The 108,857-nt window shown below is 72.7% G+C and carries 120 protein-coding genes (2 of these 120 only partly in view); 60 read left to right on the forward strand and 60 right to left on the reverse strand.

What is annotated here, in order from left to right; translation table 11 throughout:
• Positions 1-355, reverse strand: partial view of a M55 family metallopeptidase gene (locus tag FHX45_RS01565; RefSeq protein ID WP_167096248.1) — the start only. 473 nt of this gene lie to the left of the window's left edge; 355 of the gene's 828 nt are visible here — the first part of the coding sequence; the start codon lies at positions 353-355; its stop codon lies off the left edge, out of view.
• Between the two features lie 116 nt (positions 356-471).
• Between FHX45_RS01565 and FHX45_RS01570 the strand changes: the two genes are divergently transcribed.
• The 5 genes from FHX45_RS01570 (at position 472) to mptB (ending at position 7,505) form a co-directional block, all read left to right on the forward strand.
• The gene (locus FHX45_RS01570) at positions 472-2,286 is read left to right on the forward strand and encodes an ABC transporter substrate-binding protein (RefSeq protein ID WP_167108198.1); all 1,815 of its coding nucleotides are present in this window, start codon (positions 472-474) and stop codon (positions 2,284-2,286) included.
• Between the two features lie 2 nt (positions 2,287-2,288).
• On the forward strand, positions 2,289-3,305 hold the full coding sequence (locus FHX45_RS01575) for an ABC transporter permease subunit (protein WP_167096249.1): 1,017 nt from the start codon (positions 2,289-2,291) through the stop codon (positions 3,303-3,305).
• Complete coding sequence (locus FHX45_RS01580) at positions 3,302-4,225, forward strand: ABC transporter permease (protein ID WP_341771303.1); 924 nt, start codon at positions 3,302-3,304, stop codon at positions 4,223-4,225. The genes FHX45_RS01575 and FHX45_RS01580 overlap by 4 nt, the downstream gene beginning before the upstream one ends.
• Entirely contained in the window at positions 4,222-5,841 is a 1,620-nt protein-coding gene (gene nikE / locus FHX45_RS01585; protein WP_167096250.1) for a nickel ABC transporter ATP-binding protein NikE, read from the forward strand. The genes FHX45_RS01580 and nikE overlap by 4 nt, the downstream gene beginning before the upstream one ends.
• A 74-nt stretch (positions 5,842-5,915) precedes the next feature.
• Positions 5,916-7,505, forward strand: a complete 1,590-nt coding sequence (mptB, locus tag FHX45_RS01590) for a polyprenol phosphomannose-dependent alpha 1,6 mannosyltransferase MptB (protein WP_167096251.1) — start codon at positions 5,916-5,918, stop codon at positions 7,503-7,505.
• Here mptB and FHX45_RS01595 read toward each other — a convergent pair.
• Genes FHX45_RS01595 through FHX45_RS01605 form a run of 3 tightly spaced genes read right to left on the reverse strand, consistent with a single transcriptional unit; the run spans position 7,474 to position 10,650 of the window.
• Positions 7,474-7,881, reverse strand: coding sequence for a TIGR03668 family PPOX class F420-dependent oxidoreductase (locus FHX45_RS01595; RefSeq protein ID WP_167096252.1), 408 nt, complete (start codon positions 7,879-7,881; stop codon positions 7,474-7,476). The genes mptB and FHX45_RS01595 overlap by 32 nt on opposite strands.
• On the reverse strand, positions 7,871-8,728 hold the full coding sequence (locus tag FHX45_RS01600; protein WP_167096253.1) for an LD-carboxypeptidase: 858 nt from the start codon (positions 8,726-8,728) through the stop codon (positions 7,871-7,873). Before FHX45_RS01600 ends, FHX45_RS01595 begins: the two co-directional genes overlap by 11 nt.
• Complete coding sequence (locus tag FHX45_RS01605; protein ID WP_167096254.1) at positions 8,725-10,650, reverse strand: prolyl oligopeptidase family serine peptidase; 1,926 nt, start codon at positions 10,648-10,650, stop codon at positions 8,725-8,727. The genes FHX45_RS01600 and FHX45_RS01605 overlap by 4 nt, the downstream gene beginning before the upstream one ends.
• Positions 10,651-10,726: 76 nt before the next feature.
• Between FHX45_RS01605 and FHX45_RS01610 the strand changes: the two genes are divergently transcribed.
• The 11 genes from FHX45_RS01610 (at position 10,727) to FHX45_RS01660 (ending at position 16,245) form a co-directional block, all read left to right on the forward strand.
• Complete coding sequence (locus FHX45_RS01610) at positions 10,727-11,305, forward strand: DUF3090 domain-containing protein (RefSeq protein WP_167096255.1); 579 nt, start codon at positions 10,727-10,729, stop codon at positions 11,303-11,305.
• 3 nt (positions 11,306-11,308) lie between these two features.
• Positions 11,309-12,112 (forward strand): SCO1664 family protein, encoded by an 804-nt coding sequence (locus FHX45_RS01615; RefSeq protein WP_424923784.1) that lies wholly within the window; start codon positions 11,309-11,311, stop codon positions 12,110-12,112.
• A gap of 146 nt (positions 12,113-12,258) precedes the next feature.
• Entirely contained in the window at positions 12,259-12,822 is a 564-nt protein-coding gene (locus tag FHX45_RS01620; protein WP_167108206.1) for a sigma-70 family RNA polymerase sigma factor, read from the forward strand.
• Positions 12,813-13,382 (forward strand): Asp23/Gls24 family envelope stress response protein, encoded by a 570-nt coding sequence (locus tag FHX45_RS01625; protein WP_167096256.1) that lies wholly within the window; start codon positions 12,813-12,815, stop codon positions 13,380-13,382. The genes FHX45_RS01620 and FHX45_RS01625 overlap by 10 nt, the downstream gene beginning before the upstream one ends.
• A gap of 11 nt (positions 13,383-13,393) precedes the next feature.
• Positions 13,394-13,756 carry an Asp23/Gls24 family envelope stress response protein gene (locus tag FHX45_RS01630; RefSeq protein WP_167096257.1) on the forward strand — a complete coding sequence of 121 codons (363 nt, stop codon included), beginning with the start codon at positions 13,394-13,396 and terminating at the stop codon, positions 13,754-13,756.
• A complete protein-coding gene (locus FHX45_RS01635) occupies positions 13,753-14,049 on the forward strand; it encodes a hypothetical protein (protein ID WP_167096258.1) in 297 nt (98 codons plus the stop codon). Before FHX45_RS01630 ends, FHX45_RS01635 begins: the two co-directional genes overlap by 4 nt.
• A gap of 69 nt (positions 14,050-14,118) precedes the next feature.
• Positions 14,119-14,574: an Asp23/Gls24 family envelope stress response protein gene (locus tag FHX45_RS01640; protein WP_167096259.1), complete on the forward strand. Its 456-nt coding sequence runs from the start codon at positions 14,119-14,121 to the stop codon at positions 14,572-14,574.
• Positions 14,575-14,587: 13 nt separating this feature from the next.
• Complete coding sequence (locus FHX45_RS01645) at positions 14,588-14,764, forward strand: hypothetical protein (protein ID WP_167096260.1); 177 nt, start codon at positions 14,588-14,590, stop codon at positions 14,762-14,764.
• Between the two features lie 4 nt (positions 14,765-14,768).
• Positions 14,769-15,140 carry an Asp23/Gls24 family envelope stress response protein gene (locus FHX45_RS01650; protein ID WP_167096261.1) on the forward strand — a complete coding sequence of 124 codons (372 nt, stop codon included), beginning with the start codon at positions 14,769-14,771 and terminating at the stop codon, positions 15,138-15,140.
• Complete coding sequence (locus FHX45_RS01655; RefSeq protein ID WP_167096262.1) at positions 15,137-15,676, forward strand: DUF6286 domain-containing protein; 540 nt, start codon at positions 15,137-15,139, stop codon at positions 15,674-15,676. The genes FHX45_RS01650 and FHX45_RS01655 overlap by 4 nt, the downstream gene beginning before the upstream one ends.
• Positions 15,673-16,245, forward strand: a complete 573-nt coding sequence (locus tag FHX45_RS01660) for an alkaline shock response membrane anchor protein AmaP (protein WP_167096263.1) — start codon at positions 15,673-15,675, stop codon at positions 16,243-16,245. Before FHX45_RS01655 ends, FHX45_RS01660 begins: the two co-directional genes overlap by 4 nt.
• Before the next feature lie 5 nt (positions 16,246-16,250).
• Here FHX45_RS01660 and FHX45_RS01665 read toward each other — a convergent pair whose 3' ends face one another.
• Positions 16,251-16,631: a winged helix-turn-helix transcriptional regulator gene (locus FHX45_RS01665; RefSeq protein ID WP_167096264.1), complete on the reverse strand. Its 381-nt coding sequence runs from the start codon at positions 16,629-16,631 to the stop codon at positions 16,251-16,253.
• A 199-nt stretch (positions 16,632-16,830) separates the two neighbouring features.
• On the opposite strand from FHX45_RS01665, the gene FHX45_RS01670 reads away from it, so the two are divergent.
• The 4 genes from FHX45_RS01670 (at position 16,831) to FHX45_RS01685 (ending at position 20,996) form a co-directional block, all read left to right on the forward strand.
• A complete protein-coding gene (locus tag FHX45_RS01670) occupies positions 16,831-18,294 on the forward strand; it encodes a DHA2 family efflux MFS transporter permease subunit (RefSeq protein WP_167096265.1) in 1,464 nt (487 codons plus the stop codon).
• Positions 18,275-19,084, forward strand: a complete 810-nt coding sequence (locus tag FHX45_RS01675; RefSeq protein WP_167096266.1) for a DUF3097 family protein — start codon at positions 18,275-18,277, stop codon at positions 19,082-19,084. Before FHX45_RS01670 ends, FHX45_RS01675 begins: the two co-directional genes overlap by 20 nt.
• 75 nt (positions 19,085-19,159) lie before the next feature.
• The gene (locus FHX45_RS01680; RefSeq protein WP_167096267.1) at positions 19,160-19,591 is read left to right on the forward strand and encodes an NfeD family protein; all 432 of its coding nucleotides are present in this window, start codon (positions 19,160-19,162) and stop codon (positions 19,589-19,591) included.
• A gap of 28 nt (positions 19,592-19,619) precedes the next feature.
• Complete coding sequence (locus FHX45_RS01685; RefSeq protein WP_167096268.1) at positions 19,620-20,996, forward strand: SPFH domain-containing protein; 1,377 nt, start codon at positions 19,620-19,622, stop codon at positions 20,994-20,996.
• 159 nt (positions 20,997-21,155) lie between these two features.
• Here FHX45_RS01685 and FHX45_RS01690 read toward each other — a convergent pair whose 3' ends face one another.
• Positions 21,156-22,133, reverse strand: a complete 978-nt coding sequence (locus FHX45_RS01690; RefSeq protein WP_167096269.1) for a helix-turn-helix domain-containing protein — start codon at positions 22,131-22,133, stop codon at positions 21,156-21,158.
• A gap of 71 nt (positions 22,134-22,204) precedes the next feature.
• Here FHX45_RS01690 and FHX45_RS01695 point away from each other — a divergent pair, with 71 nt between their 5' ends.
• Both FHX45_RS01695 and FHX45_RS01700 read left to right on the forward strand, forming a co-directional pair.
• The gene (locus FHX45_RS01695; RefSeq protein WP_167096270.1) at positions 22,205-23,443 is read left to right on the forward strand and encodes an MFS transporter; all 1,239 of its coding nucleotides are present in this window, start codon (positions 22,205-22,207) and stop codon (positions 23,441-23,443) included.
• On the forward strand, positions 23,440-23,835 hold the full coding sequence (locus FHX45_RS01700; RefSeq protein WP_167096271.1) for a PaaI family thioesterase: 396 nt from the start codon (positions 23,440-23,442) through the stop codon (positions 23,833-23,835). The genes FHX45_RS01695 and FHX45_RS01700 overlap by 4 nt, the downstream gene beginning before the upstream one ends.
• Here FHX45_RS01700 and FHX45_RS01705 read toward each other — a convergent pair.
• The 3 genes from FHX45_RS01705 to FHX45_RS01715 form a co-directional block, all read right to left on the reverse strand.
• Positions 23,821-25,182, reverse strand: coding sequence for an MFS transporter (locus FHX45_RS01705; protein ID WP_167096272.1), 1,362 nt, complete (start codon positions 25,180-25,182; stop codon positions 23,821-23,823). The genes FHX45_RS01700 and FHX45_RS01705 overlap by 15 nt on opposite strands.
• A 124-nt stretch (positions 25,183-25,306) precedes the next feature.
• A complete protein-coding gene (locus FHX45_RS01710) occupies positions 25,307-26,065 on the reverse strand; it encodes an SGNH/GDSL hydrolase family protein (protein ID WP_167096273.1) in 759 nt (252 codons plus the stop codon).
• Positions 26,066-26,276: 211 nt separating this feature from the next.
• Positions 26,277-27,710, reverse strand: a complete 1,434-nt coding sequence (locus FHX45_RS01715) for an MFS transporter (protein WP_167096274.1) — start codon at positions 27,708-27,710, stop codon at positions 26,277-26,279.
• A 210-nt stretch (positions 27,711-27,920) separates the two neighbouring features.
• Between FHX45_RS01715 and FHX45_RS01720 the strand changes: the two genes are divergently transcribed.
• On the forward strand, positions 27,921-28,841 hold the full coding sequence (locus FHX45_RS01720; RefSeq protein WP_167096275.1) for a helix-turn-helix transcriptional regulator: 921 nt from the start codon (positions 27,921-27,923) through the stop codon (positions 28,839-28,841).
• Positions 28,842-28,857: 16 nt separating this feature from the next.
• Here FHX45_RS01720 and FHX45_RS01725 read toward each other — a convergent pair whose 3' ends face one another.
• Complete coding sequence (locus FHX45_RS01725; protein ID WP_167096276.1) at positions 28,858-29,943, reverse strand: DUF5937 family protein; 1,086 nt, start codon at positions 29,941-29,943, stop codon at positions 28,858-28,860.
• 101 nt (positions 29,944-30,044) lie between these two features.
• On the opposite strand from FHX45_RS01725, the gene FHX45_RS01730 reads away from it, so the two are divergent.
• Positions 30,045-31,289: an MFS transporter gene (locus FHX45_RS01730; protein ID WP_208405766.1), complete on the forward strand. Its 1,245-nt coding sequence runs from the start codon at positions 30,045-30,047 to the stop codon at positions 31,287-31,289.
• Here the strand turns inward: FHX45_RS01730 and FHX45_RS01735 are convergent.
• Positions 31,286-31,798 carry a CGNR zinc finger domain-containing protein gene (locus tag FHX45_RS01735; RefSeq protein ID WP_167096278.1) on the reverse strand — a complete coding sequence of 171 codons (513 nt, stop codon included), beginning with the start codon at positions 31,796-31,798 and terminating at the stop codon, positions 31,286-31,288. The two genes, FHX45_RS01730 and FHX45_RS01735, sit on opposite strands and share 4 nt — an antisense overlap.
• A 201-nt stretch (positions 31,799-31,999) precedes the next feature.
• On the opposite strand from FHX45_RS01735, the gene FHX45_RS01740 reads away from it, so the two are divergent.
• Positions 32,000-32,848: a patatin-like phospholipase family protein gene (locus tag FHX45_RS01740; protein ID WP_167096279.1), complete on the forward strand. Its 849-nt coding sequence runs from the start codon at positions 32,000-32,002 to the stop codon at positions 32,846-32,848.
• A gap of 19 nt (positions 32,849-32,867) precedes the next feature.
• Here FHX45_RS01740 and FHX45_RS01745 read toward each other — a convergent pair whose 3' ends face one another.
• Both FHX45_RS01745 and FHX45_RS01750 read right to left on the reverse strand, forming a co-directional pair.
• A complete protein-coding gene (locus FHX45_RS01745; RefSeq protein WP_167096280.1) occupies positions 32,868-33,752 on the reverse strand; it encodes an SMP-30/gluconolactonase/LRE family protein in 885 nt (294 codons plus the stop codon).
• Between the two features lie 73 nt (positions 33,753-33,825).
• Positions 33,826-34,953 (reverse strand): tyrosine-type recombinase/integrase, encoded by a 1,128-nt coding sequence (locus FHX45_RS01750; protein WP_167096281.1) that lies wholly within the window; start codon positions 34,951-34,953, stop codon positions 33,826-33,828.
• 494 nt (positions 34,954-35,447) lie between these two features.
• Here FHX45_RS01750 and FHX45_RS01755 point away from each other — a divergent pair, with 494 nt between their 5' ends.
• Positions 35,448-36,425 carry a coiled-coil domain-containing protein gene (locus tag FHX45_RS01755; protein ID WP_341771304.1) on the forward strand — a complete coding sequence of 326 codons (978 nt, stop codon included), beginning with the start codon at positions 35,448-35,450 and terminating at the stop codon, positions 36,423-36,425.
• A 256-nt stretch (positions 36,426-36,681) separates the two neighbouring features.
• Here the strand turns inward: FHX45_RS01755 and FHX45_RS01760 are convergent, their stop codons facing one another.
• The 3 genes from FHX45_RS01760 to FHX45_RS01770 are packed head-to-tail and all read right to left on the reverse strand — an operon-like array spanning position 36,682 to position 40,061.
• Entirely contained in the window at positions 36,682-37,827 is a 1,146-nt protein-coding gene (locus FHX45_RS01760; protein WP_167096282.1) for a GDSL-type esterase/lipase family protein, read from the reverse strand.
• A gap of 3 nt (positions 37,828-37,830) precedes the next feature.
• Positions 37,831-38,637 (reverse strand): SDR family NAD(P)-dependent oxidoreductase, encoded by an 807-nt coding sequence (locus tag FHX45_RS01765; protein WP_341771305.1) that lies wholly within the window; start codon positions 38,635-38,637, stop codon positions 37,831-37,833.
• A complete protein-coding gene (locus tag FHX45_RS01770) occupies positions 38,634-40,061 on the reverse strand; it encodes a DHA2 family efflux MFS transporter permease subunit (protein WP_167096283.1) in 1,428 nt (475 codons plus the stop codon). Before FHX45_RS01770 ends, FHX45_RS01765 begins: the two co-directional genes overlap by 4 nt.
• Positions 40,062-40,139: 78 nt before the next feature.
• Here FHX45_RS01770 and FHX45_RS01775 point away from each other — a divergent pair, with 78 nt between their 5' ends.
• Positions 40,140-40,832 (forward strand): TetR/AcrR family transcriptional regulator, encoded by a 693-nt coding sequence (locus tag FHX45_RS01775; protein ID WP_167096284.1) that lies wholly within the window; start codon positions 40,140-40,142, stop codon positions 40,830-40,832.
• A 75-nt stretch (positions 40,833-40,907) separates the two neighbouring features.
• On the opposite strand, the gene FHX45_RS01780 is transcribed toward FHX45_RS01775, so the two are convergent.
• Positions 40,908-41,780 carry an NmrA/HSCARG family protein gene (locus FHX45_RS01780; RefSeq protein ID WP_167096285.1) on the reverse strand — a complete coding sequence of 291 codons (873 nt, stop codon included), beginning with the start codon at positions 41,778-41,780 and terminating at the stop codon, positions 40,908-40,910.
• A gap of 135 nt (positions 41,781-41,915) precedes the next feature.
• Between FHX45_RS01780 and FHX45_RS01785 the strand changes: the two genes are divergently transcribed.
• A complete protein-coding gene (locus FHX45_RS01785; RefSeq protein ID WP_167096286.1) occupies positions 41,916-42,362 on the forward strand; it encodes a MarR family transcriptional regulator in 447 nt (148 codons plus the stop codon).
• 15 nt (positions 42,363-42,377) lie between these two features.
• On the opposite strand, the gene FHX45_RS01790 is transcribed toward FHX45_RS01785, so the two are convergent.
• Complete coding sequence (locus tag FHX45_RS01790; RefSeq protein ID WP_341771306.1) at positions 42,378-43,352, reverse strand: aminoglycoside phosphotransferase family protein; 975 nt, start codon at positions 43,350-43,352, stop codon at positions 42,378-42,380.
• A 214-nt stretch (positions 43,353-43,566) separates the two neighbouring features.
• Between FHX45_RS01790 and FHX45_RS01795 the strand changes: the two genes are divergently transcribed.
• Positions 43,567-44,559, forward strand: coding sequence for a zinc-binding dehydrogenase (locus FHX45_RS01795; RefSeq protein ID WP_243868903.1), 993 nt, complete (start codon positions 43,567-43,569; stop codon positions 44,557-44,559).
• On the opposite strand, the gene FHX45_RS01800 is transcribed toward FHX45_RS01795, so the two are convergent.
• The 3 genes from FHX45_RS01800 to FHX45_RS01810 are packed head-to-tail and all read right to left on the reverse strand — an operon-like array spanning position 44,556 to position 47,385.
• The gene (locus FHX45_RS01800; RefSeq protein ID WP_167096287.1) at positions 44,556-45,659 is read right to left on the reverse strand and encodes an aminotransferase class V-fold PLP-dependent enzyme; all 1,104 of its coding nucleotides are present in this window, start codon (positions 45,657-45,659) and stop codon (positions 44,556-44,558) included. The two genes, FHX45_RS01795 and FHX45_RS01800, sit on opposite strands and share 4 nt — an antisense overlap.
• A complete protein-coding gene (locus FHX45_RS01805) occupies positions 45,656-46,063 on the reverse strand; it encodes a RidA family protein (RefSeq protein WP_167096288.1) in 408 nt (135 codons plus the stop codon). Before FHX45_RS01805 ends, FHX45_RS01800 begins: the two co-directional genes overlap by 4 nt.
• A complete protein-coding gene (locus tag FHX45_RS01810) occupies positions 46,060-47,385 on the reverse strand; it encodes an aminotransferase class III-fold pyridoxal phosphate-dependent enzyme (RefSeq protein ID WP_167096289.1) in 1,326 nt (441 codons plus the stop codon). Before FHX45_RS01810 ends, FHX45_RS01805 begins: the two co-directional genes overlap by 4 nt.
• 169 nt (positions 47,386-47,554) lie before the next feature.
• On the opposite strand from FHX45_RS01810, the gene FHX45_RS01815 reads away from it, so the two are divergent.
• From FHX45_RS01815 to FHX45_RS01855, 9 genes are all read left to right on the forward strand, one after another.
• Complete coding sequence (locus FHX45_RS01815; protein ID WP_167096290.1) at positions 47,555-48,802, forward strand: M20 family metallopeptidase; 1,248 nt, start codon at positions 47,555-47,557, stop codon at positions 48,800-48,802.
• Positions 48,795-49,610, forward strand: a complete 816-nt coding sequence (locus FHX45_RS01820; protein WP_167096291.1) for an IclR family transcriptional regulator domain-containing protein — start codon at positions 48,795-48,797, stop codon at positions 49,608-49,610. The genes FHX45_RS01815 and FHX45_RS01820 overlap by 8 nt, the downstream gene beginning before the upstream one ends.
• On the forward strand, positions 49,607-50,386 hold the full coding sequence (locus FHX45_RS01825; protein WP_167096292.1) for an SDR family oxidoreductase: 780 nt from the start codon (positions 49,607-49,609) through the stop codon (positions 50,384-50,386). The genes FHX45_RS01820 and FHX45_RS01825 overlap by 4 nt, the downstream gene beginning before the upstream one ends.
• Positions 50,387-50,428: 42 nt before the next feature.
• Entirely contained in the window at positions 50,429-51,385 is a 957-nt protein-coding gene (locus FHX45_RS01830; RefSeq protein WP_167096293.1) for a thiamine pyrophosphate-dependent dehydrogenase E1 component subunit alpha, read from the forward strand.
• A complete protein-coding gene (locus FHX45_RS01835; RefSeq protein ID WP_167096294.1) occupies positions 51,378-52,361 on the forward strand; it encodes an alpha-ketoacid dehydrogenase subunit beta in 984 nt (327 codons plus the stop codon). Before FHX45_RS01830 ends, FHX45_RS01835 begins: the two co-directional genes overlap by 8 nt.
• Positions 52,362-52,369: 8 nt before the next feature.
• The gene (locus FHX45_RS01840) at positions 52,370-53,176 is read left to right on the forward strand and encodes an acetoacetate decarboxylase family protein (RefSeq protein ID WP_167096295.1); all 807 of its coding nucleotides are present in this window, start codon (positions 52,370-52,372) and stop codon (positions 53,174-53,176) included.
• Positions 53,177-53,181: 5 nt separating this feature from the next.
• The gene (locus FHX45_RS01845) at positions 53,182-54,486 is read left to right on the forward strand and encodes an MFS transporter (RefSeq protein WP_167096296.1); all 1,305 of its coding nucleotides are present in this window, start codon (positions 53,182-53,184) and stop codon (positions 54,484-54,486) included.
• Between the two features lie 98 nt (positions 54,487-54,584).
• Positions 54,585-54,815: a hypothetical protein gene (locus FHX45_RS01850; RefSeq protein WP_167096297.1), complete on the forward strand. Its 231-nt coding sequence runs from the start codon at positions 54,585-54,587 to the stop codon at positions 54,813-54,815.
• Between the two features lie 46 nt (positions 54,816-54,861).
• The gene (locus FHX45_RS01855) at positions 54,862-55,569 is read left to right on the forward strand and encodes a trimeric intracellular cation channel family protein (RefSeq protein ID WP_167096298.1); all 708 of its coding nucleotides are present in this window, start codon (positions 54,862-54,864) and stop codon (positions 55,567-55,569) included.
• Between the two features lie 18 nt (positions 55,570-55,587).
• Here the strand turns inward: FHX45_RS01855 and FHX45_RS01860 are convergent, their stop codons facing one another.
• Positions 55,588-56,466: a LysR family transcriptional regulator gene (locus tag FHX45_RS01860; RefSeq protein ID WP_167096299.1), complete on the reverse strand. Its 879-nt coding sequence runs from the start codon at positions 56,464-56,466 to the stop codon at positions 55,588-55,590.
• Positions 56,467-56,555: 89 nt separating this feature from the next.
• Here FHX45_RS01860 and FHX45_RS01865 point away from each other — a divergent pair, with 89 nt between their 5' ends.
• Positions 56,556-56,912 (forward strand): YybH family protein, encoded by a 357-nt coding sequence (locus FHX45_RS01865; RefSeq protein WP_167096300.1) that lies wholly within the window; start codon positions 56,556-56,558, stop codon positions 56,910-56,912.
• A 143-nt stretch (positions 56,913-57,055) separates the two neighbouring features.
• Positions 57,056-57,832 (forward strand): putative protein N(5)-glutamine methyltransferase, encoded by a 777-nt coding sequence (locus FHX45_RS01870; RefSeq protein ID WP_167096301.1) that lies wholly within the window; start codon positions 57,056-57,058, stop codon positions 57,830-57,832.
• Here FHX45_RS01870 and FHX45_RS01875 read toward each other — a convergent pair.
• From FHX45_RS01875 to FHX45_RS01885, 3 genes are read right to left on the reverse strand one after another with little or no spacing between them, the layout of a single operon-like run.
• Positions 57,820-58,527, reverse strand: a complete 708-nt coding sequence (locus tag FHX45_RS01875) for an FCD domain-containing protein (RefSeq protein ID WP_167096302.1) — start codon at positions 58,525-58,527, stop codon at positions 57,820-57,822. The two genes, FHX45_RS01870 and FHX45_RS01875, sit on opposite strands and share 13 nt — an antisense overlap.
• Before the next feature lie 40 nt (positions 58,528-58,567).
• Complete coding sequence (locus FHX45_RS01880) at positions 58,568-59,056, reverse strand: DUF1990 family protein (protein WP_167096303.1); 489 nt, start codon at positions 59,054-59,056, stop codon at positions 58,568-58,570.
• A 16-nt stretch (positions 59,057-59,072) separates the two neighbouring features.
• Positions 59,073-59,408: a cupin domain-containing protein gene (locus FHX45_RS01885; RefSeq protein WP_167096304.1), complete on the reverse strand. Its 336-nt coding sequence runs from the start codon at positions 59,406-59,408 to the stop codon at positions 59,073-59,075.
• 70 nt (positions 59,409-59,478) lie between these two features.
• On the opposite strand from FHX45_RS01885, the gene FHX45_RS01890 reads away from it, so the two are divergent.
• Entirely contained in the window at positions 59,479-60,429 is a 951-nt protein-coding gene (locus FHX45_RS01890) for a GlxA family transcriptional regulator (protein ID WP_167096305.1), read from the forward strand.
• Positions 60,430-60,433: 4 nt separating this feature from the next.
• On the opposite strand, the gene FHX45_RS01895 is transcribed toward FHX45_RS01890, so the two are convergent.
• On the reverse strand, positions 60,434-60,775 hold the full coding sequence (locus FHX45_RS01895; RefSeq protein ID WP_167096306.1) for a hypothetical protein: 342 nt from the start codon (positions 60,773-60,775) through the stop codon (positions 60,434-60,436).
• A 195-nt stretch (positions 60,776-60,970) separates the two neighbouring features.
• Here FHX45_RS01895 and FHX45_RS01900 point away from each other — a divergent pair, with 195 nt between their 5' ends.
• Positions 60,971-61,360, forward strand: coding sequence for a VOC family protein (locus FHX45_RS01900; RefSeq protein WP_167096307.1), 390 nt, complete (start codon positions 60,971-60,973; stop codon positions 61,358-61,360).
• Here FHX45_RS01900 and FHX45_RS01905 read toward each other — a convergent pair.
• Positions 61,357-62,505: an RNA polymerase sigma factor gene (locus tag FHX45_RS01905; RefSeq protein ID WP_167096308.1), complete on the reverse strand. Its 1,149-nt coding sequence runs from the start codon at positions 62,503-62,505 to the stop codon at positions 61,357-61,359. The genes FHX45_RS01900 and FHX45_RS01905 overlap by 4 nt on opposite strands.
• Positions 62,502-62,909 carry a YciI family protein gene (locus FHX45_RS01910; RefSeq protein ID WP_167096309.1) on the reverse strand — a complete coding sequence of 136 codons (408 nt, stop codon included), beginning with the start codon at positions 62,907-62,909 and terminating at the stop codon, positions 62,502-62,504. Before FHX45_RS01910 ends, FHX45_RS01905 begins: the two co-directional genes overlap by 4 nt.
• Before the next feature lie 198 nt (positions 62,910-63,107).
• Here FHX45_RS01910 and FHX45_RS01915 point away from each other — a divergent pair, with 198 nt between their 5' ends.
• Together FHX45_RS01915 and FHX45_RS01920 are read left to right on the forward strand one after the other, a co-directional pair.
• Complete coding sequence (locus tag FHX45_RS01915) at positions 63,108-64,091, forward strand: GlxA family transcriptional regulator (RefSeq protein WP_167096310.1); 984 nt, start codon at positions 63,108-63,110, stop codon at positions 64,089-64,091.
• Between the two features lie 83 nt (positions 64,092-64,174).
• Positions 64,175-64,777 carry an isochorismatase family protein gene (locus tag FHX45_RS01920; RefSeq protein WP_167096311.1) on the forward strand — a complete coding sequence of 201 codons (603 nt, stop codon included), beginning with the start codon at positions 64,175-64,177 and terminating at the stop codon, positions 64,775-64,777.
• Between the two features lie 104 nt (positions 64,778-64,881).
• Here the strand turns inward: FHX45_RS01920 and FHX45_RS01925 are convergent, their stop codons facing one another.
• Both FHX45_RS01925 and FHX45_RS01930 read right to left on the reverse strand, forming a co-directional pair.
• The gene (locus FHX45_RS01925) at positions 64,882-65,433 is read right to left on the reverse strand and encodes an MFS transporter (RefSeq protein WP_167096312.1); all 552 of its coding nucleotides are present in this window, start codon (positions 65,431-65,433) and stop codon (positions 64,882-64,884) included.
• A 577-nt stretch (positions 65,434-66,010) separates the two neighbouring features.
• Positions 66,011-66,607, reverse strand: coding sequence for a TetR/AcrR family transcriptional regulator (locus FHX45_RS01930; RefSeq protein ID WP_208405769.1), 597 nt, complete (start codon positions 66,605-66,607; stop codon positions 66,011-66,013).
• A gap of 97 nt (positions 66,608-66,704) precedes the next feature.
• Here FHX45_RS01930 and FHX45_RS01935 point away from each other — a divergent pair, with 97 nt between their 5' ends.
• A complete protein-coding gene (locus FHX45_RS01935) occupies positions 66,705-67,784 on the forward strand; it encodes a Gfo/Idh/MocA family protein (RefSeq protein ID WP_167096313.1) in 1,080 nt (359 codons plus the stop codon).
• 272 nt (positions 67,785-68,056) lie between these two features.
• Here FHX45_RS01935 and FHX45_RS01940 read toward each other — a convergent pair whose 3' ends face one another.
• On the reverse strand, positions 68,057-68,569 hold the full coding sequence (locus FHX45_RS01940; protein ID WP_167096314.1) for a CGNR zinc finger domain-containing protein: 513 nt from the start codon (positions 68,567-68,569) through the stop codon (positions 68,057-68,059).
• 63 nt (positions 68,570-68,632) lie between these two features.
• Between FHX45_RS01940 and FHX45_RS01945 the strand changes: the two genes are divergently transcribed.
• Positions 68,633-69,373 (forward strand): DUF6196 family protein, encoded by a 741-nt coding sequence (locus tag FHX45_RS01945; protein ID WP_167096315.1) that lies wholly within the window; start codon positions 68,633-68,635, stop codon positions 69,371-69,373.
• Between the two features lie 309 nt (positions 69,374-69,682).
• Here the strand turns inward: FHX45_RS01945 and FHX45_RS01950 are convergent, their stop codons facing one another.
• The 4 genes from FHX45_RS01950 to FHX45_RS01965 form a co-directional block, all read right to left on the reverse strand.
• A complete protein-coding gene (locus FHX45_RS01950) occupies positions 69,683-72,067 on the reverse strand; it encodes an ATP-binding cassette domain-containing protein (RefSeq protein ID WP_167096316.1) in 2,385 nt (794 codons plus the stop codon).
• A 61-nt stretch (positions 72,068-72,128) separates the two neighbouring features.
• Positions 72,129-72,536 carry a VOC family protein gene (locus tag FHX45_RS01955; protein ID WP_167096317.1) on the reverse strand — a complete coding sequence of 136 codons (408 nt, stop codon included), beginning with the start codon at positions 72,534-72,536 and terminating at the stop codon, positions 72,129-72,131.
• Between the two features lie 10 nt (positions 72,537-72,546).
• Positions 72,547-72,990, reverse strand: coding sequence for a helix-turn-helix domain-containing protein (locus tag FHX45_RS01960; protein WP_167096318.1), 444 nt, complete (start codon positions 72,988-72,990; stop codon positions 72,547-72,549).
• A gap of 91 nt (positions 72,991-73,081) precedes the next feature.
• On the reverse strand, positions 73,082-73,459 hold the full coding sequence (locus FHX45_RS01965; RefSeq protein ID WP_424923785.1) for a hypothetical protein: 378 nt from the start codon (positions 73,457-73,459) through the stop codon (positions 73,082-73,084).
• A 66-nt stretch (positions 73,460-73,525) separates the two neighbouring features.
• Between FHX45_RS01965 and FHX45_RS01970 the strand changes: the two genes are divergently transcribed.
• Positions 73,526-74,311, forward strand: coding sequence for a glycerophosphodiester phosphodiesterase family protein (locus FHX45_RS01970; protein ID WP_167096319.1), 786 nt, complete (start codon positions 73,526-73,528; stop codon positions 74,309-74,311).
• Between the two features lie 9 nt (positions 74,312-74,320).
• Here FHX45_RS01970 and FHX45_RS01975 read toward each other — a convergent pair whose 3' ends face one another.
• The gene (locus FHX45_RS01975) at positions 74,321-75,004 is read right to left on the reverse strand and encodes a transglycosylase family protein (RefSeq protein WP_167096320.1); all 684 of its coding nucleotides are present in this window, start codon (positions 75,002-75,004) and stop codon (positions 74,321-74,323) included.
• A 229-nt stretch (positions 75,005-75,233) separates the two neighbouring features.
• Between FHX45_RS01975 and FHX45_RS01980 the strand changes: the two genes are divergently transcribed.
• Both FHX45_RS01980 and FHX45_RS01985 read left to right on the forward strand, forming a co-directional pair.
• Positions 75,234-75,989: a thymidine kinase gene (locus tag FHX45_RS01980; RefSeq protein WP_167096321.1), complete on the forward strand. Its 756-nt coding sequence runs from the start codon at positions 75,234-75,236 to the stop codon at positions 75,987-75,989.
• Positions 75,990-76,217: 228 nt separating this feature from the next.
• A complete protein-coding gene (locus FHX45_RS01985) occupies positions 76,218-76,565 on the forward strand; it encodes an RNA polymerase-binding protein RbpA (protein ID WP_017982421.1) in 348 nt (115 codons plus the stop codon).
• Between the two features lie 264 nt (positions 76,566-76,829).
• On the opposite strand, the gene FHX45_RS01990 is transcribed toward FHX45_RS01985, so the two are convergent.
• From FHX45_RS01990 to FHX45_RS02000, 3 genes are read right to left on the reverse strand one after another with little or no spacing between them, the layout of a single operon-like run.
• Positions 76,830-77,444, reverse strand: coding sequence for a DsbA family oxidoreductase (locus tag FHX45_RS01990; RefSeq protein ID WP_167096322.1), 615 nt, complete (start codon positions 77,442-77,444; stop codon positions 76,830-76,832).
• Positions 77,445-77,458: 14 nt separating this feature from the next.
• Entirely contained in the window at positions 77,459-79,000 is a 1,542-nt protein-coding gene (locus FHX45_RS01995) for an MFS transporter (RefSeq protein ID WP_341771307.1), read from the reverse strand.
• A 1-nt stretch (position 79,001) separates the two neighbouring features.
• Positions 79,002-79,985: a zinc-binding dehydrogenase gene (locus FHX45_RS02000; RefSeq protein ID WP_167096323.1), complete on the reverse strand. Its 984-nt coding sequence runs from the start codon at positions 79,983-79,985 to the stop codon at positions 79,002-79,004.
• An 85-nt stretch (positions 79,986-80,070) separates the two neighbouring features.
• On the opposite strand from FHX45_RS02000, the gene FHX45_RS02005 reads away from it, so the two are divergent.
• Positions 80,071-80,775, forward strand: a complete 705-nt coding sequence (locus tag FHX45_RS02005; protein ID WP_167096324.1) for a TetR/AcrR family transcriptional regulator — start codon at positions 80,071-80,073, stop codon at positions 80,773-80,775.
• Positions 80,776-81,135: 360 nt separating this feature from the next.
• Here FHX45_RS02005 and FHX45_RS02010 read toward each other — a convergent pair whose 3' ends face one another.
• Genes FHX45_RS02010 through FHX45_RS02020 form a run of 3 tightly spaced genes read right to left on the reverse strand, consistent with a single transcriptional unit; the run spans position 81,136 to position 85,137 of the window.
• Positions 81,136-81,900 (reverse strand): polyprenol monophosphomannose synthase, encoded by a 765-nt coding sequence (locus FHX45_RS02010; protein WP_167096325.1) that lies wholly within the window; start codon positions 81,898-81,900, stop codon positions 81,136-81,138.
• Positions 81,901-81,926: 26 nt separating this feature from the next.
• Positions 81,927-83,516, reverse strand: coding sequence for an apolipoprotein N-acyltransferase (gene lnt / locus FHX45_RS02015; protein ID WP_167096326.1), 1,590 nt, complete (start codon positions 83,514-83,516; stop codon positions 81,927-81,929).
• A 10-nt stretch (positions 83,517-83,526) separates the two neighbouring features.
• Positions 83,527-85,137 carry an amidohydrolase family protein gene (locus tag FHX45_RS02020; RefSeq protein ID WP_167096327.1) on the reverse strand — a complete coding sequence of 537 codons (1,611 nt, stop codon included), beginning with the start codon at positions 85,135-85,137 and terminating at the stop codon, positions 83,527-83,529.
• A gap of 99 nt (positions 85,138-85,236) precedes the next feature.
• Between FHX45_RS02020 and FHX45_RS02025 the strand changes: the two genes are divergently transcribed.
• The 4 genes from FHX45_RS02025 to FHX45_RS02040 all read left to right on the forward strand — a co-directional run bounded on the left by FHX45_RS02025 (position 85,237) and on the right by FHX45_RS02040 (position 89,283).
• Positions 85,237-86,622 carry a KamA family radical SAM protein gene (locus tag FHX45_RS02025; protein WP_167096328.1) on the forward strand — a complete coding sequence of 462 codons (1,386 nt, stop codon included), beginning with the start codon at positions 85,237-85,239 and terminating at the stop codon, positions 86,620-86,622.
• Positions 86,623-86,788: 166 nt separating this feature from the next.
• Positions 86,789-87,271: a MarR family winged helix-turn-helix transcriptional regulator gene (locus FHX45_RS02030; RefSeq protein ID WP_167096329.1), complete on the forward strand. Its 483-nt coding sequence runs from the start codon at positions 86,789-86,791 to the stop codon at positions 87,269-87,271.
• A gap of 59 nt (positions 87,272-87,330) precedes the next feature.
• Positions 87,331-88,311 (forward strand): zinc-binding dehydrogenase, encoded by a 981-nt coding sequence (locus tag FHX45_RS02035; RefSeq protein WP_167096330.1) that lies wholly within the window; start codon positions 87,331-87,333, stop codon positions 88,309-88,311.
• 66 nt (positions 88,312-88,377) lie between these two features.
• Positions 88,378-89,283, forward strand: coding sequence for an NmrA family NAD(P)-binding protein (locus FHX45_RS02040; RefSeq protein ID WP_167096331.1), 906 nt, complete (start codon positions 88,378-88,380; stop codon positions 89,281-89,283).
• Positions 89,284-89,357: 74 nt separating this feature from the next.
• Here FHX45_RS02040 and FHX45_RS02045 read toward each other — a convergent pair whose 3' ends face one another.
• The gene (locus FHX45_RS02045) at positions 89,358-89,603 is read right to left on the reverse strand and encodes a hypothetical protein (protein WP_243868904.1); all 246 of its coding nucleotides are present in this window, start codon (positions 89,601-89,603) and stop codon (positions 89,358-89,360) included.
• A gap of 185 nt (positions 89,604-89,788) precedes the next feature.
• Between FHX45_RS02045 and FHX45_RS02050 the strand changes: the two genes are divergently transcribed.
• Positions 89,789-90,238 (forward strand): hypothetical protein, encoded by a 450-nt coding sequence (locus FHX45_RS02050; protein WP_167096333.1) that lies wholly within the window; start codon positions 89,789-89,791, stop codon positions 90,236-90,238.
• Here FHX45_RS02050 and FHX45_RS02055 read toward each other — a convergent pair.
• Together FHX45_RS02055 and FHX45_RS02060 are read right to left on the reverse strand one after the other, a co-directional pair.
• Positions 90,235-91,335, reverse strand: a complete 1,101-nt coding sequence (locus FHX45_RS02055) for an MGDG synthase family glycosyltransferase (RefSeq protein ID WP_167096334.1) — start codon at positions 91,333-91,335, stop codon at positions 90,235-90,237. The genes FHX45_RS02050 and FHX45_RS02055 overlap by 4 nt on opposite strands.
• A complete protein-coding gene (locus FHX45_RS02060; protein WP_341771308.1) occupies positions 91,332-92,219 on the reverse strand; it encodes a DMT family transporter in 888 nt (295 codons plus the stop codon). The genes FHX45_RS02055 and FHX45_RS02060 overlap by 4 nt, the downstream gene beginning before the upstream one ends.
• A 97-nt stretch (positions 92,220-92,316) precedes the next feature.
• Between FHX45_RS02060 and FHX45_RS02065 the strand changes: the two genes are divergently transcribed.
• Positions 92,317-93,393, forward strand: coding sequence for a GDSL-type esterase/lipase family protein (locus tag FHX45_RS02065; RefSeq protein ID WP_341771309.1), 1,077 nt, complete (start codon positions 92,317-92,319; stop codon positions 93,391-93,393).
• On the opposite strand, the gene FHX45_RS02070 is transcribed toward FHX45_RS02065, so the two are convergent.
• The 6 genes from FHX45_RS02070 to FHX45_RS02095 form a co-directional block, all read right to left on the reverse strand.
• Positions 93,380-94,420: a HEAT repeat domain-containing protein gene (locus FHX45_RS02070; RefSeq protein WP_167096335.1), complete on the reverse strand. Its 1,041-nt coding sequence runs from the start codon at positions 94,418-94,420 to the stop codon at positions 93,380-93,382. The genes FHX45_RS02065 and FHX45_RS02070 overlap by 14 nt on opposite strands.
• Positions 94,414-95,100, reverse strand: a complete 687-nt coding sequence (locus tag FHX45_RS02075; RefSeq protein ID WP_167108235.1) for a HEAT repeat domain-containing protein — start codon at positions 95,098-95,100, stop codon at positions 94,414-94,416. Before FHX45_RS02075 ends, FHX45_RS02070 begins: the two co-directional genes overlap by 7 nt.
• 62 nt (positions 95,101-95,162) lie before the next feature.
• Positions 95,163-95,462, reverse strand: coding sequence for a hypothetical protein (locus tag FHX45_RS02080; RefSeq protein WP_167096336.1), 300 nt, complete (start codon positions 95,460-95,462; stop codon positions 95,163-95,165).
• On the reverse strand, positions 95,455-95,676 hold the full coding sequence (locus tag FHX45_RS02085) for a hypothetical protein (RefSeq protein WP_167096337.1): 222 nt from the start codon (positions 95,674-95,676) through the stop codon (positions 95,455-95,457). The genes FHX45_RS02080 and FHX45_RS02085 overlap by 8 nt, the downstream gene beginning before the upstream one ends.
• Before the next feature lie 31 nt (positions 95,677-95,707).
• A complete protein-coding gene (locus tag FHX45_RS02090; RefSeq protein WP_167096338.1) occupies positions 95,708-96,160 on the reverse strand; it encodes an Lrp/AsnC family transcriptional regulator in 453 nt (150 codons plus the stop codon).
• A complete protein-coding gene (locus FHX45_RS02095; protein WP_167096339.1) occupies positions 96,157-97,299 on the reverse strand; it encodes a M24 family metallopeptidase in 1,143 nt (380 codons plus the stop codon). The genes FHX45_RS02090 and FHX45_RS02095 overlap by 4 nt, the downstream gene beginning before the upstream one ends.
• 53 nt (positions 97,300-97,352) lie before the next feature.
• Here FHX45_RS02095 and FHX45_RS02100 point away from each other — a divergent pair, with 53 nt between their 5' ends.
• Positions 97,353-98,288, forward strand: a complete 936-nt coding sequence (locus tag FHX45_RS02100) for a 5'-3' exonuclease H3TH domain-containing protein (RefSeq protein WP_167096340.1) — start codon at positions 97,353-97,355, stop codon at positions 98,286-98,288.
• On the opposite strand, the gene FHX45_RS02105 is transcribed toward FHX45_RS02100, so the two are convergent.
• The 3 genes from FHX45_RS02105 to FHX45_RS02115 are packed head-to-tail and all read right to left on the reverse strand — an operon-like array spanning position 98,289 to position 100,023.
• Positions 98,289-98,927 (reverse strand): GOLPH3/VPS74 family protein, encoded by a 639-nt coding sequence (locus FHX45_RS02105; RefSeq protein WP_167096341.1) that lies wholly within the window; start codon positions 98,925-98,927, stop codon positions 98,289-98,291. It lies immediately after the preceding gene.
• Positions 98,914-99,129 carry a type II toxin-antitoxin system antitoxin gene (locus FHX45_RS02110; RefSeq protein ID WP_167096342.1) on the reverse strand — a complete coding sequence of 72 codons (216 nt, stop codon included), beginning with the start codon at positions 99,127-99,129 and terminating at the stop codon, positions 98,914-98,916. Before FHX45_RS02110 ends, FHX45_RS02105 begins: the two co-directional genes overlap by 14 nt.
• The gene (locus FHX45_RS02115; RefSeq protein ID WP_341771310.1) at positions 99,130-100,023 is read right to left on the reverse strand and encodes an SPFH domain-containing protein; all 894 of its coding nucleotides are present in this window, start codon (positions 100,021-100,023) and stop codon (positions 99,130-99,132) included.
• A gap of 83 nt (positions 100,024-100,106) precedes the next feature.
• On the opposite strand from FHX45_RS02115, the gene FHX45_RS02120 reads away from it, so the two are divergent.
• Positions 100,107-101,018, forward strand: coding sequence for an ATP-binding cassette domain-containing protein (locus FHX45_RS02120; protein WP_167096343.1), 912 nt, complete (start codon positions 100,107-100,109; stop codon positions 101,016-101,018).
• Entirely contained in the window at positions 101,015-102,223 is a 1,209-nt protein-coding gene (locus FHX45_RS02125) for an ABC transporter permease (RefSeq protein ID WP_167096344.1), read from the forward strand. Before FHX45_RS02120 ends, FHX45_RS02125 begins: the two co-directional genes overlap by 4 nt.
• Before the next feature lie 38 nt (positions 102,224-102,261).
• Here FHX45_RS02125 and FHX45_RS02130 read toward each other — a convergent pair whose 3' ends face one another.
• The gene (locus FHX45_RS02130; protein WP_167095797.1) at positions 102,262-102,798 is read right to left on the reverse strand and encodes a hypothetical protein; all 537 of its coding nucleotides are present in this window, start codon (positions 102,796-102,798) and stop codon (positions 102,262-102,264) included.
• Between the two features lie 146 nt (positions 102,799-102,944).
• On the opposite strand from FHX45_RS02130, the gene FHX45_RS27700 reads away from it, so the two are divergent.
• Entirely contained in the window at positions 102,945-103,166 is a 222-nt protein-coding gene (locus FHX45_RS27700) for a hypothetical protein (protein ID WP_208405771.1), read from the forward strand.
• A 55-nt stretch (positions 103,167-103,221) separates the two neighbouring features.
• Here FHX45_RS27700 and FHX45_RS02140 read toward each other — a convergent pair whose 3' ends face one another.
• The 5 genes from FHX45_RS02140 to FHX45_RS02160 form a co-directional block, all read right to left on the reverse strand.
• Complete coding sequence (locus FHX45_RS02140; protein ID WP_167096345.1) at positions 103,222-104,421, reverse strand: GNAT family N-acetyltransferase; 1,200 nt, start codon at positions 104,419-104,421, stop codon at positions 103,222-103,224.
• Complete coding sequence (locus FHX45_RS02145) at positions 104,418-104,774, reverse strand: DUF4333 domain-containing protein (RefSeq protein ID WP_341771311.1); 357 nt, start codon at positions 104,772-104,774, stop codon at positions 104,418-104,420. The genes FHX45_RS02140 and FHX45_RS02145 overlap by 4 nt, the downstream gene beginning before the upstream one ends.
• Before the next feature lie 24 nt (positions 104,775-104,798).
• Positions 104,799-105,998 carry a GNAT family N-acetyltransferase gene (locus FHX45_RS02150; protein ID WP_167096346.1) on the reverse strand — a complete coding sequence of 400 codons (1,200 nt, stop codon included), beginning with the start codon at positions 105,996-105,998 and terminating at the stop codon, positions 104,799-104,801.
• A gap of 40 nt (positions 105,999-106,038) precedes the next feature.
• Complete coding sequence (locus FHX45_RS02155) at positions 106,039-106,560, reverse strand: DUF4333 domain-containing protein (RefSeq protein WP_167096347.1); 522 nt, start codon at positions 106,558-106,560, stop codon at positions 106,039-106,041.
• Between the two features lie 65 nt (positions 106,561-106,625).
• Positions 106,626-108,857 carry the 3' portion of a DEAD/DEAH box helicase gene (locus tag FHX45_RS02160; protein WP_167096348.1) on the reverse strand. It continues 519 nt past the right edge of the window, so only the last 2,232 of its 2,751 coding nucleotides appear in the window; its start codon lies off the right edge, out of view; its stop codon occupies positions 106,626-106,628.

Raw genomic sequence — 108,857 nt, forward strand, 5'->3', positions numbered from 1 at the left:
CCAGGTAGGTGTGCGACAGCACGCCGTCCACCCCGGCGCCGGCGTGGTAGCCGAGGAACACCACGCCGTCCACGCCGCTGTCGATGCCCTGCATCATCGACAGCGGCTTGTGCCGCCCGGTCAGCAGCCGCGCCCGCTCGTCGAGCTCCTCCAGCAGCAGGTTGCGCTGCGACGAGTGCGCCTCGTTGACCAGCACGTCGCTCGCGCCTCCGTCGTACAGGCCGCGGACCACCGCGTTCACGTCGCCGGTGAACAGGCGCCGGAACCGCTGCCACTGCTCGGTGCCCGGCACCACGTCGTCGGTCCAGGTGACACCGGTGGCGCCCTCCATGTCCGCCGAGATCATGATCCGCATGGTCCAGACCTTACGTCACGGCTCGGCAACGGCGTGCGTGAGTCGTTGACTCCGCAGGCCGGTAAGTGGTTACTTTCCGGTCTCGGAATCAGCCAGAGAGGTGGGAACCAGTGGGGATGCGCTTCCGGAGACGAACGCGGTGGGTCAAGAGCATCACGGTGGCCGGAGCCGCGTTGCTCGTGGCGGGCCCGTTCGTGCCGGCGGCCCAGGCCCAGCAGCAGGGCGGCAAGGTGCTGCGCGTGGCGCTGGTGCAGGAGATCGACCACCTGAACCCGTTCCTCGCCTCGTTCGCCTCCAGCACCATGGTCGGCCGGATGACCTGGGAGTTCCTCACCCTGCCCTCGGCGGAGGACAGCACCCCGGCGCCGGGTCTCGCCGAGTCGTGGTCCACCTCGCCGGACAAGCTGACCTGGACGTACAAGATCCGCGACGGCGTGAAGTGGTCCGACGGGCAGCCGGTGACCGCGAAAGACGCCGCCTACACCTTCACGCGGATCATGACCGACGAGAACGCGCAGGAGGCCAACGGCACCTACGTGGAGAACTTCGACTCGGTCACCGCGCCCGACGACCACACCCTGGTCATCCGGACGAAGGCGCCGCAGGCCAGCATGACCGCGCTGGACGTGCCGATCGTGCCCGAGCACATCTGGTCCCACCAGGCGGCCATGAGCGACCCGGTCACCGACTCGGTGCCCGTGGTCGGCGTCGGCGACGGCCCGTTCCTGATCAGCGAGTACCGCCCGAACGAACTGGTCCGGCTCAAGGCCAACCCGGACTACTGGCGCGGCCGGGCCAAGATCGACGAGCTGCAGTTCATCAGCTACAAGAACTCCGAGGCCGCGGTCAACGCGCTCAAGAACAACGAGGTCGACTTCGTCAACCGGCTCACCTCGACCCAATTCGACACGCTGAAGAACGCCCCGGGGATCGCCACCAACCAGGCCGGCGGCCGCCGCTACCGCGAGCTGATGATCAACCACGGTGCCCAGCTGCTGTCCCGGCAGCCGATCGGTGACGGCAACCCGGTGCTCAAGGACGTCCGCGTGCGGCAGGCGATCGCGCGCGCCCTGGACCCGCAGACCCTGGTGGACAAGGTGCTCGGCGGCTACGGCCAGCCCGGCGGCGGCATCGTGCCCGCCTCCTTCCCGGCCTACCACTGGGATCCGCCGGCGAACCAGCGCTACGCCTTCGACCCCGCCGCCGCCAACGCCCAGCTCGACCAGGCCGGCTACCCGCGGGGCAACGACGGCACCCGCGTCGGCCCGGACGGCAAGCCGATCGAGCTGCGGCTGCTCGGCCGCGCCAGCGAGGACTTCGCCCAGCGCGCCTCCGACTACGTGGTGAGCTGGCTCGGGGCCGTCGGCATCCGCGTCACCAAGCAGCTGGTCTCGGACAACGAGGTCGACCAGCGCACCAACGAGGGCAACTACGACCTCGCGTTCTCCGGCTGGGGCACCAGCCCCGACCCGGACTACATCCTGTCCAAGCAGACCTGCGCCGCGCTGCCCGCCGTGCCCGGCAGCAGCAGTAGCACCGCCTTCTTCTGCGACGCCGACTTCGACCGCCTCTACGCCGCCGAGAGCACCGAGTTCGACCCGGGCCGGCGCGCGAACCTGGTCAAGCAGGCGCAGGCCCGCTACTACGACCAGGTGCCCAGCGTGGTCCTCGACTACGACAACGTGCTGGAGGCCTACCGCTCGGACAACTTCGCGAGCTTCACGAAGCAGCCCGCGAACACCGGGCAGATCATGGAGCAGAGCGGCTACTGGGGCTTCTACGGCGCCACGCCCGCCGGCGGCGGCTCCAACGGCAGCGGTGGGCTGTCCCCCGGGGCGTGGATCGGCATCGCCGCCGGTGTCGTGGTCGTGCTCGCCATCGGCGGCACCGCCGCCGGGCGGCGCCGCAAGTCCGCCGACGACCAGGAGTAGGCGTGACGAACGCGGTTTCGACCGCCGCGGCGGAGCTCGACGAGCCCCGCCGCGGCACCGGCACGGCCCGGTTCCTGCTCGGCAAGCTCGGTGGCGCGGCAGGCAGCCTGCTGCTGGTGGTGGCCCTGGGCTTCCTGTTGTTCCGGATGATCCCCGGTGACCCGGTCACCACCTTGACCCGGGACCGGCCGACCAGCCCCGACCAGCTGGCGCAGCTGCGTGCCCGGCTCGGCGTGGACAAGCCGCTCTACCAGCAGTTCCTGGACTACCTGAGCGGGCTGCTGCGCGGTGACCTGGGCACGTCCTACGGCTACAACCGGCCGGTGTCCGCGCTCATCGGCGAGCGGCTGGGCCCGACGCTGCTGCTGGTCGGCACCGCCACGGTGCTGGCGGTCGCCCTCGGGTTGTGGCTCGGGGTGCGGGCGGCGTGGCGGCGCGGCAGCCTGTTCGACCGGACCCAGACCGGGATCGCGCTGACGCTGTGGTCGATGCCCCAGTTCTGGCTGGGCCTGCTGCTGCTCATCGCCACCCAGGGCGCGTTCCCCAGCGGCGGCATGCGGTCGCCGGCCACCCCGCCGGAGTTCCTCCCGCAGCTGCTCGACGTCGCCCACCACCTGGTGCTGCCGTGCGTCACGCTCCTCGCGGTGATCTACGCCCAGTACATGCTGGTGATGCGCTCGTCGCTGCTGGGCGAGATGAACGCCGACTACCTCACCACCGCCCGCGCCAAGGGCCTGCGGGAGGACCTGGTGCGCCGCCGCCACGCGGTGCCCAACGCGCTGCTGCCCACGGTGACGCTGGTGTTCCTCCAGTTCGGCCTGGTGGTGTCCGGCACCGTCACGGTCGAGACCGTGTTCTCCTGGCCCGGGCTGGGGCTGCTCACCTACGAGGCGCTGCGGGTGCCGGACCTGCCGCTGCTGCAAGGAGTGTTCGTGGTCATGGCCGGCTCGGTCATCGTGATGAACCTGATCGCCGAGGTGCTCTACCGCGTGCTCGACCCCCGGGTGCGTGCCCAGTGACCGCGCCCTCCACGCCCTCCACACCCACCGCGCCGGCGGCGATCGCCTGGCGGCGCCGCCGCGCCGCGGTCGCCGCGGTGTGGCGCGAGTTCGCCGCGGACCGCGGCGGCCTGGCCGGTCTCGGGGTCCTGGTCCTGGTGGTGCTGCTGGCCGTGCTGGCGCCGGTGATCACCGACCCGGCCGGGCTGGACGTGGTCAACGCGCCCGGAAAGCCCTTGCAGCCACCCGGCGGGCGGTTCCCGCTGGGCACCGACATCGACGGCCGTTCGGTGCTGCTGCTGACGTTGTGGGGCGCGCGGGTGTCCCTGCTGGTCGGGTTCGCCGCCACGATCCTGTCGGTGCTCATCGGCACCGTGGTCGGGGTCGCCGCCGCGCACTTCGGCGGCTGGGTGTCCGGCCTGCTCATGCGGTTCACCGATTTCTTCCTGGTGCTGCCGTCGCTGGTGCTGGCGATCGCACTGTCCACGGTGCTGCCGCACGGGGTGCCGACGATCATCGTGGCGGTCGGCGTGACCTCGTGGCCCACCACGGCCCGGCTGGTGCGGGCCCAGACCCTGACCATCGAGTCCCGGCCCTACATCGAGCGCGCCCGGGCGCTGGGCGGCGGGCACCTGCACGTCGTCGGCAAGCACGTGCTGCCCGGGGTGCTGCCGCTGGTGCTGGCCAACACCACGCTCGTGGTGGGCAACTCGATCATCGCCGAGTCCACGCTGTCCTTCCTCGGCCTCGGCGACCCGTCCGCACCCTCGTGGGGCCAGATGCTGCAGCGCGCCCTGTCCTCGGGCGCCGTCACCGGAGGAGCGTGGTGGTACCTGATCCCGCCCGGCCTGGCGATCGTGGTGATCGTGCTGTCGTTCACCCTCGCCGGACGCGCGCTGGAGACCGTGCTCAACCCGCGGCTGAAGGGGGAGCACGCGTGAGCCCGCTGCTGGAACTGAAGAACCTCGCCGTCTCCTACGGCGACCTCGAGGCCGTGCGCGGCGTCGGCCTGACCCTGCAACCGGGGGAGACGCTCGGCATCGCCGGCGAATCCGGCTCGGGCAAGTCCACGGTCGCCATGAGCGTGCTGCGGCTGCTGCCCAGGTCCGCGACGGTGACCGGGGAGATCCTGCTCGACGGCGAGGACGTCACCACGATGCGCTGGGGACGGCTGCGCGCGGTGCGGTGGGCGCAGGCGTCGGTGGTGTTCCAGGGCGCCATGCACGCGCTCAACCCGGTCCGCACCATCGGGGACCAGATCGCCGAGCCGATCCGGCTGCACGACCCGTCCGTGCGCGACGCCGGCCGGCGGGTGGCGGAACTGCTCGAATCGGTCGACCTGCCGCCCTCGCGTGCCGGGGCGTACCCGCACGAGCTCTCCGGCGGTCAGAAACAACGCGTCATGATCGCGATGGCCCTGGCCTGCCGACCGCGGCTGATCATCGCCGACGAACCGACCACCGCGCTCGACGTGATCGTGCAGGCCCAGGTGCTCGACCTGCTCGGCCGCCTGGTCGCCGAGCACGGCCTGGGCCTGGTCATGATCAGTCACGACCTGTCCGTGCTCGCCGCGACCTGCGCCCGCATCGCCGTGATGTACCGCGGCCAGATCGTCGAGGAAGGCCCGTCGGCGGAGGTGATGCGGTCGCCCGCGCACGAGCACACCCGGGCGCTGGCCGCCGCGTTCCCCACCGTCGGCGACCCCGCCGCCCGGTTCGCCCCGGCGACCACCGCGCCGCTGCCCCCGGAACCGGAGGACCCGCCCCCGCCGGACGTGCTGCTGGCCGCGGAGAACCTGCGCGTCAGCTTCCGCGACCGCCGTGGCGCCCGCATCGACGCGGTCGCCGGGGTGGACCTGCGGGTGCGGCGCAACGAGATCGTCGCGCTCGTCGGCCAGTCCGGTTCGGGCAAGACCACCCTGGCCCGCACGCTCCTCGGCCTGCAGAAGCCGACCTCCGGGGTGGTGCGCTACGACGGCGCCCCGGTGCCGTCCTCCGGCGCCGCGCTCAAGGCGTACCGGCGGCAGGTCCAGCTGGTGCTGCAGGACCCGGCCAGCGCGCTCAACCCGCGGCACACCGTCTACGAGGCGGTCGCCGAGGGGCCGCGCATCCACCGGCTGCCCGGTGACGAACGGCAGATCGTCACCGAGGCGCTCGAGGCGGCCGAACTGCGGCCCGCCGGGCGTTTCCTGCACCGGCTGCCGCACGAGTTGTCCGGCGGGCAGCGGCAGCGGGTGGTGATCGCGGGTGCGCTCGCGCTGCGGCCCGGTGTGCTGGTCGCCGACGAACCGGTCGCGTCCCTGGACGCCTCCGTGCGTGGCGAGATCCTCGGGCTGCTGTTGCGGCTGCGCCGCGAACTCGGCCTGGCCGGGCTCGTCATCACCCACGATCTCGGGCTGGCCTGGAACATCGCCGACCGGGTCGCCGTGATGTACCGGGGCGAGCTGGTCGAGGAGGGGGCCGTGGAGGAGGTGCTGCTCGACCCGCGGCACGCCTACACCAAGTCCCTGCTCGCGGCACTGCCCGGCGGCACCGCGCGCGAGTCGTTACCGTCCTGAGTGTCCTCCAGCCAGCGAAACATCGTTCCCGACGGGAACCCGACCCGGAACGGTGTGTAATCTCCGTGGACGAAATGGCCACCACCACTGACCCCGCGCCCGGGGCGCCCGCGGAGGCGCACCCGCGCACGCGCGTGCGCGTGCCCTCGCAGTTCCCGTACCGCACGATCGCGATGGGTACGCTCGGCAGCACCCTGCTGCTGCTGGGTGCGCTCGGGGCGGGCGGCATCCTCATCCGGGACCCGGTCCTCGGGCACGGTCCGCTGTCGTGGGTCCGCTTCGGTCACGGGCAGATGCTGGCCACCGCGGTGGTCTACGGCGGGTTCGCGCTGGTGGTGTGGGCGTGGGTGCGGCTGGGCCGCTACATGCTCGCCGGTCGCATCGGCAGCAGGCCGATCCTGATCGCGGCCATGTGCTGGATGGCGCCGCTGCTGATCTCGCCGCCGCTGTTCACCCGCGACGTGTTCTCCTACCTCGGCCAGGGCGCGCAGCTGCTGCACGGGCTGGACCCGTACGCGCACGGCCCGGCCGAGCTGAAGGTGCTGCCGAACGTGGTGCAGAACGTGCACCCGGTCTGGCAGACCACCCCCGCCCCGTACGGTCCGCTGTTCCTGCTCATCGCCAAGGGCGTCGTCTCGGTGACCGGCGACAACATGATCGCCGGCGTCATCGTGACCCGGCTGTTGCTGTTGATCGGCCTGGCGATGATGCTGTGGGCGCTGCCGCGCCTCGTGCGGCACCTCGGCGGGAAGCTGCCGGTCACGATGTGGCTCGCGGTCGCCAGCCCGATGACGGTCATCCACCTCGTCGGCGGCCCGCACAACGACCTGCTGATGCTCGGCTTCCTCACCATCGGGGTGCTGGCCGCACTGGAGCGCAAGCACGCGCTGGCGATCGTGCTGGTCACGATCGGCATGCTGATCAAGCCGACCGCGGCGGTCGCACTGCCGTTCCTGGTGTGGGTGTGGGCCAACCACCTGCCGCACCCCAGCCGCGTCCGCAACTTCCTGCAGGCGCTCGGGATCTCGGTGGTCCTGTTCGGTGTGGTGTTCGTGGCCGGCACCTCGGTGTCGCTCGGCTCGTTCAACCTGGGCTGGGTGACCGGCCTGCAGGCGCCGACGCTGGTCACGAACTGGCTGAACTTCCCGACCGGGCTCGGGCAGCTGGTCCACACCCTGGTGAACCTGGTGATCACCGTGCCGGAGTCGCCGTTCGTAACGGTGGCCCGCGCGCTGGCGATGGCGACGCTGGCGTTGTTCGGTGCGCGGCAGTGGTGGAAGGCGCGCCACGGCGGCAACGAGGCGATCTTCCGGATGGCGCTGACCCTGCTGGCCACCGCGATCCTCGCCCCGCCGACCCTGCCGTGGTACCTGACCTGGGGTTTCGTGATCGCCTCGGCGTTCCCGTGGCGGCGCAGGCACCTGGCGATCGTGGTCGCCGTGGCGTCGTTCCTGGTGCTGGCCTACTACCCGACGGGCCAGCAGGCCCTCTACGACTGGTGGTTCGTCGTGGCGGTCATCGCGCTGTCGGTGTACGCGGCCGCGTCGCTGCTGCGTCCCGACCCGCTCGGGCTGCTCGCCGCGTGGCGGCGGGAGCCCGCCGTGCCGGACTTCGTCGCCGAGGACGGCGCCGTCAGCTCCCAGCCCAGCCGCTCCACCGCGTGACCCGCGTGATCACCACCGGTCCCGCCGGCGGCTTCCGCGCGTACTGCTCGTACTTCGCGCGCAGCAGCCCGACCGCGTCCGGTGCGGACTCCACCACGGTGGCCGTGCCGTCCGCCCGGGACCACCACAGGCGGGTCCAGTCCTCGTCGTAGGCGTCGGCGAGGAAGCTGACCGCGGGGTGGGCCGCGATGTTGGCCAGCCGCCGCAGGGCGGTCGTGGTCTTCGGCTTGTGGTCGACGGCGAAGACGATCTCGTCGCCGGACACCGCGAACGTCACCGGCACCAGGTGCGGCCGGCCTGCCGCCGACACCGTCGCCAGCCGGGCCACCCGTGCCGTGGCGAACCGGTCCCGCGCATCCCGCGGATCAAGCCGCATGGGTGGTCACCCTCAGCTCCGCCGTGTCCAGCACCGCGTCGACCCCGAGCGGCACGGTCAGTGACCCCTCGACGTGCCCGAAGCGCACCCCGGCGAGCACCGGCACCCCGAGGCCGGAGAGCCGGTCCGCCAGCACCGCCCGCACGGCCGTGGGCTCGCCGCAGCCGGTCCACGTGCCCAGGACGACGCCGGCCACCCCGGCGAACCAGCCGGACCGCAGCAGCTGGGTGAGCATGCGGTCCAGCCGGTAGACCGGCTCCGCGACGTCCTCCAGCACCACGATCGCGTTCCGCGCGCCACCGTGCTCGCGGGTGCCCACACCGGCGGCGAGCAGGCTCAGGTTGCCGCCGGTGAGCCGGCCGCGTGCGGCGCCGGGCACCACTGCCTCGGTGCCCGGCAGGGTCACCGGGCCCGGGGTGAACAGGGCCCGCCGCAGGTGCTCGCCGCCGGCTTCGTCCCAGTGGTCACCGGCGGGCATGGGGGAGAACAGGGTCGGCAGCCCCAGGTGCGTGTGGATCGCCGCGTGCAGGGCCGTCACGTCGCTGGACCCGGCGAACACCTTGGGACCGGCGTCGCGCAGGGCGGCCCAGTCGAGCAGGTCGAGCATGCGCTGCGTGCCGTAGCCGCCGCGGGCGGCGAGCACGACGTCCACCTCGGGATCCAGCCACGCCTCGGTGAACGCCTCCGCCCGTGCCGCGTCCGGCCCGGCCAGGTACGGGGTGTGCCCCGGGCCGGGCGTGACCAGGTTCCGCACCCGCACACCCCACGCGTCGAGCGCTGCCAGCGCCCGGTCCAGCCGGTCGGGCAGCACCGGCCCGGCCGGGGCGACGAGGGCGACGGTGGTCACGAGCGCAGCTCCAGCACCGGCACCCCGGGTGTGGCGAAGCCGAACACCTGCCCGTAGAACGACAGCTCGGCCTCCAGCGCGGCGATCATCGTCTCCGCCCGCCGGAACCCGTGCTGTTCGCCCTCGAACGTCAGGTAGGCGTGCGGGATGCCGCTGCCGGCCAGCGCCCGCACGAACCGGTCGGCCTGCTCGGGCGGGCAGATCTGGTCGTCGAGCCCCTGCAGCAGCAGCACCGGCCCGGCCAGCCGGTCCGCGTGCCGCAGCGGTGACCGCTCCACGTAGCGGTCGCGGGTCCGCGGCAGCGGGCCGACCAGCCCGAGCACGTAGCGGGATTCGAAGTCGTGGGTTTCGCCGCCGTCGCCGGTCCACCCGGCCAGGTCGAGGATCGGGTACTTGATCGTCGCCGCGCGGTAGGTGGTCACGCTCGTCATCGACGCCGCCGACGTGTAGCCGCCCGCGCTGCCGCCCCGGATGGCCAGCCGCGCCGGGTCGGCGGTGCCCTCGGCGGCCAGTGCTTCGGCGACCGCGGCGCAGTCGCGCACGTCGACCGCACCCCACTGCTCGCGCAGCCGCTCCCGGTAGGCGCGGCCGTAGCCGACCGACCCGCCGTAGTTGACCGCGACGACGCCGATGCCGCGGCTGGTGAAGTAGGCGAAGTCGAGGTCGAGATCGCCGGAGACCCGGCCGGTGGGACCGCCGTGCACGTGCACCAGGTAGGGCGGGCGCTCGCCCTCGGGGCCGGTGAAGCCCGGGTTGGCGGGCGGGTAGACGTAGGCCGGGATCGGCACGCCGTCCGGGCCGGGGAAGGTCCGTTCCTGCGGCACCGGCAGGTACTCCGCCGGCGGCGCGGGGTGCACCGGTTCGGTCAGCTCGGTCACCGCTGCGGTGTCCAGGTCGACGTGCACGACCGCGCTCTCGTGGCGCGGCCCGGCGGCGATCCCGGCGACGCCGTCGCCGTGCCGGGCCAGCGTCGCGGCCCAGCTCGTGAGGTGATCGGCCACGACCGTCAGGTCGCCGGTGGTCTCGTCCAGGACGGCCAGGCGCCCCGAGTCGAGCACCGCGTGCCGTCCGCCGCCCAGCGGGACGAACCAGTTCGACCCGATCTTCCACAGCGGCCCGCCCAGCTCACGTGCCATCGGCGCGATGTTCGTGACCACGCCGTCGAGGGTGATCCGGTGCAGGTTCCACCAGCCGTCCGGGTCCAGCAGCGCCAGCAACGTGCCGGGGTCCTCCCACTCGAGCTGGCAGACCGACACCCCGGGCCCGCCGGCGAGCACCCGGTGCGGCCCGAGGCCGCCGTCCGGCCGCACCTCGGCCACGCACAGCTCGGTCGAGTCCCACGGCATGTCCGGGTGCTCCCAGCCCAGCCACGCGGCGTGCCGGCCATCGGGGGACAGCTGGGGCGCGGTGAGGAAGTGGTGGCTCGCCGCGAGCGGCACGACCGCGCCGCCGCTCAGCGCGACCAGGTCACGGCGGATGTCGGTGCGCGCCGGGCCGGTGCTGGTCTCGCGCACCGCCCACACCGCGCCGTCCGGACCCGGACGCAGGTCGCCGTACCGGACGCCCTGCGGCACCGGGGGCTCGGGTGTGACCGGAACCACCTCGCCGCCGTCCAGGTCACGCGCGTGGACGCGCTGGTCGTCCCAGTGCGTGAAGAACAGCGTCCCGCCGATCACCACCCACGGCCGGCCACCGTACTCGTGCACCCGGTTCCGGGCGTTCCACGGCGCGGGCAGCATCTCCTCCACGCCGTCCTGACCAGCGCGGACCAGCGCGAGCCTGCCACCTTCGGCGGGGCGCGCCTCGGCCCACCAGACGGTGCCGCCGACGACGTCGAGCCACTGCGCGCCGCCGCCCCCGGCGGCGACGTCGGCGGCGGAGATGGGAGAGGTCCAGGTGCCGTACGGCGCGGTTTCAGCCACCGCCGCACTCTAACTAAGATGCAAGCGGGGGCGGCGGATGCCGATCATGAAACGGTGACATAGGGTCGGGGGTGCCATGGCTCGTGTAATCCACGTCTTCCGCCAGCCCGACCGGTTCGTCGCAGGGACCGTCGGGGAACCGGGCGACCGCACTTTCTACCTGCAGGCCACCGAGGACGTCCGCACGGTGAGCGTGACGATCGAGAAGCAGCAGGTCCAGGTGCTCGCCGAGCGCCTGGCCTCGCTGCTGGAGGAGATCGTCGCGCGGTTCGGCGCCGAGGTACCCGAGACGGTGCCCGACGACCTCGTCGACGTCGACCCGCTCGAGGTGCCCGTCGAGGAGGAGTTCCGCGTCGGCACGATGGGTCTCGGCTGGGACGCCGAGACCAGCGCGGTCGTCATCGAACTGCTCGCGATGACCGAGGGCGAGGTCGACGAGACCGTCGTGCTCGACGACACCGAGGAGGGCCCGGACGCGGTGCGCGTGTTCCTCAGCCCGGCCGCGGCGCGGGCGTTCGCCGAGCGCGCCGACCGGGTGGTGCGCGCCGGCCGGAAGCCGTGCCCGCTGTGCGGTGAGCCGCTGGACCCGGAGGGCCACATCTGCCCCCGGCAGAACGGCTACCGGCGCAGCACCGACGTGGCGGACGAGAGCTAGATCGTGGCCCCACCGGTCGGCCCGGCCGATCCCGCTGCCGCCGAGCTGCTCGCCCGCGGTCGCCTGACCGTCGAAGGGCGGCTGGTGGACGCCTCCAACGTCACGCTGTTCTGCTCCGTGGAGCTGGACGGCCTGTCGGCGCAGGCGGTCTACAAGCCGGTGTCCGGGGAACGGCCGTTGTGGGACTTCCCGGACGGCACGCTGGCCGGCCGGGAGGTGGCCACCGCCCTGCTGTCGGAGGCGTCCGGGCTGGGCCGGGTGCCGCCGACCGTCCTGCGTGACGGCCCGTTCGGCGAGGGCATGGTCCAGTTGTGGGTGGAGACCGGCGACGAGGAGCTGATCGACGTCCGCTCGCCTCAGGATGTGCCCGACGGCTGGCGGATCGTGCTGCACGCCCACGACCGGCTCGGCGAGCCCGCGGTGCTGGCGCACGCCGACCACCCGGGCATGCGGGACCTGGCGGTGCTGGACATCGTCGCGAACAACACCGACCGCAAGGGCGGGCACATCCTGGCCGGCACCGACGGGGCGGTGTACGGCGTGGACCACGGCATCTGCCTGCACGCCGAGCCGAAGCTGCGCACCGTGCTGTGGGGCTGGGTCGGTGACCCGCTGCCCGCCGACACCCTGGAGAAGCTGCGCGCGCTTCCCGGCATGATCAAGGGCGAGCTGGGCGAGCGGCTCGCGCCGCACCTGACCAGCCTGGAGATCAGCGCGATCGCCGAGCGCGCCGAGATGCTGGTGGCGACCGGCGTGTTCCCCGAGCCCGGGGATGACTGGCGCGCCATTCCCTGGCCCCTGTTCTGACCCCACCGCGGCTTCCCGCTGCACCGATCCGGTGGTCGCCGTCACCCGAACCCGTGACGAACGGGGGCGTGAGCTTTCGCCGTGCCCGGTGTCTGGCCTAGAGAGGCGAGTGGGAAGTCGGGGAGGCTCTGTATGGGCGGGACGTGGTGACGGCCGGGACCGGTGTCGGCGCGGCCCTGGACGATCAGACCCTGGTCGCCCGGGCCCGCGACGGCGACGTGCGTGCCTACGAGCAGCTGGTACGGCGCTACCAGGGCCCGATCTACCGGCTGGCGTTGCGGATGCTGGGCAGCGCGGGGGACGCTGAGGACGTGGTGCAGGAAGTGTTCCTGACCGCGTGGCGCCGGTTGGAGCAGCTTCACGCCGACACCGCGTTCGTGGGCTGGCTCTACCGGTCGACCGCGAACCGCTGCCTCAACGTCATCCGCGCCCGGCGGCCGGTCACCGACGTCGATCCGGACGACACCGAGACGCCGCGCGGCGACGCGCGGCCGGAACACGCCGCGGAGGTCAGCGCCCAGATGGCCGCCCTGACCACGGCCCTGACCGGGCTGACGCCGGAGCAGCGGGCGTGCTGGTTGCTGCGTGAGGTGCACGGCCGCTCGTACGACGAGATCGCGGAGGCGGTCTCGACCTCGCCCAACGCGGTCCGCGGGCGCATCGCGCGGGCCCGCGCGCAACTGGCGGAGGTGATGCAGCCATGGCGCTAGACCAGACCACCCACGACCTGCCCTGCGGCCGCTCGCTGGAGGAGGTGTGGGACACGCTCGGCGCGGTCGAAGCCGGGTTCGCCACCGACCACGACCTGACCTGCCCGCACTGCTCCACCGCGCGCGGCAGCCTGCTGGCGCTGCGCGACGCGACGCGCGAGCTCGCGGCGGAGGAGGCCGAGCCGTCGCGGGACCTGACCGAGAAGATCATGGCCGCGGTCCGCAACGACGTCCGCCGGTACGGCCGCATGGTGCCGTTGCCCGCGGCCGAGGCCGGGCGGCTCGAGGTGAGTTCGGCCGCGGTCGCGGCGGTGCTGCGGTTCGCCGCCGACGGGATGGACGGGATCCGCGGCCGGCGCTGCCGGGTCACCCCGACCGGGGTGGACGCCGACGGGCAGACGCTGATCGAGGCCGAGCTGACGGTCGCCGCCGCCTACCGCGTCGAACTGGATGAAGTGCTGGACCGGTTGCGCGAGCGGGTGAGCGCCGCGTGCGCGTCCGGTATCGGGGTCCGGCTGGTGCGGCTGGATCTGACCGTCGAAGACGTCTACCACCGGTGAGGGGGGACCTGGTGCACGTCGAATGGATCGTCGAGGACGCCGTGGTGGCGGCGGTGGCCGCGCACGCAGCGCGGTCGGTGCCGGGGGTGGCCCGGCTGGAACCGGGGGTCGCCGGACTGGTGCGCGGCTGGGGGCGGGCCCGGTGGCAGCAGGTCAAGGGACTCACCCCGGCCCCCGCGGACGGGGTGACCGTGCGGCGCGCCGGGGACGAGTTCGAGGTCTGCGTGGGCATCGCGACCCGCGCCGGCACGCAGGTCGCGGCCGTCGCCCTGGCTGTGCAGCACGAGGTGCGCGCCGCGCTGATCCGGGACACCGGGGTGGTGCCCGGTCAGGTGTCGGTGACCGTTCTCGACGTCGAGCCGGAGGCGCGATGACCACCCGGACCGAACACATCGCCGCGATCCTCACCGCGTTGTCCAAAGTGGAGGGTCTGCGCCCGGCCGCGCCCGTGGTGCGGCCGGTGACGTCGCGCAACCCCGCCACGCTGGCGGTCGACCTGACCGCCGAGGTGGTCCGGGTCCGGCTGGTCGCCACCGCGCTGCCGTTGCCGCCGCGGCTGCGGCTGGCCGGCGACGCCGTCGCGAAAGCGCTCGTGGGAAGCCCTTACTCGGACGCCGGAATCCGGCTCGTGGTGACCGATGTGGACGGATCCGCGTTCGGTCCGTGACGTTTCCGGCGCGGCCGTGTCGGAACGAGTGAAGACCCGAGAGGAAAGAACCAGGAAGGGGACAACGAGATGAGCACCGGTACCGAAGGACAGGCCACCGCGGTGAGCAAACCGTCGGACAGCAGGCTGGTGACCGAGCAGGGGACGACCACGATCGCGAGCACCGTGGTGCAGAAGATCGCCGGGTTGTCCGCGCGCGAGATCCCGGGCGTGTACGACCTGGGCGGCGGCGCGGCCCGCGCGTTCAACGCGTTGCGCGAACGCATCCCGGGCGCCAGCGGCAGCGTCGGGCAGGGCGTGTCGGTCGAGGTCGGGGAGAAGCAGTCCGCGGTGGACCTGCAGATCGTGGTCGAGTACGGCGTGTCCATCGCCGACCTGGCGCAGGCGGTGCGCGCCAACGTGATCAACTCGATCGAGCAGATGACGGGGCTGGAGGTCGTCGAGGTCAACATCACCGTCAACGACGTCCACCTGCCCAGCGACGACGACGAGCAGGGCGAGGGCGCACCGGCCCGGGTCCAGTGACACGGGAGGCGCGATGAATGCCACGATCGCCGGTCTGCTGACCGGTCTCGTCCTGGGCCTGGCCGCCGCCTTCGGGGGGTTCGGCGCGTTCCTGCTCGTCGCCGTGCTCGGCGCCCTGGGCCTGCTGGTGGGCCGGGTGCTGGACGGCAAGCTCGACCTGTCCCACTTCACCGACCGGGAGCGGAGGTGAGCCGGTGACCGTCGAGGCGCCCGAGCGGCGCGGCACCACGATCGTGGCCGACCGGGCGGTGCAGCGCATCGCGGAGCAGGTGATCAGCGGGCTGGGCGGTGTGGGTGGCGCGGCCCGCCGGATCCTCGGGGTCCCGCTGGGTGCGGACAATCCGGAGCAGCCGGCCAACGTCACCGCGCGGGTGCGCGACGGCCGGATCCGGCTGGCCGTGGAGCTGTCGGTCGACTACCCGGATCCGGTCTCCCGCACGACGCAGACCGCCCGGGAACGGCTGGTGCGGGAGGTCGGCGAGATGACCGGTCTGGTCGTGGACCGCGTGGACATCACGGTGACCGCGTTGCACAGCGACCGGTCGCGGGAGAGGAGCCTGGCATGATCCGCCGGTCCCGGCGCAGCCTCGCCGCCACGCTGGTCGCCCTGGTCGGCCTGGCCCTGTGCGTGCTGGTGGCGATCAGCGCGGTGCAGCTCCTGCTGCATGCGCGGCCGGTACTCGACTACGACGCCGCCGCGGCCAGGGCGCACGCGACCCGCTGGGACGCGCTGCCGGTGGCGATCACCGGCGGGGTGCTGGCCGCGGTAGGCCTGGTGGTGCTGCTGGCCGCGATCCTGCCGGGCCGCGCGCTCGTACTGCCCCTGACGGGGGGAGGCAGTCCGGACGCGGCACCGGTGAAGGCCGGGGCCAGCCGCCGCAGCATGACCGGCAGCCTGCGGTCGGCGGCCGAGCAGGCCGACGGGGTGGAGTCGGTGAAGCTCCGGTTGCGCCGCCGCAGCGTCATCGCGCGGGTGCGTGGCGGGCGGCTGGCCACCGGCGAGGTGGCCGGGGAGGTGCGGCGGGCGATCGAGGATCAGCTGGACCGCATCGCCCCCGCCCACCGCCCGCGGGTGAAGGTGCACGTGCGGAGCGCGGCATGACCAGCCTGAACCGTCCCGCCCGGCTCAACCGGACGCTGCTCGCGCTGATCGGTCTCGTCCTGCTGGCCGCCGGTGCGTTCACCCTGGCGACTTCGCTGGGCTGGCTGCGGGTGCTCGACCGGGCGGCGCCGCTGGTGCCCGGCGACCAGCGGCCGCCGACCTGGGTGCTGTACGTGGTCGTCGCCGCCGCCGTGGTGCTGGGGCTGCTGTTCCTGCGCTGGCTCGCGGCACAGGCGCTGCGCCGCCCGAAGAGCGGGACCTGGCACGTGGAGGAGGATCGGGCGCAGGGCGTGACGAAACTGTCCCCGGACGCGGCGGTCGCGCCGTTCGAATCCGAGGTCTCGGACTACCCGGGGATCCGGTCGGTGACCGCGACCCTGTCCGGACCGCAGTCCCGGCCGACGCTGCTGGTGACGGCGACGGCCGAGCCGGGCACGGACCTGCCGGCCCTGCGCGAGCGGATCGTGACCGACGGGGTGGCCCGGCTGGCGCAGGCGCTGGACCTGCGGGAACTGCCCACGGTCATCGAGTTCCGCATCGCCGGCGAGGCCGCTGCCCGGGTGATCTGAGCGTTCTACACCGCCGCCGCGGCCTGCTGCGCGTCATACGCGTGGCGGGCCGTGGCGATGGCGCCCCGGTACTTCTCCGCCCACGACGTCAGCCCGACGAGCGTCTGCTGCAGCTCGCGGGCCATGTCGGTCAGGGTGTACTCCACGCGCGGCGGCACCGTCGGGTACACGGTGCGCACGAGCAGCCCGTCGCGTTCCAGTTTGCGCAGCGTCAGCGTCAGCATGCGGCGGCTGATGCCCTCCACCTCGCGCTCCAGTTCGGTGAACCGGACCGGGCCGTGGGCGGCGGCGACCAGGATCCCGATCGCCCACTTGCCGGCGACGTGGTCGAGGACCTCCACGATCGGGCACGCCTCGGTGATCGGGGAAACGGTGTCGGCAACCATCCCCCAATGGTTCCACGAGCGCCCCCCGGTCACCAATCGTCTCCCATGGCGATCGTGAGGTGACTCACACAGGCACCCGCCGGACCAGGAGTGGTACACGGATGTGCCTCTGGCACAGGGAACTGCCTTCTTCCGGGCACGGTCTCGGGCTCACACGATGGACCCAGTTACAAATCGTGCTCCTTTGGAGGTCAACACCATGTCCACCGATCAGCCGGCCGGACGATCCCGGTGGCTCGCGCTCGCCGTGCTGTCCGCGCAGACGCTGATGATCGTGCTCGACCAGACCATCGTCAACGTCGCCCTGCCCGCGATCCGCGACGATCTCGGCTTCACCCAGTCGAACCTGTCGTGGGTCGTCAACGCCTACCTGATCCCGTTCGGCGGGCTGCTGCTGCTCGCCGGGCGCCTCGGTGACCTGGCCGGCCGCCGCCGGGTCTTCCTCACCGGCATGGCCGTGTTCACCCTGGCTTCCCTGCTCGCCGGGCTGGCGTGGAACCCGGAGACGCTGATGGCGGCCCGGTTCCTGCAGGGCGCCGGCGGGGCCGCCTCGACCGCGGTCGCGCTGGGCATGGTCGTCCGGCTGTTCCCGGAACCGGCGGCCCGCGCCAAGGCCCTGGGCACCTTCAGCTTCGTCCAGGCAGCCGGCGGCTCGATCGGCAGCATGACCGGGGGTCTGCTCACCCAGGCGCTGAGCTGGCACTGGATCTTCCTGATCAACCTGCCCATCGGCGTGGCCGCCGGGCTGCTGGCGCCGCGGGTGCTGGAGGCCGATCGCGGCCTCGGCCTGGGTGCCGGTGCCGACTGGCTGGGCGCGGTGCTGGTCACCGCGGCGCTGATGCTCGGCGTGTACACGATCGTCGGGGTCGACTCCCACGGCTGGACCTCCGCGCACACACTCGTCCTCGGCGCGGTGTCGCTGGTGCTGCTGGTGGCGTTCCTCCTGCGGCAGGGCCGGGCCCGCGACCCGCTGCTGCCGCTGCGGATCTTCACCTCCCGCGGCCTGTCCGGGGCCAACCTGACGATGGCGCTGCTGGTGTCGTCGATGTTCGGGTTCCAGTTCCTCGTGGTGCTCTACCTGCGGCAGGTGCTGGGCCTGAGCGCGCAGGCGACCGGCCTGGCGATGGTGCCGATCGCCGTGATGATCGCGGTGGTGTCGCTGGCCGTGTCGCCGCGGGTCGCCACCCGGTTCGGCGACTTCCGGGTCCTGCTGACCGGTCTGGTGCTCATCGGCGGCGGCCTGGCGTGGCTGGCGCGCGTGCCGGCGGACGGCGGGTTCGCGGCGGACGTGCTCGGCCCGACGCTGGCGATGGGTGCCGGGTTCGGCCTGGCCATGCCCGCGCTGATGGGCCTGGGCATGCGCGACGCGCGGCCCGAGGACACCGGCCTGGCGTCCGGGCTGTTCAACACCACGCAGCAGGTTGCCGGGGCGCTCGGCCTGTCGGTGCTGGCGGTGCTCGCCGCCACCCGGACCCAGTCGGTGACCGGGGTGCGGCCCGAGCAAGCGCTCACCGCGGGCTACCACCTCGCGTTCTGGGTGGGCACCGGGCTGGTCGCGGCCGCGTTCGTGGTCGCCGCGCTGGTGCTGCGCCCCGGCGTGGCGGCACGACGAACGGGTGAACCCGGCGCTAACGTCCCGGATCGTGCGCTCCCACAGCTATGACGACATCCTCGCCGGCCCGCGCCGACGCCAGATCCCCGAGGTCGTGGCGGAGCGCGGGCTGGTGGTCGAGGAACCGGGAAGTGGTTTCTGCGGTGCGGTGGTCCGGATCGAACAGGGAACCGTCGTGCTGGAGGACCGCCACGGCAGGCACCGCGTGTTCCCGCTGGAACCCGCCGGGTTCCTGCTCGAGGGCAAGCCGGTGACGCTGGTGCGGCCGAAGGCCGCTCCGCCGTCACCGGCTTCGGTGCGCTCGGCGTCCGGTTCGGTCAAGGTGGCCGGACTGCGGGCGCGGACCGCGCGCGACTCGCGCATCTGGGTCGAGGGCAAGCACGACGCCGAGCTGGTCGAACGCGTGTGGGGGCACGACCTGCGGGTCGAGGGTGTGGTCGTGGAGCCCCTGGACGGGGTGGACGTGCTGGCCGACCGGATCAACGAGTTCGGCACCGGCCCCGGCAGGCGGCTGGGTGTCCTGGTCGACCACCTGGTGCCGGGCAGCAAGGAGTCGCGGCTGGTGGACGCCATTTCCGACGAGCACGTGCTGATCACCGGCCACCCCTACGTGGACGTGTGGCAGGCGGTGAAACCGGCCGCGGTCGGCATCCGCGAGTGGCCCCCGGTGCCGCGGGGCAGGCCGTGGAAGGACGGCGTGTGCGCGGCGCTGGGCTGGGGCGAGACCTACGAGGGGTGGCAGCGGGTGCTGGCCGCGGTGCGTACCTTCCGTGACGTGGAGACGCCGCTGATCGGCGCGGTCGAGCGGCTGATCGACTTCGTCACCGACCCGGAAGGCTGAATCCGCCAGGTCACACCCAGGTCTCTTCGGGCCGTCCGCTGGTCGCGACCGGTCACTTTCTGCCACGATGGGTGCATGACTCCGGCGCTCGTCTGGCTGATCGTCGCCATCGCCCTGATGGCCGCCGAGGTGCTGTCCGGGGATTTCTTCCTGTTGATGCTCGGCTTCGGCGCTCTGGTCGGGGCCGGCGCGGCGTTGATCACCGGCAACGTCGTGGTCGACGCGGTCGTCTTCGCCGTCGCGTCCAGCGCGTTGATCTTCCTGGCCCGCCCGGCGCTCAAGCGCCGGTTCCTGTCCGGGACGGGTCATCGCACCAACACCGAGGCTCTGATCGGCGCCAGGGCCGTGGTCGTGTCCGTTGTGGACGGCCAGTCCGGGCGGGTCAAGCTGGCCGGGGACGTGTGGTCCGCACGGGCCATCGCCGACGGTCAGCGGATTGAACCCGGCACGACCGTGACCGTGGTAGAGATAGCGGGCGCCACGGCCGTGGTGGCGCCCGAGCCGTAACCACAACCCTCATATCGGGAGAGCGATCTTGGGAACCGCAGCGATCATTGTTGTCGCGGTCATCGCGTTGTTCGTGATCGTGACGATCGCGAAGGCGATCATGGTGGTCCCGCAGGCTCAGGCCGCGGTGATCGAGCGGCTGGGCAGGTTCAAGTCGGTCGCCTCGCCCGGCCTGAACTTCCTGGTGCCGTTCCTGGACCGGGTGCGGGCCCGGATCGATCTGCGCGAGCAGGTCGTGTCCTTCCCGCCGCAGCCGGTGATCACCGAGGACAACCTGACCGTGTCCATCGACACCGTCGTCTACTTCCAGGTCACCGACGCGCGTGCCGCGGTGTACGAAATCTCCAACTACATCGTCGGTGTCGAGCAGCTGACCACCACCACGCTGCGCAACGTGGTCGGTGGCATGACCCTGGAGCAGGCGCTGACCTCCCGCGACCAGATCAACAACCAGCTGCGCGGCGTGCTCGACGACGCCACCGGCCGGTGGGGCATCCGGGTGGCGCGGGTGGAGCTGAAGGCGATCGACCCGCCGCCGTCGATCCAGGACTCGATGGAAAAGCAGATGCGCGCCGACCGGGAGAAGCGCGCGATGATCCTCAACGCCGAGGGTCAGCGGGAGGCGCAGATCAAGACGGCCGAGGGGCAGAAGCAGTCGCAGATCCTCGCGGCGGAGGGCGCCAAGCAGGCCACCATCATGGCGGCCGAGGCGGAGCGGCAGTCCCGGATCCTGCGGGCACAGGGTGAGCGCGCGGCCCGGTACCTGCAGGCGCAGGGCCAGGCCAAGGCGATCGAGAAGGTGTTCGCCGCGGTCAAGGCCGGCAAGCCGACCCCGGAGGTGCTGGCCTACCAGTACCTGCAGACGCTGCCGCAGATGGCGCAGGGCGACGCGAACAAGGTGTGGCTGGTGCCCAGCGACTACGGCAACGCGCTGCAGCAGTTCGCCCGCGCCTTCGCCAAGCAGGACGACGACGGCGTGTTCCGGTACGAACCGGCCCAGACCGACGGCGCCGAGCCGCCCACCCTGGACGACGACGAGGTCGCCAGCTGGTTCGACACCTCCACCGACCCGCGCATCGCCGAAGCGGTGCGCGAGGCCGAGGCGGTGGCTCGCCAGGAGGTGCCGGGGCCGCTGGCGCACCAGCCGCAACCGCCGGCGCCGCAGGCGTCCAGCGCGCTGCGCGGCACCCCGGTGACCGAGGAGGCACAGGAAGCACCCGCGGCCGAACCGCCCGTGCAACCCGAACCGCCGGCGCTGTCGCCGCCGACCGCACCGCATCCGCAGTTCCCGACGGCCGGCGGGCAACAGGGCCAGCTGCCGACCCGCAACCCGGGCCAGCACTACGGCACCCCGCCGCGGCCCCCGTACCCGCCGCAGCAGCCGCCCGCCCCGCCCCAGCAGTAGGCGCTTTCCGGGCGGGGGGACTCGAACCGCTCCCCGGGCGCCGGGCCGGATTGCGGTCCGGCGCCCGGTCGCCGCGGCCCGGTCGCCGCGGCCCGGTCGCCGCGGCCCGGTCGCCGCGGCCCAGGCACCGCGGCCGGTGGCCGTCCGGGCGCGCGCTGCCTACGCCGGTTGCCCGGAAGCGATCGCGGACGGCGTCCGGAACGCCTCCCGGTAGGCACTGGGCGTGGTGCCGATCGTGCGGGTGAAGTGGCGGCGCAGGGTGGCGGCCGTGCCCATGCCGACGCGCGCCGCGATGTGCTCGAGCGGGGTGTCGGTGTCCTCGAGCAGGCGCTGGGCCTGGCGGATGCGCTCGAGGTGCAGCCACCGCAGCGGCGTCATCCCTGTGGTCGCGTGGAACAGCCGGGTCAGGTGCCGGGGGCTGACGTGGAAGCGTGCGGCGAGGGTGGCGACGGTGATCGGCTGGTCGAGGTTCGCCCGCACCCAGTCGAGCAGCACGCCCAGGCCGTGCCCGTCCGCGGCGGGGACGGGTGTCTCGATGTACTGGGCTTGCCCGCCCTGCCGGTGCGGGGGTGCCACGAGGCGCCGGGCGACCGCGTTGGCGACGGTGGAGCCGAGGTCACGGCGCAGCAGGTGCAGGCAGAGGTCCAGGCCCGCGGCCTTGCCCGCCGAGGTGAGGGTCTGTCCGTTGTCCACGTAGAGCACGTCGGCCACGACCTCCACGGCGGGGTACTCGCGCGCCAGGCGCTGCGCGTGCAACCAGTGCGTGGTTGCGCGTAGCCCGTCGAGCACGCCGGCCTCGGCGAGGGCGAACGCCCCGGTGCAGATGGACGCGATCCGCGCCCCGCGGCGGTGCGCTTCGCGCAGGAGCGAGACCAGCGCCGGGGGCGGCGGGGCGTACGAGTCGTGCAGTGGCGGGACGATGACGGTGTCGAGCTCCACCAGGGCTTCCAGCGGGACGGTGCCGGAGCCGCCGACCCGGAGCCACCCGTCGCCGACGTGGGCTCCGGAGTCGGCGCACACGACGAACTCGTACCACGGGTCGTGCACCTCCGGCCGTGGTGTACCGAAGATCGAACACGGCGCGCCGAGCTCGAACAGCGAGGTTCCGTCGACGACCGCGACACCCACCCGGATCATGTCCGAAAGTGTAGGACACATGTCGTTTCGGACGCTCGTGTGTGGGCGAGGGCTGGGAAACGATCGAGCCCATGACGAACGACACCGCGATCACCTCACGCTCGGCGGCCGATCCACGCGCCACCCCGCTAGGTGGCCGGGCGTGGCTGGTGGCCGCGTTCGCGATGACGACCGTGGGCTGGGGCGCCAACCAGTTCGCGCCACTGCTGTCGCTCTACGAGACGCAGCGCGGCGTCAGCACCGCCCAGGCGCAGGGCATGTTCGTGCTCTACGCCGTGGGGCTGGTGCCGGGACTGCTGGCCGGCGGGCCGCTGTCGGACCGGCGGGGCCGGCGCCAGCTGATGCTCGCGGCGCTGGCTCTGTCGATGGTCGCCGGCATCGTGCTCGCGGCCGGTGCCTGGACCACCACGGTGCTGTACGCGGGCCGGCTGATCGCCGGCGTGGCCAGCGGCGCGGCGTTCAGCTGCGGCACCGCTTGGATCGGCGAGCTCAGTGCGCGCCGGCCCGGCGCCGCCGGACGGGTGCCCCGCCGCGCCACGGTGGCGATGACCGCCGGCTTCGGCCTCGGGCCGCTGGCCGCCGGGATGCTGGCGCAGTACGCCCCGGCACCGCTGGTGCTCGTGTACGTCCCGCACGTCCTTCTCGCGGCGACCGCGCTGGTCCTGGCGTGGCGCGCACCCTCGGGACCGGCCACGGGTCCCGTGGCGGCGACGCCGCGGCCGGTGGCACCGGCCTGGCGGCACCGCCGGTTCGTGCTGCTCGTCCTGCCGGTGGCGCCCTGGGTGTTCCTCACGGCCGCGGTCGCGCTGGCCACGCTGCCCGGCAGCGTCGCTGACCTCCTGGGTGACCACGTCATGCTGTTCAGCGGGCTGGTGACGCCGCTACCCGCGCTGACCGGCGTCCTCGTCCAGCCGGTCGCCCGCCGGCTGCACAACCGGTCCCGGCTGCTCAACCCCGGGTCCCTCGCGCTGGCGGTGATCGGGCTGCTGATCGGGGCGGCCGCGGTCGCCACCTCGTCCATCGCCCTGGTCGTCGTCGGCGCGCTGGTGCTCGGTGCCGCCTACGGCGCGCTGATGGTCAGCGGGCTGACCGAGGTCCAGCGGCTCGCCGAACCCGCGCACCTCGGCCGCGCGATCGCGATCTTCCAGGCGGCCACCTACGCCGGGTACCTCAGTCCGTTCTTCATCGCCCTCCTCGCCCGCGTCGCCGACCTGGCGCACATCCTCGTCGCGCTGGCGGTGCTCGCCGCGGCCACCGCGGTCTGGGCGGCCGCGGCCGACCGCCGGCTCGCCCGCGGGGCGGCGCGATGACCGCGCACCTGCCCGCGCACCTGGGGATCGAGCTGATCGACGCCGCTCATGGCGCGGCCCGGGCCCGCCTGCCCCTCGGTGCCCGGCACCTCGCGCCGACCGGCCGCATCCACGCCGGCACGCTGGTCACACTCGCCGACACGGCCTGCGGGTACGGCTGCCTGGCGTCCCTGCCCGCAGGCCGGGACACCTTCGCCACCATCGACCTCGTCACGCACCTCGTCGGGGCCGCCCGGCCCGGCGAGGACCTCGAAGCCGTCGCGGACCTGCGCCATGACGGCCGCACCACCCAGGTGTGGGACGCGACCGTCACGGCGGGCCCGCAGCGGCGGGTGATCGCCCACTTCCGGTGCACGCAGCTGCTGATGACCTCCCGCCTACCGCGCGACTGAGCGGGCGCGGAGGTACACGGTGTCGTCGCTGATGTCGGCGCGGGAGCGGTCCTTGAGCAGTGCCACGCAGACGATCGTGACCGCCGCCGAGAACACCACGTACGCCGAGATCGAGTACGGCGTGCCCGTTACGTGCAGCAGCCAGGTGGCCAGCAACGGCGCCGGCCCGCCGGCGAACACCGACGCCAGCTGGTAGCCCAGTCCGGCGCCGCCGTAGCGCAGGTGCGTCGGGAAGCTCTCGCCGATCAGCGCCGCCTGCGGCCCGTACTGCATCGCGTGCGGGATCATCGCCACCACGATCGCGATGAAGATGATGGCCATGCCGCCGTTCTTGAGGATCGCGAAGTACGGGAATGCCAGCACCCCGGTCAGCACGGCGCCGGTGAGGTAGACCCGTTTGCGCCCCAACCGGTCCGACAACTGGGAGAACCACAGGATCAGCGCCAGCTCCAGTGCCGCGCCGAGCAGCACGGCGTTGAGCACGAACGTCTTCGAGTAGTGGTGCTGGGCCACCACGTACACCAGGACGTAGCTGGTGTAGAGGTAGAACGGCATCTGCTCGCTGAACCGCAGCCCGGCCGAGAGCAGGATCTCCCGCCAGTGGTGCTTGATCGCGTCGCTCACCGGGCTCTGCGAGGTCCGCTGCTGCGCCACGATCTTGGCGAACATCGGGGTCTCCAGGATGCGCAGCCGGATCACCAGGCCGACGGCGACGAGCACCAGGCTGGCCAGGAACGGGATCCGCCACCCCCACGAGCTGAACGACGCGTCGGAGAGCACCGCGGACAGCAGCGTCATGCCGCCGGTGCCGAGGACGAGCCCGACGGGCACGCCGATCTGCGCGAAACTGCCCAGCAGGCCGCGTTTGCGCTGGTTGCCCCATTCCATGGCGAGCAGCACCGATCCGCTCCACTCGCCACCGATCGCGATGCCCTGGATCAGCCGCAGCGCCACCAGGAGCAGCGGGGCCGCGATGCCGATGGTCGCCGCGCCCGGCAGCACGCCGACCAGGCCGGAGGCGATCCCCATCATCAGCAGGGTGACGATGAGCGTGGCCTTGCGGCCGATCCGGTCGCCCCAGTGACCGAAGATCGCTGCGCCGACCGGGCGGGCGGCGAACCCGACCGCGTAGGTGGCGAACGACTGCATCGCCCCCGCGTAGCTGGAGGAGGCGGGGAAGAACAGGTGCGGGAAGATCAGTGCCGCTGCCGTGTTGTAGAGGAAGAAGTCGTACCACTCGATGGTGGTGCCGATGGCGCTGGCGACGGCGGCGCGCCGCACCTGCTTGCGCTGCTGCCTGCCCTGTTCCTGGAGAACGTTGTCCGCTTCGTTTCGCCCGAGAACCATGTCCGTCGTGCCTCCTGTGACTGGCCTCACACTTTCTGGAACGATCCCTCACACGGGTGACGATGTCCAGTTGAGAACCAAGATTCACGGTGCGTGACCGGAATGCCGCATACGGCGAGCGGGCTCAGTTCACCGGCAGCAGCTGCGGCCGTTTCGCGGCGAGCGTGTCGCCGGAGGATTCCCCACGCAGACGGCGGCCGATCCAGGGCAGCACGTGCTCGCGGCCCCACTGCAGGTTCTCCGCGCGCTGCCGCCGCCGGTCGGCCGGCTCACGTGACCCGAGTGCGGCGGGGGAGAGCAGGTGCGGCCGGCCGAGTGCCTCCAGGGCGGCGATGGCGACCTCGGTGTGGCCCAGGGAGTTGAGGTGCAGCCGGTCGGCCGACCACAGGCGCCGGTCCCGCAGCTGCCGCATCCCCCACATGTCCACCAGGAGCGCGCCGTGCCGCGCCGCGATCACGCGAGTGTGCTCGTTGTAGATCGCCGTGCGGCCGCGCAGCTTGCGGAACACCGGGTCCTCCACGCCGTCGACGCCGGTGAACAGCAGCACCGTCGCCCCGGTCTTGGCGAGCTGTCCGACGGCGTCCTCCAGGCGGGCGGCCAGCGCGTCGATATCCGCCTTCGGGCGCAGCAGATCGTTACCGCCGGCGTAGAGCGACACCAGGTCGGGCTGCAGTGCCAGCGCGGGCTCGAGCTGCTCGGCGATCACCTGCTCGAGCAGCCGTCCCCGGATCGCGAGGTTGGCGTAACGGAACTGGGGGTCGGCGGCCGCCAGTTGCTCGGCCACGCGGTCGGCCCAGCCCCGCACGCCGTTCGGGCGTGTCGCGTCGGGGTCGCCGACGCCTTCCGTGAAGGAGTCGCCCAGGGCGACGAAACGCTGGCTCATGCCCACATCCTAAGCGAGCGCTTACTGCGTTCCAGCACCGTGCACCCTGCCCGCGGCCGCGGCGCGTAACTTGTCCGGATTGGCGACGTTTGGGTGGTCAGCGTCGTCTCCTCCGACTCCGTTGTGGACGACCACCAGATGGAGGTCGCGCGCCGATTCCTGCCGTGGCCGCGGTGTGACGGTGGGCATACCCGTCGATCAGGGCCGTCGATCAGCGGCGGCCGGACGGCCGGCCGCCGCGCAGGAACAGGGCGCTGGTGAGGACGCCGAGGAGCACGAGGGCGGCGTTCACCGCGATCGCGACCTTCAGCCCGCCGAGCATGGCCGCGGCTCCGGTGCCGGCCATGGCGGCGGTAACGACGGCGCTCATGACCGGCGTGCCCATCGTGATGCCGACCTGCTGGGTCATGGTGGCCAGTCCGGTGGCCAGGCCCTGTTCGTGGTCGGCGAGCCCCGAGGTGGCGGTGACCATGAAGGCCACGATGACGAGCATGTTGCCGACACCGCCGGCGAAACCGGCGACCAGCATCAGCCACATCCAGGCGGGATCGGCACCGAGGCCGAGCAGGGCCGCGGTGAACACGGCCTGCAGGAGGCCGCCCGCGATCAACGTCCGTTTGCTGCCGATCCTCCCGATGACCTTCGACGCCGTGCTGCCGCCCACGACCGTTCCCGCGCCGAGCACGCCGAAGGACAGGCCGGCGGCGAGCGGGGAGAGGCCGAGGACGTTCTGGAGGTACAGGGTCAGCGGGAAGACCAGGGAGGTCTCGGTGAGGAACGCGATCAGGCCGGCCACATTGCCCCACGCCACCGAGCGCTTGCCGAGCACACCGACGGGCACCAGCGGCGCGGGCACCTTGCGCTCGACCGCGTAGAACACCAGCAGCAGCACCACGCCGACCGCCAGGGACGACACCGCGGCTGCCGAGCCCCAGCCCTGTTCACCGGCCTGGGTGAGCCCGAAGACGATGGCCAGCAGGCCGAGCGTGACGCTCACCGCGCCGGGCACGTCCAGCCGGGGACGCTCGCCGGGCCGGGACTCCTTGATGACCGCCGGGGCGATGAGCAGCACGACCAGGGCGACGGGCACGTTGAGGAAGAACGCCCAGCGCCAGGACAGCAGGTCGGTCAGCAGGCCACCGAGGACCGCGCCGGCGGTGAAGCCGGTGGACATCAGCGCCCCGTTGAGACCGAGCGCCTTCGCGCGCAGCGGACCCTCCGGGAACGCGGTCGTCAGCAGCGACAACCCGGCCGGGGTCACGGCCGCGGTCGCCAGCCCCTGGAACACGCGGGCCGCGATGAGCATCTCCGGGTTCCGCGCCAGCCCGCCCACGAGCGAGGCCGCGCCCAGGACGGCGAGCCCGCCGAGGAACAACCTGCGGCGGCCGAACAGGTCCGCGACCCGCCCGAAGAACAGGGTGAAGCCGGCCGCGCACAACGCGAACGAGGTGGCGATCCACTGCAGGTGCCCCAGCGAAAAGCCCAGGCCCCGGCCGATCACCGGCAGTGCCACGTTCAGGATCGCGAAGTCCACGGCCAGCGTGAACTGCGTGGTGAGCAGCAGCACCAGCACCAGCCGGAGCCGAGGGGTGAGCACGGCCGGTGCCGTGCCGGCGGCGGGCGCCTCCACACCAGTGACAGACATGACGTCGATTCCCTTTCCCGGGTTCCGCACGCGGCGCATCCGCGTCCCGCGTGATCGTGGATAAGGCTCGCCCCTGCGTGGTTTCGCAGCCAGAACCCCGTGGTGCGCAGCCGGCGGGAGGGTAGTCACGAGATGACCACCCTCCCGGCTTCCCGCGGTCCGGGCCCGCGGGCATCATGGGGACGTCAGTCCACCTGCCTGGAGGGATGTATGCGCGTGTTGTCCGAGCTGGGCGACTTTCTCAAGTCCCGCCGTGCCGCGCTGCGCCCCGAGGACGTCGGCCTCACCCCGCACCCGGCCCGCCGCCGGGTTTCCGGGCTGCGCCGCGAGGAGCTGGCGCTGCTCGCCAACGTCAGCATCACCCACTACACGCGTCTGGAGCAGGGGCGCGCCGCGAGCGTGTCGGACGGCTTGCTGGAGGCGATCGCGCGCGCCCTGCGCCTCACCGAGGACGAGACCGCCCACCTGAAGGACCTGGCTCGCCCGGCTGCCGCCTCGTCCCGGCCGGCCCCGCCCCGGGTGGAGCACGCCAGCGCCTCGGCCCGGCAGCTGCTCACGGCCATGACCGACGTGCCGGCGTTGATCCTGGACCGGCGCAACGACGTCCTGGCCTGGAATCGGCTGGGCCACGCGCTGCTCGCCGCGCACCTCGCGCCGGGCTCCCCGGACACGCCCGGCACCCGGCCCAACATGACCCGGATGTTGTTCCTGGACGAGCAATACCGGCGGTTGTACGCGAACTGGCACGACCAGGCCGTACTCGCCGTGGCCAGTCTGCGCCTGATCGCCGGCCGCCATCCCGACGACCGCGCACTGGCCGAGCTCGTCGGTCAGCTCAGCATGAACAGCGACGAGTTCGCCTCGCTGTGGGCGCGGCACCCGGTCCGCACCTGTACCTCCGGGGTGAAGCACCTGAACCACCCGCTGGTGGGTGCGATGGCACTCAACTTCGAAAACCTCGTCATCCCCGGCGCCGCGGACCAGCACTTGATCGCGTACACGGCCGAGCCCGGCTCGCCGTCGGAGGCGGCACTGCGGCTCCTGGGCAGTGTGACGTCTCCGGTGACCCTGGACCCGACCGCGGACCGCACTGGCCTCAGGGCGAACAGCTTCCCCTCCATCCCACGTTGAGGCCTACCGCGGCTGCTCAGCGGAGGACGGCCGCGAGCAGGTCCGTGCCCAGTGTCGTCATCTCGGGCAGGTTGAGGGTGTAGTGGACGTAGCGCCCCCGGCGCCGGGAAGTGAGCAGACCCGCGCGACGCAGGACGGCGAGGTGGCGGGAGACCTCCGGGGGCGAGAGTTTCCAGGCATGGGCCAGCTCGCCCGTGGTGTGCGGGCCGCGCGCCAGGGTGCGCAGCAGCCGCAGCCGGACCGGATGGGCGAGTGCTTCCAGCCGGCGGGTGACCGTGTCCATCGGCACCGGTTCCAGCGGGCCCGGCTCGGCGACGGGGTACTGCACCACCGGCTGCCAGCCGGCCGCGTGGATCACCACCAGGTGCGGGTGGCCGAAGCTGGTGGGGATGAAGGTGATCCCGTTGCCGTGCGCGGCGGTCGCGTTGTCCTGCAGCTTGTCCACCACGATGCAGTCGCCCTCCGGCGCCAGGGTGAGCGCGCCGGAGACCGAGGCGAGTGCGGCCCGGATGCCCTGCCGTTGCCGCAGATCGTTCTTCTGGCGCAGGTCGGTGGTCAGTAGCCCGGCGACGCCCGACCAGGCGTCGTCGAAGAACGCCTCGGCACACTGTTCCAGGGTCTGCCGCACCCGCGCCCGCACCGCGGCCGGGTCCGTGAGCAGCCGCTCCGCGAACGCCTCCTGGAGCGCGCCACGGGCCTGGGCCAGTTCCAGGGCCCGCTCGCGGGCGGTGGCGTCGGCGAGCGGCGACGGCGCGCCGAAGCGGACCCGGTTGCTGCCGCACGTGGTGGTGAGCGCGGAGGACACGTAGGTCTCGTCGTCGAGGCGGTCCACGTCGTCCAGCTCCTCGGCGAGGGTCTGCCGGGGCCGCGCGGGGACCAGGAAATCGGCTCGTGAGGAACGCCAGAGGAACTCCGCCTCGCGCAGCCGCTCGGCCAGCTCCGGCGGTAGCCCCGCCCAGACGTCCCCGGCCCAGGGGGCCAGCCGCGGGTGATGCCCGGGTTCGGCCAGGACGTGCAACATCGCGGTCAGCTCGGCCAGCGGCGAGGCGGCGAACCGCAGCCGCTCGGCCGGCAGCCCGGTGATGTCGATGCGCAGCGTCACGCCCGCCATCATCCCTGGTTGGACGGCCGAGGCCGCGGTCGGTTGACGAGATCCGTCAACCGGTTTGCCGCAACCAGCCGCCCGGCAGAACCGTGGGCGTCGTGCCGATCGCCACCAGAAGTCATCCCCGTGCGCTCCTTCGGGCCTCCGGCGGCCCCCGCTACGCCGTCGCCCTGGCCGTGGACGCGCTCGGCACCGGTTTGCTGCGGCCCTTTCTGCTGCTCTACGGGGTGACGGTGCTGGGGCTGTCCGCGCCGGTCACCGGCACCACCATGACCGCAGGCATCGTCGCGGGCCTGGTGTGCATGCCCGTGGTGGGCGGGTGGCTGGACCGGGGCGCCCGCAGCACGGTCGTGGCGGCGTCGATGCTGGTGCGGGTGCTGGGCGTGGCGCTGCTGCTGGCCGCCCCGGCGGGGAACGTCTGGCTGTTCGCGGGCGCGGCGCTCTTCCTGGGTATCGGCAACCAGGCGTGGCCGGCCGCCCACGTGGCCCTGGTGGCCACGATCGCCCACGGCAGGGAACGCGACGCCGCCCTCGCCGGGGGCCGCGCCCTGCGCAACGCGGGCCTGGGTGCGGGCGCACTCCTCGCGACCGCGTGCCTGGCGGGCGGCACCACCGCGTTGCGGGTGCTGGCGGTCGTCACCGGGCTCGCCTACCTCACCGCGGCGGCCTTCGCGTGGTCGGTCCACGTGCACGCCCATCCGGCCACTGCCACCGGCACTGCCGAGGACGGGGACGGCGAGCCCGCACCCCGGATGCACGCGCTGCTGGCCGCCAACGTGATCTACGTCTTCTGCCTCAACGTCCCCGAGATCGCGCTCCCGCTGGTCCTGGTGACGCAGATGCACGCCTCCCCGGTGTGGTCGGCGGCCATCTTCGTGGCCAACACGGTGCTGGTCGTCACCCTGCAGGTTCCGGTCACCGTGCTGCTGTCCCGCTTTTCCCGCCGGTCCGTGCTCGCTTTCGCCGGCGTGGTGCTCACCGCGTCCTACCTCGGTTTCCTCGCGGCCACCTCCCTGGGGCACGGCTCAAGCGTCCCGGCCATCGCCGCGGTGTCCGTGGTCTGCACCGCCGGTGAGATCATCTACGCGGGCAGCGCCACCGCGCTCGTCACCGCGCTCGCCCCGGCGCGTGTCCTGGGGCGCGCGCTCTCCCGCTTCCAGCTCTCCACGGGCTTCGGCCTCGCCGTCTCCCCGGCGGTCATCACCGGCCTCGCGTCCCGTGGCCAGTTCGCCCTCTGGGGCAGCCTCGCCGCCGCGACCCTCCTTTCCGCCTCCGCCGTGCGCCGCGCCGAACGCGGCGGCCACCGGCTTTCCGGATGGCGGCACCGCGCCGTGCGGCGCTAGGAGGCGCGGGCGCGGTGCTCGGCCACGTGCACCCGCGTCGCGCAGCGCGTGGAACAGAACCGGCGGCGGCCGTTGCGCGAGGTGTCCACGAAGACGATCTCGCAGCCGTCGCGGGCGCACGCGCCGAGGCGGTCCGGGTCCTCGCACATCAGGTGCGCCAGGCCGCCCGCGGTGAAGGCCCGGATGCGGCGGGGCAGTGGATCGTCCTCTGCGGCGTAGTGCAGGTGCGCGGGCAGCCCGTCGTGGCGGGAGACGAACGGACGGCAGGCGGTCTCCGCCAGCAGCCCGTTGACCAGGTCGACCCGCCGGTCCGGGCCGGGTTCGGTGAACACCGGCCGCAGGCGGCGGCCCCACGCCCGTGCCTCGCGGGCGTCGGCGTCGGTGAGCCGGGTCAGCGACATGCCCGCGTCACGCATCATGCGCAGCAGCTCGGCGGCGTCGGCGTCCGGCATGTTGACCAGGCCCGCCGCCACCTGGGCCGCCGGCCCGCCGTAAGGGTTGAAGTGCACTGACCCATTACAACACGCTGAGGGCATGAGCGTCGAACACTGCCCCCGCTGTCACTGGCCGCTGACCGAACTCCACGGCGACGGATCGCGCCACCCGGTGTCCACCGGCCGCGTGGACTACCGACGCTGCATCTGCGGGGCCTGGCTGCTGATCGTCAACGGCACACTCGCCGGTGCCACCCGTGCCGCTAGGATTCGACGATGACACGCGCACTTGTGCTGGGTGGTGGCGGAGTTGCCGGAATCGCCTGGGAAACCGGCCTGCTGCACGGCTTGTCCGAGTCCGGAGTGGACGTACTGGACGCCGACCGCTTCGTCGGCACCTCCGCGGGCTCGACCGTGGCCGCCCAGATCACCAGCGGCACCCCGCTGGCCGAGCTGTTCCAGCGCCAGGTCGACCCCGCACTGCAGGCGCCGGAAATCCCCGCGGACATCGACGCCGAGACCGTCGGTGCGCTGTTCGCCTCGGCGCACGCCGCCGCGCGGGATGCGCGCGATGCCCGGTGGCGGATCGGTGAGCTGGCGCTGGCGGCCGAGACCGTGCCGGAGGCCGAACGGCTGAAGGTGATCGAGGCCCGCCTGCCCTCGCAGGAGTGGCCCGCGGCGCCGCTGCGGATCGTCGCGGTGGACGCCGCGACCGGGGACGAGCGTGTGTTCACCGCAGGGTCCGGAGTCTCGCTCGTGGACGCGGTCGCGGCCAGCTCCGCGGTGCCCGGCACCTGGCCGCCGGTGACCATCGACGGCCGCCGTTACATCGACGGCGGGGTGCGCAGCATGGTGAACGCCGACCTCGCCGCCGGCTGTGACCGGGTGCTGGTGTTGCAGGCCATGCGGATTCCCGGCAACCACGACCTGGACGCGGAGATCGCCGCGCTGCGCGAGGACGGCGCGCGGGTGCTCGTGGTCGAGGCGGATGAAGCCACGAGCGAGGCGATGGGCCCCAACCCGCTCGACCCTTCCGTCCGGGACGCGGTCGCACGCGCCGGGTACGAGCAGGGCCTGCGCGAGGCCGCCGAGGTCGCGGCGCTGTGGGGGCAGCCGGGTTCGTAGCCGAAGCGGTGCGTGTCCCTCAGGGGCGTCCCGCGCGCGGAATGTCGACGCGGAAGGCGAGCAAGCTGGCTTCCCGGACGTCCTTGCGGGCGTGCTCGTAGAAGTCCGGCGCCGCGCAGGCGAACAGGGTGCGCCCGTCGGCGCCGCCGAGCATGCACGCGAACACCCCGGTGCCCGGCCTGATCTCGTCGGTGATCTCACCGCCCTGCCGGACGCGGACCAGCCGTCCGCCGAGCCCGTCGGCGATCCACAGCGCGCCCTCGGCGTCCAGGCAGCAGCCGTCCGGGGCGAGCACAAGCTGGGGAAGCGCTTTCTCCAGGTCGCGTTCGGTCGGCGGCTCGCCGAACTTCGCCCAGGCGCGGCGATTGGTCAGGGAACCGTCCGCGGCGATGTCGAAGGCGGTCACGCGGTTGCCGAAGGTCTCGTCGACCAGCAGCACCCCGTCGCCGGTGATGACGCTGCCGTTGGGGAACAACATGTCCTCGGCGACCACGGTGACGGTGCCGTCGGGGTCGGCGCGCAACAGGCCGGCCGGCGCGACCGGCGCGCCGTTCATCAGGTCGAAGCCGAAGTTGCCGACGTAGGCGCGACCCTGCTCGTCCACCACCATGTCGTTGAGGTGGCCGGTGACGTGCGCGGACAGGTCGGCGTGGGTGACGAGCGTGCCGTCCGGTTCGCGGCGCAGCAGCCGGGCGTCGCGCATCGAGACGATCAGCAGCCGGCCGTCGGGCAACCAGCCCAGCCCGGACGGCTGCTGCGGCACTTCCGCCTCCACGCGCAGGTCGCCGCCGTCCTCGGTGGCGGAGAACACCCGCTGCGTGTAGAAGTCGGCGAACCAGATCCGTCCCTCGTGCCAGCGCGGGCATTCGAGGTAGGAGAACCCGTCCAGAACTGCGTTGCTCACCGTGCGCTCCGCTCGCCGTGGGTACGGTGTGGACAGTGAGCCACGGTGGGCGGGCGGTGTCAAGGCCGGGCGCTCAGGCGTCGCGCACCAGCCGGAGATGGCGCTGTTCCTCCGGTTGCGGCGCGGTGTTGCCCGGGCCGGTGGTGCCGCTGGTCAGGTCGGCGAGCATCTGGGTGGTCTGGCGGCGCCGGCTGCGGCGGACGTAGATCAGCGTGGTGGCCACGCTTTCGTGGCCGGCGAGGTCGGCCAGGTCCTCGACGGAGACGCCCTGTTCGTAGCCGAGGGTCAGCACGGTGTGCCGCAAGGAGTGCGGCACCACGTCGTCGGGGTGGTCGAGTCCCGCGCCGCGGGCGGTCTCCCGCAGCAGGTTCCCGAGATCCCGGGAGGTCAGCGGGGTGCCGGTGCGGGTGGCGAACAGCCAGCCGGACAGTCCGGCGACCGGGGTGCCTTCCCGGCGGGCGCGGGCGGTGAGGTAGTCGGTGAGCGCGAGGTCGGCGCGGCCCAGGATGTCGGCCGTCTTGCGGTGGCCGCCCTTGTTGACGTAGCGCAGGACCCGGTGGCCGCGGTCGACGCCGAGGTCGCCGTCCGGGCCGCAGCGGGCGTGCAGGATCGCCCCGGACCGCACGGCGGTGGTCGCCATGATCTCCAGGATGGCGAGGTTGCGCAGCGCGGCCTCGGTGCCGGCGCCGGCGGCGCGGCTCCGGGCGTGGCCGAGCAGGGCGAGGAGTTCGTCGTGGGTCAGGGCCCGGGTCTGCGACTCCTGGTCCCGCTTGTGCCGGGGGACCAGCCGGGCGGGGTTGTCGTCGTGGGCCCGGTTGTTGATCAGCTCGGTGTACCAGGAGCTGACCGCCGCCAGACGCGCGTTGAAGGTGACGGGGCTGCCGGGGTCGAGCAGGGCGATCCAGTCCTTGACGTCGGCGAGCCGGGCAGCCAGCGGGTCCACGCGGTGCCAGTCGCAGTAGGACAGCCACAACCCCAGTCCGCGCCAATAGGAACGGCGGGTCTGGTGGCTCTTCATCTCCAGCAGCCACGACCGCGTCACCCCGCGCGGGCCGAGCTCGTCCGCCGGATCGTCGCGCAGCCCCGGCAGTTCGGCGACCAGCTCGGTCACCAGGCGCCGCAGGACCGGTTTGTCCGGGGCGCGTGCGGGCATCGGCCGCGGCTCGTACGGCGCCAGCTCGACGGCGGGCCCAGCGTTCATGGCAGCACCATCCCGGTTCACGGCGATGCGGGTCAGGCTATCGCAGCTGCGGCCGCGTGCACCGGCGGCTCGCGCGCGGGCGGGGGTGGATGCGGTTGTCCTCCTGTCCGGTTGTCGTCACCGCTGATCGGGCGCCGCCGCGGGTCTTGACTCGACCATCTCCGACCCCCGGGCATCCAGGTCGTTTCGTCACGGTGACGACCACCCAGTTTTCCGCGCTCAGGACGAGCTTGGAGAGGCCCGCGATAACCGTGATTATCGCGAGAGGCTGCTTGATCAAGATAGAGAACTCGAACCCGGGGTTTAGGTAATAAAACTCGAACTGGTAACCTGCGGCTATGCCGGAAACACCACCCCCACCGCGCCGTGATGCAGCCGGGAACCGTGAGCCGATCAGTGACCCCGGGTTGTGCCGGTACTGCCGGCGCCACCCGCGCAAACAGCCCGGGCCACGCGGTGGCCGGCCCGGGGAGTACTGCACGACGGTGTGGGCGGTGGACGACCGCGGCCGGGAGGTGACGTGCGCGCGGCTGGACGAGGCGGAGCAGGTCTCGTTCGCCGCCTACGGGCCGGCGCTGCCCGGTCTGGACGTGGCGGCGGTGGGCCGGGACGTGAGCCGGGCGCTGGCGGAGATCACCCCGCTGCAGCGGACCCTCGCCACGCTCGACGAGCGGCTCGACGCGGAGGTGGCGGACGCGCGGGCGCGGGCCGCGCAGGCCGACACCGCACGAGCCGACGCGGAGGCCAGGGCCGAGGCCGCCGAGCAGCGCGCCGCCGATGCGGACGCGGCCGCGGCGGAGGCGGCGGAGCGGGCATCGGCCGCACAGGCCCGGGCGGACGAGGCCGAGCAGCGGGCAGCGGCCGACCGGGCTCAGGCCCAGCGGGCCATCGCCGACCGGTTGACCGCCGAGGGCGAGATCCGGCAGCTGCGGGAACGACTCGACGAGCAGGCCGCCGAGCAGCAGCGCGCGACCGAAACCGCGGCGGCGCGCATCGAGGAGCTCACCGCGGCGGCCGCGGCCCGCGGCAGCGAAGCCGAGGCCGCGCACGCCCGGGCGCGGCAGCTGGAGACGGACCTGCGGGACCTCGCCACCCAGCACCACGCCGACCTCGAAGAGCTGCGTGCCCGGCACGAGCAGGCACTCGCCGCGGAGCGCGAGCGTCACAGCCAGGCGCACGACCAGTGGCAGTCCGAACGCGACGAGCAGATCGCCGGGCTCCGCGCCCAGCACGAGGCCGCACTGAGCGAGGCCCGGCACCGCGCCGCCGAACTGGCCACGGCAGCGGCCCGGGCGGACACCGCCGCCACGGAGGCTCGCGCCGCCGCCGCGGCCGCCGGTCGCACCGCCGAAGCGACCGCCGCGCGGCTGGCGGCGGTGCGGGAGGGTGTGCTGACAGCCCTGGCCGAGCCGCAGACCGACCTGCCGGCCCGGTTGCGCGCCCTGCTCGCGGAGACGGCACCCCCGTCCTGACCTCTGCCCCCGCTGGTGTCCGCCCGGCGCGGGTGGTGCGGCTGGTCGTGCACCTGCCGCCGGCGGGCTGGAGTCCGACCGCGCAGCGCTGGGCGGGCCACCGTCCCGGTGGAGACTCGCTCGCCCGAACAAGATCCTCGCGTGGGGTCGAATCGGCGTCGGGCTCCTCGAGCGCTCCACGATCCCCAGCGCCTGGTGAGGAGGGGCCGCACACCTCCGACGTTGTCGGCCGGGGGCACCCGGGTGGGTCTCGTGGTCAGGCCAGGAGTGCGTCAGCGACGGTGTCGGCGATGGCCTGGGCTCCGGCGTCGTTGGGGTGGATGTGGTCGCCGCTGTCGTAGCCGGGGTGCAGGGCGGCGGGTGCGGCGGGGTCGCGGAGTGCCCGGTCGAGGTCGGCGACCGCGTCGTAGGCCTCGTTGGTGCGGATCCACTGGTTGAGCCGCCGGCGCATGCTCTGGGCTTCGGGGGTGTCGAACCCGGGTCCCGCTCCGGCGGCGCCGGCGAACGGGGTGACGGTCGCGATGATGGGCCTGATCCCGTGCCGGCGGGCGCGGGTGGCGAGCGCCGAGAGTGCGCCGATGAGGTCGGTGACCGGGAGCGCGGGCTCGTTCAGCATCCCGGGCAGGCCGATGTCGTTGAGGCCGAGCTGGACGACGACGTGGGTCACCCCGGGGGCCGCGAGCACGTCGCGGTCGAACCGGCCGGTGCCGCGTTCGCCGAAGACGTCGCTGAGCAGCCGGTTGCCGGCGATGCCGAGGTTGAGCACGGTGGCTCCGGCGGGGTGGAGGCGGCGGGCGAGCAGATCGGGGTAGCGGCGGTGGGTGCCCGGCGTGGTGCCCACCCCGTCGGTGAGGGAGTCGCCGAAGGCCGCCACCACCGGCTCCCCGGCCGGGCCGAGAACGTCGATGCCGGTGAGGAAGAACCGCGACTCCACCGGTTCGGGCTCGGGCAGGTCGGGGTGGGCGACGGCGTCACCAGGGCCGACGTAACCGGTCCGCAGGGCGAACGGGTGGTAGTCGCCCGGCCCGGTGGCAGCGGCGTGGTAGCTGCTGAGGACCAGGTCGGCGCCGGCTGCCGTGGGGAGGTCGACCGGGTCGCTGATCGCTTCCCGCCCGGGCGGGATCGTCACCTGGTGCGCGCCGCCGAAGGTGACCGCGGTGTCGGTGCCGGGCACGATCGCGGCTGCGGTGCGGTGTGCTGCCACCCGGAGGCGGGCGATGATCAGCGGGTCCTTGCCGTAGTGGTTGCCGAGCCGGACCCGTAGCCGGGTCCCCGCGCCGCCGACCCGCACGACCTGGCGGAGGGTCTGGTCGTGGAACCCGCGCGGCGGGTGGATGAGGGTCAGCGGTTCGTGGGGACTGACGGGCGCGGAGCGGAACACCGCCCTCCAGCGGGAGGTCATGGATCAGTTCTCCGATCGGTGCAGCAGGTGGCCGGTGAGGTCGTGGAGGCGGTGGGCGGCGCCGGGGTCGAAGGAAGGGTGGTCGAGGCTGATCGGGTCGAAGCGCAGGAACGCGCTGAGCGGCGCCGCCGGCGGGGCGTCGATGCGGGCCGCGATCGGCTTGATGCCGTCCTGCACGGGCCGGCCGTGCCGTTTCAGGGCGGCGACGTGGGCAGCGGTGGCCGCGTCGTACTGGCCGGCGAACCCGGTCGCGACCGGGCCGGGGTTGACGAGCACGTACCGGGTGCGTGAGGTGGCGTGGCGGGCGGCGTAGGCGACGCCGAGCAGGTCGTTGGCCCGGCCGGCCTGCATCTGCGCGGCGACCCCGTCGTAGCCGTGTTCGAGCATGAGGTCGTCCCAGTGGACACGGCCCATCGGGACGCCGGGCCCGGACACGTTGACGATGACGCCGGGCTCGTCGAGGCCGTGGCTGAGCAGGAACCGGCTCAGGTACTCCAGCGCGAAGGTCCCCTCGAACCCCTCGGCGGTGACGAACCGGTCCGAGCGGAAGTACCGGGCGCACAGCACCAGGGCGTCCACGACCGGGTGCCGGGTGTTGATCCGCTCGAGGACCCGCAGGTTCTCGCTGACCAGGCTCAGGTCCGCCGCGATGAACTCGGCGCCGGGGAGGGCGGCGGCCTTGGCGGCGTCGCGGCCGACGACGATGACGGTGTCGCCCCGGTCCAGATGGGTGCGGGCGAGGGCGTGGCCCATCCCGTCGGTGCCGCCGGTGATCACGATCGTCTTGGCGCGGCTCTCGGGGTGGATCACCGGGTGATCCTTCCGGACATGGCGGGTTGCGCGGCAGGCGCGGCCGGGCGGCCGGGCAGCAGTGGAACGGCGGCCAGGATCACCGCGAGCACGCCGGCGGTGAGCCAGAAGACACCCTGCACGCCGGTGAGCGGGTCGTCGGAGGTCTGCAAGATCAGGGTGACCACGGCGACACCGAGGGCCGCGCCGAGCTGGTTGAGCATGTAGAGCACCGAACTGCCCTGGGCGACCATCGGACCGGGCAGGCTGCGGTACAGCGACCCCATCGTGGGGGCGCTGAACAACCCCATCCCCAGGCCGAGCGTGAGCGCGACCACCACCGGCCACGTCTCGGCCGTGCTGGTGCCGACGCGGGTGAAGGCCAGCGCTGCGGCCAGTGCCAGCGCCGCGCCGCCGGTGGCCAGGCCGCGGGGGCCGACCCGGTCCGACAGCCGTCCGGCCAGCGGCATCGAGATCGCGCCACCGAGCCCCACCGGTGCCATCAGCAGCGCGGCGGCGAACACGCCGTGCCCGTGCGCCCGCTGGTAGTACAGCGGCAGGACGAACAGCGCGGCGAAGTTGGCCAGCCCGCCCAGCCCCATGATCGCCACGCTCGCGCTGAATCCGCGGCTGCCGAACAGCCGCAGGTCGATCAGCGGCGGGACACTTCGGCGGCGCCGGGCGTGCGCGGTGTAGCAGGCCAGAAGCACCGCGCCGGCCACCAGCGGGAGCAGCGCCTGCCAGGTGGTGAACGCCGACCGTTCGGCTGCCTGCGACAGCGCCAGGACCACGGCGGCGAACCCGGGGGCGAGCAGGGCCAGGCCGAGCACGTCCAGCCCGGGGCGCGCGCCTTCGGCCGCGGGGTCGGCGGGCAGGACGCGCACCGCGAGCACCAGGGCGGCCAGCCCGACGGGCACGCTGAGCAGGAACATCCACCGCCAGTCCAAGCTGTCGAGGACGGCGCCGCCGGCGATCGGGCCGAGCACCGGGCCGAGCGAAAGCACCACGCCCATCAGGCCCATCACGCGCCCGGCCCGTGCGGGACCGGCAGCGCGGGCGAGCAGGATCAGCACCAGCGGGTCGAGGAGCCCGGCGCCGATGCCCTGCACCGTGCGGAAGGCGATCAGGCTGCCGACGTCCCACGCCAGGCCCGCGGCCAGCGCGCCGACCGCGAACACCGCCAGGCCCGCCAGCCACAGCCGCCGGCCACCGAACCGGTCGACCGCCCACGTGGTGAAGGGGATCGTGGCGGTGACCGCGAGCAGGAATCCGGTCGAGGCCCAGCCGACCGTGCTGAGCGAGGCGCCGAGCTCGCCGGCCAGGGTCCCGGTCGCCACCGCCGCCATCGAGCTGTTCAGGATGCCCAGCAATCCGCCGAGCAGGACCACGCCGATCGTGGCCAGCAGCCGGGCGTCCAGGCGGTCATCCGCACTAGTTGAACTCATGGGTTCAACATAGTGGCCTAGTCGGTTCACCCACAACCATTGGGTTCGCAAAGTTGAACCCAGAAGTACAATCAGTGCATGGTGACGAGGCGTGGCGGCAGCGACCGGCGGCAGGCGATACTCCAGGGCGCGTTCACCGTGTTCGCGCGCCGCGGCTACGCCCAGGCGTGCGTCAAGGAGGTGGCCGCCGAGGCGGGCGTGGCCAAGCCCACCGTCTACAACCACCTCACCGACAAGGCGACCCTGTTCCGGCACGCGATGCAGGCCACGGCGCAGAGCGTCCTGGACGAGCGGCTCGCCGCCCTCGACCCGCTCAAGGACGCGAGCGGCGATCTGCGCGCCGCCCTGCAGGACGTCGGGCACACGCTGCTGCGGCTGCACACCGAGGACCGCGCTTGTGCGCTGCGCCGCCTGCTCTACTCGGAGATCACCCGGTTTCCCGACGTGCTGGAGATCGTCACGGAGAGCGGGCCGCACCGCCTCGTCCAGGCACTGGCCGACCGGTTCGCCCGCCTCGCGCTCGCCGGACGGCTCCGCATCACCGATCCCGACCTGGCCGCCGAGCAGTTCCTCGCCCTGCTCACCGGCCCGCTGGAGGCCCGCACCCGGATGGGCACCCGCCCGATCGACGACACCGCACTACTGGAGCTGGCCCGCGCCGCCGTCGACGCCTTCCTGCGGATCTTCGGCCCGCCGGACACCACCGACGCGGGGACCGGCATGTCCGCAGTGGCCGGTTCGGACGACCGGGCCCGCCCCGCCGGGAGTTAGGCCATCCGGGTGCGCTCGTCCGGCCCGGGCGACGATCCGCGGGCCGGACGAGCGTGGGCCCGCGGCCGTCGAAGGTCAGCGGGAGCCCGGCGTCCATCCGCTGGTGCCGAGCCAGGACCGGAGGCTGGCGAGCGTCGGGTGGTGGCGACGCAGCGCCGGCACATCGGCGCGGTAGCCCTCGCGGTCGAACCAGCCGAACATCGCGGCCATCTCCGTGCTGATCGCCTGCAACTGTTCGATCGGCTGCTGCTCGTACCGCGCGGGGATACCGGTCACCTGGGCGAAGACCTCGGCCATCTGCGGCCCGGTGAGTTCGTCCCCGGCGAGCTCGATCTGCCGCCCGATCCACTGCGCGGGGTCGTCGAACGCGTCCGCGGCGAACACCCCGATGTCGGCGGTGGCGATCAACTGCAGCGGAACCTCGGGCCGCAGCCACAGGCCCAGTACGAGCTCGCCGTCCACGAGCCGGGGGCCGACGTCGTGGAAGCCGTCGTAGAACATGGCCGGCCGCAACACGGTCGCCGGCAGGCCGAGTGCCTCGATGTGCTGCTCGACCTGCCACTTGCTGTCGAAATGCGGCACGCCGCTGTCCCGCTCCGCCCCGCCCACCGAGCTGTACACCAGGTGCGCCACCCGCGCTCGCGCCGCGGCGTCGGCCACCGCCTTGCCCTGCCGTTCCTCCGCCGCGACCCCACCGGGTCCCTGGAACGTCTGCACGCTGAACACGCCCCGCACCCCGCGCATGGCCGCTGCCAGCGACTCCGGATCGTCCAGGTCGCCGTGCACCAGCTGTGCGCCCGCGGCGGCCAGTTCCCGCGCCGCGGGAGCCTCCGCATCGCGCACCAGTGCGTGCACGGTGCGACCCCGCCGCAGCAGCTCCCGCGCCACCGCGCCGCCTTGCCGACCCGTGCCGCCGATCACCAGGATCGGCTCGTTGTTCTCCGCCATCACACGCCTCCTCGAGCTGCTTGGTACCGCAAGCATATTACTTGTTGTGCCAAGTTTATGGATGGGTGTGACGAAGCCCGGGCTGCTACCGGTATGGTTGTCGTGCCAAGTAATGGGGGAGACGGGGAGTTGCGCGTGGTCGAACAGGGCGAAATCAGCCGCGGTATCGCGGCCGTTGCCCGGGCACATCTGGCGGTGGCCGGGCGGCTCCTGCGGGAGTGTGGCCTCTACCCGGGGCAGGAGCTGCTGCTGATGCGGCTGTGGGAGAACGACCACCGATCGCAGACCGAGCTCGCCCGGGCGCTCGACCTCGACCTGTCCACCGTGAGCCGGACCGTGCAGGCACTGGAGCGCAACGGGTTCGTCGTCCGCGGCTCGTCGCAGACCGATCGCCGGTCGGTGATCGTCTCGCTCACTCCGGCCGGTCGCGGGCTACGCCCGGCCGTCGAGCGGATGTGGGCCGCGCTGGACGCCGCCACGACCGCCGGACTGTCCGACCGTCAGCAGGCGGACCTGCTGCGCTTGCTGCGGCGCGTGGAACGCAACCTGCTCAACGCCGACAGCGCGTCCGCCGGCACCTGACCGCCGGCCTCCTGCCTACCTCAGGCCGTCTTGCACGACACGTTCGAGCGCTGCCCGGCCAGCTGGGCCCCATGCCGGTTTGCCGCCGGGCAGGCCGCGGTCTCCGTTCTGGCCCATGAGCATGAGGAACAGGCATTTCAGAGCAGCCAGGCCGCGAGCGCGCCGGATCGTCGCCGCGTCCACCCGTGGGTACACGTCGAAGAACCGTGAGGCAGCGCCCGCGGGAAGGACCACCCAGGCGGCCGCGAGGTCCCACGCCGGGTCTCCGGCGAACATGTCACCGAAGTCGATCACGCCCGACAGTGTCCCGTCCGAGACGATCACATTGGCCGGATGGAGGTCACCGTGCACCCAGACCGGCGGCCCGTCCCACTCGGGCGCGGCGATCGCGTCCTCCCAGACGGCCCGGACCCGGTCGGCAATGGCGCCCGGGGAAACGGCTTGGAAGAAGTGATCGAAGCCGTCGGTGCACGCCCTGGGGTGAGCGCCGCGGTCCGGACTGACCGGCGCCTCAACCGGCGCCTCCACGTGCAGCGCCCGGAGGAAGCGGGCCAGGGTGTCAGCCGCGTGATCGGCGCGGGTGAGGGGAGTGGAGTCGAGTGGCTCGCCGGGAACCCACGTCATGATGGTCCAGGGTTTCGGGAAGCGCGTGGACGGTACGCCGGTGCGCACCGGGTTCGGGACCGGGAGCGGCAGGCGCGGGGCCAGGACAGGCAGCCACCGGCGCTCTTTGCGCTGGAGCTCCGGAGCACGTTCGGTACGCGGCAGGCGCACGGCCAAGTGGTCCCCGAGGCGCCACTGCTGGTTGTCCCATCCGCCCGCTACTTCGCGGACGGTCAGCCCGGCGAGGTCCGGATGCTGCTCCTGAAGCAGGTCATGAACCAGGTCTGCGGTGGTCTCAATCCCGGCGGAAGCGATGCGAAGTGACAGTACAAGCTCCGGTGTGGACGGCGGGCCCGGCGTCCGGCGGCCAGGCGTCTCCAGCGCCACAGCAAGCCATCGGATTGGGTGGTCGTGACCCGATGATCGGTCAGGTCACGCCGTCCTCGGCGAACAACCACGCCGACCTGGCCCGCGCCGATCTGGTCGCAGCGGCCGGCCGGCGCGCCGGACGCGCAAGGACTTCAACATCTGAAAGTCCCGCACTGTGACCGAGTTCGCGATGGATCGCCGGTGCCCCGGCACCATCGCTAGCTTCGTGGACATGACAACGATGGTGGCGGTGGTGCACGAAGGTGAGACGGGGCTGACGGGTGTCCGGGCGGCCAAGGTCCCGGCACCGGAGCCGGGAGCGGGGGAGGTGGTGGTCGCGTTGCGCGCCGCCGGGCTCAACCACCGCGACCTGTTCCTCGTCGGCGCCCGCGGGCCGGGCGACGCGCGCGTGGTGCTGGGTTCCGACGGAGCCGGGGTGGTCGTCGCCGCGGGCGCGGGGGTGGCGCCCGCCCCCGGCACCGAGGTCGTCATCAACCCGTCGCTGGACTGGGAGGAGCCCGACGACGTCCCGGACGTGCCGGCGATCCTCGGTGTGCCGACCGACGGCACGTTCGCCGAGTACGTCGTCGTGCCGGCGCACAACGTGGCACCGAAACCCGCGCACCTGGACTGGGCCGAAGCGGCGGCTCTCCCGCTGGCCGCGCTGACGGCCTACCGGGCGCTGTTCACGCGCGGCGGGTTGCGTCCGGGCGCCCACGTGCTGTTGCCCGGCATCGGCAGCGGGGTGGCCACCTTCGCCCTGGCGATGGCCAAGGCGGTGGGCGCCACGGTCACCGTCACCTCCCGCAGCGCCGAGAAGTGCCGGCAGGCCCGGGAGCTGGGGGCCGACCACGCGATCGGCAGCGCGGAGGACTGGACCAGTGCCGTCTCGCAGCCGGTGGACCTCGTGGTCGACAGCGTCGGTTCGGCCACGTTCGGCAAATGCGTGTCGGTGCTGCGCCCGGGTGGGCGGCTGGTGTCGCTCGGCGCGACGACGGGACCGGACGTGCAGCTGTCGTTGCGGGACATGTTCTTCCGGCAGATCAGCCTGCTGGGCACCTCGATGGGCAGTGCCCGCGAGTTCGAACGGATGCTCGCCCTGGTGGCCGAGCACCGGATCCGGCCGGTGGTCCACCGCACCTTCCCGCTGCCGGACGGTCCGCGTGCGCTTGCCGAACTGGCCAGGGGAGACCAGTTCGGCAAGCTGGTGCTGACCGTGGACTAGGACGAGCCGTGTCCGGTCGCGGCCGCGAGTGCGCGGACCGCGGCCGCGACGTCGGACTCGTCGTTGAAGTAGTGGAAGCCGAACCGGACCCGGTCGCCGAGCGCGGTGGCGCGCACCCCGTGATCGGCCAGCGACCGCGCGATCCGGTCGGCGTTCGCGGTGGCCAGGACCACGATGTGCGAGGCGGGTCCGTCGTGCACCCGGCGCAGGCCGAGCGCCGCCGCCTCGCCGGTGAGAAGCCCGGCCAGGCCGACCACGTGCCGCTCCACCCGGGCCGGGTCGACGGCGTGGAACAGGCGCAGCGCCGCGCCCGCGCCGAGCCACGAGAACCAGGCCGGGGACGCGTCGCACCGGGCGGCGTCCGGCGCCAGGTCGAGGGCCCCGCCGAAGTAGCCGTGCGGGGCGGCCGTCGACTTCCACCCGGGCGCCAGGGGCCGCAGGCCGGGCACCCGGTCCGGTCGCGTCACCAGCCACGCGGCGCCGCGTGGGCATAGCAGCCACTTGTAACCGTGCACCGCGAGGTAGTCCGGGCGCACGGCGGCGAGGTCGAACCGCAGAGCCCCGAGCGACTGGGTCAGGTTGACGAACAGGCGGGCGCCGACCCGGTCGGTCGCGGCGCGCAGCGCAACGAGGTCGAGCCGTTGCCCTTCCCGGCTGGTCACCTCGCTCACCGCGAGCAGCACCACGTCGTCGTCCAGGGCCGCGATCAGGTCCTCGACCCGGGTGGCGCCGTCCCGGGCCGGCACGCTCACCACGTCGTGCCGGGCCAGCCACGGAAAGCGGTTGCTGCGGAAGTCCTGCTCGGCCACCACGACCCGGCCCCGGGGCAGCGACGCGGCCACCGTCGCGGCAGCTTCGGCCAGCGACGACATCGTGGTGACCGTGCCCGCGGGCACGCCGACGAGGTCCGCGAACAGCTGCCGCGCCCGCGCCGCGGCCCCGTCCCAGTCGAGCCAGTCGAACGCGCCGGACGACCAGCCCTCCAGCGCCTCCCGCATCACGGTCACCACGGGCTCGGCTCCCGGCGGCGCTCCCGGGGTGTCCAGCCACACCTGCTCGCGCAGCGCCGGGAACAGCCCCCGGAACTCCTCCGGTGTCATCGGGGCACCGCGGCCATCGCCTCGACCTCCACCAGGATGTCCGGCGTGGCCAGCGCGGCCGCCACGATCAGCGACTGGGCCGGCCAGTCACCACCGGGGAACCAGCGGGTGAAGGTCTGTTTCACCACCGAGCGGAAACCGGGCAGGTGCTCGGTGCCGGCGACCATGCTGAACACCTTCACCAGGTGCTGTGGTCCTGCACCGGCCTGCGCGAGCAGCCGCTCCAGGTTGGCGAACACGGCCTCGGTCTGGGCCGCGGCGTCCTCGCCCGCCAGCGTGCCGTCCGGCCGCGCGCCGACCTGCCCGGAGATCACCACGAGCTCGTGGCCGGCCGGCACCTGCGCCAGGTGGCTGTACATGCCGATGGGTGCGGCGACGGTGCCCGGGTTCCAGCGCCGGATCATGCGTTCTCCTCGGTGCGTTCGGCAGCGGTGGTCAGGGCGGTCACGGTGGCCAGGACATCGCGCAGCACCGCGAGGGCTTCGTCCGCCTCGGCGACGGTGACGGTCATCGGCGGCGTGACGCGCAGGACGTTGCCGTGCAGCCCGCCGCGGCCGATGAGCAGGCCGCGGTCCCGCGCGGCGTCGAGCACCCGCAGGGTCGCGGCGACGGCGGGCTCGCGGGTGCCGGGCACGACGAGTTCCACCCCGATCATCAGCCCCATCCCGCGGACTTCGCCGATCAGCGGGCAGTCGTCCGCGATCCGGCGCAGGCCCGCCATCAGGTGGTCGCCGACCTTGTCCGCGTTGGCCTGCAGGTCGTGCGAGAGCAGGTAGTCCAGCGTCGCGAGCCCGGCTGTCGTGGCCAGCGGGTTGCCGCCGGCGGTGGAGATCGAGTTCGCGCCAAGGCAGTCCATCAGCCCGGCAGGGGCGACGACTCCGCCGATCGCGATGCCGTTGCCGAGGCCCTTGGCGAAGGTGATGGCGTCGGGAGTCGCGCCGAACCCGGGCATGGCGAAGAACGACCGGCCGGTGCGTCCCCATCCGGACTGGACCTCATCGGAGATCAGCAGGATGCCGTAGTCGTCGAGCACCTCCTTCATCGCGGGGAAGAAGCCGTCGGGCGGGGTGGCGAACCCGCCCGCGCCCTGCACCGGTTCGGCGAGCAGGCAGGCCACGTCCCCGGCGGTCGAGGTCTCGATGATCGTGCGCAGCTCCTCCGCGCAGGCCGCGACGAACCCGGCGTCGTCGAGGTGGCCGAAGGGGCTGCGGTAGCGGTAGCCGCTGTGCACGTAGGTGACGGCGAGCGGGCTGAGCGCGGTGGCCGACCAGCCGCGGATACCGGTGGCGGCGACCGTGCCGAACGACCGGCCGTGGTAGCTGCCGCGGAGGGCGAGCACCTGGTTGGACCGGCGGTGCTGGGTGGCCAGCAGCAGCGCCGTCTCGACGGCCTCGGTGCCGGAGTTGACGAAGAAGACCTTGGGATCGTCCAGGCCGGACAGCTTCGCGATCCGCTCGGCGAGTTCGACCTGGCTGCGGATCAGGTAGAGCGTGGACGAATGCAGCAGACGTCCCGCCTGCGCCTGGATCGCCTCGGTGATCTCCGGGATGTCGTGGCCGACCATGGTCGCCAGCAGGCCGCCGAAGAAATCCAGGTACTCGCGGCCTTCGCCGTCGGTCACGCGCCGCCCCTCGCCGCGGACCAGTTCGATCGGCTCGTCGTAGTAGAGCTGCATCCAGGCGGGCATGACCCGCTGATGTCGTTGCCACAGCTCGGCGTGGGACACAGTTCCTCCTCGGGAGACGGGGACGCTGCGCACGCTAGGTCGGGGCGCGGACCGATCCCACCGGCCCCACGGCCGAATTTCAGATAGTCCAAAAACGGGTTCAGTCTGATGCAATGGTCGCGGCCGAAGCCGCAGAGTGTCGGACCAGCCGACGAACAGGAGGTGACCAATGCCGCGACCGACCGACGCGCAGGTACTGGCCCGGGTCGACGCCGTGGCCGAGGACATGCTGTCGTTCCTCGCCGCCACCGTCCGCGAGCCCAGCGAGAGCGGGTGGGAGGACCGGGTGACCGGCCGGTACGCCGACTGGTTCGCCGCCCGTGGCTGGCCGCTGGTGCGGCAGCCGCTCGAGCCCACCGGGATGGCCGCCGGCGAACCGCGGTCGGCGGACCGGGAGAACCTGATCGCCTGGTACCCGCGGCGCCGCGGGCTGCCGTACCTGGTCCTCAACGGGCACGTGGACGTGGTGCCGGCCGGTGACGAGCAGGCGTGGTCGCGGCCGCCGCACTCCGGGGCCCGGGCCGGCGGCAAGGTGCACGGACGCGGTTCGGTCGACATGAAGGGCGGCATCGCGGCCGGGCTGTACGCGCTGGCCGCGCTCGAAGACCTCCGCGTGGACCTGCCGTTCGACGTCGCGGTGCAGCTCGTCGTGGCCGAGGAAACCACCGGGGTGGGCACACGGGCCGCCGCGCTCGAGGTGCCGGACCCGGCGGCCGCGCTGGTGCTGGAGCCGACCGGCGGCGCGATCGTGCCGGTCAGCACCGGCCTGTTGTTCTTCACCGTCGACGTCACCGGCGTCGCGGCGCACACCTCCGCCCCGTGGCGCGGGGTGGACGCGTTCGACAAACTGATCCGCGTGCGCGAGGCGCTGGCCGAGCTGGCCCGAAAACGCGGCGCGGCCTACCGGCACCCGCTGTTCGCCGACGTGCCCACCGCGATTCCCTTCGCGATCGGTACCGCCCGGGCGGGCAGCTGGCGCGCCGCGGTACCCGATCACGCGACCATGTCCGGCCGGATCGGGCTCGTCCCGGGGGAGGCCCCGGCCGAGCTGCGGCAGGAGGTCGAGCGGGTGCTCGCCGAGGTCGCCGCCACCGACGACTGGCTGCGGGACCACCCGCCCGCCGTGCGCTGGGACCACGAGGGCCTGCCCGGCTGGGAGACGCCCGCCGACCACGAGCTGGTCGCCGCGCTGCGGTCGGCGCAGCGGGCCGCGACGGGGGAGGAAACCCTGACCGGCTTCACGGCCGGCTCCGACGCCGCCTTCTTCGGAGCGCGGGGGGTGCCGACCGCGATCTTCGGTCCGGGTGACGTCACGCTGGCGCACGCGCCGGACGAGTGCGTCGCCGAGGCCGACGTCGTGCGGGCGGCGAAGGTGCTCGCGCTGGCGCTGACCAGGATGGTGGTGCGCGGTGGGTGAGCAGCGCACCACGGTCCTGCACACACTGGAGCGCGGGCTCCAGGTGCTGGAGGCGGTCGCCGCGGCCGACGGCGGCGCCACGGCGAAGGTGCTCGGGCGGCAGCTCGGCATCAAGATCGGCACCTGCTACCACCTGCTGCGGACGCTGGTCGCGAGCGGCCACGTGATCCGGCTGCCCGGCGGCTACTACGACGTGGGCCCCAAGGCCGCCTCGCTGAGCAGGCACCTGCAGCGACGCTCCGGTCCCTCGCCCGAGCTCGCGGTCATCCTGACCCGGTTGCACAACAAGACACGGGAAACGTCCTACATCTCGGGCTGGAACCATGGGACGCTGATCCTGCAGCACTACCTCGCGGGCCTGCACACCTTGTCCGTCGGCAACCTCGACGTCGGCTACACCGGCCACCTGCACGCGCGCGCGTCGTGCAAGGCGGTGCTGGCGTTCCTGCCGGACGAGCAGGTTGCGGCGATGTTCGACGGCGTTCCACTGGAGGCCGTCACGCCCTCCACGATCACCGACTTCGACGCGCTGACCGTGGACCTGGCCACGACCCGCAGACGTGGCTACGCCCTGGACCTGGAGGAGTTCAGCGACGGTGTCTGTTGCGTGTCGGCGCCGTTCTTCGCCGAGCAGGGCACGCCGGCCGGGGCGTTCACGGTGTCCGTGCCGCAGCCGCGCTTCACCGAGCGCCGGTCGTGGCTGATCGCGGAGGTGCGGGAGGCCGCGGCGATGGCGACCGGGTTGCTGCGCACCGGCCGGCTCACCGTGCCCTCGCCGGACCCGCGGACGAACCGGGAGGTGTCGTGAGGACCCTGGAGCGGGCGCGGGCAGTGGTGACCGGAGCGGGCCGCGGGATCGGGCGTGCGATCGCGGTGCGGCTCGCCGCCGCGGGCGCGTCGGTCGCCGTCGTGGACACCAACCCCGGCACGGATAACAGCGACACCACCCGCGGGGCGGTCGCGGAACCGGTGGGTCCGGAGATCGCCGCCCACGGCGTGGACGCGATGGCCCTGCAGTGCGACGTCACCGACCCGGGGGCGGTCGAGGCCGCGGTGGGTGCGGTGATCGCCGCCTGGGGCGGGGTGGACGTGCTGGTCTGCAACGCCGGTGGCGGCACCGGTCCCATCCACGGCAACCGGGCGTCCGAAGTGGAGCTCGCCGAGCTGGAGAAGGTGCTGCGGCTGAACCTGTTCGGCACGGTCCACTGCTGCCGCGCGGTCGCCGGGCCGATGCGGCGGCAGCGGCACGGCAGCATCGTGACGATGAGCTCGGTCAACGGCCTGGCGGCCACCGCGGACGGCGGTTACGCGCACTACGGCGTCGCCAAGGCCGCGGTCGTGCAGTACACCCGCTACCTGGCGCGCGACCTCGGGCCGCACGGCATCCGCGTCAACGCGGTCGCCCCGGGACGGATCCGCACGGCCCGCCTGCAGGCCCGGTACGCCGAGGCGGGCGAAGACCTCGCCGGCGCCGGTGAACCCGATGACGTCGCCGCCGTCGTGGCATTCCTGGCCGGGCCCGGCGCCCGGCACGTCAGCGGACAGGTCGTCACCGTCGACGGCGGCCTGCCCCACTACGCCTGAACCTCGATTTTCCCCTGTGCGAAAAGGAGAGTGGGTACCCCCATGCCCGAAACAGCGGCACTGCTCGCCCATCTGGAGTCGATGCGGCGGATCCGGTCCTTCGAGGAGGAGGTGACCCGGCTGCGTGCGACCGGCGAGGTCGTCGGATCGGTCCACCTGTGCAACGGCCAGGAAGCGATCTACGTCGGCGCCTGCGCCGCGCTCGATCTCAGCCGCGACGCCGTGTTCCCCACCTACCGCGGTCACGGCTGGACGCTCGCCTGCGGAGCGCCGCCGCACGCGCTGTTCGCCGAGCTGCTCGGCCGCGCCACCGGGATCAACGGTGGCCGCGGCGGATCGGCCTACCTCTCCGCGCCCGAGTACGGGATGTACGGCGAGAACTCGATCGTGGGTGCCGGCGCCCCGATCGCGGCCGGTGCCGCGCTGGCCGCCACCTTCGACGGGTCGGGCCGCGTCGCGCTCGCCGCGTTCGGGGACGGCGCGATGAACCAGGGCGCGGTGCACGAGGCGATGAACTTCGCCGCGGTCCGTGCGCTGCCCGTGATCTTCCTCGTCGAGAACAACCACTACTCCGAACTCACCCCGATCGCCGACATGGTGCGCGTCGACCGGTTGTTCAAGCGGGCCTCCGCCTACGGGATGCCGGGCGCGCGCATCGACGGCAACGACCCGGAGGCGGTGCGCCAGGCCGTCGCGGAGGCCGTCCGCCGGGCCCGTTCCGGCGCGGGCCCGGTGCTGCTGGAGGCGATGACCCAGCGGATCGTCGGGCACTACATCGGCGACGCACAGCACTACCGGCCCTCCGGCGACCTGGACGCGGCGCTCGCCGCGGAACCGATCGGACGGCTCGGCCGGGACCTGCTCGGCCTCGGCGTCGCACAGTCCGAACTGGACGAACTCGAAGCACGGGTGGCCCGCGAGATCGCCGACGCCTCCGCCCGAGCGCTGGCCGATCCCGTCGCCGACCCCACCACCGTTCTGGAGCACCTCTATGCCTGAGACGAAGAACCTGTCCTACGCCGAGTCGGTCAACGCGGCGCTGCGCCGCGCTCTCGCCGAACGCCCGGAGGCGCTGCTGTTCGGGGAGGACGTCGCCGCACCCGGCGGGGTGTTCGGCGTGACGAAGGGCCTGCGCAAGGAATTCGGCGACCGCGTGTTCGACACCCCGATCTCGGAATCGGCCATCCTCGGCGGCGCGGTGGGGGCCGCGATGTTCGGCCGCCGGCCGATCGCCGAGATCATGTGGGCCGACTTCTCGCTGGTCGCCCTGGACCAGCTCGTCAACCAGGCCGCCAACGTCCGCTACGTGTCCCGCGGGTCGCTGTCGGCGCCGCTGACCGTGCGCACCCAGCAGGGCAACGCGCCCGGGGCGTGCGCCCAGCACTCGCAGTCGCTGGAGGCGTTCTTCGCCCACGTGCCCGGGCTGCGGGTGTGCCTGCCCGCCACGCACCAGGACGCCTACGACCTGCTGCTGTCGGCGATCTGGTGCGACGACCCGGTGATCGTGATCGAGAACCGCACCCTGTACCACGCGGGCAAGCAGCAGGTCCGGCTCGGCGGTGACGTGCAGCCGGTGGGGGGTGCGGCGGTGCGGCGGCCGGGGCGCGACGTCACCGTGCTCACCTGGGGCGCGCTGCAGCACCGGGTGCTGGAGGCGGCCGACCGGCTCGCCGGGGACGGGATCGAGGCCGAGGTGCTGGACGCCCGCTGGGTGCGCCCGCTCGACCTGGCGGCCGTGCTGGCAAGCGTGCGCCGCACCGGGCGGCTGGTGGTCGCCCACGAAGCGCACACGGTCGGCGGGGTCGGCGGCGAGGTGCTCGCCGCCGTCGCCGAAGCCGGGCTGCCGCTGCGCTGCCCGCCGGTGCGGATCGGTGCGCCGGACACCCGCATCCCGGCCGCGCCGGGGCTCGCCGCGGCCGTCATCCCCTCCACCGAGGTGATCGCCGAGGCGATCACCAAGTCCGTCCGAGCCTAGGAGGATCCGTGACCGAACCCGTCGTCGCGATGCCCCCGTTCGCGCCGCTGTACGGCGTGGGCACCGAGACCGTGCAGCTGCGCTGGCTCACCGTCGAGTACCGCACCGACCCGGAGGTGCTGGCACGGCTGCTGCCCGCTCCGCTGGCGCCGGCGCCGGATCCGCTCGTCGGCATCTGGGTGGCCGAGTTCCTCGGGGCCGGGTTCCACCTGCCCGACGGCACCGTCGAACAGCGGCCGCCGTACCTGCAGGCCGGGATCAGCGTGCAGTGCCGCCGCCACGACGAGGTGGGCGCCTATCCGCTCACCTTCTTCATCGAGGGCCTCAACCACGGCACCCTCGGGCGGGAGATCTTCGGGCTGCCCAAGAAACAGGCCCGCGCGGTCACCCTCACCGAGGACGGTGACGAGGTGACCGGCCGCATCGTCACCGCCAACGACATCGAGATCGTCACCGTGCGGGCCCGGGCCGCGACGCCCGGCGCCGCGCTCGACCCGATCCCGGAGTGGTTCGGCCACCACTTCGCGCTGAAGCTGATCCCGAGCGCGGAGGGCACCGGCTACGACATCAGCAGGCTGGTGCGCATCCCGTTCCGCACCTCCCAGCCGACCGGTGGGTGGGACGGCACAGCGGAGGTGACCCTGCGGCCGTCCGCCGCCGATCCCGTCCACCTGCTGCCGTGTCACGAGGTCACCTCCGCCCGCTATGGCGGGATCCGCCTCGACATCGGTTTCGGCACCTATCTCGACCACGTCGACCACGTCCCCGTCGCGGGGACACCGGACTGGGGCAGCGTCGCCCCGTCAGGAAGGTGAACACCATGACCGTCCAGACCCAGCCGGCCACCGGTGCGCTGCACCGCATCACCGCGGTGCAGCGCAAGTCGATCGTGGCCGCCTGCATCGGCAACTTCATCGAGTGGTACGAGTTCGTCCTCTACGGGTACTTCGCGTCGACGATCGCGAAGCTGTTCTTCCCGGCCGGGGACCCGACCGCCGCGCTGCTGCTGACGTTCGCGCTCTTCGGGGTGAGTTTCGTGGTGCGCCCGCTCGGCGGGGTGGTGTTCGGCTACATCGGCGACCGGCACGGCAGGCGCGCCGCGCTGTCGGCGATCATCCTGCTGATCTCGCTGGGCACCGCGCTGATGGCGCTCGTGCCGTCGTACGCCTCCATCGGTGTCGCCGCGCCGGTGCTCATCCTGGTGCTGCGGCTGGCGCAGGGCGTGTCGGCGGGCGGTGAGTGGACCGGTGCCGTGGCGTACGTGATCGAGACGGCACCCGCCGGCAGGCGGGCGTACTACGGCAGCTGGCAAACGATCACGATCGTGCTCGGCATGATGGTGGCGAGTTTGTCCGCGCTGCTGTTCAGCGAGGTGCTCCCACCGGCCGCGCTGGAGTCGTGGGGCTGGCGGATCCCGTTCCTGGTCGCGCTGCCGCTGGGCCTGATCGGGCTGTACATGCGGTTGCGGCTGGACGAGACGCCCGAGTTCGCCCGGGTGGCCGCCACGGAGGGGCACGAACGGGCGCCGCTGCGCGCGACGCTGCGACACGACTGGCGGTCGATCCTGCGCGTGGCCGGGCTGGTGTGCTCGCCGACCATGTGCACCTACGTGCTGCTGGTGTACGGCCCCACCTTCCTGGTGACCGAGCTGTCGGTGCCGCCGGCGCGGGCGAAGCTCGCCGGGTTCGGCGCGATGGTGGTCATGATGGTGCTGACCGTGGTGTTCGCCCGGGTGTGCGACCGGGTGGGGCGCAAGCCGTTCCTGATCGCCGGGGCCATCTGGGTGCTGGTGACCGCGCCGCTCGGGTTCCTGTTGCTGCACCGGTTGTCCTTCGGGTTCCTGGTCGCCGGTCTCGCCCTGGTGGTGATCGGCGAGGCGATGATGCTGGCGCCGCAGCCGGCGATCTTCGCCGAGCTGTTCCCGACCGCCCGCCGGTACAGCGGGGTCGGCATCGGCTACAACATCGGCGTGGTGCTCTTCGGCGGCGCCGGGCCGCTGGTGGCCACCGCCGTGGTGGAGGCCACGCGAAGCACCTACGCACCCGCGGGTTACCTGATGTGCGGCGCGCTGATCAGCCTGGTCGCCGCGTTCGTCACCCCGGAGACCCTGCGCGCCCGCGACTGACCGCACAACGCCGGGCACCGGCCGGCCGCGCGCCGGTGCCCGGCATCCGTCGTACCCTGCGGGTAACGTCCGGGCAGGACCGTGGACGGGGGTGACGGGTGCGGGCGAAGGATCAGCTCAGCCTCTTCGAGGCGCTGCCGTGGTTCGTGCCCGACGTGCCGGCTCCCTTCGCCGACGAGCGGCGGGCGCACCTGTTCGCCGATGAGCAGCCGTACCTGGGTTACCGGATCGCGCGCTGCGGCGAGCGTCGCCGCATCTGGACGGCGATCGAGCACGTGCCCGGTGGGGCCGCGGTTCCGCGCTGCGCCGACTGTCTCGCGGTGTCCTGATCGTCCGTCCACTGCGGAGTCCCCGCGGCGGTTTAGGGTGCCCGGTATGGCGAGTGGGACAGCGGTCGAAACGATCAACCAGATCACGCGCTACCTCGACCTGGCGGGTGTGTTCGCCTGCGCGATCCTCGGTGGCGCGGTGGCCCGCAGCGAGCGGCTGGACCTGTTCGGGTTCCTCGTCGTGGGCAGCGTGTCCGGCCTGGGCGGCGGGGTCATCCGGGACACGCTGCTGCAGCACGGCACGCCGGTCGCGCTGACCGACTACGCCTACCTGCCCACGGCGCTGGCCGGGGCGCTGCTGTCGTTCGTGATCTCGATCAGCGAAAGCGCGTGGGACAAGTTGTTCACCGCGCTGGACGCGGCGGTCATCGGGTTCTGGGCGGTGACCGGGGCGCAGAAGACGCTGGCCACCGGCCTGGGCTGGTTGCCGGCGATCCTGCTGGGCACCACGACCGCGGTCGGCGGCGGTGCCCTGCGTGACGTCCTGCTGCGCCGGGTGCCGGCCGTGTTCGGCGGCAATGCCCTGTACGGGACGGTGGCCGCGGCGGTGGCGGCGACGATGGTGGTCTGCAACTACCTGGGCGCGCCGCTGGTGGGGCTGGTGTCCGGGGTCGTCGGGGCGCTGCTCTTCCGGGTCGCGGCGGTCAAGTTCGGGTGGAACCTGCCCAACGGCCTGGAGTGGCAGCCGCACTCACGGCTCGCCAGCGCGTGGCGCAGCCGCCGCCGGCGCCGCAACCCGCGCCCGGGCCGGTAACGCGGGCTGCCACCTTCGTCAGGGCAGGCGGGCACGCGCGTGGTCGAGGAAGACCCGCGCCGCCGGGCTGATCGGGCCGTCGGCACGCCACAGCAGCGCCAGGCTGCCCCGCAGCGGCGGATCGGTGATCGCGAGGGCGTGCAGGTCGGACCGCGCGGCGGGCACGGATTCCGGCAGGATCGCCACACCCAGCCCGCGGGCGGCGAGGTCGCCGAGCACCGTGGGGTGGCCGGCCTCGAACCCGATCCGCGGCGCGAAGCCACGCGCGGCGCACGCTTCGTCCAGCCGGGTCCGCAGCCCGGTGCCGGCCGGCAGGCTGACCAGCCGGCGGTCGCGCAGCGCCTCGAGCGGAACGCTGTCGCGCCCGGCCCACTCGTCGTCCTGGCCGACCGCCGCGACGATCGCCTCGTCGGTGAGGACCAGCGCGTTCAGGCCGGGTGGCTGCTCGCCGGTGGCGAGGCTGGCGATGGCGGCGTCGAGCCGGCCGCCGCGGACGTCGCCGGTCAGCTGCTCGGAGCGGGCCTCGACGAGCGTGATCTCCACGCCCGGGTAGTCGTCGTGGAACGCCGCGAGCAGCCCGGGCACGTCGAAGCTGTGCGAGGTGACCATGCCGAACGCGATGCGCCCCCGGACCAGCCCGCGGAACTCGTCGGCCACGAGCCGGGCCCCGGCGACCGCGGCCAGCGCGGCGCGGGCGTAGGGCAGGACGGCCGCGCCGACCTCGGTGAGCCGCACGGTGCGGCCGGACCGGTCCAGCAGTTCGTGGCCGAGCTCCCGTTCCAGCCGGCGGACCTGCGCCGACACCCCCGGCTGGGCCACGTGCACGCGTTCCGCCGCGCGGGTGAAGTTGCCCTCCTCGGCGACCGTCACGAAGTACTCGAGCTGCCGCAGTTCCATAACCGCTGATTCTAGCGACGAGACCGGGCAGCTCTTGGACTTCTCGTTCCAGCTGGGCGAACCTGGACGTGCCGGAAAGGAGAACAACCATGATCGAGAAGGCCACCACGCCGGAAGACCTCGCCGTGATGTTCGTCGAGCGCGCCAACGCCCGCGACGCCGAGGCGCTGTCGGAGCTCTACGCCGAGGACGCCGTGCTGGCGTTCCCGCCCGGTTCGCAGACGGTGGGCCGGGACGCGATCCGGGAGGTGCTCGAGCGGATGCTGGAGCAGGCGGGCGAGTTCGCCGCCGAGGAACCGATGCCCACCGTCTACCACGGCGACCTCGCCCTGACCTCCACCCGCCCCGCGGACGGCACGGGCGGCCGGGTGCAGGTGGCGCGACGGCAACCGGACGGCACCTGGCTGCGGATCATCGACCGCCCGGAGATACGCGGCCCCCGGTGACGCTCGCGGCCGGTGCACTAGGGTCTCGATGTCCGGCACGCCGAGGAGAGGAGGTGAGTCCCGTTTCCGCCGTCGTCATCCGGGTGCTCGCCTCCAACGGCCAGTGAGGTCCGAGCGCCCGTTCTTCCCCGGAAAGGCGCTCCATGTCCACTGACACCGAAACCGTCCTCGCCGGCCGCCTGCGGGCCGCCGGCTGCGTCTTCGCCGAAGACGAGGCCCGCCTCCTGCTGGCCGCCGCGCGCACGCCCGCCGAGCTGGACGCCCTCACCGCCCGGCGGATCGACGGCGAACCCCTGGAACAGGTCCTGGGCTGGGCCGCGTTCCGCGGGCTGCGCGTGCACGTCGAGCCCGGCGTGTTCGTGCCCCGGCGGCGCACCGAACTGCTCGTCGAGCAGGCGGCCCGGCTCGCCCCCGCCCGGGCGGTCGCGGTCGATCTGTGCTGCGGCTCCGGCGCGGTCGGCGCGGCGCTGGCCGTGGAAGCCGACCTCGCCGAACTGCACGCCGCCGACTTCGACCCGGCGGCCGTGCGCTGCGCCCGCCACAACATTCCCGGCGAGGTCCACGAAGGCGATCTCTTCGACGCGTTGCCCGCGCGGTTACGCGGCCGGGTGGACATCCTGGTCGCCAACGCCCCGTACGTGCCCAGCGACGCGGTCGGGCTGATGCCGCCGGAAGCCCGGCTGCACGAACCCCGGCCGGCACTGGACGGCGGGGCCGACGGGCTGGACATCGCGCGGCGGGTGATGGCCGGTGCGCCGGGCTGGCTCGCCCCGGGCGGTTGGGTGCTGGTCGAGACCAGCGAGCGCCAGGCGCCGGCGCTGCTGCGCGCCGCCACCGGCGCGGGGCTCGCCGCGCAGGTCGTGACCTCGGCGGAGCTGGACGCGACGGCCGTCGTGGGCCGCGCCGGTCACCCGGGCTGATCGAGCGGGGTGCGGGTGGCGGCGGTGCGGACGCCGCACCGGACGGGGTCGAGGTTGGCGACGGTCGCGGCGACAGCCGCGTCGGGATCCTGCCGTTCCAGCGCGTCCAGGAGGTCTGCGTGGGCGGGGGAGGAGTCCGGCAGGTGGGTTTCGTGACGCACCAGGTCGGTGAGGATCTCCCGCAGTACCGGCTCCGCGGCGGTGAACAGGCTGAGCAGGAGGGCATTGCCGGACAGCTCGACGACCGCGCGGTGGAAGGCGAGGTCGGCGTCGACGAACACCGCCGGGTCGCTGTCCCGCTCGTCCTGACGTTTCCGCAGACCCTCCCGCAGGCGCGCGACGTCCTCGGGCCGCACCCGCTGGGCGGCGAGCCGCGCGGCCTCGACCTCCAGCGCGCGGCGCACCTCGTAGACCTCGAGCAGCCGGGCGCGGCGCACCAGCTGCCGCACGTCACGGGTGGCGGGCGGCTCCCCGGTGGCGACGAAGGTGCCGGAGCCGTGTCGGACGTCCAGCAGGCCGTCCTGGACCAGCAACCGGACCGCCTCGCGCACCGACGACCGTCCCACGCCGAACTCGGCCGCCAGCCGCACCTCGTTGGGCAGTCGTTCGCCGGGCCGCCAGTCACCGCGGCGCAGGCGCTGCCGCAGCAGGCTCGCCACCTGGGGCACCACCGGTCCACGCCGCAGCTCCGTCACGGCCGCACCGTAACACCGCAGATGTCCGAGGACCGGCCGGTCACAGGGCCCGGAGGTAGCGGTTCGTCATCACGCCCTCGGCGAGGTGCGCCACCGGTCCGGCCAGCCGGGTGAGCAGCGATGCCGGCCGGGAGAAGGCGGTGATCCGGAAGGTGACGGTCCCGGCGAGCCCGAGCTCCACCACGAAGGCTTCCTCGCCCGATTCGGGATGTCCCGGCAGCGTCCCGTAGCCGAATCCGCGCCGCCGGTCCTCGTCCAGCACGTACACGACGCGGACCGGTGCGGTCATGCGCAGCGGGCGGGGTCCCAGCCGCAGGTGCGCGACCGCGCCCTCGGTGACGGTGCCGGCCGCGGTGTCCACCCGCAGCCCGGCGCGCTTCTGCACCTCCCAGTGCAGCAGCGCGTCCGCCGCCTCCTCGAACCGGTCCCGCCCCTGGCCGAGCACGCGGTGCCGCCGCAGGTGGCGGTAGCCCGCCGGCAGTGCGCCGCGGGTACCGCCCACCTCGGCGTAGGTGAACTCCGGAGGCATCACCCGACGATAACCCCTACCCCTCCGGGTAGAAGAGGAACAGCGTGCAGCCGCTGCTCGTCGCGGGCACGTGCCAGGTACCGGCGGGGGCGTGCAGGAACGTGCCGGCGGGGTAGTCGCGGGCTCCGTCGTTGAACACGCCCGACACCACGTAGACCTCCTCCGGGCCGGGTTCGTGGACATCGCGGCGGGGCCAGGACGAGCCCGCGTCCATCTCCAGGATGTTGGCGTGCGCGCCGTTCGTGCCCTTCCACAGTGGACGCAGCCGGATCCCGGGGAACACGTCGACGACGGGTGCTTCACTGACGGAGACGGAGGTGTAGCCCTCCTGGTCGAGGATTTCGGGATGCATAACCACACTGTGGCGCGGCCGGTCCGGCCGTCCCAGCGCCAGGAACGACACGATGGGGTACTTTCTTGCCATGCATCGCGTGGTGGCCCTGGTGCGCCCCGTCCAGTCGACGTTCGAGCTCGGCTGTGCCTCCGAGGTCTTCGGGCTGGTGCGGCGCGGCATCCCGCAGCACTACCGGTTCGACGTCTGCACCGAGAACCCCGGCCCGGTGGCCACCACCGCCGGCTACGCGATGCACGTGTCCCGCGGGCTGTCCGCGCTCGGGGACGCCGATACCGTCATCATCCCCGGCTGGTCCCCGGTGGAGGCACCGCTGTCCGGGCGAGTGCGCCGCGCGCTGCTGCGCGCACACGCCCGCGGGGCGCGGCTCGTCACGATCTGCGCCGGCGTGTTCGCCCTCGCGCGCACCGGGCTGCTCGACGGCCGCTCGGCGACCACCCACTGGGAGCGCGCCGACCAGCTGCAGCGTGAGTTCCCGCAGATCAAGGTCGAGCTGGACGTGCTCTACGTCGACCACGGCGACGTCGCCACCAGTGCCGGTGCCGGGGCGGGCGTCGACCTGTGCCTGCACCTCGTCCGCAAGGACCACGGCGCCGAGTACGCGGCCCTGATCGCGCGCCACATGGTGATGCCGCCGCACCGCGACGGCGGCCAGGCGCAGTTCGTGCCGCCCGCGCCGCCGGAGGACGACCTCGACGGGCTGCTGGAGTGGGCCGGCGAACGCCTCGGCACGCCGTTGTCGGTTGCGGATCTGGCCGCGCACCTCAACGTCTCGCCGCGCACGCTGGCCCGGCGCTTCGCCGAACAACTCGGCACCAGCCCCGGCGCCTGGCTGCTGGCGCGCCGGGTGGCCGAAGCCCGCCGCTTGCTGGAGGAGACCGAGCTGCCGGTGGAGGCCATCGCCGCCCGCGTCGGCCTCGTCTCCGCGGTCAACCTGCGCCGCCGCTTCCGTGACCACGTCGGCACCACCCCGGGCGCCTACCGGCAGGCGTTCCGGGTCGCGTTCCGCGCGGCGTCCTGACGCTCTACATCCGCTCGTCGCGGGGGAGGTGCGTGCTGTGCGCGTCGAACGCGCGCTGCCGTTCCCAGTCGCTCAGCAGGAACAGGAACGGACGGCCCGCGCACCGCGGGCACACCGTCGCGCACGCCACGTCGTAGCCGTCCGTCCGGGAGAACACCGACGTGACCACGCGCAGATCATCGGCGGCACCGCAGCCCTCGCACTGCGTGCCGAGCGGGCAGTCCCGGTGCCCGGCCAGGCTCTCCCGCGGCGGGTCGAAGGCGAGGTTGTCCAGGTCGTCGGCGTCCTGCCACACCGGACGGTGCTCGCGGAGGCGCCGCAGGCGGCTGCGGAGCTTGGTCACCATCGCGCTCGTCCCCTTCCCGCCGTCGTCACGTCCGGTCCCATGGTCGACCGGCCGGCGACCGGCGGCGGGCACAACACCCGGCCGTGCCGGCGAAACGACCTGACCGGGTGACCGCGGGACCAAATGCTCTGGCCCGGCTCAGGGCCCGTGGCTAGCGTCGGTTGTTCCCTCATCGGCCAACCGCAGGAGGCGGGAATGAGTGGCAAGATCGTGCACTTCGAGATCCCGTTCGACGACGGCGAGCGCGCTCGTGGCTTCTACCGCGAGGCGTTCGGGTGGAACGTGATGGTGATGCCCGAGATGGACTACACCATCGTCACCACGGGCCCCACCTCCGAGCAGGGCATGCCCACCGAGCCGGGGTTCATCAACGGCGGCATGTTCACCCGCGCCGAGTCCGCCCCGAAGAACCCGGTGCTCACGATCGACGTACCCGGCATCGACGCCGCGCTGGAGAAGATCGAACGGCTCGGTGGCTCGAAACTGGTCGGGCGCACCGAAATCCCGGGCATGGGCTACTACGCGTACTTCACCGACAGCGAGGGCAACGTCCTGGGCCTGTGGGAGAACAAGCCGCAGAGCTAGCCGCGCGCGTTGAGCCGGGCCGCCTGCCGCACGAGGTGGTCGCGCTCGGCCAGCGTGGGCGCCTGCCGCGCGGCCTCGGCGTAGAGCACGGCCGCCCGGCTCAGGTCGCCGTCCCGCTCGTGCAGGTACGCGGCCACCGCCGGGTATCGCGGCAGGCCCGGGTCGAGCTGGGCGAGCTCGGCGAGCCCGGCCCGGGCGCCGTCGGCCTCGCCGACCGCCACCGCCCGGTTGAGCCGGACGACCGGGCTGCCGGTCAGCCGCACCAGCTCGTCGTACCACTCGACGATCTGCACCCAGTCGGTCTCCGCCGCGGTCGGAGCGTCGGCGTGCAGGGCCGCGATCGCGGCCTGTGCCTGGAACTCACCCAGCTGATCCCGGGCGAGCGCCGCCTGCAGGATCTCGACACCCTCGGCGATCAGGCGTGTGTCCCAGCGGCCGCGGTCCTGCTCGGCCAGCGGCACCAGGCTCCCGTCGGGCGCGGTCCGGCTCGCCCGCCGCGCGTGGTGGAGCAGCATGAGAGCGAGCAACCCCGCCACCTCCGGATGGTCGATCACGGCCGCCAGCTGCCGGGTCAGCCGGATCGCCTCGGCCGCGAGGTCGACGTCGCCGGAATAGCCCTCATTGAACACCAGGTACAGCACCCGCAGCACGGTCGCGACGTCACCCGGCTGGTCGAACCGCACCCGGGACACGGTCCGCTTGGCGCGGCTGATCCGCTGCGCCATCGTCGCCTCGGGCACCAGGTACGCCTGCGCGATCTGACGGGTGGTGAGCCCGCCGACGGCCCGCAGCGTGAGGGCGACCGCGGACGAGGGCGTCAGTGACGGGTGCGCGCACAGGAAGTACAGGTGCAGGGTGTCGTCCACCGCGACGTGATCGGGCACCGGCTCGTCGGCGACGGCCTCCTCCCGCCGCCGTCGCGCGGCCTCCGCCCGGGTGGCGTCCAGGAACTTCCGCCACGCGACGGTGACCAGCCACCCTTTGGGGTCACGTGGCGGGTCGGCCGGCCACACCCGCAGCGCCTCGACCAGCGCGTCCTGCACGGCGTCCTCGGCGGCCGCGAACTCGGCTCCCCGGCGGACGAGGATCCCGAGCACACCGGGCGTGAGGCTGCGGAGCAGCGTCTCGTCCCTCGGCGTGGTCATTCGCCGAGGGTGGGCGGCTCGGTCAGGAGGGGACGCAGTTCGAGCCATTCGTGGATCGGCTTGCCGCCCGCGCCCGGTGCCGCGGACAGCTCACCGGCCAGTTCGACGGCGCGGTCGTAGCCGTCGACGTCGATCACCATCCAGCCCGCGATGAGGTCCTTGGTCTCGGCGAACGGGCCGTCGGTGACCGGCGGGCGGCCCTCGCCGTCGTAGCGGACCCAGGTGCCCTCCGGCGCCAGCGCCAGCTCGCCGGCGAACTCGCCGGTCGCCTCCAGGCGGTCGGCGAAGTCACGCATGTACTGCATGTGCGCGGAGAACTCGTCCCGCGTCCACCGGTCCATCGGCACGTTGTTGACCGGAGCCGGCGCGCCGCGGTAGTGCTTGAGCAACAGGTACTTGGCCATCGTGATCTCCGTGTTCTCCTCGATGCGGCCCGGCCCGGTGGTGGGCCGGTGTCACCGCGGGGACGGAGCCGGCGGCACGTTCTCGACATCCGCCGGGAGTGGTCCGGATGTTACCCGGGACGGCGACGCGGCACGGGTGTCCGGATCTGACAGAACCCGGTCATTGCCGCCATCGGCTCCGGCGGTCACGATGGATGCATGAGCCTCACCCGCCGCATCGTGATCGCGGTCTTCCCCGACGTCGACCTCCTCGACGTCACCGGCCCGGCCGAGGTGTTCGCGCTGGCCAACCGGGAGACCGGGGGCGCCGCGGGCTACCGCGTCCAGCTCGCCGGCCCGGTGGCCGGACCGGTCACCACCTCGGCCGGGGTGCGGCTGGTCACCGACCTCGCCTTCGCCGAGGTCGACGGCGCGGTCGACACGCTCATCGTGCCCGGCGCGGTGGACCCGCACCCGGACGGGCCGGTCGCCCGGATCGACCAGGACGTGGTGACCTGGGTGAAGGCCGCCGCCCCACTGGCCCGCCGGGTCGCCTCGGTGTGCGTGGGCGCGCACCTGCTGGCCGCGGCCGGGCTGCTGGACGGCCGCACCGCGACCACCCACTGGTCCACGGCGGCGCAACTGGCCGCCGACCACCCGTCCGTGCGCGTCGACCCCGATCCGATCTTCGTCCGGTCCGGCAACGTGTGGACCGGCGCCGGGATCAGCGCCTGCATGGATCTCGCGCTGGCGCTGGTGACCGAGGACCTGGGGGAGGAGGTCGCCCTGGCCGTGGCCCGCCAGCTGGTCGTCTACCTCAAACGGCAGGGCGGGCAGAGCCAGTTCTCGGTCCCGCTCAGCCGCCCGCCCTCGGCCCGGCGGGACATCGACGAGCTGCGGATGTTCATCGCCGACCACCTGGACGACGACCTGTCCAGCGCGGCGCTCGCTGCCCGCATGTGCCTGAGCGAGCGGCACTTCGCCCGCGTGTTCCGGCGCGAGACCGGCACCACCCCGGCCGCCTACGTCGAAGCGGCACGGGTGGAGGCGGCTCGCCGCCTGCTGGAGAGCACCGACGAGCCGCTGGACCGGATCGCCGCGGCCTGCGGGCTGGGCTCGGTGGAAACCCTGCACCGGGCGCTGCGCAAGCAGATCGGCACCACCCCGGCGGCCTACCGCCGCCGCTTCCGCACCACAGCCTGAACACCCCTGGTGTTCACCCCCGGGCGCGGCCCCCGCCGCGTCCGTGCTGTCCCGTTTTCCCGCAACCGAACAGGAGTTCCGTCATGCCCGTTTCCGCCACCCTGCGCGAGGTTTCCGGCCTCGGCACCGAGCTGCCGCGCCTCGCCGACGCCACGCTCATCATGATCGACTACCAGAACACCTACCGCACCGGTGTGATGACCCTGGAGGGAGCCGAACCCGCCGTCGCCGCCGGTGCCCGGCTGCTCGCCGCCGCCCGCGCCGCCGGCACGCCGGTCGTCCACGTCGTCAACGACGGCGGCCCCGGCACCCCGTACGACATCCGGGCCGAGATCGGTGCGATCAGCCCCGAGGTCGCCCCGCTCGACGGGGAACCGGTGGTGGTCAAGCAGGTCCCCAACGCCTTCCACGACACCACCCTGGAGAAGGTGCTGCGCGACCTGGGCGCCGGCCCGGACCTGGTGCTGGCCGGGTTCATGACCAACATGTGCGTTCTGTTCACCGCCCAGGGCGCCTTCAACCTCGGCTACCGGCCGACCGTCGTCGCCGAGGCCAGCGCCACGCGGTCCCTGCCGGCACCCGACGGAACGCCGGTGGCCGCCGACGCGCTGCACACCGCGGCGCTGACGACCATCGGCGACCTGTTCGGCACAGTCGCTCCCACGGTGGCCGACCTGACCGCCTGACCGGGCGCCGTGGTGGTGCGGCACCGGGCCGATGCCGCACCACCGCCTGCCGGGCTGCCCCAGTCCCAAGTGGACCCGGTCCCAGGTGCACCCCGCTGGGGGAATCAGCTGTGCGGTGCCGTTCCGGCCGGATCCTGCCGAGCAGTCGTGTGCTGCTGGTGCGGCGGGAACAGGAAGCACAGCAGGGCGGCGGTCACCAGAGCCATGGCGCACACCAGGAACGTGAACTGCATGGCGTGGACGAACCCGGTGGCGAACGTGTCGGCGGCGATGCGTTCGTACAGACCGGCCGTGGCCGGGTCGAGGCCGCCGGGCGACACGGGCGGACCGAAGTGGTGCGCGGCAGCGGCGCTGTCGCCGATGAACTGCCCGCGCAGATCTTCCGGTAGTTGCGCGGCGCGCTTCCCGGCCTCGCTGTGCAGGGCCGAGGAGAGGCGGGCCGACAGCAACACGCCCACCACGGCGGTGCCGAGGACGCCACCGATCTGCCGCGTGGTGCTGGAGACTCCGGACGCCGCCCCGGCGAGCCCGGGGCTGACACCGTCCATAGTGGCCTGCTGCAGCGGGGCGAACGTCGCACCGCTGGCCATCCCGATGATGACCAAGCCGGGCAGCAGGCTCCACGCGCTGCTGGTCGGCCTGGTAAGGGGCACCACCAGACCGGTCTAGCGCCGAGGCGATGGTGAAGGTGACGACGCCGATCACGTACAGCCGCCGGTATCCGAAGACGTCTCCCAGCCACCCGGTCGTGACCAGCAGCACCGAGAAGACGAGCAGGTACCCGTCGATCACCCACAACACCTCGTCGGAGGAGGCACCGATACTGCCCATCAGGGTGGGGATGGCGGTGGCGTGGCGGATCGTTCGGCGGATTTGCGTTCCGGCATTCCGGAGACCTCCCTGCGGGAGCCGTCTGCGGGGTGGTGACCGCGATCAGGCCGCCGGCGCAGCACACGGTCCGGGGCAGAGCCGCCGGAGCGCGGAGAGAACCACACGAGTGCATGCGCGTCACCACCCAGCTCCCTTGGCGGTCATCGATCACCGCCAGCGCCTGTGGCCCCGATCTTCAACACGGCACGTTCCTCTCCTCGGATGGGCAGCGGGTTCCCATCCGAGGAGAGTTGGCCACCCCTGAGGGCGGTGAGCCGCTACTGCGCCCTGACCCTGGGGCCCTGATGGTTCCGCGCGCACAGCAAGGGGCTTCGGGTGGGACGCGGCGGCGGTCCGAGGGTTTCAGTCCAGCAGGGCGCGCAGCGCCAGGTCGGCGATCTGCCGCAGCTCGTCGTGGCTGCGGCCAGCTGCCGCCTGGACGGCGATGCCGTCGGAGATCGTCTGGACGAGGGCCGCCAGGGCGGCCGGTTCATAGCGGGAGGGCAGATCCGTGGCCCGCTCCAGCCGCCTGCGCAGCGCTGCCTCACCCGCCTTCCGCACCGCGATGGCGTCTTGGCGCACGGTGTGCGCTTCGGGGCCGCGGGCGTGCACGCTGCTGACGCACAGGCAGCCCTGGGGCGTGTTCTGGCCCGCGGTCAGGCCCACGGCTCCGTGGATCAGCTGCTTGACGACCTCACGGCCGGTCGGCGCGTCCAGGGCGTCGGCAGTGTAGGCGCCGGGGCCGTCGAGGTAGCGGGCCAGGACCTTGGCGAACAGCTCCTCCTTGTTGCCGAAGGCGGCGTAGAGGCTGGGCTTGTTGATGCCCATCGCGGCGGTCAGGTCGGTGAGCGAAGTGCCCTCGTAGCCGTGCTGCCAGAACACCTCCAGCGCGCGGTCGAGCGCGGCGTCGGCGTCGAACGAGCGTGGACGTCCGCCGGGCATGCCGTCCTCCCTGATCATGGAACGAGTTTTATACCTATCGGTAGATTACCTCTTGCGCCCGCATCCCGCGCTGCTTTAGTTTCATACCGAAGGGTACATAATTAAGGGGTGTCACATGATCCGAGTCGGAGTTGTCGGGGCCAGCGGTTGGGCGGACGGCTCGCACCTGCCCGCACTCGCTGCGCTTGAAGCCTTCGAGGTGACCGCGGTCGCGACCACCAATCAGGCCAGCGCGGACCGGGCGGCCGCAGCGCATGGCGTCCGGCACGCCTTCGCCGACGCGGGTGAGCTCGTGGCGCACCCCGAGGTCGACCTGGTCGTCGTCTCGGTGAAGGCATCCGGACATGCCGCTGTGATCAAGGCCGCGCTCAAGGCCGGCAAGCACGTCGTGTCCGAGTGGCCGTTGGGTGTCGACGCCGACCAAGCGAGCGAGCTGGCCGAGGCCGCCGCGACCGCTGGCGTCGTCCACGCGGTCGTCCTCCAGGGGCACCACTCGCCGAGCGCCCGCTTCGCCGCCGACCTCCTGGCCGCTGGCCGGATCGGCACGCTCGAATCGGTCGCGCTGGTGGCGGAGGGCGCACCCTGGGGCGGCAGTCAAATCTCGCCGGAACTGGTGTTCGGCCTCGACCCCTCGGAGGGAACCAACATCCTGACCATCATGGCCGGTCACTTCCTGGCCACGCTCGAACGGGTCGCGGGCCCCTTGGCCGAGGTCTCGGCACGGCTGCCCCGGACGCACGACCACGTGCTGGTCTCCGGCACGGAGCGCACCGTACCCAATGCCACATCCAGCCACGTGCTGGTACACGGGTTGCTGGCCGGCGGCGCGACCGCATCCATCGCCGTGCACGGCGGCAACGGTCCCATCCAGGATGCGTTCCTGCTCAAGCTCGTCGGCAGTGACGCAACGCTGACCGCCACCCCGGCCCGGCCCGGGACGTACATTCACTGGGGCGACTGGGACATCAGAATCGGAGATGACGTCCTAGCCCTGCCCGGCACCTACCGCACCGTCCCCGCCGGCGTCCGGTCCGGCCCACCGGCCAACATCGCGGCCCTCTACCAGGAGGTCGCCCGGGCCATCGCCGAAGACCGGCAGCCACACCCCAGTTTCGAGACTGCGCTGCGCCACCACCGGCTCCTTGCCGCCATCGAACGCTCCGCGGCGGAGGGAATCGCCTCGAAAATCTCCTAACTCGCCCGGCACCGGCGAGGGCGGCTGTGCCCGGTCCGGGGCATTCACGTTCGTGGGTGGCGAGGCGGAATGCCCGAGGGTCACAAGCCGGGCACAGCCCGACACTCCGGCCGGACTCCGTCGTCGCGGTCAGCGTTCCGCGGGCCGTGGTGACCGCTCGTGGAGCCCGGTGCGGGGGAGACCCAGCTGAGCGGTGACCCCACGGGCGGGCGTCCAACGGCCGTGGTCTGCTCCTGCTGGCCTCCGGCGCCGCCCCTACCCGGGCACGATGCTCAACCGTGCCGCCGGGCGTGGGCGGCGACGCGGGCGCGGTTGCCGCAGATCCGGCTGTCGCACCAGCGGCGGTGCGCGCGGGCGGAGACGAAGACCTTGTGGCAGCCCTCGCCCTGGCAGCGTCGCAGCTGCTCGGCCTGCTGACCGAGGAGGAAATCGACGAGCGCCCGGCCGAGCAGGTGCTGCACGGCCTCCGGGCCGGTTCCGTCCAGTGCGACGCCGCCGGGCGCGGGCCGTATCAGGAAGCCGGCAGGGGAGAGGCCGGGACCGGTGGCGAGGTCGAGTTCCGCCGCCGGTGGCGGCTCGCCGGCCGCGATGCGGTGCAGGACGAGCTGGGTGGCGTCCCGGCGTGCGAGGACGTCCGGCAGATGGTCCGACCGCAGCTCGGCCGCGCAAGCGGCCAGGACGGGCCACGGCCGGGCCCAGGCGCGGAACCGCTCGAGGGTCGCGATGCGGTCCCGCTCCCGGGAGGACCGGGTGTTGGCGAACGCCAGGGCCAGGGGCTCGGCCATGGTCCGGACTCTAGCAAACTAATGGGTTGACTCATTAGTTCTCCTCGTGCCAGGCTGCCACTCATGGTGTCGATCTCCCGGGAAGCGGGCGCCCAGACCGAAGCCCGGCTGCGCGGGGTGTTCCGCACGTCCGCCATCGAGTGGCTGGACGGAGCGTGGACCTTCGTCGAAGGCGCCGACGCGGCCCGTCGCGCGGACGCGATCGCGCTCATCCGCGACGAGGGGCGGCCGAGCGCCCTCTGTCCGGCCACCGGCGTCGGGGAGCGGTTCGCCGTGTTCCGCGTGGTGCTCCCACGCGGTGCCGACGACAGCGGGTTCGTCGGCTGGCTGGCGTCCCGGGTCAAGGCGTCGACCGGGAGCGGGTTGTTCGTGATCTGCGGGCAGGACAGCGACCGTGGCGGGATCTTCGACTACTACGGGGTTCCCGAACCCGCGGCTGGGGAGGTCCGGCAGGTGCTCGATCGCCTGTCGCGCACCGAGGGCCTCGACGGCGTCGTGTTGCGCACCGTGGCGACGGCGGACAACTCCGCCCTGGGCCCGGAGACCGTGTTCTGCTTCGAGCAGCGCGATGACGCGATCACCGCGCGCTACGGCGGCGGCGGTATCACCGACGGCTGGCTGGCCGGCACCGTCGACGGCGCACAGGTCCGGTTCCACTACCTGCAGGTGCAGGCCGACGGAACCGTCGACAGCGGCCGGTCGGCGGGCGAGGTGACCCGGCTGCCCGACGGGCGGTGGAGCCTCACCGAACACTTCACGTGGGCGAGCCGGAAGGGCAGCGGCACCAACCGCTTCGAGGAGTAGGCCGCCGCCCTACTTGACATAATGTGCATTATCGGCGCATCGGTCAGACGACCTGGCGGCGGCCTTGGACCCCGGAAAGCCGCTGGTAGCCGGCGGATCGGTAGGTAGCGACCGCGCCCACATTCGCAGCGCGGCCTGCCGGCGCGGATGACCGTTCCGGCGGGCTTGACGGCGAGCACCCGTCCAGCCCGGCTCCTGGCCCGCACGACGTGCCGCACGGCCGGAATCAGCCTCGCCCGCCGCAGCGAGGTCGCCCGATCGTCGGTTTTCCGGGTGGCCCAGGCCACCCGGAAAACGTCACGTGACGTTTCAGCTGACGTAGGCGGCGAGGTGCTCACCGGTCAGCGTGGCGCGCGCGGAGACCAGGTCGGCCGGTGTTCCTTCGAACACGATCCGGCCGCCGTCGTGGCCGGCGCCGGGTCCGAGGTCGATGATCCAGTCCGCGTGGGCCATCACCGCCTGGTGGTGCTCGATCACGATGACCGATTTGCCCGAGTCCACCAGCCGGTCCAGCAACGCCAGCAGCTGCTCGACGTCGGCCAGGTGCAGACCCGTCGTCGGCTCGTCGAGGACGTACACCCCGCCCTTCTCCCCCATGTGGGTGGCCAGCTTCAGCCGCTGCCGCTCACCACCGGACAGCGTCGTCAGCGGCTGGCCCAGCGTCAGGTACCCGAGCCCGACGTCCGCCAGATGGGTGAGGATCTTGTGGGCCGCCGGCACCTTCGCCTCGCCGTCACCGAAGAACGCCTGTGCCTCGGCGACCGGCATGGCGAGCACCTCGCTGATGTCCCGGCCGCCGAGCTTGTACTCCAGCACCTCGGCCTGGAACCGCTTGCCCTCGCACTCTTCGCAGGTGGTGGCCACGCCCGCCATCATCGCCAGGTCGGTGTAGATGACGCCGGCGCCGTTGCAGGCCGGGCAGGCCCCCTCGGAGTTCGCGCTGAACAACGCCGGCTTGACGCCGTTGGCCTTGGCGAACGCCTTGCGGATCGGCTCGAGCAGCCCGGTGTAGGTCGCCGGGTTGCTGCGCCGCGACCCCTTGATCGTGCCCTGGTCGACCGTCACCACGCCGTCCCGGCCGGACACCGACCCGTGGATCAGCGAGCTCTTGCCCGAACCGGCGACGCCGGTGACGACGACCAGCACGCCGAGCGGGATGTCCACGTCGACGTCGCGCAGGTTGTGGGTGTTCGCGCCCCGGATCTCCAGCTTCCCGGTCGGCGTGCGCACCGAAGGCTTGAGCGTGGCGCGGTCGTCGAGGTGCCGTCCGGTGAGGGTGCCGCTGGCGCGCAGCCCCTCGACCGTGCCCTCGTACACCACCTGACCGCCCCCGCTGCCCGCGCCCGGGCCGAGGTCGACGACGTGATCGGCGATCCCGATGGTTTCCGGCTTGTGCTCGACGACCAGGACGGTGTTGCCCTTGTCGCGCAGTTGCAGCAGCAGGTTGTTCATCCGCTGGATGTCGTGCGGGTGCAGCCCGATGCTCGGTTCGTCGAACACGTAGGTCACGTCGGTGAGCGACGATCCGAGGTGGCGGATCATCTTGGTGCGCTGCGCCTCACCGCCGGAGAGTGTCCCGGATGGACGGTCCAGGCTGAGGTAGCCGAGCCCGATCTCGACGAACGAGTCGAGGGTGTGCTGCAGCGACGCCAGCAGCGGGGCGACCGACGGTTCGTCCAGGCCCTTGACCCATTCGGCGAGGTCGCTGATCTGCATGGCGCAGGCGTCGGCGATGCTGATGCCGTCGATCTTGGAGGAGCGGGCCTCGGCGGTGAGGCGGGTGCCCTCGCACTCGGGGCAGGTGGCGAAGGTGACCGCGCGCTCGACGAAGGCGCGGATGTGCGGCTGCAGCGCGTCGGCGTCCTTGGACAGCATCGACTTCTGGATCTTCGGAACCAAGCCCTCGTAGGTGAGGTTGATGCCGTCCACCTTGATCTTGGTGGGTTCCTTGTAGAGCAGGTCGGTCAGTTCGCGCTTGGTGAACTTGCGGATCGGCTTGTCCGGGTCGAAGAAGCCACAGCCGGTGAAGATGCGGCCGTACCAGCCGTCCATGCTGTAGCCGGGGATCTTGAGCGCGCCGTCGTTGAGCGATTTGCTGTCGTCGTAGAGCTGGGTCAGGTCGATGTCGGAGACCCGGCCCATGCCCTCGCAACGCAGGCACATGCCGCCGGTGATGGTGAAGCTGCGGCGCTCCTTCACGGTCCGGCCGCCGCGTTCGGTGGTGACCGCGCCCGCGCCGCTGATCGAGGCGACGTTGAAGGAGAACGCCTGGGGTGAGCCGATGTGCGGCTCGCCGAGGCGGCTGAACAGGATGCGCAGCATCGCGTTGGCGTCGGTGGCGGTGCCGACGGTGGACCGCGGGTTGGCGCCCATCCGTTCCTGGTCGACGATGATCGCGGTGGTCAGCCCGTCGAGGACGTCGACGTCGGGCCTGCCGAGGGTCGGCATGAAGCCCTGCACGAAGGCGCTGTAGGTCTCGTTGATCAGCCGCTGCGACTCCGCCGCGATCGTGCCGAACACCAGCGAGCTCTTGCCCGAACCCGACACGCCGGTGAACACCGTCAGCCGCCGCTTGGGCAGCTCGACGCTGACGTCCTTGAGGTTGTTCTCACGGGCGCCGTGCACGCGGATCAGGTCGTGGCTGTCGGCGGCGTGGGACGCGGGCCGGGTGCCGGCCTTCGCGGCCTTGGTCATCGGGACTCCCTGTCAGGTCGGGCGCTGGTGGCGGCGGGCGGGCCACCACCAGCGTCGCGGGTCAGCGCAGTTCCTGGATGCGGATCATGTTGCCCGCCGGGTCGCGGAAGGCGCAGTCGCGCACCCCGTAGGGCTGCTCGGTCGGCTCCTGGACGACCTCGGCGTCGGTGGCCTGCAGCCGCTCGAAGGTGCCGTCGAGGTCCTTGGAGGCGAGCAGCAGCGAGCCGAAGGTGCCCTTGGCCATCATCTCGGTGATGGCCTTGCGTTCGTCGTCGGTCAGGCCGGGTGTGGCTTCCGGCGGGTACAGCACGATGGAGGTGTTCTGGCCGGGCGGGCCGACGGTGATCCAGTGCATGCCGTTGAAGCCGACGTCGTTGCGCACCTCGAAGCCGAGGACGTCGCGGTAGAAGGCGATGGCGGTGTCGTGGTCGTTGTGCGGCAGGAAGCTCGAGTGAATGGTGATGTCCATACCGGTCACACTATTTCCGGGCGGGCGGCCACGCTTCTCGATTCCTGATCGGTCTGGTGACCTGCTTCGCGACGCACGGGGGCATGCCGGCGGTGGCGTTCGCGGCCTGGGCGCGGTAGGCGCTGGGTGGCATGCCGACCAGCTCGGTGAAGCGGGTGCTGAAGGTGCCCAGGGACGAGGAGCCGACGGCGAAGCAGACCTCGGTGACACTCAGGTCGCCGCGGCGCAGCAGTGCCATGGCCCGTTCGATGCGGCGGGTCATCAGGTAGGAGTAGGGCGACTCGCCGAAGGCCCGTTTGAACTCCCGGCTGAGGTGCCCGGCGGACATGTTCACGCCGCGGGCGAGCGCTTCGACGTCCAGCGGCTGCGCGTACTCCCGGTCGATGCGGTCGCGCACGCGGCGCAGCAGGGCGAGGTCGCGCAGCCGCGCTGCTCCGGCGGAACTAGCGGTCACCCGCGGAATCGTGCCACACCGGTCGCCGCGGCGGCACGGGTTCGCGGCAACCACCACCCCGCGCTACCCGCCGTGACGGCCGGCGCCGGGGTCAGCGCAGCCGTTCCAGCTCGCGGGCGGCCTCGGCCAGTTCGAGGGCCATCCGGCGGAGCTCGCCGCCGTCGGCTCCGTCGTCGGCGGCGGTGACCACGTCCTCGGCGGCGCAGCGCAGCTGGAACAGGCGGTCCTGCAGTGCGGTCAGCTCGGCGTCGGACAGCACGACGGCGTTCTCGGGCAGCCCACCGCGCTGGACGGCGAGGCGCCGTTCATAGGCTCGCTGCCGGCAGGACTGGCCGCAGTAGCGCCGCCGCCGGCCGGTGCTCCCCTGCTCGATCCGCCGGCCACACCACCCGCAGTGCAGGACGGCGGCCTGCCGCCGGTGCGGCGGCACGTCACGGGACGTCGCGACCTGGTCCACCTGTGCGCTCACGCAGCAGACCCTAACCGGCCACCCCGAACTCATGCCGCGGCCACGCCGATACCGCAGACTGGTGGGGTGCAGATCAACCACCCGTACCTGAGCGGCACCCGGCCTCGCGCGTTCGCCCACCGCGGGTGGCACCTGGACGACCTCGACGGGCTGGAGAACTCACTGCCGTCCTTCCAGCGCGCGGCCGCCGAGGGCTACGCCTACGTGGAGACCGACGTGCACACCACCGCCGACGGCGTGGTCGTGGTGCACCACGACGCCCTGCTCGACCGCACCACCGACCGGCACGGTCCGATCGCCAAGCAGACGTGGTCGGCGGTGCGGCAGGCCAAGATCGGTGGCCGCACCCCGGTGCCCCGGCTGGAGGACGTGCTGGAAGAACTCCCCGAGATCCGGTTCAACATCGACGTCAAGACCAGCCGGGCGATCGTGCCGTTCGTGCGCGCCATCGAGCGGATGGGCGCCTTCGACCGGGTCGCGGCGGCGGCGTTCTCCGATGCGCGGCTGGCGGCGATCCGCAAGCTGGCCGGCCCGAAGCTGATCACGTCGATGGGCCCGCGGTCGGCCGCGGTGCTGTGGGCCCGCGGCTGGCTGCCGTGGGTGCGACGGGACTTCCGGCAGCGGGGTGAGATGGCCCAGGTGCCGTCCCGGCAGGGCGCGATGACGGTCATCGACACCAGGTTCGTGCGCAGCGCCGAGCGCGCCGGTGCCGAGGTGCACGCGTGGACGATCAACAACCGGGCTCACATGGAACGGCTGCTCGACCTGGGCGTGCACGGCATCGTGACCGACCGGCCGGACGTGCTGCGCGAGGTGCTGGCCGCGCGGGGCGCGTGGCCGCCCGCCAAGTAGCGGCGGCCGTCACCGCGGCCGGGTGCCCGACCAGGCGGCTTTCCACGTCTTGGGGCCCAGGCGCCCGGAGTCGTTGATGCCGTTGGCGCGTTGCAGGTCGAGCACGGCCTGGCGGGTCTTGTCGTAGTAGCAGCCGGTGCCGGTGAAGCCGTAGCCGAAGGCGTTCATGCGCAGCTGGAAGACCTTCAGTGCCTCGGCGCAGTCGCCGTAGGCGTAGACGACGCCGGGCCAGGCGGGCACCGCGACGGGCACTGCGACGGGCGCCGGGGCCGGGGCGTGGCCGCCGCCGATGTAGGCGCTCTCGGCGTAGGTGGGCACCCGCTTGCTGCGGGCGTCCTTGTCCTCGCGCAGGCCGAGCATGCCGGCGCACTCCCAGGGCTGCCAGCCGCGCATCCGGTAGAGGTACAGCGCGCGGTAGTCCTGCTCGACGGGGGCGGCGAGGTCGGGGCGGCCCTGGCCGCCGACGCTGCGCCAGGTGGGCAGGTCGAACTGGTAGGCGCCGTAGTAGCCGTTGCCGGTGTTTGTCGTGTAGCGGTTGCTGGATTCGCACATGCGCAGCTTCAGCCAGGTCGCGGCGCTCGGGTCGGCGCCCGCGGGTGTGGCGGCGACCAGCTCGGCACCCAGTGCCAGGAGCACCGCGAGCACGAGTCCGGCTCCCCCGCGGGCCGAGGGTCTCCATCGGTGCCTGCTCATGCCCGCACAGTAAGTTCGCACCTCATTGATCACAACTTTCACAGCAAACCCAGCAGAATCACATGTACCACCCACCGGCGGCTGCCGCGACACGCTGGCGGACCTGCGGGAGATGCGGGAGAACCGGACAGATCGCACTACTCCCCCGTGATCGGTAGCCGTGGCTGGACCTGCGCTGTTTTCACCCGATCAAGGGAGCTCCGGACGTGGCTGGATAGGGTCGTCCGTCGTGACCACCCTTGGTGATTCCGACCCGGACCCGACCGACGCCCTGTCCCCACTGCCCTCGCGCAACGCGACGGGCACGCCGGTGCGGGGCAGGCTGCGGTTCTGCTACGGCCCGATGGACTGCGGGAAGTCCACGCTGGCGCTGCAGATCGACCACAACCACGCGCGGCAGGGACGGCGCGGGTTGCTGCTGGTGCGCCACGACCGCTCGGGTGAGCCGCGGATCAGCAGCCGGATCGGGATCACGCGCCGGGCGACCGAGGTGGGCGAGGACACCGACCTGCGTCAGCTGATCCGCCATCAGTGGGTCGCCGGGCGGCACCTGGACTACCTGATCGTGGACGAGGCGCAGTTCCTGTCCGCGGCGCAGGTCGAGCAGCTGGCCGAGCTGGCGGACGAGGTGGCGCTGGACGTGTACTGCTTCGGCATCGCCACCGATTTCCGCAGCCGGCTGTTCCCCGGGGCGCGGCGGTTGTTCGAACTGGCCGACGAGCTGCAGCCGGTGCAGGTGGAGGTGCTGTGCTGGTGTGGCGCGCCGGGCCGGTTCAACGCCCGGGTGGCCGGCGGTGAGGTCCTCCGCGAGGGGGACACGGTGGCCGTCGCCGATACCTTTTCGGGGGTAGTTGAAAAGACAAATTCGCCACCCTCGGATACGGAACCGGCTACTATCCGTTATCAAGTACTATGTCGCCGCCATTTCCGGCTGGGCGATCTGGGGCCGGCAGCAGCCCGGCACGGGCAGCTGCGGCTGACCTGAACGGCTCAGCCGCTCCCCCGCATGGGGGAATATGCCCAGAAGAACGCGCCATCCGCGTCACGTCGCGCCGCGAATCCCCTCCCAACAGAGGAAGCTGTTGCCGAGGGGTGAGCCAGCTCATCGTGAGCGACGACATGGTGCGATGGGAATTCCCAGTTGCCAGAATCCGTTGCATAGGGTGAGCATCACCCTGGCTCTAGACCCGGAGCCGACTGAAAGGACGTCATCATGGCCGACCGTGTTCTCCGTGGAAGCCGGCTGGGAGCGGTCAGCTACGAGACCGACCGCAATCACGATCTGGCCCCGCGCCGTACGGTGCGGTACGCGTGTCCGAAGAACCACGAGTTCGAGGTGCCCTTCTCCGACGACGCCGAGATCCCCTCGGTGTGGGAGTGCCGCCTGCACGGCAGCGAGTCCGAGATCGTCGATGGCGCGCAGCCCGAGCAGAAGAAGGTCAAGCCGCCGCGTACGCACTGGGACATGCTGCTCGAGCGGCGGAGCATTCCCGAGCTCGAGGAACTGCTGAACGAGCGTCTCGCTGAGCTGAAGGGACGGCGTACGTCGAAGTCGGCGTAACGCTTCGACCCTCCCACGACCGAAGGCCCCCGTGTCCTCCCGCCACGGGGGCCTTCCGCTGTCCGCGGGCGGCCTCCCGGCGCCTACGGTCGCGTGCTCAGCCGCTGCCGGGTCGTGGCGGTGGCGATCCCGGGGGTTGACGAGCATCGGAACGAAATCGGCGCTGGCGGACCGATGGGGCTGACGTGGCCGATGCGTGGGGTCTGATCAATCTTCAGTTCGGTGCGGTAGTGCGCGGTCCAACCCGAACGAGCTCACAGCCATTCAGCGTTCGCCCCTCAGAAGCCTGGTCAGCGCCGCGACATCCTGGATTGCCGACGCCCGTATGCCTGTTTCGACCACGAGCGTGGGTACGCCACGGATGCCGCGTTCGTCAGCTCGGCGTTCGTCAGCGCGGACGGCGTCGGCGAACGCGTCGCTGTGCAGGAGTTTGCCGGTCTGCGTGGGATCCAGTCCGGCTTCGGTGGCAAGGGTCTGCAGCACATCGGGGTCGGCGATGTTGCGTCCTTCGGTGTGATAGCCGTGCATGAGTCGTTCGAGGACTTGATCGGCCAGGCCGCACGAGGCAGCCAGCTGGACCAGCCGATGGGCGTCGAAGGAGTTGACCGGCCTGGCCTTGTCCAGATTCAGCGTCAGGCCCTCGGCGGCGCCCAGGACCTGGATCCGGGCGACGCGGGCGGCGGCCTGCGCGCGGTCGGGCTGGTGGGCGCTGATGACTTCGGCCGCTGTTGGCCCGGGAACCGACGAGCCCTCCGGGTCGAGCTCGCGGCTGCGCCAGAGGAGCTCGGCTCCGGGAGCGCCGCGCAGTGCAGCGGTGAGCCGTCGCTTTCCGATGTAGCACCAGGGACACAAGACATCGAAGTAGACCTCGGCTCGCATTGACGGTGCTCCCTTCATTCGGTGTGGGCGGAAGGGGTCCCGTCCCGCTGCGCGGGTTCGCGGCAGAACGTGATGGTCAGGATGGCGAGGACCGCCAGGAGCGGGATGAGGATGATCGCGTGAATGTGCAGGCTGTGCGCGAAGGCGTCCCGAGCGGCCTCGGTCAACGTGACGCCTAGCTCATGGGGAAGACGGCTCGCCACCTCCAGTGCGGCCGGCAGCGTTTCGCGGGCGGTCGTCACGATGTCGGTGGGGACGTCCGCGGGCAGGTGCTCGGTCAGGTGACGCCCGTAGACGGCGGTGGCCACACTGCCCAGCACGGCGATGCCGAGAGCACCGCCGAGTTCCGCGCCGGTCTCGGAGATCGCCGACGCGGCTCCGGCGCGTTCGGGCGGCGCGGAGTTCAAGATCAGGCCGCTTCCCAGGGACATGAACGGCGTCAGCCCGGCGAACAGCACGACCGAGCCGCCCACCAGGACCAGCGGGCCCCGGTTCACCTGGGTGAGCAGGACCGGGCCGAGGATCGCCAGGGCCGCTCCGGCGCTCATCAGCACGGCGGGCCGGAAACGTACGGCGAGGCCGGAGACCACCAGAGCAGTCACGGTGCTGAACACCGCCGAGGGCAGTTGCCACAATCCGGCCTGCAGGGGGCTGAAGCCGAGGACCAGTTGCAGGTACTGCGAGGTGAGCAGGCTCGTCCCGAACAGCAGGAACCCCACCAGCGTCATGCCACCGGCCGCCACGGCGAAGGCGGGCACGTGGAAGAGACCGAGATCCAGGAACGGGACGGACAGCTGCCGCTGGCGGCGTGCGAAGAACACTCCCGCCAGCACCCCCACCGCCAGCGTGCCGAGACCCGGCAGGCTCAAGCCCTGCACGGCGAGCTCCTTGATCGCGTACACGGCCACCAGCGGCGTCACCAGTGACAGCGCGACGCTGGCGGCGTCCGGCCGTGCCGCGCCGGAGCGGGGTGTCTCGGGCAGCAGGAACGGTGCGCAGACCAGCAGTACCACCATGGTCGGGACGGCGGTCAGGAACATCGAGCCCCACCAGAAGTACTCCAGGAGCACTCCGCCGATCAGCGGGCCGAGCGCCCCGCCGCCCATGAAGCTCAGCATCCAGATCGTGATGGCGAGGGTGCGCTGCCGCTCATCGCGGAACATCGTGCGAATCAGCGACAGCGAGGAGGGTGCCAGGCATGCGGCGGCGATCCCCTGAACGGCGCGCGCCGCGACGAGCCATGCGGCTCCGGGCGCGAAGGCGGCCAGGACCGAGGCGATGGTGAAGGCCACCGCGCCGGCCACCAGGACACGGCGGTGTCCGAGCCGGTCGCCGAGTGTTCCCAGGGTGACGAGGAAACCGGCGACCATGAAGCCGTAGACATCGATGATCCACAGCAGTTGCGGGCCCGTCGGGTCCAGGTCCGCGCTGAGGCCGGGCAGTGCCAGGTAAAGCATCGACATGTTCATCATGACCAGCACGGCCGGAACGCCCAGTACGGCTAGTGCGATCCATTCACGGCGCCCGGCGGTGGCCGTCGGCTGAGGAGCGGGCACGTCACCCCTCCCGCGGGTTGTCGACGGTCAGCAGTGTCTTGCCCAGTGTGGTGCGGGCCTCGATCGCGCGTTGTGCCGCGGCGGCCTGGTCCAGGCGGAAGGTCTGCCCGATGAGCGGCCGCAACGTTCCGGCGGCGTTCATGTCCAGCGCATCGGCGATGAGGGCGCGGGCCTCGGCGGGGCTCGGCGCGGAGGTGAGGCCGATGACCTCGATCGAGCGGGCGCGCAGTTCGGCCGGATCGTGCTCGGCGTCCGTCCCGCTCGCCATCCCGTACACGCTGACACGTCCGCCGTCGCGCAGCGCCCGAACGGCCTGGGTGCCGACGGCCCCGCCGACGCCGTCGAAGACCAGGTCGAGACCTCTGCCCCCGGTGACGGCGCGGACCCGGTCCAGCCAGCCCGGCCGGGAGTAGTCGACAACGGCGGCGGCTCCCAGGCCCATGACCGGTTCCGCCTTCCACGCGCCCCGGGCCGCGCCGATGACGCGGGCCCCGTCGGCTGAGGCGAGCTGCACCAGCAGGCTGCCCACACCGCCGGCCGCTGCTTCCACCAGCACGTGCTCGTCGCGGTGCACGTTCGCCTGCCGATACAGCCACAACGCGGTGCGTCCGTCGGCGAGCAGCGCGACAGCGTCCCCGAGCGCCACCCCCTCCGGAACCGGAACGAGGTCTTGAGCCCGAGCCGTCGCCAGCTCGGCGTAACCGCCCTCACCGCCGGTCGTGGTGACCACGATCGTCCCCACCAGCACCGGATCCACGCCGGAACCGACCGCGACGACGCGCCCGCCCACGCCGTTGCCCGGCACACGCGGCAGACCGGGCCTGCTGAACGGCCCGCGGCCCGACCGCACCTGCGTCTCGACGAAGGTGATGCTGGCGTAGGCCACCGCGACCACCACCTGTCCGGGTTGGGGCTCAGGGTCGGGGACCTCGCGTATCCGCAGCACCTCCGGCCCGCCGAACTCCTCCATCACCACGGCACGCATGAGTCCTCCAAACGGATAGAAACCCTCTCGTTTGATCTGCACTATAACGGATAGAACCACTTCGTTTGAGCGCTAGACTGGCGCCATGGCACGCAAAGCCGCGCGGCACGCCGAGGCCGAACGCAATGATCGGGCCCTGTTGGAAGCCGCGAAGAAGGTCCTATCCAGGGACGGCGCACATGCGTCGATGGCGAAGGTCGCGGCCGAAGCCGGAGTGGGGATCGCCACTGTCTACCGTCGCTACCGCACCAAGGACGAGCTGTTCCAGCACATGTGCGCGCTGTCCCTCGACCAGTGGATCGACGCCGCCGAACAAGGGCTCCGGCACGACGATCCCTGGGAGGGGCTCGTCCACTACGCGACGACCGCCGTCGAGTTCAGCGGAGGTTCGCTCGGATCGCTGGCGGGCACGATCGCCATCAGCGACGAGATGGCCCGCAAGTTCACGCGTGCGGAGGAGCTGATGGCCGAACTGGTCGCTCGAGCGCACGCCGCCGGAGTCCTCAGGAGCGACGCCACACCCCTGGACATCGCACTGCTGATCGAGCAACTCGGCAAGTCACCCCTGGTCGACCAGCTCGAACGGCAGGGCCGCACCGACCTCACCGACGCGGCGGTCAACGCCCGTGGCCGCGTGATCGCCATCGCCCTCGACGGCCTGCGCGCCGGGAACCCGTCCTTGCCGGGGACCGCTCCGACGCCTGACCTCTTCTCCGGTCGCTGGGAACACGACCCAACGACCCAGTCCCCGTCGGCCACCACGAGGCGAAACCTTGCTCACTCCGGGTGACCACCACGCGTCTCGTGCTGACGGCTGAAGAGCTCTGCGGGCGTGCGCTTCAGTCGGACTCCGCACCACAGTGGATCAGCGGGGCATCGGCGGCCGCCGTGCCTGCTCATCGAGGCTCAGCCCGCCTCGCGGTGCCCCGGCCAGCAGCCCGGCGCGTGGGTCGCGCCGCCGCGCCCGACGCCTGGGCGTGTCGGCCTCGGTCCGCCGCCGTCTGCTGCCGCTCGGTGTAAGCCTTGACCACCGACACATCAGCGATTCCGAGCTGGCCCGCCAGGTAGTCCGCCACCTCGACCGGGACGTCCAGCGGATCGGATTCTCGTTCCGAGTCTGGTCGGCACCCGATCCCCCGCCGGTGATCAGTCAGCGGCGCAGCAGCGCCCGCACCTGACCGGCCCGGTAGCGGGCACCCCACACGCCGACGCGCAGCAGCGCCTCGCGGATGATGGTGCCGCTCATCTTGGACTGGCCGATCTCGCGTTCGGTGAAGGTGATCGGCACCTCGGCGACGGTGAAGCCGGCGCGGGCGGTGCGCCAGGCGAGGTCGATCTGGAAGCAGTAACCGCGGGAGGCGATCTCCTCCAGTGGCAGCTTCTCCAGCACCTCGCGACGATAGGCGCGGAACCCGGCGGTGACGTCCTTGATCCGCACCCCGAGTGCGAGCCGCGCGTAGAGGTTGGCGCCGCGGGAGAGCAGTTCCCGGTGGCGGGGCCAGTTCACCAGGCTGCCGCCCGGCACGTACCGCGAGCCGAGCACCAGGTCGGTGTCGCCGAGCGCCTCGAGCATGCGGGGCAGGTCCTCGGGGGCGTGCGAGCCGTCGGCGTCCATCTCGACGATCGTGCGGTAGTCGCGCGCCAGGCCCCAGCGGAAACCGGCGACGTAGGCGGCGCCGAGTCCGGCCTTCGCACTGCGGTGGAGCACGTGGACGCGGTCGTCGCCGGCGGCGATCTTGTCCCCCAGCTCGCCGGTTCCGTCCGGGCTGTTGTCGTCGACCACGAGGGCGTGCACCGCGGGTAAGACCCGCTGCAGCCGGTCGAGGATGAGCGGCAGGTTGTCCCGTTCGTTGTACGTCGGGACCACCACCAGCACCGGATCGATCGGCCGGGCCACCCGTGGCGCGTGCGCCATCCCCTTGTTCCTCCCCCGCGGAGTGATCACCCCGCCCTGGTCGCCGTTGTGCTCGTCGCCCGGGTGCGCGAACGGAGCAGGAGCCCGGTCAGGATCGCGGCGACCGCCGCAACGACGAGCCCGTACTCCGTCCACGCCCCCAGTCGATCCGACAGCGTAGCCTGCGTGCGCAGCGGCACGGTGCCGACCAGGGATGCGGGGGTGAACTGCCCGGTCGACTGCGTCACGGTGCCGTCCGGCTCGACCAGCGCGCTGACCCCGGTGGTCGAGGACACCACCACGGCGCGGCCGTGCTCGACGGCGCGCAGCCGGGCCATGGCCAGCTGCTGGTAGGACATCTCGCTGCGCCCGAACCAGCCGTTGTTGGTGGGCAGCACGATCAGCTGGGCACCGTCGCGCACCGCGTCGCGGGGGACGTAGTCGTAGGCGATCTCGTAGCAGATCGGCACGGCCACGCGGGTGCCGGCGACGTCGAGCACCGCGGGTGCGGTGCCGGCCCGCATGTCGCCGGTGTCGTCGACGAACGGGGTGAACCAGCGGGCGATCGCGCGGGCCGGGACGAACTCGGCGAAGGGCACCAGTTCTTGTTTGCTGTAGCTCGCGCCGCGGCCGGTTACCGGGGTCCACACGAACTCGGTGTTCTGCGTGGGCTGTCCGGGTTCCCGGTACCGGGCACCGATGAGGGTGGGCACGCCGAGGTCGCGCACCGCCTGGTCCACGGCGGGATCGGCTCCGGTGAGGTCGGTGGCGGTTTCCGGCCAGACGACCAGGTCCGGGGCGGGCACGGCGCCGGTGCGGATCTGCCCGGCCAGCACTTCGCTCTGCGTCAAGTGGTTCGCGCGCAGGGTGGGGGCTTCGTTCATCAGGTCGAGGCCGACGTCGGGCGCGTTGCCCTGCACGATCGCGACCGTGCGGGTGCCGGCCTGTGCGCCGGTGCCGATCGTGGGCCACAGCGCCAGTCCGGCGACGACCGGCACGACGGTGGCGACAACGGGCAGCCGCAGCCCCCGCCGGTCGCGGCGGGCGGCGCTGGCGAGCAGCGCGGCCAGGCCGAACCCGGTGACGACCACGGCGAACCCGACCAAGGGCGCACCGCCGATCGAGGCGAGCGGGGTGAACGCTCCCCCGGGCTGGCTGAACGCGACCCGCCCCCAGGGGAACCCGCCGAGGGGCCACCAGGTGCGCGGCGTTTCGCTGGCGATCACGACCATCGCCATCCACACCGGGCCGCCGGGCAGCCGCGCGACGACGGTGCAGCAGGCAGCGGCCAGCCCGAGGTAGGCGGCCAGTGCGCCGGACAGCGCGCCCCACGGCGCGGGGCCGAACCCGCGGCCGAGGAAGTCCTGCAGCCACAGCAGCAGCGGCAGGTACAGGCCGAGCCCGAACACGAAGCCGTAGCCCAGGCCACCCCAGAACCGGCGCCCGCGCAGCGCGACGCCGAGCCCGGCGAACCCGAGCGGCGCCAGCCACCACAGGTCGCGGGGCGCGAAGCTGAGGTAGAACACGAACCCCGACGCCGCCGCGAGCGCGAGCCGCAGCAGCCAGGACCGCCAGTTCCGCTTCGTCCGGGCGGGGGGCGCCGCGGGGGCGGCGGACTGGGCCACTGGTGCTGCCATGCGAGCAACCTTAGGCCGCGGAGGTGAACGCGTCGTAGAGCACCTGACCCGCGCGGACGGTCCGCAGGCAGGTCGGCAGTGGCGCGCCGGGGTCGAGCGGCGGCAGCGCCGGCACCCGGGAGCGCGGGTCGGTGGACCAGCGCTGGACCCGCGAGTCGGGGGCGGCCACGACGAGGTCGGCGGCATCCCAGATGGCGTAGTGGGCGGGGGCGCCGGGGACCAGGCTGCCGGTGCGGCCGTCGTGGACACCGGCGGCGCGGTGCCCGCCGCGGGTGTGGGCGGTGAACGCGGCGCGCGCGGACAGGCCGGAGCCGGGAGTGCGGTGGTGGATGGCGGCGCGCACGGCTTCCCACGGCTGCAACGGGGTGACCGGGCAGTCGGAGCCGAAGGCGAGCAGGACCCCTTCGGCGGCCAGCATCGCGAACGGGTTCATCCGCGCGGCCCGTTCGGCGCCCAGCCGCTGGGCGTACATGCCCTCGGGCCCGCCCCACAGGGCGTCGAACCGGGGCTGCACCGATGCGGTGACGCCCCAGCCGGCCAGTGCCCTGGCCTGGTCGGCGTCGATCATCTCGAGGTGTTCGAGGCGGTGGTGGCCACCGGCGAGGGCGCGTTGCCCCACGCTCTTCTCGGCGAGCTGGAAGCCGTGGACGACCTCGGCGACGCCGGCGTCGCCGATGACGTGGAAGCCGGCCTGGAGCCCGGCTTCGGTGCAGGCGACCAGGTGCGCGGCGATGGCGTCCGCGTCGAGGTAGCGGGCGCCGGCCGAGCCGGGCTCGTCGAGGTAGGGCTCCTCCAGCGCGGCGGTGCGGGAGCCGAGGGCGCCGTCGACGAACAGGTCACCGGCCAGGCCGCGCAGGCCGAGGCGGCGGGCGACGTCGACGGCTCCGGGCTCGCCCCAGTAGCCGACGACCTCGGGGTGACCGGGTTCGGCGGCCAGGGCGAGCAGGTCGGCGAGGTCCTCCTCGCCGGAGATGTCGGGGCCGGCGCACTCGTGGACGCTGACGATGCCGCGTGCGGCGGCCAGCCGGAGGAACGCCTGCTGAGCGCGGCGGCGCTGCTCGCGGGTGAGCGCCGCCCGGACGGCGGCGCGGACGTGGTGGTGGGCGTCGCGGGTCAGCGGGCCGTCCGCCGACCACCCGGCGGCGTCGCGCGCGGTCGGCGCGAGGTCCACCAGGGCGGTGGACACCAGTGCGGAGTGGACGTCGACGCGGCTGAGGTAGACGGGCACACCGCCGGCGGCCTCGTCGATCTCGGCGCGGCTGGGCAGCCGGGGCGCGGACCAGGCGGTCTCGTCCCAGCCGTGGGCGACGAGAACCTCACCGGGGCGGGCGGCGCCCCGGACCGCGGCCAGCAGCCCGGCGGCGTCGGTGACCCCGCCGAGGTCGACCCCGGCCAGGTGCAGGCCGGTGGCGGTGGCGTGCACGTGGGCGTCGACGAAACCGGGGGCGACGAACGCGCCGTCGAGGTCGTGGATCTCCGCATCCGGGTGCAGCGCGCGGCCTGGGCCGTCCTGGCCGACCCAGACGATCGTGCCGCCGGTGACGGCCATCGCGGTGGCATCGGGGTTGCTGGGCGAGTGGATACGCCCGCCGAGCAGGAGCGTGGTGCTGTCGTCGGTCACGGTGTCGAGTGTGCACGATCGGGTCGCGACGAAAGCTTTTCCGTCGTATTCTCACTTTCACCGCAGATTTTGACGTCTGATGGCCGACGAGGAGAAGAGATGACTGCGATCCAGGAAGTCTCCCCCGCCGAGAGCTCCGAGAGCACCACCGGTGCCGCCGGACAGCCCTACGCCTACCGCCGTACGGAGCTGGTCGAACCGGACTGGCGCCGCTTCCCCGGCTGGCGGGAGGTGACCGAGGCGCAGTGGCGGGACGCGCAGTGGCAGCGGGTGCACTGCGTGCGCAACATCAAGCAGCTGCGCGCGGTGCTCGGCGACCTCATCGGCGAGCGGTTCTACGACGACCTGGCCGCCGACCAGCGCGAGCTGGCGACGATGTCGATGCTGGTGCCGCCGCAGATGCTCAACACCATGTCGGTGGACTCGACCGACGCCTTCTACGCCGACCCGGTCCGCCGCTACATGCTGCCGGTGCGCAGCGACCGCGACCCGGACTGGCCCAGTCACCCGCACTCCGCGCGCGACTCACTGCACGAGGCGGAGATGTGGGTGGTGGAGGGCCTGACCCACCGCTACCCCACGAAGGTGCTGGCGGAGCTGCTGTCCACCTGCCCCCAGTACTGCGGGCACTGCACGCGGATGGACCTGGTGGGCAACTCGACCGACCAGGTCGTCAAGCACAAGCTGGACCTCAAGCCGGTGGACCGCCAGGACGCGATGATCGACTACCTGCGCCGTACGCCCGGGGTGCGGGACGTCGTGGTGTCCGGCGGTGACGTGGCGAACGTGCCGTGGCACCAGCTGGAGTCGTTCCTGATGCGGCTGCTGGACATCGAGACCGTGCGGGACATCAGGCTGGCCACCAAGGCGCTGGCCGGGCTGCCGCAGCACTGGTTGCAGCCCCGGATCGTCGAGGGGCTGGAGCGGGTGGCCGGCACGGCGCGGCGCCGCGGCGTGAACCTGGCGATCCACACGCACGTCAACCACGTCCAGTCGGTGACCCCGCTGGTCGCCGAGGCGGCGCGGACGGCGCTGGAGGTCGGCGTGCGGGACGTGCGCAACCAGGGGGTGCTGATGCGTGGGGTGAACGCCACCCCGGCGGCACTGCTGGACCTCTGCTTCGCCTTGCAGGGCGAGGCGAACATCCTGCCGTACTACTTCTACCTGTGCGACATGATCCCCAACGCCGAGCACTGGCGCCTGGCGGTGTGGGAGGCGCAGGAGCTGCAGCACGCCATCATGGGGTACCTGCCGGGCTACGCCACCCCGCGCATCGTCTGCGACGTGCCCTACGTCGGCAAGCGCTGGGTGCACCAGCTCGCCGAGTACGACCGGGAGCGCGGCATCTCCTACTGGACGAAGAACTACCGCACCGGGATCGAGCACTCCGACCCGGAGGCGTTGCGCCGCCACTACCCCTACTACGACCCCATCCGCACGCTTCCTGCGGACGGGCGAGCGTGGTGGGCGCAGCAGGCGAGCTGACCGCTCGCCCCACGCACGGCGAATCCGGCCCCGGCGCGATCTTCCGACAGCGCGCCGGGGCCGGATCGTGTCCAGCGGGACACATCGAGATGTATGCGCTTGCATCGACTCGCCCGACGTGTATAGTTGGTTTTGTCAAACCAACCTTTTCGGATGGGGTGTGCGGATGGACCAGGTAGCGGCCGGCAACGGCCTGTCCCGTCCCCAGCGTGAGGCCGTTGACGGAGTGGCGGCCGCCCTGGCCACGGTGGGCAACTGGATGTTCGCTCCGGCCACCCGCCGCAAGATCATGGCCGCGTCCGGGCTGGACCTGTCGCTGGGCGACTACACCCTGCTGGCCCAGGTGTCGCTGCACGCGCCGGTGCGACTGTCGGTCCTGGCGGAGCTGATGGAGGTGGACAAGTCCACCCTCTCCCCGCCGGCCAAACGCCTGGAATCACGCGGATTGATCGAGCGCCGACCCGATCCGGCCGACGCCCGCGCCCAGCTGGTGAGCGTCACCCGGGCCGGGAAACTCGCCATCGGCAAGCTCTGGAAGGCGCGCGCCGCCGCGGTTGCCGCCCTGCTCGCGGACTGGGACGCGGCCGATGTCGAGCAACTGGCCGCGAGCCTCGGCGCGCTCAGCGAAGCGATCAAGAGAGGGCGCTGAGCCCCTTTCCGTCCGCCACACACCCCGCACGACTTTCGCACATCAAGGAAGTGAGTCGCATGCGTGCCGTTCTGCTGCACGAATTCGGGCCGCCCGCCCAGCTGCGCGTCGCGGACGTGCCCACGCCGGAACCGGCCGCGGGCGAGGTCGCGGTGCAGGTCGCCGCGGCCGGCATCCAGTTCCTGGAGACGCAGGTCCGCGCCGGGACCATGCGCGGCGTTCTCGGTGGCGCGCCGCTGCCGGTGATCCTCGGCAAGGAGATCGCCGGAGTGGTCACCGAGGTCGGTCCCGGTGGCGACACCGGCCTGATCGGCGCCCGCGTCCTGGCCAGCACCACCGGCCTGGGCGGGTACGCCGAGACCGCCGTCGTCCCGGCCGACAGCCTCGTCCCGGTGCGCGACGGGGTCGAGCTGCCCGAGGCCGTCGCCCTCTACCGGTACGGCGTCACCGCGCAGGGCCTGGTCAGGGCGGCCCGCGTGACCGCCGGTGACCGGGTCCTGGTACTGGCGGCCGCGGGCGCCGTCGGCACGATCCTGGTGCAGCTGCTCAAGCGGGCCGGGGCCACCGTCGTCGCGGCCGCTCGCGGGGAGCGCAAGCTCGCGCTGCTCGGCGAGCTGCGGGCCGACCACGTGGTGGACTACTCGCTCCCCCACTGGACGGCCCGCGTCCGGGACGCCGTGGGCGGTCCCGTGGACGTCGTGTACGACCACGTCGGCGGAGCGCTCGGACGTGCCGCGTTCGAGCTGCTCACCCCGGGCGCGGGGCGCCAGATCACGTTCGGCTTCTCCAGCGGCACCCCGCTGGAGGTGCGGCCCATGGAACTGCTCGGCCGGAGCCTGACCCTGACCGGGTTCAGCGCCGGTTCCCTCTGGAGCCGGCCCGAACTGGCCCGCGACCTGGCGACCGAAGTCCTGGAACTGGCCGCGGCCGGCCAGATCCGTCCGGTCATCGGCCAGCGTTTCCCACTGGAGCGGGCAGCCGACGCGCACGCCGCGATCGAAGCCCGCGACACCGTCGGCAAAACGCTCCTCATCCCCTGACCGGGTCGAAACCCCCGCGGACCCGCGGGGCCACGTCAACATTCAGCACGAAGGAGTTCACACCTCATGTCCGCTTCCCCCAAGATCTTCGTGGCCGGTGCCACCGGGCTGCTCGGCGGCCAGATCGTCCGGGCCCTGCTCGACCAGGGCGCGTCCGTCCGGGCGCTGGTCCGGCCCGGGACCAGTGACGAGAAGAAGCGTTCCCTGACCGCCGGGGCCGGCGACGTGGAGCTGGTCGAGGGTGACATCACCGCTCCGGCCGAGCGCCTGGCCGAGGCGATCGGCGACGCCACCACCGTGGTCTCGGCGGTGCAGGGCGGCCCCGACGTCATCGTGGACGGGCAGGCCAACCTCCTGCGCGCCGCGGAGAAGGCCGGTGCCCGGCGGTTCATCCCGTCCGACTTCGCCATCGACATCAACAAGCTCGACGACGGCGACAACTTCATGATCGACTGGCGCCGGAAGGCCGCCGCTGAGCGCACCGGCACCGGCATCGAGGTGGTTTCCGTGCTCAACGGGGCCTTCTACGAGGTGATGGTCGGCTTCATGGGGATCGTCGACTGGGAGCAGGGCACCCTGTCCCACTGGGGCGACCCCGACCAGCCGCTCGACCTGACCTCGGTGGCCGACACCGCGGCCTACACCGCCGCCGTCGCCCTCGACCCGTCGGCCACCGGCACCCTGCGCTTCGCCGGTGACGTCGTCTCGATGCGCGAGTTCCACGAGGCGGTCCAGCGCGGCTCCGGCCGCACCCTGCAACTGCGTCACCTCGGCAGCGCCGACGACCTGCGGGCGGAGATCACCCGGCAGGCGGCGGTCGCCGAGAACCCGTTCGACTACGTGGCGCTGCAGTACCAGTGGTGCATGGTCAGTGGCAAGGGCAAGTTCGACCAGCTGGACAACGACCGGTACCCACACGTCAAGCCCCAGTCGGTGGCCGACTTCGTCGCCGCCAACCCGTCGGCGAACTGAGGGACTGGTTCCGGTGGGCCGGTGCGCGGCTCACCGGAACCAGTCCGGCCGCGCGACCTCGTGGCCGGGGCCCCTCAGACGTGCCGCAACACCTCGTTGAGCAGGTTGCCGCCACGATCGAGGCAGTCGTCGCAGATGACGGCACCGGTCTGGCGGCAGCTCATCCGCCGCAACGACCGGGTGAAACCGAAGAAACCGCGGCGGTCGCTGCGGTCGCAGAACTCGCACGGCTGCCCGCCGCCGCGGACGCGTTCCAGTTCGGTGCCGCCGCGGCTGACGCGGGGATGCCCGTCGCGGACCAGGCCGAGCCCGGCCTCCACACAGCGAGCACAGATGGGACCGGCCGGGCCGGGAACCCGCCGCTCGCCGGCCGTGGGCGGGGTGTCGCAGAACCTGCACCGCATCACCCGGTTTTCCCCACCCGGTCGCGCCGGAAACCCGCGCGACCGCGGTGGGCCGCGCGTAGCGTGGAACCGGGAGCCCGCTCACCAACGGAGGTGAACAGATGCGCAGGAAGCGCCGCGCCCGGTGGGTGCGGATCGAACCGTGGCACATCCCGGTCCGGCTGGTCACCGGCGCCTTCATCCTGAACTCGGGCCTGACGAAGCAGACCGCGGACGAGACCGGCGCCACCCAGTTGCACGGCTTCGCCGCCGGTGCCTACCCGCCGGTTAAACAGATCCAGCCGCAGCGGTTCGTGCAGATGCTCTCCGCCGGGGAGATCACACTGGGCGCCGCGCTGCTGATCCCCGCCGTGCCGCCGCTGGTGGCCGGCGCGGGGCTCGCCGCGTTCTCCGCCGGACTGCTCGGCCTCTACGCCCGCACGCCTGGCATGCGCAGGGAGCGGTCGGTGCGGCCCACCGAGCAGGGCACCGGGCTGGCCAAGGACGTGTGGATGTTCGGCATCGGCACGGCCCTGGTGCTCGACCACTTCCTGGGTGCGCACCGCCACTAGACGGGCTGCCCGGCGAGGGCCCGCAAGGCGTCGTCGAGGTCGCCGGCCGACTCCAGGTGCCGGGCGGCGGCCTCGGTCATCGTCTTGCCCAGCCCCGGGGTGTCGATCAGCTGCCGGACGGCCGCGGTGAGCTCGCCGTCGGCCTCGCACACCATCGCCAGCCCGGCTTCGGCCATCAGCCGGGCGTTGGCTCGGCCGTGCGCGGCGATCGGGCGGTGCATCAGCACCGGGCGGGCACATGCGAGAGCCTCCAGCCCGGTGGCGCCCCCCGCGTTGGTGACCACCACGTCCGCGGCGACGGTGAACCCGGCCATGTCGTCGGTCCAGCCCAGCACCCGCAGACGCGGATCGGTCAGCCGCCGCAACGCACGCGCCAGGCGCTCGTTGCGACCGCACACCACCACCGGCACCACCGACGGGTGGGCGGCCAGCAGTTCCCGCGCCGCGGCCTCCACCTGTCCGAACCCGAGCGACCCGCACGACACCAGCGCCACGAACGCCTCCGGCGGGAGGCCGAGCCTGCGGCGGGCGGCCTCCCGGTCGCCGGGGCGGAACACGGCCCGCACCGGCGGCGCGGACACCGCGACCGGCGCGTCCGGCACGCACCGCACCGCAGGCGGGATCGCCACCGGATGCATCACCAGGTTGCGGTCGATGCGCCCGTACACCCAGAACGGGTGCGGTGCGAAATCCGAGATCCAGGCGCCCACCGGGGACGGCAGCCGGCCGCGCCGGCGCAACCACTCCAGCCCCGCCGTGCCCAGCGGGTAGGTGGACAGCACCAGGTCCGGCTGCCCGAGGACCCGCGCGAGCCGCCGGCCGCACCACGCGCCGGTGAAGCGTTTGCAGGCGGCGGCGAACCAGCGCCACCGCCACAGCGCCCAGTAGAAGAACTCGTACAGCCACGGGGTGCGGCGCACGTTGGTGACGTAGATCTGCCGGAACAGCGGTCCCACGCCCGGGCCCATCACGTCCAGCGCGTCGAGCCAGCGGATCTCCGCGTCCGGCCACAACCGGTGCACGGCCTCGGCGAGGGCACGGCCGGTGGCGTTGTGGCCTTCGCCCATCGTCGCGGACAGCACCAGGACCTGTTTCACCGGGACTCCTCGTGGGTCAGGCGCGCCGCGCGGGCGGACAGCACCACGATGCCGGCGACGACGACCAGCCCGGCCAGGCCGGCGCCGGCGAGCGCGCCCGGGTCGTGGTTGACGGTCTCCCCCAGCCACCACACGCCGATCGCCACACCGACGAGCGGGTCGAGGGCGGTGATCACCGCCAGCGCCGGCGTGAGGAACTCGCCGCGCTGGAAGGTGTTCTGGCTCAGCAGGAATCCGAGCGGGCCGACGATGCAGACGACGTAGAGCACGGGATGGGTGAACGGCTCGGCAAGGCTTTCGCGTGCCTGCCCGGCGACGACCTTCATCAAACCCGCCGTCACGCCGTAGAGCACGCCGGTGGCGACGGCGAGCCCGAGGACACGCGACGCGCCGTGCCGCAGCACGGACACGGCGAGCCCGACCACGGTGAGCCCGGCCAGGGTCAGCGCCAGCACCACCGGGGCCGGCCCGGACACGGCGGGCGTGCCGTCCTCGCCGGGCCGCGTCAGCACCAGCACCGCGGCCAGCCCGGCCACGCACATCAGCGAGCCGGCGCCGAGCACCGCGTCCGGGCGGCGGCGGTCCAGCCGGTCGGCGAACAACCCGGCGAAGATCAGCGAGGTGACCAGCAGCGGCTGCACCACCAGCAGCGGCGCGAACGCCAGCGCCACCAGCTGCAGCGCCAGCCCGGCGACCGTGGCGACGATCCCGGCGAGCCACAGCGGGCGGTGCGCCAGGTGGGTCAGCAGCGACGGGTCGAGCGTGCGGGCGACCTCCACCTGTTTCGTGGCGCGCGCCTGCGCGGCGCTGGCCAAGCCCATCAGGGCCGCACCGACCACGGCGGCCGGCACGGCCACCTCCAGCGCGCTCGGTCCTGTCGGCACCTCACCCCCTCGGTTCTCCTCCGACGGTAGCCCGCAGCGACGATCACCGCAGCGGGTTTCACCAGGGCTTTGACCGCGCTTCTCTAGACTGCCACCGGTGCGGCGGTTTCGGTGGTGGATCGGTGGGGGCGTTTCGCTCCTCGTCCTGGTGCTGGTGGCGATCTTCGTGTTCGCCGGGCCCGGCACGCCACCCGGCCCGTTGCACCGGCCCGGGCCGCCCGGCATCGGTCCGCTGACGATCGTGTCGATGGGCGACAGCACCCTGTCCGGTGAGGGCGCCGGGGACTACACGGCGGACACCAACGGCACCGGCGGCGATTGGTGCCACCGCTCCCCGCACGCCACGGTGGCCGAGGTCGACGTGCCGGGAATCGTGGAGAAGGTCAACCTCGCCTGCTCGGGCGCACCGTCGGCGCAGGTCGGGCTGGGTGAGGTGCGGCAGTGGACCGAGCCGTCGCAGGCCGCGCGGCTGGCGGAGCTGGTGAAGACCCACCGGGTCGCCGCGGTCGTGGTGGCCGTGGGCGCCAACGACGACCCGCACTTCTCGCAGCTGATCTCGCAGTGCTTCCAGGCGTGGTTCGTCGCCGGCAGCCCACCCTGCCGCACCGCGATCGGCCCGGGCTGGCAGCAGCGCATCGACGCGATGGTGCCGAAGGTGGTCTCGGCCCTGGGCGACATCAAGGCGGTGCTCGCCCGCGCCGGGTACCAGCCGGAGGACTACCAGCTGGTGCTCCAGTCCTACGCGGCGCCGATCGGGCCGGGGATCCCGGCGAACCTGCAGAACCTCAACGGCTGCCCGTTCCGCACCGAGGACCTGCACTGGGTGGTCGAGGAGGGGGTGCCGGTACTCTCGCGCGGGCTCGCGGCGGCCGCCGCGCAGGCCGGCGCGCGGTTCCTGGACCTGGCCCGGGCGGGACTGGGGCACGAGGCGTGCAGCGGCGGCCCCGATGCCTCGAAGGAATGGTTCAGCCGGCTGACGCTGCAGCTCAACGACCTGGCCGACGCCGACCGCGCCAGCCATGCCATTCAGGAATCGTTCCACCCGAACGCGAACGGGCACGGCGAGTTCGGCCGCTGCCTGAGCGAATTCCTGGTGACCGACGGTCCCCGGGCCGCCTGCCTTGCCGGGCAGGACGGGCACCTCCACCCGGCGGCGCCGGTCACCGCGGGGTGACGCCGGGCCCGGGTCGGTCCGCGGCGCGCCGGTCGACCACGTCGGCGAGGGCCGCGGCGACCAGGGCGACCGACCGGTCGTCGTCGTGGGCCAACCGGCGCAGCAGCCCCTGCGCACTGGTCCCCGGCATCTCCGCCAGTGCCTGGGCCAGGCGTATCCGCACGGCGGCGTCCGTGGGGTGCGCGTCGACCTCGCCGGCCAGGGCGGTCATGATCCGCTCCGCGCACGCCGGGTCCCGCGCCAGCGTGCCCAGGACCTCGGCCGCCTCGATGTCGTTCGGGCCCTCGACCACCATGCCGACCAGCGTCGGCACGGCCGTGGTCGCGCCCCGCGCGCCCAGGGCGAGCGCGGCGTGCTTGCGCACCGTCGCGTCCGGGTCCGCGAGTGCGTCCGCGAGCACCGCGGCCGCCTCCGCGCCGGGCATCGCGGCGATCGCCAGGACCGCGCGGCGGCGGACGTCAACATCCGCCGAACGCATCCCCGCGGCCAGGGTCGGGACGACGTCGCCGTCCGCGCGTGCGAGGGCCCAGCGCAGCGCGCCGGCGACATTCGGATCGGATTCGGCGAGGACCGCTTCGGCCAGCACCTCAACGGGAACCGGCACGTCCTCGGCGGGGGCCAGGACGGTCTGCTGCCGGCGGGCGGCACTGGCCGAGGTGAGACCGTGCAGCAGCTCGACGAGGCGCAGGACGTCCGGCCAGCGGGCGGGTGCCGAGGCATCGACCGCACGCAGCCGCTCGAGCAGCTCCTGCTCCCGCTTCAGCCGCTCTTCGGTCCGCCGGATCAGGTCGGCGACCAGTGCGGACGGTGCGAAGGCGGGGTCGTCGAGCACCCGCCCGATCTCCCGCAGGGACAACCCCAGCGACCGGAGGCTCTCCACGTGGAAGATCCGGCGGATGTCCTCGGCGGAGTACTCGCGGTAACCGCCCACCGTCCGGCCGGTGGGGCGCGCCAGCCCGAGGGTGTCGTAGTGCCGCAGCATCCGCGTGCTCACCCCCGAGCGGCGCGCCACCTCGCCGATCAGCACGTTGTTTCCCCGGCCCGTTCCGGTCCGAGCGCGACGACCCGTTTCGCCTCGTCAAGAGCCGGCCCGAAACCGGCGTCCGGGTCGCGCAGGAGCCGCTCCGTCGCGTGCGCGTGGGCGCGCACCGTCACATCGGCGCTCCCGAGCGCCCGGCGCAGCACCGGCTCGATCACGTCCCCGAGCGCGACGAGCGCGCGGCTGAGGCTCAGCTGCACGGTCCGGTCGCCGCGCCCCAGTTGCGCCGCCAGCTCCCCGGCGAGTGCGGCCTCCTGCCCGGCCGGCACGAGGATCACGGCGGCGCGCCAGGCGCTGCGCGCGACCTCGTCGTCGGCGTCACGCAGGAACGAGCTGGTCAGCGCCGGCCACGCGCTCTTGTCCCCGATCTTGGACAGGGTGTGCAACGCCTGACTGCGCGCCTGCGCACGCTGCGAGCCGAGCTCCGCCAGCAGCCTGGGCACCGTGATCTCCCGCGGGTGCCGGGTGAGTGCCCAGGTGAGCATGTCGCGGACGAAGAAGTCCGGCTCGACCGCGCAGCGCGCCACGAGCGGATCGACGAGACCGGGGACGGGGTGCGTGCCCGCGGCCAGTGCGGCCTGCAGCCGCGTCGAGGAGTCCGCGGCGGCCAGCGCGTCGAGCGGGCCCGGGTGCGATGGGTTCCTGGGTGTCGGGTCGATGACGATCACCTCCAGCGCCCAGTGCACTCCTTGTCACAGTGTCAAGGTCAAGGGCTGCGGCGCGGGGCCGGTCACAGATCGAGCGCGGCGCGGAGCGCGATGTCCACCTGTTCCTGCGTCTGCTGGTCGATCTCGGCGATGCGGTCGACGAGCCAGCCGCGGTAGAGGCGGGTCAGGAACAGCGTGGAGATCCAGAACCGGCTGTCCAGGGCGACGCCGAGGATGTCCTGCGGGTCGTCCTCGAGCAGTTCGGTGCCGATGAGCCAGGGGCGTTCCGATTCGTTCACCCCGTCGGACGACAGCAGCAGCACGGTGCGCTCCCGCGCGGGTTGGGTGGGCGGCTTGTACGCCCAGATCTCGCCCTTACGCACCCAGGTCCTGTTCCGCCGCGATCAGTTCCGCCTCGTCCGCCGTCGCGAGTGCCTCCGCGTCGTGCGGCCGCGCCCGGTAGCCGGTGCGGACGGCCTCCCGCCGCGCGGCGCGGGACAACCACGCCGACAGCGAGATGCCGTGCGCCTTGGCGGCGCGCTCGGCGTACTCGATGGCCGCCGTGTCGAGCGAGAGCGTGACCTTACGTGTTGCCATACCTTTTATCGTACTCCTCGCCCGGCGATTGTCACACCGTCGGTGGACGGCCTTCGAACGGGGTCGACAGCACCACCGTCGTGCGTGTCGACACCTTCGCCGCCTCCCGGATCCGGCGCAGCAGGTCCTCCAGGTCCCGCGGTGAGGCGACCCGCACCAGCAGGATGTAGGACTCGTCACCGGCCACCGAGTAGCACGACTCGATCTCCCGGATGTGCTCGATCCGCTGCGGGTAGTCGTCCGGCGCCGCCGGGTCGTTGGGCGTCAGCGAGATCAGCGCGGTCAGCGGCAGGCCGATCTGCTCGCTGTCCAGCCGCGCCACATACCCCTGGATCACGCCGCGCTGCTCCAGCCGCCGCACACGCTGGTGCACCGCCGACACCGACAACCCCACCCGCTCGGCCAGGTCGGTGAAGGAACAGCGGCCGTCGACCGCCAGCTCCCGCGCGATCGCCTGGTCCAGCTGCTCCAGCGGGCCGCTCACGAGTCGAGCACGACGAGCTCGTGCGGGCGCTGGTTGAGTGCTTCGACCCCGTCCGCGGTCACCACCACGATGTCCTCGATCCGGGCGCCCCACCGTCCCGGCTGGTAGATGCCCGGTTCGACGCTGAACGCCATGCCCGGCTCCAGCACCAGGTCGTTGCCCTCGACGATGTAGGGCTCCTCGTGCACGTCCAGGCCGATGCCGTGCCCGGTGCGGTGGATGAAGAACTCCCCGTACCCGGCGTCGGAGATGATCTCCCGCGCCACCCCGTCGATCGACTGCGCGGTGAGCCCGGGCCGCACGGCCTCGACCGCGGCCCGCTGTGCGCGCTCGAGCACCGCGTAGGTCCGCGCCACGTCGGCGTCCCGCGGCTCGCCGATCGCGTAGGTGCGCGTGGAGTCGGAGTTGTAGCCCTCCGGGAGCGGCCCGCCGATGTCGACCACGACCACATCGCCCCGCTCGATGACCCGGTCGGACACGTCGTGGTGCGGGCTGGCGCCGTTCGGGCCGGAACCGACGATGACGAAGTCGGCGTGCAGGTGCCCCTCCGCCACGATGGCGTCGGCGATGTCGGCCCCCACCTCCGCTTCGGTGCGGCCCGCGCGAAGCCACTCCCCGACCCGCGCGTGCACCCGGTCGATCGCGGCACCGGCGCGGCGCAGCGCGTCGATCTCGGCGGCGTCCTTGCGCATCCGCAGCTCGCGGAGCACCGGTCCGGCCAGGGTCTGCTCGGCGGAGCCGAGCGCGGCGCGGAAGGCCAGCACGTGCAGCGCGATCAGCCCGTCGCTGACCGCCACCCGGCCCGGCTTGCCCAGCCGGCCGGCCACCATCCGGTACGGGTCCTCCCCGTCGACCCAGGTGACCACCTCGACACCGAGCGCGTCGGTGGGCACCGCCGCGTAGCCGGGCGCCTCCAGTTTCGGCACCACGAGGGCCGGGGTGCCCTCGGCCGGCACCACGAGGGTCGTCAGCCGCTCGAAGGAACCACCGGCCGCACCGATCAGGTACCTCAGGTCCGAGCCCGGCGCGATGAGCAGCGCGTCGGTGCCGGCGGCCGCGGCGGCGGCGCGGGCGCGGTCCAGCCGTGCGCGCAGGGTGTCCGGGGCGAGGGCGGGGCTCTCGGGTGAACGGGAGGACATGGCACGCAGCGTAGCTGGCCCGCGCGCGGAACGCGTCTGGCAGGCTGTGCTCCGTGACACTTGCCCTGCTGGACTCCGCGAGCCTGTACTTCCGCTCGTTCTACGCGCTGCCCGAGTCGATGACGGCGCCGGACGGCACGCCGGTCAACGCGGTGCGCGGGTTCACCGACACGCTGGCCCGCATCGTCACCGACCGGCGCCCCGGCCGGCTCGTCGCGTGCCTGGACGCGGACTGGCGCCCGAAGTTCCGCACCGATCTGCTGCCCAGCTACAAGGCGCACCGGGTGGCCGACGCCGCGGCGAACGCCGAGGAGGTCCCGGACACCCTCACCCCGCAGGTGCCGATCATCCTGGAGCTGCTGGAGGCGTTCGGGTTCGCCACCGCGGAGGCGCCCGGGTACGAGGCCGACGACGTGATCGGCGCGCTGACCGCGCGGGAGGAGGACGACCCGGTCGAGGTGATCACCGGGGACCGGGACCTGTTCCAGCTGGTGCGCACCGAGCCGACGCCCGCATCGGTGGTCTACGTGGGCAAGGGCTGGGCGAAGGCCGAGGTCCTGGGACCGGCCGAGATCGCCGGGCGCTACGACGTGCCGGTCGCCAACGCCGGGGCGGCCTACGCCGAGATGGCGGTGCTCCGCGGCGACCCGTCGGACGGGCTGCCCGGGGTGGCCGGGATCGGCGAGAAAACCGCGGCGAAGCTGATCACCCGGTTCGGGTCGCTGGACGGCCTGCTCGCCGCCGCCGCGCAGGGCGACAAGGACGTGCCGCCGAAGACCCGGGCCAAGCTCGCCGAGGCGCGGGAGTACCTGCGGGTCGCGCCGGCCGTCGTGAAGGTGGCCGTCGACGCGCCGGTGTCGGTGTCGGGGCCGGACGAGGTGCCCGCCGCCCCGGCCGATCCCGACCGCGTCCTGCAGCTGGCCGAGCGGTGGAACCTGGGCAGTTCGGCCACCCGCCTGGTCAAGGCGCTCACCGCCGCGGCCCGCTGATCAGCCGCCCGAGGCGACGGCCGCGCGCTGCGCCTGGATGGCCTTGCGCAGCGCCGTCACCACCGGCTCCACCGGCCGGCTCAGGTCGGCCAGCCGCGCGCGGTACTGGCGCCGTTCGCTCCGGCTGAGCACCGTGCGCAGCTCGGCGGTGCCCGCCAGCGCGCACAAGGCGCCCAGCCGCGCGTCAACCCGGGACGCGGGTCCCGCGCCCCGGATGATCCGCCGGACGTCCGCCGCCAGCCGGTTGACCTCCTGCGGCCGGCGCAGCGTGATCCGGTGCGCCGGGAACAGCCCGAGCACGCGGTGCGGCTCCACCTTGATGACCTCGTCGCCGGCCAGCTGGTCGCGGACCACGGGCACCATGTGGCCGGCGTGGCGGGACACCCAGCGCCGCCACGACCGCGGCGACGTGCCGGTGATCTCCGCCAGGACGAGGTCGAGGACCGGGTCCAGCCGGGGCGCGGCCCCGGCCGGGGCCGCCTTGCCGCCGTCGTCGACGAGGTGACCGGCGAGCACCAGGTCGGCCAGTGCCGCGGCCCGCAGGGCGTAGCCCAGCTCGGACCGCGAGACCAGGCGGTTCTTGTCCGTGTCGTAGGCCAACAGGAAGAGCTGCGCGGCCAGGGAGTCAGGTCGGTGCATCGTCGTCCTCTTTCCGGGGGCGTCCCCGCGGCCGCATCCGGCCCACCTCGCGGGGTAGCCTGCCGGCGTCCGCGAGTGCCTTGCGCAGCAGGAACTCGATTTGCGCGTTCGTACTGCGCAGCTCGTCCCCGGCCCAGCGCGCCAGCGCGTCGTGCACGGCCGGGTCGAGCCGCAGCAGGATCTTCTTCCGGTCGGCCGGCATCTACTGGTACAGCGTCCCGGTGTTGACCACCGGCTGCGCGTCCCGGTCACCGACGAGGACGACGAGGAGGTTGCTCACCATCGTCGCCTTGCGTTCCTCGTCCAGATCGACGACGTCGTGCTCGGCCAGCCGGTCCAGCGCCATCTCCACCATCCCGACCGCGCCTTCGACGATGCGCTGCCGGGCGGCCACCACGGCTCCCGCCTGCTGGCGCCGCAGCATCGCCTGCGCGATCTCCGGGGCGTAGGCCAGGTGCGTGATCCGCGATTCGACGATCTTCACCCCGGCGGAGGCGACGCGGGCGGAGATCTCCGCGGACAGTTTCTCGGTGATCTCGTCGGCGTTGTCCCGCAACGACATCCGGTTGTCGTCCGGGGTGTCGTAGGGGTAGGCGTTGGCGATGTGACGGACCGCCGTCTCGCTCTGGATGCCGACGAACTCCACGAAGTCGTCCACTTCGAACACCGCCTGGGCGGTGTCGGCGACCTGCCACACGACCACGGCGGCGATCTCGATCGGGTTGCCGTCGGCCTCGTTGACCTTGGCGACACCCGTCTCGTGGTTGCGGATGCGGGTGGAGATCTTGCGCCGCTGGGTGAACGGGTTGACCCACTGCAGCCCGGCGGTGCGCAGGGTGCCGACGTAGCGGCCCAGCAACTGCACGACGCGCGCCTCCCCCGGCGCCACCGCGGTCAGCCCGCGGAGCACGAGCACTCCGGCGACCAGGGCGACGACGCCCCCGATCGTCATCCCCGCCGAGTCGCCACTGGCGACGAGCAGGATCACGCCCGCGGCCAGCAGGACCATCGCCAGCCCCAGCATCGCGAATCCGTTGACCGCGTTCGCCGGGCGTTCGCGCGTGCTCGGCGCCGGCATGTCCACGACAGTTTCCACGTCGTTCCCCTCGATTCCCTTGTTCCGATGGCCCTAGTGTAGCATTGTGATATCACATTTTCTACGAGTGGAGGGGGGACGAGGTGGCGGACAGGCAATTGGAGATCGACGGCCTGACCAAGCGGTACGGCGCGAGAACGGCGTTGTCGGACATGACGTTCGAGGTCCGCGCGGGCGAGCTGTTCGGGTTCGTGGGCAGCAACGGCGCGGGCAAGACCACGACGATGCGGATCGTGCTGGGGGTCCTGGCGGCCGACGCGGGACAGGTGCGCTGGGACGGGGCGCCGGTGACGTTGCAGACGCGCAACCACATCGGGTACATGCCCGAGGAGCGCGGCCTCTACCCGAAGATGAAGGTCGGCGAGCAGCTGGTCTACCTGGCCCGGCTGCACGGCATGCCGGCCACGGTGGCACGCCGGTCGGTCGAGACCTGGACCGAACGGCTCGGCGTGGCCGCCCGCCGCGACGACGAGGTGCAGAAGCTGAGCCTGGGCAACCAGCAGCGCGTGCAGCTGGCCGCCGCGCTGGTGCACGACCCGGCGATCCTGGTGCTCGACGAACCGTTCTCCGGGCTCGACCCGGTCGCGGTGGACGTGATGAGCCAGGTACTGCGGGAGAAGGCCGCCGAGGGCGTGCCGGTGGTGTTCTCCAGTCACCAGCTGGACCTGGTCGAGCGGTTGTGCGACCGGATCGGCATCGTGCGCGACGGGCACATGGTCGCCTGCGGCGCGGTCGAGGAGCTGCAGGCGGGGTCGGCGGTGCGGCTGCTGGTCGATGCGCCGGCGGCGCCGGCGGGCTGGGCGGACGGGCTCGCCGGGGTGACCGTCGTGCGGCAAGCGGGGGGCCGCACCGAACTGGAACTCGGCGAAGGCGCCGACGACCAGGCCGTGCTGCGCGCGGCGCTGACGACCGGCCCGGTGCACGAATTCGCGCGGCACCGCCCGTCACTGACCGAGTTGTTCCGGCACGTCGTGACCGAGGAGGTGGCGGCATGACCGCACCACGCAGGGACCACAGCGGCTGGGCCGGTGTTTCGCTGATCGCCTCGCGCGAGATCGGCATCCGGTTGCGGTCCAAGGCCTACCGGCTGAGCACGCTCGCGCTGCTGATCGTGATCATCGGGTTCACGGTCGTGATGAAGCTGATCGGCGGGAACGCCGCCGACGGCACGGTCGGTGTCACCGGGGCGACCTCGGCGCTGGCGGCGCCGATGCAGGCCGCTGCCGCCGCGGTCGGCGAGACCGTCGAGGTGAAGACCGTGCCCGACGAGGCCAGCGGCGAGGCGCAGCTGCGGGACGGCGACCTGGATGTGCTGCTGGTCGGCGACGGCACCCGCGTGCAGGCCGTGGTGAAGAAGGACCTGGACGACAAGGGCCGCACGGCGCTGGAGCTGCTCGCGAGCCGTCTCGCGCTCGACCAGCAGATCGCCGGCCTGGGCGGTGACCCGGTGCAGGTCAACGCCGCGGTCGCGCACGCGGGCGTGCAGGTGCGGCCGCTGGAGCAGCCCTACCCCTACAACTCACAGCAGCTGGTGCTGGGGATCGTCGCCGGCGTGCTCATCTACCTGTCGCTGATGCTCAACGGGCAGTCGGTGGCGCAGGGCGTGGTCGAGGAGAAGACCAGCCGGGTGGTCGAGCTGCTGCTGGCCACGGTGCGGCCGTGGCAGCTGATGACCGGCAAGGTGCTGGGCATCGGCGCGGTCGGGCTGATCCAGATGCTGGTGATCGGTGTTGTCGGCATCGTCGCGGGGCTCGCGACCGGGGTGCTGACGATCTCGGTGTCGGCCGCCGCGGGCACGGTGGTGTGGCTGATCGTGTGGTACCTGCTCGGGTTCCTGATGTACTCTATCGTGTTCGCCGGGCTCGGTGCCCTGGTGTCGCGGCAGGAGGACGTCGGTGGGGCGATCACCCCGGCGCTGTTCTTCGTCATCGCCGGGTACGTCGTGGGGATCTCGGTGCTGCCGACCGACCCGGGCAGCGGGCTGGTGGCGATCCTGTCGGTGATCCCGGTGTTCGCGCCGACGCTGATGCCGATGCGGCTGGCGATGGGCGGCGTGGCGCCGTGGGAGGCGATCCTGTCCGTCGGGCTGGTCGTGGCGCTGATCCCGGCGCTGGTGTGGTTGTCGGCGCGGATCTACCGCAACGCCGTGCTGCGCACCGGGGCGAAGGTGCGGATCCGGGAAGCGCTGCGCGCGGCCTGAGTGCGCAAGAACGGAGAAGACCGGCGTGGCCGGGACCGTTAGCGTGTGAGGTCGGCCGGCCCCGCCTGGGGGCGGGGCCGGTCTTCCGGCGCGAAACCGGCCAGGGTGCTTCGGAGCGCAGCGGCGAACGCTCCGGCCTGGAACATGAAGCCTAGGTGGTTCCCGGGAAACTCGACGCAGGGGCACCCGAGGCGTTCGGCCTGGATCCCGGCGGTGCGGGCGTAGTAGGCGTCGGCGCTGTCGCGCCCGGCGGCGGTGACCACGGGGACCCGGTGCCGGCGGCGGGTGTCGAGGTCGGGGTTGTACCTGCTGATCGGGACGTATTCGCGGGCCAGGAAGAACTCGGCGTTCGGCGGCATCTCCCCCGCGGCAACCCGGGCTTGCTGCGCTGTCGTGTCGAAGCCGACGAGTTCGGCGGCGAAGAGGCGGAACGCCGCGGCGGTGCCCTGGGGTGGTCGACCCTGATGACCGAGACCCTGGGCTACCCGAAGTACGCCGCCGGGGGATGCGACATCGGCGCGATCGTCACCAGCCAGCTCGGGCACAAGTACGCCGACGCGCTGTACGGCATCCACATCGGCTCCGGGCTACCGCTCGACTTCTTCACCGGCCCGCGCGCCTGGGACTTCGCCCGCAACCGTCCCCTCACCGACGACCAGCCCGCCGACGTCCGCGCCCGCATCATCGAGCTGGCCCCCCTGCCCACGACCGCACCCCGGTCGTGCAGGCCCCTGTCGGGCTCACGTTCGTCACGTACGGGAACCCGCCTGGCATCCGCACCGCCGACGAGCGCGTCCAGGCGTTCAAGACCGGGCCGCAGGCCCAGTGGTTCAACCACGTCAACGTCAACGCCCACGACCGCGGCGGCCACTTCATCCCGTGGGAGAACCCGGACGCCTGGGTGAACGACCTGCGCCGCACCTTCCACGGCCGCCGCCCCTGACCGGCCGTGCGCGGAGATCACGGCGGCGTTCGGGACCGCCGGGGAGGCTGAGGAGTCAGAATCCCGTGCCGCACCAGGGCGGAACCGCCGTGGCGAACAGGGCGTCGGCATGAGGCAGCGCCGCCGGGTCGGCCACGTCGATCCGCCCGATCGCGGCGAGCGTGCTGGGCCGGGCGTCGCCGAGGTAGAGCATCGCCAGTGTCTCCGGGGTGACCCGCAGGCCGGCCGCGGCCGTGGTGGTGCGCGTCCCGGGGGGTGAGAGCCGGTAGCGGCCGGTGTTGGCGGGCAGTTGCGGGTCGGTCACCTCGATCACGACCGGCTCCCCCGGTCCCCAGCTCCGGGCGGCCAGCGCCGCGGGCACGTTGACCAACCGGAGCCAGGTGTCATCGTCCACACCGTTCACCGCGCAGGCGCGGGGGTCGGCGAGCATCGCACCCACCGGCTCGTCGAGCGGCCGCCCCGGCGCACGGACTTCGGAGACGAGGTCCACCCGCAGCAGGAACCGCCAGAGACCGGCGGCCGCGGTGGTGCTCGTGGCGTGCAGGTCCTGCACGACGAGCGCGGCGCCGCGGTTGGGGTGGTCGAACGTGCGCCGGTCCTCGGTGCGGTAGAGCACGAAACCGTCGTCGCCGCGCGGTCCGGTGTGGACGGCGACATGGTGTTCGCCGATCAGGCGCTCGCGCGCATACGACCACCACACGTCAGGCCGCTCGATCATGCCGGGCCGGTTCAGGCCCATCTCCGCATACAGCCCGGGCAGCAGTTCGCGTGCCTCCGCCGTGGTGAGCAACCGGACGGTGCCGCCCGCGGGCGCATCGCCGCGGAAGGCGGCCGGCGTGATGCGCACCGTCTTGCCGCGGGTTGCGGCGCCGTAACCGAAGCGGCCGTAGATGGTCGCCTCGCTGGCGTGCAGGGTGGCCAGCACGTCACCACGACGGGCGCAGTCCGCCAGCTGGGCGGCCATCAACGCGGTCAGGACACCGCGTCGCGTGTGATCGGCCCGCACCGCCACCCCGTCCACGGCCGCGGCGGGAAGCGCTTTCCCGCCGGGCACGGCGAGACGGGTGGCGAAGGAGCCCGCGACACCCACCACCTGCTCACCGGTGAACGCGCCGAACCGGCGCTCGGCCGGGAAGGACGCTGCCCGGCGCCGCCACAACTCGTCGGTGACGGTGGCGTGCAGGGCACGGCCGAGCACCTCGAACGCCGCCCGCTCCTCCCCGGCCGCCAGCGCCCGGATCTCGTAGCCGTTCACGGCTTCGGCTGGGAGACCTCGTAGCCGCCGGCCGCGTCACGCACCGTGATCGTCACCTTCTCCTCCTTCCCGGCGATGTCCACGGTGCACTCGAAGGTGCGGCCGGCGACGACGTCCTGGTCCGCCGGGCAGGACACGTCGCCGACCTCGGTGACGAGGTAGGACTCGGTGAGCACGCGCCGCACCCCGTCCTGCACGCGGGCCGGGTCGAACACCCGCCGAACCGGGGTCAGCGGCGGCGGGGACGACGTCACGACCGCGGGGGCCGGAGTCGACGGTGCGGGGGCAGGCGGCGCGCTGTGGCATCCGGTCAGCGCCAGGGCGGCGCTGACGAGCATCAGCGTGATCCGCACCGACCACCCCCCGGGACAGGCTTCTCAGAAGTGTGTACCACACCACGCCGGGACCGGCGTGGTGAACAACCGGTCGGCCCGCTCCAGCCCGGACGCGCTCGTCGCCCGGATCCGCCCCGCCCCCGCCAGCAGGGACGGCCGCCACGTGCCGAGGTAGATCATGGCCAGCGCGTCCACACCCAGCCGCAGATCGGCCGTCTCGTCGGTGCGGTGCACACCGTCGGGTGAAACCCGGTAGCGCCCGGAGTTGGCCGCCAGCACCGGGTCGGCCACCTCCAGCACGACCGGCTCACCCGTGTACTCGCGCGCACCCAGCGCCGCGGGCACGTCGACCAGCCGCAGCCACAGCTCGTCCCCGCCGCCGGTGTCGCGCACCGCGCGGATATCGGTGAACAGCAGCTCGACCGGCTCGTCCACCGGGCGCTCGCCGGCCCGGATGGTGTCCACGAGGTCCACACCGAGCAGGTAGCGCCACAACCCGGTGAACGCCTCGTCCGTGGCGGTCTGCAGGCTGATGACCTCCAGCGTGGCCGGCTCGGTCCAGTGCTTGCGTTCCACCGAGTAGATGAGATACCCGTCGAGGCCCTCGCTGCCGTGGTGCACGACCGTCACGACCGGGCTCGTCGCCTCGCGGGCGTGCCGTTCCCAGCCCGGCCACCAGTACGGTGGCCGGGTCATCATGGCAGGGCGGGGGTGCGGCAGCGCGTCGTACAGCGCGGGCAGCCGCTTCAGGGCGGTGTCCAGCGACCACAGTTCCACCTGGCCGCCGGCAGGCACCTCGGGGCGGAGCACCGCGCGGCGCCGGTCGATCTCGTAGCTGCGGCTGCGCGTGGCCACGCCATAGCCGAAGCGGTGGTAGATGACCCCTTCGGTCGCCCGCAGCGCGGCCAACGGCAGGCCGCGGGCCGCGATGTCGGTGAGCTGGGTGCGCATGAGTTCGGTGAGGACACCCCGCCGGGTCCGGTCCGGCCGGACCCCGACCCCGGTCACTGCCGCGAGGCCCGCGCGGGCACCACCGGGCAGGGTCATCTCCGCGTCGAAGGAGCGGGCGGTGCCGATGAGTTCGGTGTCGAACGCGCCGAGCGTGCGGCCGGGCTGGAGCATCCGTTCCGTGATCCGCCAGGAGTCGTCCGTGGTGGGGACGCCGTGGAGGGTGGCCCGGAACAGGTCGGCAGCGGCGCGGTGCTCGTCGGGTCGCAACGTCCGCACGGTGTAGTCGCTCACCCCGCGATCGTCGCGGACCCGGCGGCGGCGCGCCAGCCAATTACCGGGGGTAGGCGACCTCGTAGTCGGCGGCGGTGTTCTTGATGGTGATCTGCACGGTCTTGCCCTGGCCGTTGATCACCGCCGCGCAGGTGAACGTGGCGCCCGTGGTCACCTTCTGGCCGGCCGGGCACTGCACGTCGCTGACACCGGTGAGCTGGTAGTTGCCGGTCAGGACCTGCTTGACGCCGTCCTGCACGGCCGTCTGGCTGAGCTCGGTGGTCTTGAGGAAACCGGGCGCGACGAACGCGGTGACGCAGAACGCGGCGACCACGACGACCAGCGCGCCGAGCCCGACGGCCAGGCCCTTACCGCGCTTCTTCGGCGGCTGCTGCGGCCGACCGTAGGCGCCCGGGTGCTGCGGCTGCCCCGGGTACTGCTGGCCGTACTGCGGCTGACCGTATCCGGGCTGCCCGCCGTACTGCGGCTGCTGCGCGTACTGGGGTGGGTGACCGGGTTGCTGCCCGTACCCGGGCTGCTGGTTCCACTGCTGGGGGTCGGTGCCGCCGTAGGGCGTGCTCATGCTCCTGGGCCTCCGCTGTTCGTCCTCGCTCAGCGCGATCCAACCACAACGCTGCGTGCGGCGCGCTACTCGGCACCGGCCGCCACGACCCCGCGGCGCAGCGCCTTGACCGCCTGGGCGGCGGCGTCCCCGACCGGGTCGGCCCGCCCGAGCACGGTCTTGATCTGGTCGAGCAGGTCGACCACCTGCCGCGACCAGCGCACGAAGTCCCCGGCGGACAGTTCCTGGCTGTTGGCCTCGGCCGCGGTGAGCACCTTCTCCAGTGATTCGCCGCGCGCCCACCGGTACACCGGCCAGGCGAACCCGGCGTCGGGCTCCCGGGTCCGGTCCAGGCGGTGGCGGCGCTCGTCCTCGGCGAGGTCGGTCCAGATCTTGGCGGTCTCCTGCCACGCCCGGGGCACGCCGCCGGCGGGCAGGCGCGGCTCCCCGGGCGAGTCCCGCCGCGCCTCGAACACCAGCGTCGACACGACCGCCGCCAGTTCGGGCGGTGTCAGCCCCTCCCACACACCGTGCCGGATGCACTCGGCCGCGAGCAGGTCCGACTCGCTGTAGAGGCGGGCCAGCCGCTCGCCGTGCTCGGTGACGCGGTCCTCGTGCTCGGCGAGGTACCCGCGTTCCGCCAGCAGCGCCCGGATCCGGTCGAAGGCGCGCGCCAGCGAGTGGGTGGTCGCGGCGACACGGCGTTCCAGCTGCTCGGTCTCCGCCGCGAGCCGGTGGTAGCGCTCGACCCAGCGGATGTTGGCCTCCCGCTCGGCCAGCCCGTGGCACGGGTGCGCACGCAGGGCACGGCGCAACGCGGCCAGCTCACCGTCCTCCCCGGCACCGGACCGGCGCTTCTGCCGACCGGGCAACGCGATCCCGGAATCGCGCAGGTGGGAGGCGATGTCGCGGCGCGTCTTCGGCGACCGCAGCTCGACGTGCTTGGGCAGCCTGATCCGGCCGAGCGGTTCCACCGGCGCGGAGAAGTCCGACAGCGACAGCGGGCCGGACCAGCGGTCCTCGGTCACCACCACCGGACGCGGCTCACGCACCGGGTCCAGACCCGGGTCGATCACCACCGCGAGCCCGGCGCGCCGGCCGGCGGGCACGGCGATGACGTCACCGCGGCGCAGCTTCTCCAGGGAGGCGGCGGTGTCGGCGCGGCGCGCGGCGGTGTTCTGCCGGGCCAGGGCCTTCTCCCGGTCGGAGATCTTCTTCCGCAGCTGGACGTAGTCGAGCATCGCGTCGAAGTCGCCGGTCACCGCCTCGGCGTAACCCTTGAGCGCCTCGCGGTTCTTCTCGATGCGCCGCGACAGGCCGACCACCGAGCGGTCGGCCTGGAACTGGGCGAAGGACTGCTCCAGCAGCTCGCGGGCCTGCTCGTGGCCGAGCTGGGCGACCAGGTTGATCGCCATGTTGTAGCCGGGCCGGAACGACGACCGCAGCGGGTAGGTCCGGGTCGAGGCCAGGCCGGCGACGGCCTTGGGATCCATGCCCGGCTGCCACACCACCACCGCGTGGCCCTCGACGTCGATTCCGCGGCGCCCCGCCCGGCCGGTCAGCTGCGTGTACTCGCCCGGGGTGAGGTCGACGTGCGCCTCGCCGTTGTACTTGACCAGCCGTTCCAGGACGACGGTGCGCGCGGGCATGTTGATGCCCAGGGCGAGGGTCTCGGTGGCGAACACGACCTTGACCAGCCCGCGCACGAACAGTTCCTCGACGGTCTCCTTGAACGCGGGCAGCAGCCCGGCGTGGTGCCCGGCGACGCCGTTCTCCAGCGCCTCGCGCCACTCCCAGTAACCGAGCACACCCAGGTCGCCCTCGGGCAGGTCCTTGGTGCGCGTGTCCACGATGCGGCGCACCTCCGCGGCCTCTTCCGGGGTGTTCAGCCGCAGCCCCGAGCGGGTCACCTGGCTCACGGCGGCGTCACAACCGGCGCGGGAGAAGATGAACACGATCGCCGGGAGCAGGCCCGCCGCATCCAGGCGGGTGATCAGGTCCACCCGCGACGGCGGGCGGAACCGCGGGCCGCGCGAGTACTGGCGGCCGCCCCGCCCGCGGCGCAGCGCGGCCGGCGCGTGCATGCGCCCGACCTCCTCGACGCGCCGGAGCAGCCCGGGGTTGATGCGCAGTTCACCGTGCGAGCCGTCGTCGGCGAACAGGTCGAGCAGCCGGTTGCCGACCACCATGTGCTGCCACAGCGGCACCGGCCGGTGCTCGTCGACCACCACCGTGGTGTCCCCGCGCACCGTGACCAGCCATTCGCCGAACTCCTCGGCGTTGCTGACCGTCGCGGACAGGCCGACCACGCGCACGTA

Source organism: Amycolatopsis granulosa, from assembly GCF_011758745.1.
Taxonomy (GTDB): domain Bacteria; phylum Actinomycetota; class Actinomycetes; order Mycobacteriales; family Pseudonocardiaceae; genus Amycolatopsis_E; species Amycolatopsis_E granulosa.

What these genes read in the sequence shown, in the direction of transcription:
- FHX45_RS01570 (WP_167108198.1), top strand. Translation starts at nt 472, where the DNA reads ATGCGCTTCCGGAGACGAACGCGGTGGGTCAAGAGCATCACGGTGGCC.
- mptB (WP_167096251.1), top strand. Translation starts at nt 5,916, where the DNA reads ATGGCCACCACCACTGACCCCGCGCCCGGGGCGCCCGCGGAGGCGCAC.
- FHX45_RS01595 (WP_167096252.1), bottom strand. Translation starts at nt 7,881, where the DNA reads ATGCGGCTTGATCCGCGGGATGCGCGGGACCGGTTCGCCACGGCACGG.
- FHX45_RS01610 (WP_167096255.1), top strand. Translation starts at nt 10,727, where the DNA reads ATGGCTCGTGTAATCCACGTCTTCCGCCAGCCCGACCGGTTCGTCGCA.
- FHX45_RS01625 (WP_167096256.1), top strand. Translation starts at nt 12,813, where the DNA reads ATGGCGCTAGACCAGACCACCCACGACCTGCCCTGCGGCCGCTCGCTG.
- FHX45_RS01635 (WP_167096258.1), top strand. Translation starts at nt 13,753, where the DNA reads ATGACCACCCGGACCGAACACATCGCCGCGATCCTCACCGCGTTGTCC.
- FHX45_RS01640 (WP_167096259.1), top strand. Translation starts at nt 14,119, where the DNA reads ATGAGCACCGGTACCGAAGGACAGGCCACCGCGGTGAGCAAACCGTCG.
- FHX45_RS01645 (WP_167096260.1), top strand. Translation starts at nt 14,588, where the DNA reads ATGAATGCCACGATCGCCGGTCTGCTGACCGGTCTCGTCCTGGGCCTG.
- FHX45_RS01655 (WP_167096262.1), top strand. Translation starts at nt 15,137, where the DNA reads ATGATCCGCCGGTCCCGGCGCAGCCTCGCCGCCACGCTGGTCGCCCTG.
- FHX45_RS01660 (WP_167096263.1), top strand. Translation starts at nt 15,673, where the DNA reads ATGACCAGCCTGAACCGTCCCGCCCGGCTCAACCGGACGCTGCTCGCG.
- FHX45_RS01665 (WP_167096264.1), bottom strand. Translation starts at nt 16,631, where the DNA reads ATGGTTGCCGACACCGTTTCCCCGATCACCGAGGCGTGCCCGATCGTG.
- FHX45_RS01670 (WP_167096265.1), top strand. Translation starts at nt 16,831, where the DNA reads ATGTCCACCGATCAGCCGGCCGGACGATCCCGGTGGCTCGCGCTCGCC.
- FHX45_RS01680 (WP_167096267.1), top strand. Translation starts at nt 19,160, where the DNA reads ATGACTCCGGCGCTCGTCTGGCTGATCGTCGCCATCGCCCTGATGGCC.
- FHX45_RS01690 (WP_167096269.1), bottom strand. Translation starts at nt 22,133, where the DNA reads ATGATCCGGGTGGGTGTCGCGGTCGTCGACGGAACCTCGCTGTTCGAG.
- FHX45_RS01695 (WP_167096270.1), top strand. Translation starts at nt 22,205, where the DNA reads ATGACGAACGACACCGCGATCACCTCACGCTCGGCGGCCGATCCACGC.
- FHX45_RS01700 (WP_167096271.1), top strand. Translation starts at nt 23,440, where the DNA reads ATGACCGCGCACCTGCCCGCGCACCTGGGGATCGAGCTGATCGACGCC.
- FHX45_RS01705 (WP_167096272.1), bottom strand. Translation starts at nt 25,182, where the DNA reads ATGGTTCTCGGGCGAAACGAAGCGGACAACGTTCTCCAGGAACAGGGC.
- FHX45_RS01710 (WP_167096273.1), bottom strand. Translation starts at nt 26,065, where the DNA reads ATGAGCCAGCGTTTCGTCGCCCTGGGCGACTCCTTCACGGAAGGCGTC.
- FHX45_RS01715 (WP_167096274.1), bottom strand. Translation starts at nt 27,710, where the DNA reads ATGTCTGTCACTGGTGTGGAGGCGCCCGCCGCCGGCACGGCACCGGCC.
- FHX45_RS01720 (WP_167096275.1), top strand. Translation starts at nt 27,921, where the DNA reads ATGCGCGTGTTGTCCGAGCTGGGCGACTTTCTCAAGTCCCGCCGTGCC.
- FHX45_RS01740 (WP_167096279.1), top strand. Translation starts at nt 32,000, where the DNA reads ATGACACGCGCACTTGTGCTGGGTGGTGGCGGAGTTGCCGGAATCGCC.
- FHX45_RS01750 (WP_167096281.1), bottom strand. Translation starts at nt 34,953, where the DNA reads ATGAACGCTGGGCCCGCCGTCGAGCTGGCGCCGTACGAGCCGCGGCCG.
- FHX45_RS01760 (WP_167096282.1), bottom strand. Translation starts at nt 37,827, where the DNA reads ATGACCTCCCGCTGGAGGGCGGTGTTCCGCTCCGCGCCCGTCAGTCCC.
- FHX45_RS01770 (WP_167096283.1), bottom strand. Translation starts at nt 40,061, where the DNA reads ATGAGTTCAACTAGTGCGGATGACCGCCTGGACGCCCGGCTGCTGGCC.
- FHX45_RS01775 (WP_167096284.1), top strand. Translation starts at nt 40,140, where the DNA reads ATGGTGACGAGGCGTGGCGGCAGCGACCGGCGGCAGGCGATACTCCAG.
- FHX45_RS01780 (WP_167096285.1), bottom strand. Translation starts at nt 41,780, where the DNA reads ATGGCGGAGAACAACGAGCCGATCCTGGTGATCGGCGGCACGGGTCGG.
- FHX45_RS01795 (WP_243868903.1), top strand. Translation starts at nt 43,567, where the DNA reads ATGACAACGATGGTGGCGGTGGTGCACGAAGGTGAGACGGGGCTGACG.
- FHX45_RS01800 (WP_167096287.1), bottom strand. Translation starts at nt 45,659, where the DNA reads ATGACACCGGAGGAGTTCCGGGGGCTGTTCCCGGCGCTGCGCGAGCAG.
- FHX45_RS01805 (WP_167096288.1), bottom strand. Translation starts at nt 46,063, where the DNA reads ATGATCCGGCGCTGGAACCCGGGCACCGTCGCCGCACCCATCGGCATG.
- FHX45_RS01815 (WP_167096290.1), top strand. Translation starts at nt 47,555, where the DNA reads ATGCCGCGACCGACCGACGCGCAGGTACTGGCCCGGGTCGACGCCGTG.
- FHX45_RS01830 (WP_167096293.1), top strand. Translation starts at nt 50,429, where the DNA reads ATGCCCGAAACAGCGGCACTGCTCGCCCATCTGGAGTCGATGCGGCGG.
- FHX45_RS01835 (WP_167096294.1), top strand. Translation starts at nt 51,378, where the DNA reads ATGCCTGAGACGAAGAACCTGTCCTACGCCGAGTCGGTCAACGCGGCG.
- FHX45_RS01845 (WP_167096296.1), top strand. Translation starts at nt 53,182, where the DNA reads ATGACCGTCCAGACCCAGCCGGCCACCGGTGCGCTGCACCGCATCACC.
- FHX45_RS01855 (WP_167096298.1), top strand. Translation starts at nt 54,862, where the DNA reads ATGGCGAGTGGGACAGCGGTCGAAACGATCAACCAGATCACGCGCTAC.
- FHX45_RS01860 (WP_167096299.1), bottom strand. Translation starts at nt 56,466, where the DNA reads ATGGAACTGCGGCAGCTCGAGTACTTCGTGACGGTCGCCGAGGAGGGC.
- FHX45_RS01865 (WP_167096300.1), top strand. Translation starts at nt 56,556, where the DNA reads ATGATCGAGAAGGCCACCACGCCGGAAGACCTCGCCGTGATGTTCGTC.
- FHX45_RS01870 (WP_167096301.1), top strand. Translation starts at nt 57,056, where the DNA reads ATGTCCACTGACACCGAAACCGTCCTCGCCGGCCGCCTGCGGGCCGCC.
- FHX45_RS01880 (WP_167096303.1), bottom strand. Translation starts at nt 59,056, where the DNA reads ATGCCTCCGGAGTTCACCTACGCCGAGGTGGGCGGTACCCGCGGCGCA.
- FHX45_RS01885 (WP_167096304.1), bottom strand. Translation starts at nt 59,408, where the DNA reads ATGCATCCCGAAATCCTCGACCAGGAGGGCTACACCTCCGTCTCCGTC.
- FHX45_RS01890 (WP_167096305.1), top strand. Translation starts at nt 59,479, where the DNA reads ATGCATCGCGTGGTGGCCCTGGTGCGCCCCGTCCAGTCGACGTTCGAG.
- FHX45_RS01895 (WP_167096306.1), bottom strand. Translation starts at nt 60,775, where the DNA reads ATGGTGACCAAGCTCCGCAGCCGCCTGCGGCGCCTCCGCGAGCACCGT.
- FHX45_RS01900 (WP_167096307.1), top strand. Translation starts at nt 60,971, where the DNA reads ATGAGTGGCAAGATCGTGCACTTCGAGATCCCGTTCGACGACGGCGAG.
- FHX45_RS01905 (WP_167096308.1), bottom strand. Translation starts at nt 62,505, where the DNA reads ATGACCACGCCGAGGGACGAGACGCTGCTCCGCAGCCTCACGCCCGGT.
- FHX45_RS01910 (WP_167096309.1), bottom strand. Translation starts at nt 62,909, where the DNA reads ATGGCCAAGTACCTGTTGCTCAAGCACTACCGCGGCGCGCCGGCTCCG.
- FHX45_RS01915 (WP_167096310.1), top strand. Translation starts at nt 63,108, where the DNA reads ATGAGCCTCACCCGCCGCATCGTGATCGCGGTCTTCCCCGACGTCGAC.
- FHX45_RS01920 (WP_167096311.1), top strand. Translation starts at nt 64,175, where the DNA reads ATGCCCGTTTCCGCCACCCTGCGCGAGGTTTCCGGCCTCGGCACCGAG.
- FHX45_RS01930 (WP_208405769.1), bottom strand. Translation starts at nt 66,607, where the DNA reads ATGATCAGGGAGGACGGCATGCCCGGCGGACGTCCACGCTCGTTCGAC.
- FHX45_RS01935 (WP_167096313.1), top strand. Translation starts at nt 66,705, where the DNA reads ATGATCCGAGTCGGAGTTGTCGGGGCCAGCGGTTGGGCGGACGGCTCG.
- FHX45_RS01940 (WP_167096314.1), bottom strand. Translation starts at nt 68,569, where the DNA reads ATGGCCGAGCCCCTGGCCCTGGCGTTCGCCAACACCCGGTCCTCCCGG.
- FHX45_RS01945 (WP_167096315.1), top strand. Translation starts at nt 68,633, where the DNA reads ATGGTGTCGATCTCCCGGGAAGCGGGCGCCCAGACCGAAGCCCGGCTG.
- FHX45_RS01950 (WP_167096316.1), bottom strand. Translation starts at nt 72,067, where the DNA reads ATGACCAAGGCCGCGAAGGCCGGCACCCGGCCCGCGTCCCACGCCGCC.
- FHX45_RS01955 (WP_167096317.1), bottom strand. Translation starts at nt 72,536, where the DNA reads ATGGACATCACCATTCACTCGAGCTTCCTGCCGCACAACGACCACGAC.
- FHX45_RS01975 (WP_167096320.1), bottom strand. Translation starts at nt 75,004, where the DNA reads ATGAGCAGGCACCGATGGAGACCCTCGGCCCGCGGGGGAGCCGGACTC.
- FHX45_RS01985 (WP_017982421.1), top strand. Translation starts at nt 76,218, where the DNA reads ATGGCCGACCGTGTTCTCCGTGGAAGCCGGCTGGGAGCGGTCAGCTAC.
- FHX45_RS01990 (WP_167096322.1), bottom strand. Translation starts at nt 77,444, where the DNA reads ATGCGAGCCGAGGTCTACTTCGATGTCTTGTGTCCCTGGTGCTACATC.
- FHX45_RS02000 (WP_167096323.1), bottom strand. Translation starts at nt 79,985, where the DNA reads ATGCGTGCCGTGGTGATGGAGGAGTTCGGCGGGCCGGAGGTGCTGCGG.
- FHX45_RS02005 (WP_167096324.1), top strand. Translation starts at nt 80,071, where the DNA reads ATGGCACGCAAAGCCGCGCGGCACGCCGAGGCCGAACGCAATGATCGG.
- FHX45_RS02010 (WP_167096325.1), bottom strand. Translation starts at nt 81,900, where the DNA reads ATGGCGCACGCGCCACGGGTGGCCCGGCCGATCGATCCGGTGCTGGTG.
- lnt (WP_167096326.1), bottom strand. Translation starts at nt 83,516, where the DNA reads ATGGCAGCACCAGTGGCCCAGTCCGCCGCCCCCGCGGCGCCCCCCGCC.
- FHX45_RS02025 (WP_167096328.1), top strand. Translation starts at nt 85,237, where the DNA reads ATGACTGCGATCCAGGAAGTCTCCCCCGCCGAGAGCTCCGAGAGCACC.
- FHX45_RS02030 (WP_167096329.1), top strand. Translation starts at nt 86,789, where the DNA reads ATGGACCAGGTAGCGGCCGGCAACGGCCTGTCCCGTCCCCAGCGTGAG.
- FHX45_RS02035 (WP_167096330.1), top strand. Translation starts at nt 87,331, where the DNA reads ATGCGTGCCGTTCTGCTGCACGAATTCGGGCCGCCCGCCCAGCTGCGC.
- FHX45_RS02040 (WP_167096331.1), top strand. Translation starts at nt 88,378, where the DNA reads ATGTCCGCTTCCCCCAAGATCTTCGTGGCCGGTGCCACCGGGCTGCTC.
- FHX45_RS02050 (WP_167096333.1), top strand. Translation starts at nt 89,789, where the DNA reads ATGCGCAGGAAGCGCCGCGCCCGGTGGGTGCGGATCGAACCGTGGCAC.
- FHX45_RS02085 (WP_167096337.1), bottom strand. Translation starts at nt 95,676, where the DNA reads ATGGCAACACGTAAGGTCACGCTCTCGCTCGACACGGCGGCCATCGAG.
- FHX45_RS02095 (WP_167096339.1), bottom strand. Translation starts at nt 97,299, where the DNA reads ATGTCCTCCCGTTCACCCGAGAGCCCCGCCCTCGCCCCGGACACCCTG.
- FHX45_RS02105 (WP_167096341.1), bottom strand. Translation starts at nt 98,927, where the DNA reads ATGCACCGACCTGACTCCCTGGCCGCGCAGCTCTTCCTGTTGGCCTAC.
- FHX45_RS02110 (WP_167096342.1), bottom strand. Translation starts at nt 99,129, where the DNA reads ATGCCGGCCGACCGGAAGAAGATCCTGCTGCGGCTCGACCCGGCCGTG.
- FHX45_RS02125 (WP_167096344.1), top strand. Translation starts at nt 101,015, where the DNA reads ATGACCGCACCACGCAGGGACCACAGCGGCTGGGCCGGTGTTTCGCTG.
- FHX45_RS02155 (WP_167096347.1), bottom strand. Translation starts at nt 106,560, where the DNA reads ATGAGCACGCCCTACGGCGGCACCGACCCCCAGCAGTGGAACCAGCAG.